The sequence below is a fragment of the Paenibacillus sp. FSL R5-0486 genome (assembly GCF_037975155.1).
Taxonomy (GTDB): domain Bacteria; phylum Bacillota; class Bacilli; order Paenibacillales; family Paenibacillaceae; genus Paenibacillus; species Paenibacillus amylolyticus.
On the sequence record NZ_CP150237.1, the window covers coordinates 2,537,541 to 2,652,883 of the forward strand.

Sequence of the window (115,343 nt, forward strand, 5' to 3'; positions counted from 1 at the left end):
AATATGCTTCAAAGACCCAAAACGGGAGAAGCTTCGGCTATACCCGAAAAACCTTTTGCAAAAGTGCTGGAAGATAATCTTCTGAAATTGAGCAATCATGCTGCCAAACGATTGGAACAGCGTGGTATTGAACTCAAGACTGAGCAAATGGAACAGATTGGTTCTGCTTTGGACAAAGCTGCTGCCAAAGGAGCCAAAGAGTCATTGATTTTAATGCAGGATATGGCTTTTATCGTCAATGTCAAAAATCGTACTGTGGTTACAGCTATGGATAGTGAGAGCATGAAGGATAATGTGTTCACTCAGATTGATAGTGCTGTAATCATTTCTTAACCGGCTGGCCCTTCTCGGGAGCCGGAATGCCGCTGACCGACTGATGCGGTAACCAAATGAAGACTGGGAGGATTTTTAAAAATGATAAAATCAATGTACTCAGGCGTTTCCGGGATGCGGGGTTTCCAAACAAAACTCGACGTAATTGGTAACAATATTGCGAACGTAAACACGGTTGGCTTCAAAGGCAGTCGGGTTATGTTCAAAGATATTATGAGCCAAACTACGGCAGGGGTAACTGCCCCTGGCGATGCAAGTGGTGGTGTCAATGCGAAACAAATCGGTCTTGGTGTAACGGTAGGTTCAATTGATACGTTGCATCTGGCAGGTAGCCCAATGACAACGAATAATCCAACAGATCTTCGGATTAATGGAGATGGATTCTTCTTGGTACGTTTGAGTGAAGATCAGGAAGTACCTTACCTGACTCGTGCAGGAGATTTCCATGTGGATGCTGCACGTAACCTTTTGACTTCGGATGGATTGTTTGTTCTGGATAACGGTGGTGGAAATATTACGATACCGGATGATGTTGTTTCCTTCACGATAGGTCAGGATGGAACAATCAACCAAACCATGGCAGACGGAACCATCGAAGCGGGTCCACAGATTGGAATAGGTAAAGTTGTCAATCCAGAAGGTCTTGAGAAAATTGGGGGCAACTTGTACCGTATGACAGCAAACGCGAATCCGGATGGGGCGTTGGAACCATTAACAGCGAACAGTGCTGAGGACGGAACAGGAGCAATCGTTGCTGGACAGCTCGAGATGTCTAACGTGGATCTGACTGGAGAGTTTACTGAGATGATTGTAGCTCAACGTGGATTCCAGGCAAACTCCCGGATCATTACAACGTCGGATGAAATACTTCAGGAAGTTGTTAACCTGAAACGTTAATAACTGATTAATGAATTTTAAAAACGTGGGGGAGCTTGCTCCTCCCACTCTGATTAAGGGGGCTTAGCATGATTTCGGTTACGCGGTTAAATGGTTCTCCCATGTGGTTAAATGCGCTGATGGTTGAAATTGTGGAAGAGACGCCGGATACGTATATTACTCTGGTAACTGGAAAGAGACTGATTGTGCTTGAAAAAGCCACTGACGTTATTTCCAAGATTAAAGATTACAACCGTGAAATCGGGGTTCAGGCAGCCACTATTAAAGTGCAGCAAACGGAGGAATCCTGATGAAAAAAATGATGCCCTGGCTTGCAACAATGTTGCTGGCGATAACACTCATTGTGGTGGTTGTGTTTGTATTTATGCAAGGACAGAACGGGAATAAGGACGACACACATACGGCGGCAGCTGCTGAAGAAAAAAAAATGACTGCGGATGAAATTGTAGAAGTATCGTCAGAGCTTGCACAGATTAAAACGAATCTGGCCGATCCGGATCGTATTATTATGGTTAGTTTTTCTTTCAAGTTATCTGACAAAACAGCCAAAGAAGATTTTGAAAAAATCAAAAGCATTACGGTGAAGCCCATTATTATTCAGGCACTTGCAGACACCAAGGCTGAGGAACTGAGTTCGGCCAAGGGTATGAAACAATTCAATGAGAAACTGACAGGTCTAATTAATGAGGCATTGCCTGAGCCGAAATTGAAAAGCACTAGTTTTTCAGACATTGTTATAGCATCAATGTAAATGAACAGAACACGCTGTAGACCTGTAAGGGGGTGAGAACATGGTGGATGTATTATCACAAAATGAGATTGACGCCCTATTAGCAGCCCTTTCTTCTGGTGAAATGGACGCAGAAGAATTGAAGAAGGAAGAAACTCAGAAGAAAATCAGATCGTACGATTTTAAGCGGGCAGTGCGTTTTTCCAAAGACCATATCAGAAGCTTGACTCGTATTCACGAAAACTTTGCACGCTTTCTCACCACTTATTTTTCAGCCCAACTGCGGACGTTCGTTCAAATCAATGTCGTTCAGGTCGAACAGTTGCCTTATGATGAGTTTATCCGTTCTATTCCTAAGATGACGATATTGAACATTTTTGAAGCGGAGCCACTACAGGGACGAATGGTGATGGAAGTCCATCCAAACGTGGGATATGCGATGTTGGATCGCCTGCTTGGTGGAACCGGAATTGCTCCAACCAAGATCGCATCCATGACGGAGATTGAGACGACCATCATGGAGCGGATATTCAGCCGAGCATTTGAAAGTTTGCAGGAAGCATGGAAAACTGTGTTGGATATTTCCCCAAGGATGGAAGCGCTCGAGACCAATCCGCAATTTATGCAGATTGTATCTCCCAATGAGACCATTGCTCTGATCTCGCTCAGTACCAAAATTGGTGACACGACAGGCATGATCAATCTATGTATACCGCATGTCGTTCTTGAACCTATTATGTCACGGTTGTCAACTCATCAGTGGTTTGTTTCGGAGAAGAAAACGAGAGCTCCGGAGGAGTATGATGCTCTAAAAGAGCGTGTAAACAAAGCCAAGTTACCAATCGTTGCGGAATTGGGAGAATCGAGAATTTCAATTGCAGAATTTCTGGGTCTGTCCGTTGGCGATGTCATTACGTTGAACAAACCAGTTGATGAGGGACTTTCCATAAAAGTGGGTGACAAACTGAAATACATGGGCAGTCCGGGGACAATCAAAGACCGTGTGGCTGTGCAAATAGACAAGATTGTCACCGAAGGAGTTGAAGAATTTGACGAGTAAGGATTATTTATCCCAAGAAGAAATCGATGCTTTGCTCAGGCAATCGGAATCGATAAACAGCTCGGAACCCGCTGAAAAGACGGTTGATGATTTTTTGACCGAGCTGGAGCAGGATGCCTTGGGGGAGATTGGTAACATTACATTTGGTAGCGCGGCAACAGCCTTATCCACGCTATTAGGCCTCAAAGTAGATATTACAACACCTAAAGTTTCTATCATTAGTCGAACGCAGTTTGAAGAAGCTTTTCCTAAGCCACATGTTGCCGTTCATGTGAATTACGTGGATGGATTCGAAGGCATTAACTCACTTGTTATCAAGAAGAGAGATGCTCAAGTCATCGCTGATTTGATGCTGGGTGGAGAAGGAAATCCGGTCGATGAAGAACTGAATGAAATCCATATTAGTGCAGTACAGGAAGCGATGAACCAGATGATGGGTTCCTCTGCAACCTCAATGTCCACCATTTTTAATCGTTTTGTGAATATTTCCCCTCCGGGAATCGATATTCTCAATCTGGAGAGTGGAGAGGGTGTAAGTAATCTTCCAGCAGATGAGACACTTATCCAAGTTTCATTTCGTTTGTTAATCGGGGATCTGATCGATTCCAATCTGATGCAGTTGCTTCCAGTACATTTTGCCAAAAGCATGGTAGATATGCTGATTGGAGGCGCTCAGGAGTCAACTGCCAGCGCACCAGTGGCATCAACACCTGAACCTGCGCCAGCAGCTGTACCAGCAACGCCACCACCGGTTGCGGAGCAGCCGCCCGTTCAGCACCAACAGGCTCCACAGGCTCCACAACAGCCTGCTCAGGACTATAACGGATATGGACAGGCCCCGATGGGTATGCCTCAAGGAATGCCGCCACAGCAGCCGTATGGCATGCCACCGCAGCAACCTTATGGTGCACCTCAACATTACGGTGGAATGCCAAATAGGAATGTTAACGTACAACCAGTTCAATTCGCCAATTTGCAAAATGGGGCGTATGGTCAGGTAGACGAAAACAATTTGAATTTATTGATGGACATTCCCCTTAAGGTCACCGTAGAATTAGGAAGGACCCAGAAGCAAATTAAAGATATTTTGGAACTGTCACAGGGTTCGATTGTCGAACTGGATAAGTTAGCCGGGGAACCTGTCGATATTTTGGTGAATAACAAACTGATCGCCAAGGGAGAAGTTGTCGTTATTGACGAAAACTTTGGTGTTCGTGTTATAGATATCGTTAGCCAATGGGACCGAATTCAGAAATTACAATAAGCACAATTTAGGGAGGACTTGAATCAAGATGGCAAACCGAATTTTAGTCGTAGACGACGCTGCATTTATGAGAATGATGATCCGGGACATTTTGTCCAAAAATGGATATGAGGTTGTTGGTGAGGCACAGGATGGCTCACAAGCAATCGAGAAATTTAAAGAGCTTCGTCCGGATCTGATCACAATGGATATTACGATGCCTGAGATGGACGGCATTGCAGCTTTGAAAGAAATCAAGAAGATTGATGCTAACGCTAAAGTAATTATGTGCTCCGCGATGGGTCAACAAGCGATGGTAATCGACGCTATTCAAGCAGGTGCTAAAGACTTTATCGTTAAACCGTTCCAATCTGACCGGGTTATCGAAGCGATCAGCAAGACACTGGGCGTTTAAGAGACATGATGATGGCTCAGGGTGATATTCCAGTAGGAGCTGGCGTGGGAAGTAATTATTATTTACAGCTTGTATGGGTGATTGTTGTCCTGGCCGTCATCCTGGCCCTTATTGTTTATCTGATCCGTTTTCTAAACAAAAGGAATCAGCAAATGTTCCGGCACGGCACAATTCGTACCCTGGGCGGAGTTGGACTGGGGCAAAACAAGTCGTTGCAAATTATGGAGATTGGTGGATGTGTATATCTGCTTGGTGTAGGTGAAGACATCCAGTTGATAGATAAGGTTTCGGATCTGGAAGAGGCCCAAAGAATCATTGATTCCTTCGAACGAGATGCTGCTGCACAACAAGGAAATCTCTCACCTCTCATTGCCAAGCTCACAAAACGTTTCCGTAAAGAAGAACCGCCGCGGGAAATGGAACTAGAGGACACAACTTCTTTTCACGAAATGTTTGAATCCAAACTTCGGCAGATGCCTAACCGTAAAGAGAAGATGGAAAAGCTCCTGGATAAAGACAATACTACAGATCGGTCGAGGGATTCATGAAGAAAAAGATTTGGTTAGCGTGTTGTTTATTAGGACTTATCAGTCTGGCATCTGTAACGGTTGCCTTTGCCGAACCCATTCCGAATATTGATATTCAGATTGGAAACGGTGATGGAGGAACACCAAGCACGAGTTCACTGTCCATCATTCTGTTAATTACGGTGCTTAGTATCGCTCCAGCAATGCTTGTACTGATGACCAGTTTTACTCGGATTGTGATTGTGCTCGGTTTTATACGTACATCTTTGGGTACACAACAAATGCCACCCAATCAGGTGCTGGTCGGTTTGGCGCTATTTCTGACACTTTTCATTATGTCGCCGACGTTGTCTTCCATAAATCAGGTAGCGCTTCAGCCCTATCTCCAGGGAGAGCTTACGCAAACAGAGGCACTTGAAAAAGCAGCTGATCCGATAAAGAAATTTATGTTTAGTCACACTAGAGAAAAAGATCTGTTGCTGTTTATGAAGTACAATCAGACTGAACAACCAAAGACCTACCAGGATATTCCAATCACTGTAATGGTACCGGCATATGTAATCAGTGAGTTGAAGACAGCATTCCAGATGGGGTTTATGATTTTTATTCCGTTTCTGGTTATAGACATTGTTGTCGCGAGTACACTCATGGCAATGGGGATGATGATGCTTCCGCCGGTCATGATCTCATTACCTTTCAAAATACTGCTCTTTGTCCTTGTGGACGGGTGGTACCTGGTAGTCAAGTCACTGTTACTGAGTTTTAACACTTGATCCGGAAAGTTAAAGGAGGACGGTCATGACTTCGGAATTTATTATCGGTCTGGCCGGGAAAGCGGTATACACGTCATTGCTGGCCAGCGCACCTATGCTTATACTAGCTCTGGTTGTAGGACTTGCAATCAGTATTTTTCAAGCGACAACTCAAATTCAGGAACAAACATTAGCTTTTGTGCCCAAGATTGTTGCCGTACTTCTGTCAGTACTTTTGTTTGGACCTTGGATCTTAAATATCTTGGTCGATTTCACGTTTAACATTCTCGATAATCTATACAGATACATAGGGTAGGCTTTAGCAGATGGAGACATTGTTGCAAAGTTTCCCTGTCGCTCTGCTTATGTTTTGTCGAATCACATCATTTTTTGTAACTGCGCCAGTTTTTTCGGCTCGAAATGTGCCGGCTTCAGTTAAAATAGGTATCTCTGCATTTGTCACATTATCTGTCTATCTGATTTACGGAATAGACCAGACCGTACCCACAGACCTGAGTTATGTCTTATTGATCATCAGAGAGATTCTAATTGGCCTGCTTTTAGGTTTTGTGGCTTATCTGTTGATGACGGCTGTTCAGACTGCGGGGACCTTTATCGATCTACAGATCGGTTTCGGTATGGCCAATGTATACGATCCAATGACAGGTGCTTCAGCTCCACTTACGGGTAACTTGAAGTATGCATTTGCTATGCTTCTGTTTCTGACAATGAATGGTCACCATTATTTGCTGGATGCGATAGTTTACAGTTACCGGTGGGTACCATTATCTAATGTGTTTTTCCTACGGTTGGCAGATGGAAGTATTGCTGAATTTTTGATTCAGACCTTAGGTCAATCATTTATGCTGGCTTTTCAGATGTCGGCTCCGATTGTAGTTGCGTTGTTTTTGACGGATGTTGGATTGGGTTTTTTGGCCAAAACTGCTCCTCAATTTAATGTATTTGCAGTTGGGTTGCCGCTTAAGTTACTCGTTGGTCTTGCTATTTTGCTTTTGCTGGTTCCCAGTTTCTCCTTTGTATTTAGTCAATTGTTCGAAGCGATATTCAGATCGATGGAAAAATTGCTTGGAACCATTGGACAAAGGCCCGGCTGAGTGAAACGGAGGAAAAGACACGGATGAAACTTCAACTCGACCTCCAGTTGTTTTCAGGGGAGAAGACGGAGAAAGCTACCCCGAAAAAGAGACAGGATACACGAAAAAAAGGACAGGTTGTAAAAAGCGCTGAACTATCTGGCGCATCCATTCTCCTAATCGTGTTTTTGATCATGATGGTATTCAGCAATTTCTATAAAGAACGTATAGTTCGTCTGTTTACAGATATCTTCATCAATCGATTGAGTATGGATATCACCGGAGAGAATGTTATGGCGCTTATGATGCGCTATGGCATTGAAGTATTGTTATTGATCGCTCCCGTTTTGCTGGGTGCGTTACTGGTTGCTTTAATCGTTAACTACATGCAAGTTGGTTTTCTTCTTGTAGGGGAAGGTTTGAAGCCAAAACTTGAGAAACTGGACCCGATTAAAGGTTTCAAAAATATATTCTCTCTCCGCTCATTAGTGGAATTTGCTAAATCCATTTTGAAAATGTCGCTTATCGGTTATCTCGTTTACAGTACAATTAAAGGATACCAGTCAGATATTGCTTCACTTTCTCATTTTTCATTGGATGCTATTTTACATTTCGTTGCGTCGATCACTTTAAGTCTTGGTATCAAGATTGCAGTGGCATTAATGATACTTGCGATATTTGATTACATGTATCAGAAGTATGACCATGAGAAGAAGATTCGTATGTCCAAGCAAGACATCAAAGACGAGTACAAGAAAATGGAAGGTGATCCGCTGATCAAAGGTAAAATCCGGGAACGCCAGCGTCGTATGGCTATGCAGCGTATGATGCAGGAAGTGCCAAATGCGGATGTAATCATCACGAACCCGACCCACTTTGCGGTTGCGCTAAAGTATGAAGGTTCCGAGATGGAGGCACCACAGATTATTGCCAAAGGTCAGGATTATGTCGCCTTGCGTATTAAGGAAATAGCCAAAGAAAACGGTGTTATTACGATGGAAAACAAGCCGCTGGCACGGGCATTGTTCCAGAGAGCCGAGATTGGTGACGCTATACCGGCCGATTTGTTTCAAGCGGTAGCTGAAGTGCTGGCTTATGTATATAAACTAAAGGGCAGAACGAAATAAAAGGGGATCGGAGGCCGTACATTCATTGAAAATTAAAGATATAGCTGTCCTTGCGGGTATCATTGGCATTGTGTTGATGATGATTCTTCCGATCCCAACCTGGCTGTTGGACTTGTTGCTGGTCGTCAATATTTCAATTGCACTGATGATACTCCTTGTTGCAATGAACAGCAAAGAAGCGTTGCAGTTTTCTATTTTTCCAGCTTTGCTGTTGATCACTACACTATTCCGACTGGCTCTGAACATTTCGACTACCAAGCTAATTCTTGGTGAAGGGGATGCTGGAGCTGTAGTTGCTACCTTTGGTAGCTGGATTGCTGGAGGACAGATTGCAATTGGATTTATCGTGTTTTTGATCCTCGTTGTCGTTCAGTTTATCGTTATTACAAAGGGGTCTGAGCGCGTAGCTGAAGTTGCTGCCCGATTCACCCTTGATGCGATGCCTGGTAAACAAATGAGTATTGATGCGGATCTGAATGCGGGTCTGATCAACGAGCAACAAGCTCGTGAGCGTCGTTCCAAAATTGAACGTGAAGCCGATTTCTATGGAGCGATGGATGGAGCAAGTAAATTCGTAAAAGGTGACGCAATTGCAAGTATTATCATCCTCCTGATCAATCTCATTGGTGGATTTATAATCGGTATGACTGTGCATGGGATGGCTTTTGCAGATGCAATGTCAACGTACTCTGTACTGACTATCGGAGATGGATTGGTAAGCCAAATCCCTGCTCTGCTTATTTCCACAGCAGCAGGACTTATCGTCACCAGAGCGTCTTCAGAAGGAAACCTGGCAGATGATATTACGGGGCAACTGTTTACATATCCAATACTAATTTATATCGTAGCTTTCGTTATTGCCATGCTCGGTTTTTTCACACCAATTCATGTTATTACTACGCTTCCGTTGGCAGGTGTGTTGGCATATGCCGCGTGGCGTATGCAGAATAATCTGAATTTGAAACAAGTAGCGGAAGAACAGTTGGAAGAAGAACAGCAGATTGAAGAGGTTAGAAGTCCTGAAAGTGTAATTAACCTGCTTCAGGTGGACCCTATTGAGTTTGAATTTGGTTATGGTTTAATACCACTTGCTGATAATCAGCAGGGTGGGGACTTATTGGATCGGATCATTATGATTCGGAGGCAGTGTGCTCTTGAACTGGGGTTGGTCGTTCCGGTCATACGGATTCGAGATAATATCCAGCTCAGACCCAATGAGTATGTTATCAAAATCAAGGGTAATGTGGTAGGTGGCGGAGAACTGTTGTTGAATCATTACCTTGCCATGAGTCCTGGCTATGATGAGGAGTCTGTGACAGGTATTGAAACGACGGAACCTGCTTTTGGACTTCCGGCACTATGGATTGATGAAGTAACCAAAGACAGAGCCGAACTTGCAGGATATACGGTCGTTGATCCGCCTTCCGTTGTGGCTACACATCTGACGGAACTGATTAAGAAACATGCGCATGAGTTACTTGGAAGACAAGAAACAAAAGCACTTGTGGATAATCTCAGAGAGAACTATTCTGCCCTTGTGGATGAACTGATCCCTTCTCTACTTTCCATTGGTGATGTACAGAAAGTGCTTGCCAAGTTATTGCGTGAGAAAATATCTATTCGAGATATGGTTACCATCTTCGAGACACTGGCTGACTATGGTACGTATACGAAAGATCCTGATGTGCTGACTGAATACGTCAGACAATCCCTCTCACGTCAGATTACTCAGCAGTTCTCACAGAAAGGTGAGACACTTCGAGTGATCACGGTTGGACCTGGTCTTGAGAAGAAAATTGCTGAAAGTGTGCAACAATCGGATCAAGGCAGTTATCTTGCGCTAGACCCTGTATCTACACAAAGTGTATATCAGAAGCTCAGTGAACAAGTGAACCGTTTGATTCAATCAGGTCAACAACCTGTTGTATTAACTTCTCCAACCATTCGGATGTATCTGCGTCAGGTTATTGAACGTACTATGCAGGACATTCCTGTGCTTTCCTACAGCGAGTTGGAGCCGAATGTTGAAATTCAAAGTATCGGGGTGGTGAACTTATGAGAGTAAAACAATACGTTGTTGAGACCATGCCCGAAGCTATGCTTCAAATTCGCAAAGACCTGGGAAGTGATGCCGTTATTCTGTCCACCAAAGAGATTAAGGTGGGCGGTGTAATGGGAATGTTTCGCAAAAAACGGATCGAAGTTGTAGCTGCAGTGGATAAGGAAGAAAACAAGCAAACAACAAAGCCAGTACAAAATCAATTCACACCTGTACCTCGTGCATTTGTACCTGAGGCTTATCGGCAAACAGCTCGTTCGTTTGTTGCGGCTTCTGATGAGTCGGTGACAACGAATACAGCTGATCAAAGTGTACAGGACCAATCTGCGGCTGCACCGTCTGTGTTTGAATCGCGTAATATCGGTTCAAACATAGACAGCGGCTCAGGTTCTTCGAGCACGGATCATAAACCGCGACCGCAAGGGGCGGATTTTTCGGGTTCAACTACTGGTCCGAAGCCAACAGGTTCAGACCAGCAGCAGGATAAGTTGATGACTGAATTGCAGGATCTTAAACAGATGGTGACCAGGCTTTCAAAGCAAGGTACTTCTGCAGACCCTGTGCCAGAGGAACTGCATACGATCCGAGAACGTTTGACAGAACAAGATGTTTGGCCTGAAGTATGGGAATCCTGGTTTGATTCAATTCAAGCAAAATGGTCTGAGGATGAATTGAAAGAACAGGATGTAGAACAAGTGGTGAAGCTTGAGATCATGCACTTTTTGGAGCAACGCATTGAAGAAGGAATTCTTCCTACCACGCGAATCGTCTATGTAGCTGGACCAACCGGTGTAGGGAAAACTACGACAATTGCAAAATTGGCTGCTGAACAAATGTTCAAAAAACAGCGTAAAGTTGGATTCATTACATCAGATACGTATCGGATCTCGGCAGTAGAACAGCTTAGAACGTATGCATCTATACTGAATGTTCCACTTGAGGTGGTGCAATCGCCCGGTGATACACAACGTGCCATTTCTCGATTAGAGAATTGTGATTTGATCTTTATGGATACAGCGGGTAGAAACTACAGAAATGAATTACTTGTTTCGGAACTGCAAAGTTTGCTTGCTCCTGTAGAGAATAGCGAAACCTTTCTGGTCATGAGTATGACTTCCAAAAGTGCTGATATGGTGCAGATCACGGAACATTTCAGTAAATATGGACTGGATAAGGTGATTTTCACCAAAATGGATGAGACTGGGAGCTGCGGTCCGCTATTTAACTTGTTACACCGTTTTCCACTCAAGCTCGCATATGTGGCAAATGGACAAAATGTTCCGGACGATTTGTTGAAACCAGATGCAGATTCGTTGTCCAAACAGTTGCTGGGAGAATGGTCACAATGAAGGATCAGGCAGCTGCACTTCGAAGTATGGTCTCCGCGCCATTGGAATTGGAAGGCATTGAGCGAGATATTCGATCCTCGAAAATCATTACTGTGGCTAGTGGTAAGGGAGGTGTTGGCAAATCCAATTTCACACTGAACTTTGCCTTGGCATTGCAGGCTTTGGGGCAAAAGGTACTTGTATTTGATGCCGATATTGGAATGGCTAATATTGATGTTCTTATGGGTACGTCTTCTTCCTATAATCTTTACCACCTGTTGTACCGACAAAAATCCATAAGGGAAATCATACAACTGGGTGCCAGTGGCTTGCCTTACATTGCTGGAGGATCGGGCATGAAAGAGTTGTTCTCATTGTCTGATCGTGATCTGGAGTTCTTCGCCAGTCAAGTCGAGGATATTGCCCAGGAAATGGATTATGTCATCTTTGACACTGGGGCAGGACTCTCCAGAGAGAATATGAAGTTCATCGGTGCTGCTGATGAATGCCTGATTATAACTACACCTGAACCGACTTCAATAACCGATGCTTATGCTTTAGTCAAAGTTATGCACGGCCAGGAAAATGCTACGCCCTTTCGGATGATCGTTAACCGGGTGGAAGACGAACGAGAAGCGGAACGGGTGGCAGAAAAAATAGCTGGAGTGGCGAGGCGGTTTTTGCAGACGGATATTCCGCTGCTTGGGTATATTTCAGAAGACGCTCAGGTAGTCAAGGCGGTTAAAAGGCAAATGCCCTATAGTCTGGCTTATCCCAATGCCAAAGCCTCTAAAGATATAGAGAAACTTGCTCTTCGTTATCTGGCTGTACCTGCAACTCCGGGATCCGGAACCTTGACAGGAATCAGGGGATTTATGAATAAGTGGCTTAAACGGACAACATGATTTCTGAATAAAGGAAACAGGGGTGACACAACATGGCGGCGTATCAAGTATTGGTTGTCGATGATTCCGCTTTTATGCGTAAGATTGTTACGGATTTGATCCAAGCGGATCCAGAATTCAAGGTTACAGCAACGGCATCAAACGGTAGAGAAGCGATTCAAAAATCACTAGAATTGAAACCCGATATTATTACAATGGACGTTGAGATGCCCGAAATGAATGGGTTGGATGCATTAAAATCAATTATGAAGGAATCTTTCGTTCCTGTGATTATGCTCTCTGGTATCAATGAACAAGGCATGAAAGAAACCATTATGGCGCTTGAAGCTGGGGCATTTGACTTCATTCGCAAACCATCTATTTCACATGACCAGGATATTGCTCAAGTTGGTAAAGCCTTGGTTGAGCGCATGCGAGCTGCGATGAATGAGATTAAAAGAAAAGCTGATCGTGAGTTATCCATGAAAAATAGAGACATGTTGCGAGGAGCAGTTGCTCCCCCAACTCAGCCAGTGCAGAAAGAACTGCCGGCTAGGGATCGAGCGGAGCCTGTGAAAAAAACGATCGAACCTGTCGAGACGATTCAACGCTCTCTTCGAGAGCGGACTGAAGCCTTTCAGGCCAAAGCAAAGAAACCAATTGAACCATTGTCACCTTCAAAACCAGGTCGCGTAGAGAATAAACCAGAGCCTTTGCCAAAGGCTGAGCGTAATTTGGGTACGAAGGCAGAAAAAGCAGTGAGGTCAGCTAATCCAGTACAGACTCCAAAGGAAGTTCGACTACCTAATGCAGCTAGAGTGGCAGCTGATCAAATAGCGGCAACTTCTGCCTCTGCAAAAGCCAAGGATGTAATCAAGCCTAATCCTGTTCCCAAAGGTGGAGGGGGACTGGAAGGACCATTCAACAAACTTGTGGCAATAGGTTGTTCTACGGGTGGACCGAGGGCTCTCAAGACATTGCTCGAGCAGTTGCCTGCTGATTTGCCTGCACCGGTCATTATTGTGCAGCATATGCCGCCCAATTTCACACGTTCTCTGGCTCAACGATTGAATACATTCAGTCCACTGCATGTGGTTGAAGCTGAAGAGGGCATGGTTCTGAAAAAAGGAACCGCCTATATAGCACCCGGCGGATTCCATGTGAAAGTTAACAAAACAGCAGACGGGAAGTTTATCGTGAAGTTGACTGAAGATCAACCAGTGAATGGCCATAGACCTTCAGTGGATACGATGTTTGAGTCACTTCTGCCGTTTACATCTTTACAAAGGCATCTTGTTTTGCTAACGGGAATGGGAAGTGATGGAGCACGTATGATGAAGAGATTATACGAAGCCGGAGTTACATCAACCTTTGCCGAGAATGAAGAAACATGTGTTGTATATGGTATGCCGCGTTCTGCTGTAGAGCTGCAATGCGTTCGTCATCTTCTGCCATTGCAGGAGATTGCTTCTAAACTTGTTCAAGCAGTGAAATAACGGAGTGTAACTCACGGAGGAGGTGCCTCACAATGGACATGAACCAATATTTATCCATGTTTATTGATGAGTCTAATGATCATCTGCAATCGCTTAACGAAAACATGCTTCAACTTGAAGGCAATCCGGAAGACCTGGGCATAGTTCAGGTTATATTCCGCTCTGCTCATACCTTGAAGGGTATGGCAGCAACTATGGGCTTTGAAGATTTGGCATCACTGACACATAAAATGGAAAATGTGTTGGATCTGGTTCGTAATGAGAAGTTGAAAATGCAGGATTACATTTTTGATACCATGTTCAAGAGTCTGGACGCTTTGGAAACTATGGTTCAGGATATTACCGAAGGTGGACAAGGTAAAGCAGATGTATCGTCGATCGTAGCTTCACTTCAAGCCATTGAAAATGGTGAAATGACAAACGGAAATGGACCTGCTACAGAAACAAACAAGCCGGCTAACGCTTCAATCTCTTCGGCTGTGGAGCTGGATGAATTCCAATATTCAGTGCTGGATCAGTCGATCGCCGAAGGTCATCGTGTGTTCTACGTGGATGTGCTTGTTAGCGAGCATAGCCAGTTAAAAGGTGTACGGGCTTATATGGTCTTTGATATGCTGGAACGTTCAGGTGAAGTCGTTAAGGCTTACCCATCCGTTCAGGATATTGAGCAGGAGAAGTTTGAGCGCAGTTTCTCGTTGTATTACATAACAACTAAAGAAGCGCACGAACTGGAAGAAGGCATCATGAGTATCTCTGAAATTGAAAGTGCAAAGCTCATTCAACTGGATCAGGAGACTCTTCAGCAGATGGCCAATCAGGTAGCAGCTACAGTTGAAGCGCCACCCGCACCAACAGCTGTAGCTGAGGTTGCTTCGCCGGATAAGAATTCTGTACCCAAAGAAGAAACCACAACGGCACCAGCTAAAACAGCTGCACCGAAGCAAGCTGCTGCACCTTCACGTACCATTCGTGTGGATATTGAACGTCTCGACGTATTGATGAACCTGTTCAGTGAATTGTTGATTGACCGTTCACGTCTGGAGCAACTGGCCAGTGAAACAGGCAACAATGATTTATCCGATACAGTAGCTCATTTAAGTCGAGTTAGCACAGATTTGCAAAATATTGTACTGAAATTGCGAATGGTTCCGGTAGATACCGTATTTAATCGATTCCCGCGCATGATCCGTGATCTGGCTAAGACACTTGATAAAAAAATCGATCTGGTGATTACAGGTGCTGAGACGGAACTGGATCGTACGGTAATTGATGAGATTGGTGATCCGCTTGTGCATTTACTGCGTAACGCGGTTGACCATGGTGTGGAATCCATTGCAGAGCGTGTAGCTGCAGGTAAACCAGAGATGGGTACAGTAAACCTGCGTGCCTTCCACAGTGGAAATCACGTATTTATCGAAATTGAAGATGATGGTAAAGGTATCTATCGCGACAAGCTTTTGAAAACCGCGATCAAACGTGGTGTTGTAACCGAAGAACAAGGTGCCAAAATGAGTGATGATGAAGTGAATCAGCTGTTGTTCGCACCTGGTTTTAGTACTGCTGATATTATCTCGGATATCTCTGGCCGGGGTGTTGGCTTGGATGTAGTAAAATCGAAGATCACTTCGCTTGGCGGTAATGTAACGATTCATTCAACTCCAGGCAAAGGCACGAACTTCTCTGTTCAGCTTCCGTTGACACTATCCATTATTGCTGCAATGCTTGTACGACTTGGTTCTGAGAAATATGCTGTTCCGTTGTCTTCCATTGTAGAGACGGCCATTGTACAACGTGAGCAAGTTCGTAATATTCACGGCAATAAAATGATCACGTTCCGTGAGTCACTTATTCCGTACTTGTCTTTGAGCGAAGTATTCTCTGTACCGGATTTCAATGACGCTGATGAGCAAGAAACAGAAATTGTCGTGATTCGCAAAGGCGACCGTCTTGCAGCCGTAGCTGTTGAAGAATTTATTGGACAAAGTGAGATTGTTCTCAAATCAATGGGAACCTATCTTCCTGCTATTGAAGGAATCTCTGGAGCAACCATTCTCGGAGATGGGCAAGTAGCCCTGATTCTTGATCCTAATGCATTTATTAAATAAGCATAGAGCTAAGTCTTACATTTAATAGGGAGGTTTTTTACATGGAAGAAGAGTTGAAAGTCATCGTCTTTAAATTGGGTTCCGAAGAGTATGGTATTGAGGTAGACAAGGTTCAGACGATTGAGCGCATGATGCCAATTACCCGTGTTCCCAAGACACTTTCCTTTGTAAAAGGAGTTATTAATCTACGCGGTGTTGTAATTCCGGTCATTGATCTACGCGGTCGTTTCTCCCTTCCGGAAACGGAATACACGGATCAGACTCGTATTGTTATCGTAGGTGTAGACGACATGCAAGTTGGCTTTATCGTAGATTCTGCCAATGATGTTATTGATATCAAGAGCAGTGCGATCGATAGCCCACCAGAAGTGGTTGGCGGCGTCAAAGCGAGATACCTGCGAGGTGTTGCTAAATTGGAAGATTCACGCTTGTTGATCATGCTCAACCTAAACGAAGTATTAAATAAAAGCGAGATTGTACAGCTGGAAAGTGTTGAGGGCTAGTACCGTGGAGATGTTCAACCGATTTGAGGTATTCCAGATGGATGTGCTCAAAGAGGTCGGTAACATTGGAGCAGGCAACGCCGCAACGGCGTTGTCTCAACTCCTCAACAGACCGATTGACATGGGTGTACCTACAGTACAAATGCTCCCTTTTGAAGAAGTTGCCGAAAAAGTGGGCGGAGATGAACGCATCGTGGTTACCGTGTTTCTTCGTGTAGAAGGCGAGGCACCGGGAAATCTTTTCTTTATGATGACACCAGAGGCTGCTAAAATGTTGTTAAATAGACTTGCCGGGTTTGATCTGAAAGAAGGACTTGATTTTACAGATATGGAACAATCAGCGCTTTCCGAGATTGGAAATATTTTGGCTGGATCCTATCTTTCTTCTCTGGCAGATTTCACGAAGTTGTCTATGTATCCAACTGTCCCTGGACTTGCCATCGACATGGCAGGTGCCATTCTAAGTTATGGCTTGCTGCAATTTGGCGAGATGGGTGACGCTGCATTGTTGATTGACACATCTTTCTTTGAAGGTGAAGATCAAGTTGAGGGTCAGTTTTTCCTCATTCCGGATCCACCATCCTTTGCAAAGATATTTGAATCGCTAGGGGTGCCACTGAGCTATGATTGAGGACAAAAGCGTCGTTAAAGTCGGTATGGCGGATTTAAACATCGCTCATCTTCCTGGTGTAATCCGTACGACTGGCTTGGGTTCGTGTGTGGGATTAACAATGTATGACCCACATTTGAAGCTGGCTGGAATGGCGCATGTCATGCTTCCTACTTCAGAGATCGCCCGTGAAGGGAAACTGAACACTGCGAAATATGCGGACACGGCGTTGCCTGAGCTTTTGGAAAAGATGATTAAACTAGGCGCTTCTCGCTCACGTATTGTGTCTAAAATGGCCGGAGGCTCTCAGATGTTTGCCTTTGCTGGCGCTGGAGATACAATGCGTATTGGACCAAGGAATGCAGATTCTTGTCGAGAGTGGCTTCAAAAACTCAATATCCCTCTTCTAGCAGAAGATACGGGTGGGAATTATGGACGAACGATTGAGATGGATTGTGAAACTGGACTTTTGACTATTCGAAGCGTACAAATGGGTGTAAAGGAACTATAAGACTATGATAGGAAACTACCGCATTAATCTTGGAGCAGGCATCGTTGGGTTTATTCTTACTTTTTTTGTAGCATACAGCAGCAATGTGCTGATGACCAGTTTAATTCGCGGATTGATCGGATTCGTAGCCTGGTTTGTCCTTGCATATGGTTTACGCTGGGGATTGGGATTGCTGCTGAACCCTCAGATCGAGGGAAATGGGTATGGTTATGATTCACCAAGTGCTCAAGATCAAAGAGGTTCACAGGTGGACATTAAAATCGAAGACGATGGACAAGAGCTGAATGATTTGCTCAAGAGTGGACAGAACGCTTCATCTGGGGACGATCTTCCGCCATCTGAGACGAAAGCTCCAACGGGATTCGCCCCTTTGGATCCGCCTAAACTTGTCCGGACCAAGGATCCGGAGGAATTGGCGCAGGCCGTTCGTCACCTGACAGACAAATAAGGAGGGTGAAAGTAATTGAACGAGCGTAAAGCTTCACATTTGAACCATTCTGATCTGTGGGAAAAGTGGAAAGAACATGGAGATCTTGAAGCCAAGAAAACGTTGATTGAAAAGTATCTTCATATTGTAAATTATGTATCCGGTCGACTGGCTGTTGGTTTACCCAAAAATGTTCCCAAGGATGACTTGGAGAGCAATGGCGTTATGGGGTTAATTGATGCATTGGAGAAGTTCGACTATGAACGTGGTCTGCAATTTGAAACTTATGCATCATGGAGGGTCCGCGGAGCTATTCTTGACGGTCTGCGTCAAGGTGATTGGGTTCCGCGTTCTGTGCGTGAGAAGGCCAAGCGAATTGAAGACGCCTACCAACAGTTGGAACAAAGTTATCTCAGGTCTGTTAGTGATGAGGAAATGAGCGAGTACTTGGACGTATCCACTAAAGATTTTCAACATATGCTTCAGGAAGTGGCAGTCATGTCACTTTGCTCGTTGGAGGACCCAATTCGTGAGGAAGAGTCTGAGACTCGTCTGTCTTTGATGGTGGATGAGAAAGCCAAAAATCCGGATTATAAAGTGAATGAGTTTTATTTGAAGGAAGCTTTGGTGCAAGGGCTTGATAAGTTGACGGTAAAAGAGAGAACGGTTGTTTCACTCTTGTATTACGAAGATCTTTCTCTTAGTGAAATTGCTGAGGTTATGTCTCTTTCTCCGTCTCGTATATCCCAGTTACATTCCAAGGCAATATTACGATTACGCGGCACGTTGGACAAACAGAAAGATTTGTTGATGCGTAAAGATTAATAGAGAGAAGTAATATCATTGGAGTTTGGGGAGTGGAAAGTCTAAAAGGGGGAAGAATTGCGGTGACACAGCGGACTGCTTTGGAACAATGTTTAAACATTGTTTTATCGGACGACAAATGCACAGCCTACCTTGAATTTTCCAAAGAGGAAGAAGGCTTTGCTTGCACGATCGATGAACTTGAACAATTTGTGGCAAACAAGGGCATCAAACAAGGTGTATCGCGAGAGGCATTATTACTTTTTGTGAACAACCCTGAAACCTATTTGAAAGATAAATACAAGATTGCAGAAGGTGTCGCTCCCATTCAAGGAACAGATGGCTTCATCAAGGTCCTGGTTGGAATGGACGATACGAATGAACGACGACCACTGGAATCGGAAGATGGAACTGTCGATTACAAAGAAGTGACCCGATTAAACAATGTCCGTAGTGGTCAGATCATTGCAGAGCGGATCGCTCCTAGCGATGGCATACCAGGCAGGGCAGTAACGGGTGAGGAAATTCCTTATCGTCCGGGAAAAGAAGCTCGGTTTAAAGTTGGGAAAAACGTTGTGATTAACCCGGATGGTTCTGCGATGTATGCTGCACTGGATGGGCTGGTTACCAAAACGGACGGTAACAAACTGAATGTGTTTCCGGTTTATGAAGTCAATGGTGACGTTGACTACAATAACGGTAATATCGACTTTGTAGGCACAGTTGTCATACGAGGCAATGTACTTACCGGATTTAAAGTAAAAGCAGCAGGGGACATTCGTGTCGTCGGAGGTGTCGAAGGAGCTGAACTGGAAGCAGGCGGATCAATCGAAATTACCGGTGGTATTATTGGTTATAACAAAGGACTGGTACAAGCAGGCCATAATGTTAAATGTACTTTCATTCAAGAAGGCAACGTAGATGCCGGTGAAGATGTTCTGGTTTCCCAAAGTATTATGCATTCTAATATTCGTGCTGGCCACGGTGTCATCTGTGCGGGAACCAAGGGTCTTATTGTTGGTGGCTCGATCCAGGCTGGTCAGAACGTCTCAGCGCGTGTTGTGGGCAACAGCATGTCCACGGTCACTTCCATTGAAGTTGGTGTGCTACCAAAGTTGCGTAACGAACTCAATGATTTGCGCAAGGAAGTCAGAGAGCAGATGGATTCCTTGGACAAAACGAAGAAAGCTTTGACATTGCTGGATCAATTAGCTGCCGCTGGACAACTAACTCCAGATAAGATGTCGATGCGAATCAAACTGAATGCTACGCAGAAATCTGCTCTTCGTATAAGTGAAGAAACGAAGATGCGTATCTTTGAAATTGAAAAGGCACTTGAAGATACAAGTAATGCTCGTGTTGATATTCTGAAGATGATTTATGGAGGCTCTAAAATAGTTATCGGCAGATACACGAAATTTATTAAAGATCCAGTGAGTCGAATTTCATTTTATTATCACGATGGTGATATTACGATGGTTCCATACGTTTAAGTACAGCATTCAGGCACAGGAAGAAATCCATTCGAAACCGTGAGGTGAGCGTATGAGTTTCAAAGCAGTGGAGTTGCAGATTGCGGTACCACGAACAAGTGAAGCGGGACGTTATCAAAGTGAAGCCCAGCAGCGACCGATTACGGATCAGAATCTTTTGGCAGAGCAAACGTCGAAAGAAGCAAATGAAGCAAGGCAACGAAGTGAAGCAATGGAAGAAACTTCACAGACTTCGGTGCGTGATGGTCATAACCATGATGGGGATCAGCAGAGTGGTTCCGATGGACAGGAGACTGCTCAGGCTCAAGAAACTGTCAAACCTGCAGAGCACCCGTACAAGGGAAAACACATAGATCTGTCTTTATAATAAATGGTTGTTATGGACATGCGGTCTTGCGCACCGATGGTTGAATCAGAAGGAGAGAACCCAATTTGTCACCATGGATCATTATTGTCATATTAGGGGCCTGCGCCATCGCCTACGCTTGTATTATGCCTCGGAAAAACAAGGCGCAAGAGCCTGCGCATCAACTGGTGCAGGAGATGGAATCTACGCTTGAGCACTACATGACCGAGATCGAAAATGATAATGATGCTCTTATTCAACGTGTGGCTGAAATGAAGGGAGAAGCGACAGCAGCCGATCAACGTATGCAATTGCAACTTCAGGAATTACAGCAGCGGTTGGATCAGCTGGAACAGAGCAAAAAGAACGAAGTTGTCGCATCACCTGTTCCACACTCCGGTAATGGATCTGTACAATCTTCCGAAGGTTTGCAAGCACAAGCGCTCGTGAAAAGTGTACAAGCAGAGGCGGCCCAGCAGGCGTTAGAAGCAGACCAACAGACCAGTGAAGTCGAATCTTTGCCTAGGCGTGAATCGATTAAAGATCGATATGCAGAACTCTTTAATCTACATGCTGAAGGTAAGTCGATGGATGCCATATCCAAGCAGACAGGCATTCAGCGAGGTGAGGTACAGTTAATACTGCAACTGGCAGAACGGGAGGAAAGCTAAGTCATGGACAAGCGATCCTTATGGATTGGTCTGGGGAGCGGCATGATTATTGGTGCGGTTTTGCTTCAACTGGCCACAGTTGGACAAAATGCATTGTCGGATAGTAATCTGGACCCCGAGCAGACTGCCAATATGACCAAAGAACAGCTTGAAACGGCCGCGAAAACCTTGGATATGAAGTTGGTCGGTTCTGAAGAGGAACTATACACAGAAGCAGAGTGGGTGGCAAAGAAAAAGCAGGAGAGCAGTGAGTTGCAGGGGAGTACAGCAACACCGCCAGAGACAGCAACCTCTACGGAAACACCTACCGAGCCTGAGAAGCCACAAGAGCCTGCTGCAAGTGAAGGTGAAGGGCAGAAAGAGATAACTGAGCCGAAGACAACAGAACCTGTAACGCCAAGCAATCCGAAAGGCGCAACAGTATCATTTAAAGTACGTTCAGGCAACAGTCTGGCGATCGTTGCAGCAAACCTAAAAACTGCGGGAATCGTAGATGATGCTCAAGCATTCATAAAGGCTGGCAAGGCTGAGCGAATCAATACCAAAATCCAGGTGGGTACCTATGCGCTTGAAAAAGGCGAAAGTTTCAAATCCATTATCGCAAAAATCACGAAAGAACCGTCAAACTGAGCATGCTCGGACAGGACGGTTTTTGCGTATTAAACGGTACATTTTCAAAGCTTGATAATAATTAGCTTTGAGTTACATATCAAGTTTAAAGGATTCGATACTAGCAAAAAATGAAAAGTAGATTTTAGCTTCAAAGACTGTTGCATCGGACAGTCAGTTATGCTATATTAGATAACGGTGTTAAAACACACGCATGTGCTAATTTTGTTGAGGGTGCTTTCCTTATGGAGAGTCTTGGCGAAAAATGATGCCGGCGGAGGACACAATAAAAACCATATTAGGAGGTGTGTGAAGATGGCAGTAATCTCCATGAAGCAGCTTCTCGAAGCTGGGGTACACTTCGGTCACCAAACTCGTCGTTGGAACCCAAAAATGGATCGTTATATCTTCACTGAAAGAAACGGAATTTATATCATCGACTTGCAAAAGACGGTGAAAAAAGTCGAAGAGGCTTACAACTTCGTTAAAGGAATCGCAGGAGAGAATGGTACAATTCTTTTCGTGGGTACTAAGAAACAAGCTCAAGATTCCGTTAAAGAAGAAGCTGAACGTGCTGGTCAATTTTACATTAACCAACGCTGGCTTGGCGGTACCCTGACTAACTTCCAAACTATTCAAAAACGTATTGATCGTTTGAAACAGTTGGAAGCTTGGGAAGAAGACGGTACATTCGCTGTATTGCCTAAAAAAGAAGTTATCTTGCTTCGCAAAGAAAAAGATCGTCTGGAGAAATTCTTGGGCGGTATTAAAAATATGAAAGGCCTGCCAAGCGCCCTGTTCATCATCGATCCACGCAAAGAGCGTATCGCTGTTGCGGAAGCTCGCAAATTGGGTATCCCAATTGTTGGTATCGTTGATACTAACTGCGATCCGGATGAGATCGATTATGTTATCCCAGGTAATGACGACGCGATCCGCGCTGTTAAATTGCTGACAGGTAAAATGGCTGATGCTGTAATCGAAGCTAACCAAGGCGAAGAAACTTCCGCTTAATAGATTCGAACATATGTTATAAACTAAATGAAAAGGGTGGTTGGCAGGTGGATAACCTCTCACTGCCCTTTTTTTAGAGTGTACGTACAATACTTAATGTTGGAGGGAATTTATAATGGCAGTTAATGCGAGTGCAGTAAAAGAACTTCGCGAAAGAACGGGCGCTGGTATGCTCGATTGCAAAAAAGCACTGGAAGAAGCAAACGGTGATGTAACAAAAGCAGCTGAATTGTTGCGTGAGAAAGGTCTTTCTGCAGCAGCAAGCAAAGCAGGCCGTGCAGCAACTGAAGGCGTTGTTGAATCTTACATCCACGCTGGTGGACGTATTGGTGTCTTGGTTGAAGTTAACTGTGAAACAGACTTCGTTGGTAAAACGGATCAATTTAAGGATTTCGTTAAAGATGTAGCTATGCAAATCGCTGCAGCTAATCCTAAATTCGTTACACGCGAAGAAGTTCCTGCAGATGAGCTGGAAAAAGAAAAAGAAATCCTGAAAGCTCAAGCTCTTAACGAAGGCAAACCAGAAAAAATCATCGAAAAAATGGTTGAAGGCCGTATCGGTAAATACTACGAAGAGTACTGCCTGCTGGAACAAACTTTTGTTAAAGATCCAGACAAAACGATCTCTCAATTGCTGAACGAAAAAATCAGCCAAATTGGTGAAAACATCTCCATCCGTCGTTTCGTTCGTTACGAACTGGGTGAAGGTCTTGAGAAAAAAGTAGACAACTTCGTAGAAGAAGTTATGTCCCAAGTAAACAAATAAGACGGTTTCTATAAACCGGCGAGCAAAATTGATTTTCGAAGATATAAGAATGATGAAACTTCGAAGCGTAAACTCCCTTATATCTCAGGAAAACAGTGCCTTACCGGTTAAACGTTTTTCCTAAAAGAGCGGAACACAACTGTGTTCCTTTCTTTTTAAGCAGGAGGCCATGCGCGAGAAGTTTTGTTGGTTGAACACCAAGCGTGTTCGATTCAAAGTGGAGGGTGAATAATTGGAACAGCCAGTATTTAAACGTGTTGTCTTAAAGGTCAGCGGAGAGTCTCTTTCCGGTCAAAACGGCTACGGTATTGATGCAGATACGATCTCGTCGATTGCCCAACAGGTAAAAGAGGTTGTTGCACTTGGTGTACAGGTTGCTATTGTATGTGGCGGCGGAAACATCTGGCGTGGAATTGCCGGTAGTGAAAACGGCATCGATCGTGCAACTGCCGATTATATGGGTATGCTGGCGACAGTAATGAACTCGCTGGCACTGCAGGATGCTTTGGAACAGATTGAAGTGCCTACGCGTGTACAGACATCTATTGCAATGCAACAGATTGCAGAGCCTTATATTCGTCGTAGAGCTATTCGCCATCTGGAGAAAGGCCGGGTCGTTATTTTTGCAGCAGGTACAGGTAACCCGTTCTTTTCCACGGATACAACAGCAGCACTGCGCGCAGCGGAGATTGAAGCAGAAGTTATCTTGATGGCCAAAAATAAAGTTGATGGTGTATACTCAGCAGATCCGTTTAAGGACAGTACGGCTGTGAAATTTGATCAGTTGACTTACATGGATATTCTTAACAAAGACCTTGGTGTAATGGATTCGACGGCATCCTCGCTTTGTAAGGACAACAACATCCCGTTGATCGTATTTGCCATTACGGAACAAGGTAACATCAAACGTGTTGTTCTGGGCGAACGTATCGGAACAATCGTTAAAGGGAGTGTAGATTAATGCCACAAGCGGTTAAACAACATGCCGAAGAGCGTATGGAAAAAGCAATTCAAGCATTGCGTCGTGACCTGGCTAGTTTGCGTGCAGGCCGCGCAACTCCAGCTCTTCTGGACCGAATTCAGGTAGAGTATTATGGAGCAATGACGCCATTGAATCAACTCGCTAATATCAGTACTCCGGATTCCCGTACACTGATGATTCAGCCTTGGGACAAATCCTCCATGGGTGACATCGAGCGTGCCATCATGAAATCGGATCTGGGTCTTACTCCAGCCAATGATGGTAGCATGATCCGTTTGTCTATTCCGGCATTGACGGAAGAACGTAGAGCGGAACTTGTTAAGCTGACGAAGAAGTTCGGTGAAGAAGGTAAAGTAGCGATTCGTAACATTCGCCGTGATGCGAATGATGACATTAAGAAAATGGAAAAGTCAGATATTTCCGAGGATGAATCCCGGAGACATCAAGATGATATCCAAAAGTCGACCGACAAGTTTATTGCTGAAGTCGATAAGGTACTCGCTGCCAAAGAAAAAGAAATCATGGAAGTGTAAGACAAGCGCAGCCCCTCCAATACGGTGGGGTTTTGTCTCTTTTTCCAAGCTTCAGATAAAGAAACTTCAGGGATTTTGGAGGAACAGGAATGATCAAACGGGTTCGGTCGTGGTGGAATGGGGCTGACAAGCAGGAAACGCTGACTATATCCGAGGACAATATCCCGCAGCACGTCGCCATCATCATGGACGGCAATGGACGATGGGCCAAACGTTTGGGACTCCCGCGTATAGCCGGGCACCAAAATGGCATGAAGGCGGTCAAACGTGCGACCATCGCGGCGGATGAACTGGGCATCAAATATCTGACGATGTACGCTTTTTCGACAGAAAACTGGACGCGTCCAAAAGAAGAAGTGGATTTTCTGATGCGACTTCCGCAAGAATTTCTAGCCATAGAGCTGGATGAACTTATAGAAAAAAATGTGCGCATTCGCATGATGGGTCAAGAGGAACATTTACCTTCTCATACCATTAATGCCTTGCGGGAAGCCATTCGTCTTACGGAACATAATACAGGTCTCGTTTTGAACTTTGCAATGAACTATGGAAGTCGTCGTGAAATGACGGACTGTGTTAAACAGATCGCTCTGCAGGTGAAATCGGGGGAACTATCGGCAGAGGACATAACACCTGAACTCATTGATAGACATATGCTGACGGTTGACATGCCTGATCCGGATCTGCTGATCCGGACGAGCGGAGAGTTGAGATTAAGCAACTTTATGCTTTGGCAGCTTGCATATAGTGAATTATGGTTTACGGATATATACTGGCCCGAATTTGGCAAAAAGCATTTGCTTGAAGCAATAGCCGAATATCAGCGCAGAACAAGGCGTTACGGCGGTTTGAAATAGATGGAGGATGAAGCCGTTGAAACAGCGACTAACGACAGGAATCATAGCAGGTGTGTTGTTTTTAGGTTTTTGCATGCTGGGCGGACCCTGGTACCATGGTTTGGTATTGCTTATGGCTCTCATCGGTTATTATGAATTTGTTAAAATGACCGGGGTGATGCCTTTTTCAGGTGTAGCCCTGATTGGATATGCTGGTGTTTTTGCCATTGTGTTTCCTTGGGAAATGCTTTGGGAGGCAAGACCGCTATCCTTATTTCAGGTCATCTGGATAGTAATGCTTGTACTGATGACAGCTTCGGTTGTCACCAAAAATAAGGTTCCCGTGAATACAGTGGCCATGCTTTTCCTCGGCGTGTTGTATATAGGGATCGGTTTCTATTACATTGCAGAATCCAGACATCTGCATCATGGGTTGTTCTGGACGTTCCTGTTGCTGGGCTCCATATGGGCCAGTGATGCAGGAGCTTATTTTGTAGGGAAACTCATTGGTAAAAACAAACTGTGGCCTTCCATCAGTCCAAACAAGACTATAGAGGGTGCACTGGGTGGCATCGTAATTGCAATTGTTACTTCTGTTATTTTTGCATTAGTATCAGATGGTTTGCTTTCCTGGCAGAGAGCGATTGTGATCGGAATTGCCTGTGCAGTTGTAGGTCAGATGGGTGACTTGATCCAGTCTGCATACAAACGTGTATATAATATCAAGGATTCAGGCAGTCTTCTCCCAGGGCATGGAGGCATTCTTGATCGGTGCGACAGCTGGATTGTTGTTTTTCCATTCGTACATATACTAATGCTACTGCCCTACTAAAGAAGAACATGAGTCTGAGATAACAGCATTGTTCGCCGTAGGCATTGGATAATTAAAGATGAGGTGCAGCATGAAAAAAATTGCGATTCTTGGGTCAACCGGTTCCATTGGAACCCAGACACTGGATGTAGTTGACATGCATCCAGAACTCTTTCAAGTGGAGGGACTGGCTGCCGGAGGCAATACAGACCTGCTGATCGAACAAACCAAACGTTACCGGCCGAAGAAAGTATCAGTGGGGTCCAAAGAACTGGCGGAGAAGATAGCTCCACATTTGCCAGCAGGAACGCAACTATTTTATGGCAACGAAGGACTCGTAGAAGTTGCGGCAGGAACCGATGCGCATACGGTTGTTACAGCGGTGGTGGGCAGTGTTGGATTGGAGTCAACGCTTGCTGCCATAGATGCAGGCAAACAGATCGGACTGGCCAATAAGGAGACATTGGTTACAGCGGGGCATATCGTTACGACAAGAGCGGCTGCCAAAGGAGTCTCTTTACTGCCCGTTGATAGTGAGCACTCTGCGATATTCCAATGTTTAAATGGTGAAAACAGAAAACGCCTGACAGGCATCACGCTCACCGCTTCAGGTGGATCATTCCGTGATCTTACCCGTGAACAGTTGAAGAACGTGACTATAGAGGATGCGCTTAAACATCCGAATTGGTCAATGGGCTCCAAAATCACGATAGACTCGGCAACGATGGTTAACAAGGGTCTTGAGGTCATTGAAGCACATTGGTTATTTGGTCTTCGATATGATCAGATTAATGTATTGCTTCACCCAGAGAGTGTTATTCATTCATATGTGGAATTTGATGACACAAGCATCATCGCACAACTGGGGAATCCGGATATGCGAGTTCCAATTCAATATGCACTGACTTACCCTGACCGCTTGCCATCACCGGCACAGCGTCTGTCTCTTGCTCAAGCTGGGAAATTACATTTCCGTGATATGGATATGGAACGGTTCCCGTGTTTAAGAATGGCGTATGAGTGCGGTAAAATGGGGGGGACGGCAACAACGGCGTATAACGCAGCCAATGAGGTTGCTGTCGAAAGATTTCTAAGTAAAGAAATTTCGTTTTTACAAATTGAGTCAGTGATTGAACAAGTATTGACTAAGCATATCAATATTTCAAATCCTGATTTGGAAACCATTAAATCGGTGGATGAACAATCCAGAACCTTAGCGCATTCCTTATATAAGCGTTAATTTGTCATTAAATCCATACACCTGATTAAAAAACTTCTATTCATTTAGAGGTTTTTTCTATCTAATAGATATAATTCATAGATTTCATTGCAATATATACCAAATATGAAGTATGATTGTATTGTAAATTATAAGAAGGAGGTAATGTTATGAGTGTTGAAGAACAAATCTTGGCTATGCGTGATCCTGACTTTAGAGCAAGTTTGAGTGGGTTTGAACATCCATCAGGTAGTGTGGACAGTAATGAATTGACAAGAATGGTTGGAGGTGGGGATCAGGATCCTGAATTCATATCAATTACAATCTATAAATGTCCCACTCTCTTATGTAATACAATGATTTGTACATTAACAGATGCTTGTTATATTTAGTGATTGAATGAATATCACGAAGGGTCACTTATGAGGTATGGAACTATACACCTCATAAGTGACCCTTCAATTTTGCTAGGAGGCAAGTTACATGGCAGATAGTAGAGAGATTAAAAGTGAGTTCCTAGAAAATAAATACTCAAAAATGGACGAGTGTCATTTGCATCAAGAGGATGCTTGGCGCGCGTCGTTTAATGAGATAATGGGAGTTACTCTCCCGCAACTCAACCCTCTTTCAGCTAAAAAGCTCTTTTTTTCCTTTTGTGAGCCTTTTATTGTATATTCTCAGTTTAAACTTACTAAAATGTTAAACAGCATCGGTTCTTCTATGCATTTAGATGAGAAATCATTATCTATTAATTGGGAAGCAGAACTATACACTAAACTATTTAATTTAAGTGTTAGGACGCTAATACAGGAGCTACATATAGCTAGAATTTCAGGTGTATTAGTGGGTGTTAATTCAAATGAGCGCTATCATTATTATAATAATGTGATGTTAAAGGATAAAGAATACATTGATTCATTCTTTAGTATGTATCCCGTGCTTGCCAAATTAATGGTAGAAGCTACAGAGAAGTTTATTCAATTCAATGAAGAGATCTTGATTAATCTTGATCGAGACATAGATCAGGTTCGCCTTTCTTTTCAAGCAGATTATAAAAAGTTAGAGATTATTAACACAGGAGTGGGTGATACTCACCATAAAGGGCGTTCTGTCAGCATACTCACCTTCAGCGAAGGAGAAAAATTAATATATAAGCCCCGCCCTATGAAAATTGACTGTGCTTTTGAAAAAATTATAGAATGGATTAATGAGAAAACAGACAAAGTAAATTATATTACGGTTCTAACAATAGACAAGGTTAATTATGGGTGGCAATTTTTTATAGAGAGAAAGGATTGTAGCTCTAAGGAAGAGGTACAGCGTTACTATTATCGTTATGGGGGACTTGTAGCTCTTTTATATGTATTGAACTCCAGAGATTTTCATTTTGAGAATATAATAGCTCATGGCGAACATCCAATTCTTATCGACTTAGAAACTTTGTTTTCGAATAGTGTAGAGTTGGAATTGGAAAATGAATCTATACATTTGTTTCGACACGAGATGGATCATTCCGTCTTTAGCAGTCTCCTAATCCCATCTAAAATTAGTCCTGAAGATAACATAGATAAGAGTGGTTTGGGCCAATGGGGGAACAAAGAAAATGAAATCATCAGTCAAGTTATTGATGCTCCGTTTACAGATACGATGAAGTTAATCCAAAAGAAGGTTTTTTCTAAGGGCTCATCTAACAAACCCCAATTAAATAATCAACCTGAAAATTATTTGCATTACATTGATCAAATTGAAGCCGGCTTCTCAGAAGTGTATCTTCTAATGATGTCTCACTGCAAGGAATTGATTAGTTCGGCAGGGCCAATACAAGTCTTTAGGGACGTTCAGGTTAGACACATTTTTAGGCCAACTAGTGATTATGCAGAGTTCCTTAAGTCGGGTCTGCATCCGGATTATTTACAAAATATGCTGAGCAGAATGAGATTGTTTAAACATTTACAACAGAGTTCGGTAATTGCTCCTTATTTTGAAGCTGTAGTGCCATATGAGATTGAGAGCCTTTTGAATCAGGAAATACCTGTCTTCACTTTCCAATTTGATGGTGAGCACATTAGCTATGCTGATGAAAAGAGTTTAGATTTGACATTTAGAACGAGTAGCTTTCACAGAGTGATTGAGCAATTAAAAAAATTAAGTTACGCAGACTATGAAAAACAAAGAAGATACTTAAGAATGTCTTTAGCATCCTCTTTATCATACGAAGGAATTAAATTACCGCCAGAGATACCGACATCTGTTAAGTGGGATTATTTAAGCAACAACATAGATGATGATACTAAGTTTCTGCAAACTGCTATGTGTATTGGTGATGAGTTGATGCTGACGGGTGTTTGGGATCAGAAGTTTAAAACGGTTATATGGATAGATCGGAAGTCTTCAGGTAACAAAAATAATTATATAGGTATGTTGGAACCTACATTATACGAGGGTTCACTTGGTATCATTTTATTTCTCGCATATCTTGCGCAAGAGTCTGGGGAACAAAAATATCGTGATTTTGCAGAACGGGCTCTGAAAAGCAGTCTCTCATCGATGACAGAAACTCATAAAAATAGATTATCATCTTTCAATGGATTAATTTCAATGGCTTATACCTTACTCCATCTAGCTACTCTTTGGCATGATAAGAAAATGTTTGAAGAAGCAATTACCTATATGAAACAGATCGGACCACTTATTAAGAAGGATAAAGAACTTGATATTATTGGAGGATCTGCTGGGGCAATAATAGTACTGATGAATGTGTACTCACAAACTCAGGACCCGGTTATTAAAGAACTAGCGTGCAAGTGTGGAGAGCATTTACTCATGAAGTTAAAAGAACGTTTAACTAGAGGGGAAGAACTGCTTCTGGGATTGTCACATGGTGTAAGTGGATATGCTTGGGCGTTTACTGAACTTTGGGCTGCAACAAAAAATGAGAAATACTTAAATTTTGCCAATTTACTTATAGAGATGGAACGTGATAATTATAACGAAGTTCATAATAATTGGCCAGATAAACGATTAGTTGAAGATCGAGCTTTTCAATCCGTTTTCTGGTGTCATGGTGCACCCGGCATAGCACTCTCAAGAGCAAAAATGCTTATGAAAGTGAATGATGAGAAGATGATTGATGAAATCAAAAGTGCAATCTCAAAAATAAGGAGTGATGGCCTTCATTATGAACCTTTTCTGTGTCATGGCAGTTTGGGGAATATAGATGTATTGTTGTCTATTATGCAGATGAAGAAGTCATTAGAGGTAGAAGGAATAGACTTGAAATATTTAGCATCACAAATCATTCACGATCACAGAAAGGTTTCATCCATAGATTATCCTCTTGGAATGATGACAGGAATATCTGGATATGGATATAGTTTACTTAGACTGAACAATAGTAAACTACCCTCTATTCTGGCATTCGAAATTTCTCCACTAAAGCTATGAACGAACAAGTAAAAACTCTTGGTAATTGTGGAGGAATAATGTTATTCTAAAATATGCATATTATAGATTAAGGAGGTGTTTAATGTAATGGAAACAGTGAAAATTGTGTTTTATGTATTTTTTATGTTTTTTCTAGTGGTAGGAATACACGAATGGGGTCATTACTACTTTGCTAAGCGTGCAGGTATTTTGGTTCGAGAATTTGCTATAGGCTTTGGGCCTAAAATGTTTTCATATAAGAAGAATGAAACTCAATTTACGTTTCGCTTGTTACCATTCGGAGGATATGCAAGAATGGCGGGCGAAGATCCTGATCTTCTTGAAATTGAAACAGGGCAGATTATAAATGTACGAATAGCCGACGGACAAGTGAAAAAATTGTATACAGATAATTTGCAAAAGCAGAGAAATGTGATTCAAGGCGAAGTTTTGTGCATTGAACTAGAGGAAAAATTGATTATCAAGCTTGATATTGACGGGGAACAAATAACTTATCCAGTTCACCCTAGAGCTATGATTGTGAGCAAAGGTCGAGAGACACAAATTGCTCCCAAGGATCGTCAATATGGTAGCAAAACTGTAGGTCAGCGTGCTATGGCCATTTTTGCGGGGCCACTGATGAATTTTATTCTAGCCTTTTTCTTGTTTGTGATATTTGTTCAAATGAATGGTGTCCAAGTGGTAAATCCAACTTATATAAAGATAGGTGAAGTAACAAGTAATTCACCTGCTTTTCAAGTTGGATTAAAAAAAGGAGATATCATTAATCAAATTAATGGTATCTCGATCGGTGCAGACCAACAAAAAGCGATTGCTTTAATTTCTGATTCCAAAGATATTGCTATGGATTGGAGGATTATACGTGATGGCAAAGAAATCAATTTAACAGTTACTCCAAGAAGTATGCAAGGGCAAGAAGGGGGAAAGGTTGGTTTATCATTAGAGCTTCCAACCCGGAAAGCAGGAATTCTGGAAACCCTTAAACTATCAGGTGAATATACGGTTGAAACCTCTAAACTTATTTTTAAGGGATTGCAACAGCTAGTCCAAAAGTTTGCACTTAATGATATAGGGGGACCAGTAAGAACGATTGAGGCTACAACGCAGATTGCGAAATCGGGCCTTGATCGGATGATTTACTGGACAGCAATGATAAGCATTAATCTCGGTATCTTTAATTTGCTTCCGATTCCTGCGCTTGACGGCAGTCGTCTCGTATTCTTGGGTATTGAAGCGCTTCGCGGTCGTCCGGTTAATCCAAACCGGGAGGGCATGGTGCATTTTGTTGGATTTGCAATGCTCTTTGTGCTGATGCTGGCAGTAACTTACAATGATATATTACGTTTAATTAACGGATAATTACGGTTGGACTACGCTCTGGACATTCAGAGATAGTCGTTATGGGAGGACGCTGGAGTCTTATGTCAAAGGAAAATGATAAACAGTTCGTGACTGAAATCACACCACAGGGTGAGGATTTCTCACGCTGGTACATTGATGTTATCAAAAAAGCTGATCTCATGGACTATGCACCCGTACGCGGTTGTATTGTGTTCAAACCAGACGGATTTGAAATCTGGGAACATATTAAGGATGAGTTGGATCGTCGTTTCCGGGAAACGGGTCATCGCAACGCATACTTCCCGATGTTCATTCCTGAGAGCTTCTTTCAAAAGGAAAAAGAGCACGTGGAAGGTTTTAACCCTGAATTACCATGGGTTACGGAAGCTGGCGGAGAGAAGCTGGAAGAACGTCTGGCAATCCGTCCTACATCCGAAACGATTATTGGTCACATGTATTCCAAGTGGATTCAGTCTTATCGGGATCTTCCGGTACTGATCAACCAGTGGGCTAACGTAGTTCGTTGGGAAAAAAGAACGTTGCCGTTCCTTCGCACAAGTGAGTTCCTGTGGCAGGAAGGTCATACAGCGCATGAGACGGAAGAAGAAGCACGTGAAGAAACGATGAAAATGCTTGAGATTTATCGTGAAGTGGTTGAGGAATACTTGGCTATTCCTGTAATTGTGGGTCAGAAAACCAAGTCCGAGAAGTTTGCGGGTGCGGTAGATACGTATTCGATCGAAGCCATGATGAAGGATGGACGTGCTGTACAAGCAGGTACATCTCACTATATGGGGACGAACTTTGCAAAAGCATTTGAAATCCAGTATCTTAGCCGCAATAATGTACTGGAGCTGGCTTACACCACTTCATGGGGAGTAAGCACACGTTTGATCGGTGCATTAATTATGGTTCACGGAGATGACCGTGGTCTCGTACTTCCTCCTAAAGTCGCACCAACGCAAGTAGTCATGATTCCAATTGGACCTCCGAAAACACGTGATGCTGTGGTTGGGCGTGCAGATGAGTTGTTCACTGAGTTGAAAAAAGCTGGAGTCCGTGTGAAAATGGATGATCGCAGCGATGTTCGCCCAGGTTGGAAATTCAATGAATACGAGATGCGCGGTGTTCCGATTCGTCTAGAGATTGGTCCACGTGATATGGAAAATGGCGTTTGTGTACTCGTATCACGGATCACAGGTGAGAAGAAAGTGGTAGAACAAGCAAACCTGGTAGAAGAGATCCAGGCTATGCTGACACAGATCCAGGTAGATATGTTAGAGCGTGCTCGCACATTTATGTCGGATAACTTCTACTCCGTGGATACACTCGATGAGATGAAAGAACTGATGGAAAATAAACGCGGGTTTACACTGGCCGGATGGTGCGGTTCGGAAACTTGCGAAGATAAAGTAAGAGAAGTCACAGGTGCAACAAGCCGGAACATTCCGTTCCAGCCTGCTGAAGAAAAGCATACGTGCCTGGCTTGTGGTGAACAGGCAGAACACACGGTTGTGTTTGCAAGAGCGTATTAAGTCAGGATAACCTGACTATATACATTGAACTAAACATTTACATGAGAACGTAGAGAACAGAAATAACCTGAAGAAGCGGAGCTAAAAGCTTTCTGAAAGAAAGCTACATCGGAAGCATACACTGCGCCTTTATCCCCGGATTTTCCCCTTTGTAAATGGGAATCAAAAAATCTGGGGGTAACAGCGATCGGAAGGTTGTTCTGTTATCGGAGTGGTAAGTGTAAATATCTTTTTGTTCAATGTATATAATGGCACGTACGGACTGTAAGAGTAATGAATGGAGAGCTTCTGTCGGATAAAATGAGTCGGTGCGAGTTCGGATCGGTGACATTTTTGAATGCAGGGGCTTTTCATGCTTTAAGGGGGTACAAGGAGGAACACGATGAGCGGATTTGAGGAGAAAAGAAAACGGTTTGAGTTGTTGATGAAACAGGCAGAGCTTCCGGCTGGTCTGTTAGAGCCCTATTTTTTGGATGGATGGATTGAACAAGTAGAGACCAATCGAAGTAATCGGGATTGGAATATTCTGATTGCAAAGGATACGTTGGTACCCGCTCCAATCTATCGCACATTTTGCCTGCATATCCAAGAGAAAATGAATCATATCGCCAAAATTTCATTTGGCTTCAAATACACGGACCAAGTACAAAATGGTGATATCGTCAGTGAATATTGGAATCTCTTTCTGGAGTGGGTTACCCGTGAGATTCCATCTGTAAATGGTTGGATGAACCGGACAACCTTTGAATGTGAAGAGGATCTCCTACAACTGACAATGAGTGATGCAACGTCGATGGAATTGGCTCGTAAGAAACAGATTGATCAGGCTATTACGAAATTCTATGAAAAATACTTTCATCTACCTCTTCGCATCAAGATGCAAGTGGGTGAAGTGGGAAGCAATAAAGAGGCCATGGAACAGTTCCAAGCCCAAAAACGTGTAGAAGAACTTGAGGTCATCGAGAAGATGATGAGTGAAGTGGACACAGAAATCCCGGTGGATGAGGAGCAGGGTGATCTGCGATTACAAATGGGTTATGACATCAAGGAACCTGCAGTACCCATGCAGGAAATCCAGGATGAAGAGAAAAAGGTCACGCTTCAAGGTTCGGTGTTTGGACTGGATCGTAAAGAACTGCGAAACGGAAATACGTTGTTTACCTTCTACCTGACCGACTTCACGGACTCCATGCAAATGAAGATGTTTGCCAAAACAAAAGAGGACGTTAAAATTCTTAGTTTGCTGGCTAACGGTAAATGGGTGAAAGTGCGTGGTCGTGTAGAGTATGACCGGTTTATGCAAATTCCTGAACTGGCCATGATTCCATCGGACCTGATTGAAGTTAAAGCACCCCCGTCTCGTAAAGATAATGCACCAGAGAAGCGGGTGGAGTTCCATTTGCACTCTACGATGAGTACGATGGATGCTGTAACTTCAATCGACAAATACGTGAAAATGGCAGCAGAGTGGGGACATAAGGCGATTGCAGTCACTGATCATGGTGGGGTGCAGGTATATCCCGAGGCTTCCAAGGCTGCTAAGAAAAACGGGATTAAAATGATCTACGGCCTCGAGGCCAATGTCGTTAATGACTCTGTTGCCGTTGTAATGGCTCCTCAGCCATTGGATCTCCAAACAGCAACATACATCGTATTTGATATCGAGACCACAGGTTTGTCGGTAACACAGAACAAAATCATTGAGATTGCAGCAGTGAAGATGCAAGATGGTAAAGAAATCGACCGGTTTGCAACGTTTGTGAATCCGCATGAACGCATTCCCTACAACATTCAGCAGTTGACCAATATTAATGATGACATGGTAAAAGACGCACCTGAGCTGGAGCCTGTCATTCGTGAGTTTGTGCAGTTTGCTGGTGATGGTGTGCTTGTTGCGCATAATGCACGTTTTGATATGGGCTTTATCCAGGCTTCCCTGAAGCAAATTGGAATGCCAGAGCTTCCTAACCCTGTCCTTGACACGTTGGAACTGGCGCGATTGTTATTTCCAAAAAATAAGAACCACCGTCTGAATACGATGGCAGATAAATATAAGGTTGGACTTGAAAGTCATCACCGTGCCATTGATGATACGATTGCACTCGCGGGTATACTGATCGGATTATTAAATGATGCTGCTCAGATGAAAGGTTTAACGAGGCTTGATCGCTTGAACGATTATGTAGGTGTCGACTTGTCGAATACAAGACCTTTCCATTGTGGAATCTATGCATTGAATGATGTCGGTAAGAAAAATCTATACAAGCTGGTATCTCTCTCTCATACGGAACATTTCAAGCGGGTACCGTGCATTCCCAAATCGAAACTGATTAATTTGCGTGAAGGCCTTGTTATTATATCGGGCTGTGAAAAAGGGGAGTTTTTCGAAGCGGTGCTTAACAAATCGCTCGAAGAAGCGGAAGAGATCGCTGAGTTTTATGACATACTGGAGATTCAACCACTTACCATGTATATGCATTTGGTGGATAAAGGGTTGGTGGCTACACCCGAAGAAATCAAAACAGCGATCCGTAAAGTCATTGATATAGGCGCAAAATTTAATAAACCAGTTATAGCCACAGGTAACGTGCACTATTTGGAACCGCGTGACAAGTTATATAGGGATATCACCATTCACGGAATTACAGGTTTTAGTCCACTCAAAGATCAACGTAAACCGGATGCACATTTCAGAACGACAGAGGAAATGCTGGAAGAGTTCCAGTTCCTGGGCCAAGATAAAGCTTACGAAGTCGTTGTTACAAATACGGTGGAGTTATCTGACCGATTTGAGGAAATTAAGTTATTCCCGGACAAACTGTTTACTCCAATTCTGGAAGGTGCGGACGAAGAAATCCGTAATACCTGCTATGACACTGCCAAGTCTATCTATGGCGAGGAATTACCAGAAGTAATCGTGGCACGACTAGAGAAAGAGCTCATTCCAATTATTAAATATGGTTTTTCTGCCAACTATCTGATCTCGGAACGCTTGGTTAAAAAATCGAATCAGGATGGTTATCTCGTAGGTTCGCGGGGATCGGTAGGCTCCTCTGTTGTTGCTACATTTTTGGGTATATCCGAGGTTAATCCACTACCTGCTCATTATATTTGTGTGAATTCAGAATGCAAACACAGCGAGTGGTTCCTGGACGGCAGTGTTCGGAGTGGATTTGACCTTCCAGAGAAAGAGTGTCCGGATTGTGGTGGCACACTTAAAGGAGAAGGCCAGGATATTCCGTTTGAGACCTTCCTTGGATTTAAGGGAGATAAAGTTCCCGATATTGACTTGAACTTCTCTGGTGATTATCAGCCACATGCTCATAACTATACGAAAGTACTATTTAGTGAGAAGAGTGTTTTCCGTGCGGGGACCATCGGTACGGTGGCTGAGAAAACAGCATTTGGTTTTGCCAAGAAGTACGAGGAACATCATCAGAAGAAATGGCGTGGAGCTGAATTGAATCGTTTGGCCTCTGGCTGTACTGGGGTGAAACGGAGTACTGGACAGCACCCCGGCGGTATTGTCGTGGTACCTGATTATATCGAAGTCGAAGACGTTACACCTGTTCAGTTTCCGGCTGACGACGTTAATGCGGAGTGGAAAACCACACACTTTGATTATCATGCTTTTGAAGAAAACTTGCTGAAACTTGATATTCTGGGGCACGATGATCCAACTATGATGCGGATGTTACAGGATTTGACAGGGGTCGATCCAACGACCATTCCGATGAATGATCCCAAAGTCATGAGCATGTTTAACTCAACCGACGCTCTGGGTGTTACACCGGAACAGATTAGGTCGCCAGTCGCGACGTTTGGCGTGCCAGAGATGGGAACGAAGTTTGTACGTCAGATGCTTGTTGAATCCCAGCCGACGTCTTTTGCCGATTTACTGCAGATTTCCGGATTGTCCCATGGTACAGGGGTATGGCTTGGAAACGCTCAGGATCTGATTAAGAACGGAACGTGTAACATTAAGACGGTAATTGGTTGTCGGGATGATATCATGTTATTCCTGATCTATAAAACGGGAATGGACGCAAGTCTGGCATTTAAGATTACCGAGAGTGTTCGTAAGGGACGGGGCCTACCACAGGAATGGATTGACGAGATGAAGAATTGTAAAGTGCCTCAATGGTACATTGATTCGTGTCTCAAAATCCAGTACATGTTCCCGAAGGCTCACGCGGCCGCTTATGTTATTTCGGCAGTACGTACGGCGTTCTTCAAGCTGTATCATCCGATTGAATATTACGCAACTTACTTTACCGTTCGGGCTGATGAGATTGATATCGAACTGATGTGTCAGGGATATGACGCGATCTATCGCAAAATTACGGAAATTGAGCAATTAGGTTTCCAGGCACCTCCAAAAGAGAAAAACATGTTACCTGTTCTGGAAATGGGTCTGGAAATGGCAGCACGCGGATTCTCGCTGAAATCCATTGACTTATACCGTTCGGAAGCGACAAAGTTCATCGTTGACGGAAAAACACTAATCCCTCCATTTTCAGCTTTGGCAGGAATCGGGGATAATGCTGCTCGCAATATCGCTGCGGCAAGAGATCATGGTGAATTCCTGTCGGTGGAAGACTTCCAGCAGAAGTCGAAAGCAAGTAAGACCATTGTTGAACTCCTGTCGAATATGGGATGTTTCCGTGGCTTGCCAGAGAGCAATCAGCTTTCCCTTTTCTAGGATTGAATTTGGATCTAACCATAGCGATTGTTGGGGAACGTAATTTTTCCTTCATTAGTAAGTAAATTGCCTGAAGCATCGCTTACTTGTCACTATTACCAGACTATGTTATAATTTTTGAAGTGAACGAGATAGTACGAATTTCTAAAGAGTGGGGAAACCCACTCTTTAGTCTTTGGTATACAAGAATCTTGGGTATTGAATAATCTGCCAGTGCTTTTTTGCTGGTGTAACCTAAGTTGGAGGTTATTGGTTTTGAGCACAACGAACATTAAATCTACCGTGGAAGAAATGATCCAACCCTACTTGAACGAACAAGGCTTCGAGCTGGTTGACATCGAATACGTCAAAGAAGGCAGCAACTGGTTTTTACGGGTGTATGTCGACAAAGAGGGTGGCATCGACATCGACGATTGTGTCTTGATCAGCGAAAAGCTGAGCGCCAAGCTGGATGAGAACGATCCGATTCCAACCATCTATTTCCTTGAAGTGTCTTCTCCCGGTGCGGAGCGTCCACTGAAAAAACCTGAGGACGTTACCAAAGCTGTAGGCAAAAATGTTTTTGTTACAACCTACGAGCCGGTGAACGGATTGAAGGAATTTGAAGGCAAGCTGCTTTCCTTTGATGACGAGGAACTCGTGATCGAAGCAGGCAAAAAACAGCATGCCATTTCTTATGATAAGGTTGCCAGTGCGCGCCTAGCTATTTTGTTTTAAGTGCCTTGTTCACTTTATTAATGAAAAAGACACATCTCACGATAACGGCAAGGTGCTCATTAGTCCAGAGCCTTTCGCCGTTTTACGTATGAGATGCCATGTTTGAAAGGGGGATCAACATTCATGAGTACGGATTTTATTGAAGCAATGAATGAATTGGAACGGGAAAAAGGGATCAGCAAGGATGTGCTGTTTGAAGCGATCGAGGCTGCACTAATTTCCAGCTACAAGCGGAATTTCAACACGGCCCAGAATGTGCGTGTTGACATGAACCGTAATACGGGAGTTATTCGGGTGTATGCCCGTAAATTGATCGTGGAAGAAGTCCTGGATTCACGTACCGAAATTTCATTGCCTGCTGCACGAGAAATCAACCCACACTTCCAGCTGGAAGATATTGCGGAGATTGAAGTTACGCCGCGTGATTTCGGACGTATCGCGGCACAAACTGCCAAACAGGTAGTGACCCAGCGGATTCGTGAAGCCGAACGCGGCCTGATCTACAACGCTTTCGTAGATAAGGAAGAAGATATCGTTACGGGAGTGGTGCAGCGTCAGGATTTGCGCAATATCTACATCGATCTGGGCAAAATCGAAGCGGCTTTACCGCTTACCGAATTGATGCCGAACGAGAAGTTTGTTCATGGTGACCGTATTAAGGCGTATATCACCAAGGTCGAGAATACGACGAAAGGGCCGCAAATCATTTTGTCCCGTACCCATCCGGGCCTCTTGAAACGTCTCTTTGAACTGGAAGTGCCTGAGATCTTTGACGGTGTAGTTGAAATTCGCTCCGTCGCTCGCGAAGCAGGGTTCCGCTCCAAGATTGCCGTTCACTCCCGCAACGAGGAAGTTGATCCAGTTGGATCTTGTGTAGGTCCTAGGGGGATGCGCGTGCAGACCATTGTGGGTGAGCTGCGCGGTGAAAAAATCGACATCGTTCGTTTCTCCGATCAGGTAGACGAATATGTTGCTAATGCACTGAGTCCTTCCAAAGTATTGGAAGTTCATGTATTTGAGGAAGAAAAGATGGCTCGGGTTATCGTTCCGGACTATCAACTGTCGCTCGCAATTGGTATCAAAGGCCAAAATGCCAGATTGGCAGCCAAATTAACCGGCTGGAAAATCGACATTAAGAGCGAGAGCCAGGCGGAACAGGAATTCGGCAGAGAAAAAGATTCTTCTTCTGAAATGCATCAGGATTCCGTCTCCGTCGACTAAAGTAAAGTACGGGGGGCGCTGACGTATGAAACCAAAAAAAGTGCCGCTGCGCAAATGTGTGGCATGCCAAGAAATGATGCCCAAAAAGCAGCTGATTCGCATTGTTAAAACGCCAGAGGATGAAGTGCTGATCGATTTGACTGGCAAAAAATCCGGACGTGGTGCCTATTTATGCGGCAAAGAGTCCTGTTTTAAGCTCGCACTCAAAAACCGGGCTTTGGATCGGGCGTTAAAAGGCAAAGTCTCACCTGAAATTTACGAGCAATTAGCAGCTGACTTCATCGCGGTTGAGGATGAATTCATAGCAGCACAGGAGCGTGAACATGACTAATATTAAAACGCTGTCTTATTTGGGACTCTCTATGCGTGCAGGTAAACTTGTAACAGGTGAAGAAATTGTACTTAAAGCGATCCGTTCTTCCGAAGCTAAAATGGTTATTGTTGCGGGTGACGCCTCAGCCAATACACAAAAGAAATTTCGCGATAAATGCGGAACTTATAAGGTTCCTCTGTTGATCGGATTTGACCGGGATAGTCTGGGTTCAAGTATCGGTAAAGACACGCGTGTTGTTCTTGCAGTAACGGATCGAGGGTTTGCAAAAATGATCTCCAAGCAAGTCGGTATAATGTCGGAGGTGGAGTATATTGAGTAAACAGGAAAACAAGGATAAATTGCGGGTTTATGAATATGCGAAATCCCTTAATATGAGTAGTAAAGAAATTATAACCATTCTTAAAAAACTGGAAATTCCCGTAAACAATCATATGAGTGTCATGGAGAATGGTTCAGTCGGTAAGGTGGAACAATTTTTTAAAGATATAAAATCCACTGCGGCTTCCAAACAAGGCAACGATGCAAAACCTGTTGCTACTTCGGCGGTGCGCAGTGACAAACCAGTGGACAGCAACAAACCGGCCGGCGGAGTGAACACGCCGATTAGCAACAACCCATCCGGTAGTCCCGTACAAACAAAAATACAACAGGAAAAGCAGGTAGGTATGAACAATAGACCAAATTCCAACAATAACAATGGCACTCAAAGACCCAGCGGCCAAGACAGTCGCAACAGAACGAACTCTTCCCAAGGCTCAAGCCAAGGGGGACAATCAAGTAACCGTCCAAAACCAGCTCAAAGTGGACAAAGCAGTACTGCATCCCGTCCGCAAGGTACGGGACAACGTCCGAATAACAGCGGTGGCGGTCAAGTAAGAACTTCAGGCCCTAACAGCGGTGGTAATACAGGTACTGCTGGCAACCGTAGCGGTGGTCAAGGTCAGAGCCAAGGACAAGGCCAACGTAGAAGCGGCCCAGGTGGTACTACTGGTAGCAACAACAATAGTGGTAACCGTTCGAACAGCGGTGGCGGTGGACGTCGTTATGATGACAACCGTGGCGGCAACTTCCGTGGTAACCGTGGTGGCAAGAACAACCGCAACAGAAATCAACAACAGTACCAACAACGTGAGAAAATTGATAACACACCTAAGAAAATCATCGTTCGTGGTGATATGACCGTTGGTGAAACAGCGAAGTTGCTCCATAAGGATGCTTCTGAAGTTATCAAAAAGCTCATCGCTATGGGTGTTATGGCAACAATCAACCAAGAGCTTGATATCGAAACGATCCTTCTGCTTTCAGGTGAATTCGGTGTTGAGGTTGAAGTGAAGATTGTGCTTGAAGATGACCGTTTCGAAACACTGGAAGAGAATGATGATGCTGCTGACTTGCAGGCTCGTCCACCAGTAGTTACGATCATGGGTCACGTTGACCATGGTAAAACTACTTTGCTGGATGCGATTCGTTCCACGAATGTATCCGATGGCGAAGCCGGCGGAATCACGCAACATATCGGTGCATATCAAGTTGAAATTAACAACAAAAAGATCACGTTCCTGGATACTCCGGGTCACGAAGCGTTTACAGCGATGCGTGCACGTGGCGCACAAGTTACGGATATGACGATTATTGTCGTAGCTGCGGATGACGGTGTTATGCCACAGACCATTGAGGCGATTAACCATGCCAAAGCTGCCGGGCTACCAATCATCGTGGCTGTCAACAAAATTGACAAGCCGGGCGCTGATCCAGACAAAGTGAAACAAGAACTAACCAGCTATGAACTCGTTCCTGAAGAGTGGGGCGGAGATACCATCTTTGTTAACGTGTCAGCGAAACAAAGAATGGGTCTGGAAGGTCTGCTTGAAATGATTCTGCTCGTTGCAGAAGTGAACGAATACAAAGCGAACCCGGACAAACGTGCCCGTGGTACAGTGATTGAAGCCGAGCTGGATAAAGGACGTGGCCCAGTTGCACGTATCCTCGTACAGCACGGTACATTGAAAGTCGGCGATGCTTTCGTTGCAGGTAACTGCTTCGGTCGTGTTCGTGCGATGGTCAATGACAAAGGTCGCAAATTGAAAGAAGCTGGACCTTCAACACCTGTAGAAATCACAGGTCTGACTGAAGTTCCAGGTGCGGGAGATCCATTCATGGTGTTTGAAGATGAGCGCAAAGCGCGTTCCATCGCTGACAAACGTTCGATCACGCAACGTGAATCCGATCTGGGTACGCATACTCGTGTGACGTTGGATGATCTGTTCCAGCACATCAAAGATGGTGAGATCAAAGATCTGAACGTAATCATCAAAGGTGATGTACAAGGTTCGGTTGAAGCATTGAAAGGTTCCCTTGCGAAGATCGAAGTTGAAGGTGTACGCGTGAAAATCATTCATAGCGGCGCTGGTGCAATCACAGAATCCGACATCATTTTAGCTGCAGCATCCAATGCTATCGTGATCGGTTTCAACGTTCGTCCTGATAACCAGGCGAAATCAACTGCAGATCAAGAGCAAGTAGACATTCGTCTGCATCGTGTGATCTACAGTGTTATTGAAGAAATTGAACAAGCGATGAAAGGTATGCTTGATCCGATCTACAAAGAAAAAGTTATCGGTCATGCTGAAGTTCGGAGCACGTTCTCCATCAGTAAAGTGGGTACCATCGCTGGTTGTATGGTTACCTCGGGTAAAATTACGCGTTCTGCGGAAGCACGCCTGATTCGTGATGGCATTGTCCTTTACGAAGGTAAGCTGGATTCCCTGAAACGTTATAAAGATGATGCCAAAGAAGTAGCACAAGGTTACGAGTGCGGTATCACACTTGATAAATATAATGATCTCAAAGAAGGCGACGTTATCGAAGCTTTCATTATGGAGACAGTACAACGATAAGCAAGGAAGCATGAGGTGAACAACAATGGCTAAGATTCGTACAGGTAGAGTGGGCGAGCAGATCAAGAAAGAAATAAGTCTGCTCATCCAGTCTGAACTGAAAGATCCACGTATCGGCTTTATTACGGTAACGGGAGTCGAAGTGACAGGAGATTTGTCGCAAGCCAAAGTTTATCTGAGTGTCTTCGGTGAACAGGAACAAAAAGATAACACGCTGAAAGCTCTGGCAAAAGCAAATGGATTTTTGCGTTCGGAGCTGGGCAAACGTATCCGGTTCCGGCATGTTCCCGAGTTGATATTTAAGATTGACGAATCCATCGCTTATGGCAGCCGAATTGAGAAGCTGCTTGGCGATATTGGTTCCGACAAGAACGAATCCCAGTAACAGAATAGAGGAGACGGCAATGCACACTTATGAACAGGCGCTCCAGGCCGGAAAGCAATTTCTGCTGGAGCATGATGATTACCTGGTCGTGTCGCATGTACAGCCGGACGGTGACGCAGTCAGCTCGACGGTAACGGTGGGCTGGCTGCTGTCATGTCTGGGTAAGACATTCACGATGATTAATGAAGGTGAAATCCCCGGGCGCATGCAATTTTTGTGGGAAGCAGGCAACATTGTGAACATGACCGAACAACCACCGCAGCGAAAATATAAAGCTGTTATCTGTGTGGATTGTGCAGACTTTGCCAGAGTAGGTTTGACACGTCATTATTTCGAAGATGATGCTGTTATCTTGAATATTGATCATCACCCTACAAATGACGGTTATGGTACAGTCAACATCATTAAGTCAGATGCTGCTGCTACGGCTGAAATCTTGTTCGATTTTCTTAACCTGTTCCAAGTAACATGGGATCAAGATGTTGCGACGGCAGTTTATACAGGATTGCTTACCGATACAGGTGGATTCCGCTATGCCAACACCAGCCCAAATGTTATGACAACGGCCTCCAGACTGCTTGAACATGGCGTGGATGGACCCTATCTCGCCCAGACCTTGTTGGAACAGGTGACTCTTCCGCAAGTTCGGATTTTGAATCAGGCACTATCAAGCCTGCAGATGACAGATGATGGAAAGATAGCCTGGGTTGTTATTACACCAGATGATATGGTGGCTTGTGGAGCAGCTAATGAAGATCTTGAAGGGGTAGTGAACTATCCGCGCAACATTCAGGGCGTGGAAGTTGGTATCTTTTTCAAAGTCATCAACGAGAATGCAGTCAAGGTTTCTTTGCGTTCAGCTGGTAAGATTGATGTTGCTGCACTAGCACAGACCTTTGGCGGAGGCGGGCATGTGCTCGCAGCCGGATGTCGTCTGGAAGGCAGACTTGATGATATTGTCGCAAAAGTACTGAAGCAGGTGAATTCACAATGGTAAAGCCATTTGAAGGTGTACTTCCGGTATATAAACCGGCGGGATTTACTTCTCATGATGTTGTAGCCAAAATGCGTCGCATTCTCAAAATGAAACGCATTGGGCATACGGGCACACTTGACCCACAAGTTACAGGCGTTCTGCCGCTCTGTCTTGGACGGGCGACACGTGTGGTGGAGTATATGCAGGAGCTTCCGAAGGAGTATCTGGCTACGCTCAGATTGGGACTGTCTACTGATACAGAGGATATGACAGGGGAAGTTATTGAGCGGGCTGAAACGACTGTGGAAGTAACACAGGAACAGGTTCAACAGGTGCTTGAGCAGTTCCTGGGCACGATCTCTCAGGTACCACCCATGTATTCTGCGGTAAAGGTAGACGGCAAACGTCTTTATGAACTTGCTCGTGAAGGTAAGACGGTAGAGCGTAAGAGCCGTGAGGTCACAATCTATGAGCTCGAACTTACAGGGATTGAGACTCAGGGTGAGACCACCGATATATCCTTCCGGGCCTTATGTTCAAAAGGTACTTATATTCGGACATTGTGTGTAGACATTGGCCGGCAACTTGGATATCCATCAACCATGGTTCAACTGGAGCGTACGATATCGGCAGGTATCTCTGCAGATCGTTGTCTTCGAATTGAAGAAGTGGAACAACTTATGGCTGACGGGACTTTGGCGGAGGCGTTGATTCCTGTTGACGAGGCTATTGCTTCAATTCCGGCCCATAAGGTTGGAGAAGAACTGACCAAAGGAGCACTGCAAGGTCAGAAACTGTCTGCGCGTCTTCTGGAACCGCCTGTGGAGCAACCTGGTCTATTGCGGTTGTATGCTCAGGATGGTACGTTTCTGGGGATATTTGAGCGGGATGAACTAAAACCAACGGTGAGGGCAGTTAAAGTCTTTTTGCCGGAATAAAGAGGTTTCGGGCTTGGAGTTGTGGTGATGCTCTAGCTTGGCCTATCTAGTGAAATGCAGGTGAATGATTGTGAAAACCGTAATGCTAACCTATCCGCAGACGTTACATTCGACTGAGCTGAGCACACTGCCCCAAGTGCTTGCGATTGGTCAATTCGACGGACTGCATCTCGGACATGCAAGTGTCATTTTATCAGCTGTCCGCATTGCGCGGGAAACGGGCATGCAGGCAGCGGTCATGACCTTTCATCCACATCCGAAGGAAGTTATGCGCAAAGGGGATTACGAGGGTTATTTAACTCCCTTTAGAGATAAAGAAGAGATCTTGGCAGGAATGGGCGTTGATGTACTCTATGTGGTGGAGTTCAATGAAGATTTCTCACGGTTGACGCCGCAACAATTCGTACACGACTTGTTGATTCCTCTTCAGACACGAACAGCGGTGGTGGGTTTTGACTTCCGTTTTGGTCACAAGGGTGCAGGGGATGAACAACTTCTTCGTACTTTGGGAGAAGGAGAGATGACGGTGGAAACCGTTCCTCCTTTCTTGTTGAATGGTGAAAAAGTGAGCAGTTCTCTCATTCGTGGCCTGTTGAAGCGTGGGGAGATGGATGAGGCCAGTCAGTGGCTTGGCCGACCTTACAGCATCAGAGGAACCGTCATTCACGGGGAGAAGCGTGGACGAACGATTGGATTTCCTACAGCCAACCTTGAACTCACGGATCATTACGTTACCCCGTCGAAGGGTGTTTACGCTGTTCGTGTGCAGTATGGCGAACAGGAACTGCATGGCGTAATGAATCTCGGTGTGAAACCTACGTTTCACGAAAGTGGGATGAAACCTACGTTTGAAGTGCACCTGCTTGATTTTGATGGACACTTGTATGACCAGGAACTAAAGGTTGAGCTCGTTCACTATATTCGTGCAGAACGAAAGTTTGACTCCATTGAGGCATTGATTAGCCAGATTCGTGAAGATGCATTAACTGCCGGCCGCCTGTTATCTTAAAGGTTCAGGATTAAATGCATGTTTACATTTACTTTAACTAGGCAATTATGATATACTGTACTACGTTGTCGATTGAGGCAACATTAACCTTGGCTTGGTTGCTTGCTCTCACCGGCGGTGACGAGGCTAATGGCGATTATATTGAAGGAGGTGAACAGGATGGCATTGACTCAAGAACGTAAACAACAACTGATCGACGAGCACAAAACTCACGAGTCCGATACAGGATCTCCAGAGGTGCAAGTTGCTATCCTTACGGAAAACATCACAAGTTTGACAAACCACTTGCGTACGCATAAGAAAGACCACCACTCACGTCGTGGACTTTTGAAAATGGTAGGTCAACGTCGTAAGCTTTTGGCTTATGTGAAAAACAAAGATGTTAAACGTTACAGCGCACTGATCGAAAAACTCGGATTGCGTCGTTAATTATCGTACATGTTTTCAAAATCAACCTGGCTGTTATCCGTCATTCTTTTGTCTAAAAGGACAAGCGGAACTTACAGCCGGGTTGTTTTGTAGATGAACATGTTGCCATATATTTGTAGATGGGGCTCCGTGAGGAGCTTTTGTTGTGCAGGTTAGCATGTTGAAAGTTCTATACATAGCTAATGAATGCAGGACAAGCAGGAAATACTGTGAATATGCAGAATCCATTGAATTAGGAACGAATAAAAGGAGGGGTTTCATGGAACAGCGTGTTGAAATGCAGCTTGGTGGAAGAAAACTTACGCTTGAGACCGGGCGTTTGGCCAAGCAGGCTAATGCTGCCGTTAAGGTAACATACGGGGATACCGTGGTATTGTGTACCGTGACAGCATCAAGTGAGCCGAAAGATCTGGACTTTTTCCCATTAACGGTGAACTATGAAGAAAGATTGTACGCCGTAGGTAAAATCCCGGGAGGATTTATTAAACGTGAAGGCAGACCGAGTGAGAAAGCCATTCTTTCAAGCCGTCTGACAGACCGTCCAATTCGTCCTTTGTTCCCGGAAGGCTTCCGGAATGATGTACAAGTTTTGAATATCGTTATGAGTGTGGATCAGGATTGCGAACCGCAAATCGCTGCAATGATTGGTACATCGGCAGCATTGAGCATTTCGGATGTTCCATTCAGCGGACCGATTGGTGGCGTGAAAGTGGGACGTATTGATGGCGAGTTCATCATTAACCCAACGATTGCACAGCTTGAAGTCAGTGATATTGAACTGGTCGTTGCAGGAACCAAAGATGCCATCATGATGGTTGAGGCCGAAGCAAACGAAGTGCCGGAAGAAGTGATGCTCGAAGCAATCATGTTTGGACATGATGAGATCCAAAATATTATTGCTGTAATCGAACAACTTGTGCAAGTTGCTGGAAAAGAAAAAATGGCTGTTAAGTTGCGTACCGTTAATACTGAAGTTAACAGCAGCGTGCGTGAATTCGCCAGCGCTCGTCTGGTCGAAGCGGTTAAAATCGCCGAGAAACATGCTCGTCAAGATGCAATCGATGTAGTGAATGACGAAACCGTTGCTCACTTTGAAGAGAAATATATTGAAAGTCCGGAATTGTTCAAAGACGTGAAGGAAGTTCTGCACGATATCGTCAAAGAAGAAGTGCGTCGTCTGATCACGCATGATAAAGTTCGTCCAGATGGACGTGGACTTGCTGAAATTCGCCCAATTGAATGTGATACATCTCTGTTGCCACGTGCACATGGTACAGGACTGTTTACGCGCGGTCAAACGCAAGCACTTAGCGTTTGTACACTGGGTGCACTGGGTGATGTTCAGATTTTGGACGGAATCAGTCTTGAAGAAACGAAACGATTCATGCATCACTATAACTTCCCACCATTCAGCGTAGGTGAAGCTCGTCCATTACGTGCTCCAGGCCGTCGCGAAATCGGACATGGTGCTCTGGGTGAGCGCGCGCTTTCCAAAGTAATTCCTTCCGAAACGGATTTCCCATACACGATTCGTTTGGTATCTGAAGTTCTGGAATCCAACGGTTCATCATCTCAGGCAAGTATCTGTGCCAGCACTTTAGCTATGATGGATGCAGGTGTACCAATCAAAGCTCCAGTTGCGGGTGTAGCTATGGGTCTGATCAAAGATGGAGATCATGTATCCATTCTGAGTGATATTCAAGGTATGGAGGATCACCTCGGTGACATGGACTTTAAAGTAGCTGGAACACCTGAAGGTGTAACTGCAATCCAAATGGACATCAAAATTGCTGGTATTAATCGTCAAATTTTGTCTGATGCATTGGCGCAAGCCAAAGAAGGCCGTATGCACATTTTGGGCAAAATGAACGAAATTTTGAAAACTCCACGTGAGCAGTTATCACAATATGCGCCTAAAATTACAACGATGCATATCAATCCGGACAAAATCCGTGATGTTATCGGTGCAGGTGGTAAAATCATCAATAAAATCATCGAAGAAACCGGTGTTAAAATTGATATTGAACAGGATGGACGTGTCTTTATCGCTTCTTCCAACCAGGAGATGAATGATAAAGCCAAAGCGATCATCGAAGGTATTGTGCGCGAAGTATTGGTCGGCGAGATTTATGTCGGCAAAGTAAAACGCGTAGAAAAATTCGGTGCATTTGTTGAAGTACTTCCGAACAAAGAAGGTCTGGTACACATCTCGCAACTGTCAACTGAACGTGTTGCCAAAGTGGAAGATGTTGTAGCTATCGGTGATTCCATTACGGTAAAAGTAACGGAAATTGACCCACAAGGTCGAATCAACTTGTCCCGTAAAGCAGTTTTGACTGCTGAAGCTCCGGCTCAATCCTAGTATACCGAAGCGACAAGTTATAAATGGATAGATTGAATGAAGAGACAGAATGTGAATTTCTGGCTCTTTTTTTAACGTTTAAATACGTAAAGCAAGGATGAAATCATGGCTTAGCATTCATATTTTTGCCCTTGTCCTCATATGATGGGGACAAAGACGGCGGGAGGATGGAGCTGTGGGAAACCAATCCAAAAAGCTGGCGGCTGTTCTAGCGGGTGTGACTGCGGTCATATTGATCGGACAAGTTGGCAGTGTACGTACATACATTACGGAGATCCGTGATGGGCCAGGTACGCAAAATGCTTTTGACATGTTTAAGGAGGCAACTGGAGAAGATGCGCTGTTGTCTGCGATTCGGGATAAAGCGGCTGAAACGAAAATTGCTCCGGTAAATGCCAGAGTGGATCGGGTATGGAAAGCGATTCCTGGTTATAATGGCATGGAGATTGATGTGGAAGCGACATACCGTAAGGCGCTGAGTGGAACGTTGAATACCAAAATAGCTTATGTCTACCGTCAGATTGAGCCGGAGATCCAGCTTAAGGATTTGGGTGCACATCCGATCTATCGGGGGAATGCAAACAAACCGATGGTTTCTTTTATGATTAATGTGGCCTGGGGGAACGAATACATCAAACCGATGCTGGATACGCTCGATGCCGAGAAAGTGAAAGCTACTTTTTTTCTGGATGGAAGTTGGTTAAGCAAAAATGTTGAACTGGCCAAAGAAATTCAGAAGCGTGGGCATGAGATGTCCAACCATGCATATTCTCACCCTAATATGAGTCGATTGAGCGCAGAACGGGCCAAGCTGGAAATTAGCAAAACCCAGGATCTGCTCCATAAAACATTGGGCGTAGAGAATCGTTGGTTTGCTCCGCCTTCCGGTGATTTTAATCAGAAGACCGTTGACATTGCTTCATCCATGGGACTGCACACCGTGTTATGGACAGTAGATACTGTGGATTGGCGTAAGCCAAGCCCGGATGCCGTTGTTGCCAAAATTGCAAAAAATACCGAGGCTGGAACGTTAATTTTAATGCACCCTACAGCTGCTTCTTCGGGAGCTTTAAAGGGCATGATTCAATCCATACGGGCCAAAGGTTTGGTGCTCGGAACAGTAAGTGAGACGCTGTCTTCGGAACGTGTAAATACGTCTGCGGTTGAGTGAACGTTGTTTTTTTGTTAATATCAAACAGTTGGAACCAAATGTCGATTTCAATTTTAAGATTGAGATCAAGGCAATTATAGAGATGTAGGAGGGCCAACCATGAAAAAAATTCAGCTGGGCAATGGCCTCAGAGTTGTCATGGAACAGATACCGACCTGCCGTTCTGTGTCTTTCGGAATATGGGTCAAGACAGGTTCGCGTAATGAGCAACCTGCAAGTAACGGAGTATCACATTTTATTGAACACATGTTGTTCAAGGGAACCGATCGTTATGATGCCAAGGCGATTGCGGAGCAGTTCGATGCGATTGGCGGTAACGTGAATGCATTCACTTCCAAAGAATACACGTGTTATTATGCTAAAGTATTGGATGAACATTTGCCGATTGCGGTTGATGTATTGTCTGATATGTTTTTCCGCTCCAAAATGGATGATGGTGAATTGATCAAGGAGAAAAACGTCATTCTGGAAGAAATCTCGATGTATGAAGATACGCCTGATGATATGGTTCATGATCTGATGGCCTTGGCCGCCTATGGTGAGCATCCACTCGCATACCCGATCCTGGGTACGGAAGAACGTCTCAAAGCGATGGATTCCAGCCATCTGCGTGCATATATGAAGGAGCACTACACGATTGAGAACACGGTCATTAGTATCGCGGGTAATATTGATGACAGTGTAATCGATCTGATGGAGAAGCATTTTGGTGCTTTTGATGTAAATGGAGTATCGGAAGCAGTCACGATGCCAGCCTTCCAAAGCGGACAGCTCTTTCACAAAAAGAAAACGGAACAGAATCATATCTGTATCTCGTTCCCGGGCTGTAAAATCGGAGATCCGTTGCAATTCGCTATGGTTGTTCTGAATAACGCCATTGGTGGAGGCATGAGCTCCAGGCTGTTCCAGGAAATTCGTGAGAAACGGGGTCTTGCATACTCCGTGTATTCCTATCATAGCTCTCATGCGGACAGCGGACTTTTCACGATATACGCAGGTACAGCACCGAAACAGACCAAAGAAGTGCTCGATCTGACCAAAGAGGTTCTGCGAGACCTGGCTGTTAACGGCTTGTCCGAAGATGAACTTCGTAAAGGAAAAGAACAGCTGAAGGGTAGCTTGATTCTGAGCTTGGAAAGCACAGGCAGTCGCATGAATCGTCTGGGTAAAAATGAGCTCATGCTGGGCAGACACCATACACTGGATGAGATGATTGCCAAAATTGAGCAAGTTACCATGGACGATATTAACGCGGTACTAGATCTGATGTTTGCTGAACCTTTTGCACTTGCTATGGTTGGCGCTTCAGATAAGACGATCGCTGGATTGAGAAGGGATGATTTTGTTGCATTACGTTCAAATACAGAAACTGCCGGGCAATGAAGATATTAAACTGCCTCAAAAAATGTCGGAGCTGGCATCCGGCTTTGATGTAGTAGCTGCACTTCAGGAAGATGTTGTATTGCAGCCGGGTCAGCGTACGCTGATTCCTACTGGACTTGCGATGGCAATGCCAGCTGGATTGGAAGCGCAGATCCGTCCTCGGAGCGGACTGGCTTTCAAACATGGTATTACTTGCCTCAACACACCGGGGACCATTGATGCAGATTATCGCGGAGAAGTTAAAGTTCTGTTGATTAATCTGGGTCAGGAACCGTTCACGATTGTACGGGGAGAGCGCATCGCACAGATCGTCTTCCAGACCGTGCCTGCGGTTGAATTGACGGAAGTGAATGAACTTTCGGAAACGGTACGTGGCGAAGGCGGATTCGGTCATACCGGGAAATAAGCAGCGTAAATATACTATTCTTTAGAGTCGTCCCTGACAGGGGCGGCTCTTTTTTACATTTGAGAAACGGACGGTGGAATGCAATTATTGTTTTCACCCCCCTGTGGGCCCCTGCATACGATAAGGCATACATGTGGTGAAAGGAGTGACGTCCCGATGCTGACCGGAGTCCGGATTGTAGTCCTGGGCGGTGATGCGCGGCAGCTTGAAGTCATTCAAAAGTGCGCTGAGCTGGATGCAACGGTAAGTGTGGTGGGTTTCGATAAAATAGAGCGTTCCATTCCAGGGATCGAGCACCAGGAACTGGAGGATGAAGTGTTTGCTTCCGCAGATGTACTCGTACTGCCTGTTGTCGGTTGCGATGAGCAGGGAAAAGTAAGTACTTCATTCAGTGACACACCGATCTATTTGAAAAAGGAACATATTGCAGCATTACCAGAGCATTGTATCGTGTTCACAGGTATGGCAAAGCCGTTCTTGCGCGAACTTTGTCTTGAAAATGGGCTGCGACTTGTTGAAGTACTTGATCGTGATGATATTGCACTTTATAACTCTATTCCAACAGCTGAGGGAGCCATCGCCATAGCTATTCGGGAGACGGACTTCACAATCCATGGTTCGGAATGCATTGTGCTTGGCATTGGTCGAACAGGATTCACAATGGCCAAAACACTGCAGGGACTTGGAGCAAATGTACGGGTGGGAATCAGGCGGGAAGAGGATGTTGCCCGCGCTACAATAATGGGCTGGAAGCCTTTCATGACAACGGATTTGGCCGCTCAGACCGGGGAAGTTGACTTGCTTTTTAATACGATACCGACTATGATAATCACAGCACAAATCCTGTCCAGAATGCCGCAAAAGGCTGTCATTATCGACCTCGCATCCGCTCCTGGCGGCTGTGATTTCAGGTATGCCGACAAACGCGGTATTAAAGCGCTACTTGCGCCAGGCCTCCCCGGCATTGTTGCTCCCAAAACGGCTGGCGGCATTATTGCCGACGCGTTGATCCGTTTGCTTTTGGAAGAACAGAACGCACGGGAGGTTAAATCATGAACTGGCAGGGAAAAACGGTAGGTTATGCAATTACGGGTTCTCATTGTACGTTTGAAGAGGTTATGCCGGTAATTAGCCGCTTCGTAGCTGAAGGTGCCAACGTCATTCCTATTATTTCGAATTCGGTTCTGACGACGGATACACGCTTTGGTACGGCGCAAAATTGGCAAAAACAGTTGAAAGATATAACAGGTAATGATATCATTTCTACAATTGTTGAGGCGGAGCCATTAGGGCCTTCCAAGCTGCTTGATGTGCTGGTTATTGCTCCATGCACAGGGAATACAACAAGCAAGCTGGCTAATGCGATGACCGACAGTCCAGTGCTAATGGCAGCCAAAGCGCAGATGCGCAATCAGCGTCCACTTGTGCTCGCGATTTCCACGAATGACGGTCTGGGCTTGAATGCTGCGAATATCGCCAAATTGCTCGTGGCTAAATACTTGTATTTTGTGCCATTTGGGCAGGACGATCCAGTGAAAAAACCAAACTCGTTAGTCGCCAAAATGGAATTGATTCCAGAGGCTTGCTGGAGTGCTCTTGAGGGCAAACAGTTGCAGCCGATGATTGTGGAGCGTTCTTCACAGGCTTGATGGAACAATGATTTAGTGACAACGTTTATGCGCTTGGAGAAATGAAGAAGGGTTCGAGAGACAAAGAAAATCATGGGGGACAATATGCTGGATTGAACAGCTACTATGTCCACGTTCCTGTCTATAAGGCATTCCTGCTTGCGGGCAGTACAGGTTAAGCAAGCGGGAGAGGTCTATTGTGAATGTATGCATCATGACCTCGATAACAACCGCGACCTTTGATTTGCAATTGTCCCAGACAATTACAAAAAATAAGGAGCGGCATGGAATGCCGTATAAAATGCTGAAATTATCGCATCAGAACGCTCCCTAGAGTGATCCATTTGTTGATTTGACCCGTGTCCAGTCTTCTTGCGTACACAAATGGAGGAATAAAGATGCGTATCATGGTACAGAAATTCGGAGGCACGTCTCTCTCCACTGTTCAGGCGAGAGAGCATGTGCTCCGTCATGTTAAACGTGAACTTGAAGCAGGATTGAGTCTGGTCATCGTTGTGTCTGCGATGGGGCGCCGCGGCGAGCCATATGCGACCGATACGTTGCTGGACTGGGCTGCACAGAACGGAAACGCACTATCCGCACGCGAAAAGGATTTACTGCTGTGCTGTGGTGAAATCATATCGGCGACAACGTTGAGCAGTTTACTCGAACATGAAGGCATTCCAACTACAGTGCTGACCGGTGCACAAGCAGGTTTTGTGACGGACGACAATTTCGGGAATGCCCGGATATTGGATGTCCGTCCTGTTCGTGTGTTGGAGCAGCTTCAGCTTGGCCGTGTCGTTGTTGTAACCGGATTCCAGGGGCAAACAGAGAACGGAGACTTCACGACACTGGGTCGTGGGGGAAGCGATACGTCTGCTACAGCTCTCGGTGCAGCATTACGTGCTGAAATGGTGGATATATACACAGATGTGAACGGGATACTCACCGCTGATCCGCGAATTGTTGAGGATGCACGTCCACTGACTGTCGTGAGTTATGCAGAGATCTGTAACATGGCCCACCACGGGGCCAAGGTAATCCATCCACGAGCAGTTGAGATTGCGATGCAATCCCAGATTCCAGTGCGGGTAAGATCTACTTTTGCAGACACGGAAGGAACGCTGGTTACGCATCCGGAAGGATTCCAGGATGTGCAGACAGGCATTGTTGACCGTTATGTAACAGGCATCGCCTACGTGAGCAATGTAACGCAAATTACGGTGGATGTGCCTGGTGGTGCAGATCGATTGCAACTAAAAGTGTTCAAAACCATGGCTGAGAATTCAATCAGCGTTGATTTTATTAATGTTACCCCCTCGGGAGTTGTCTATACGGTATTTGACAGTGATTCCGAGAAAGCCATACAGGTATTGCAGGAGATAGGTCTCAAGCCACAAAGTCTGTCCGGTTGTGCCAAAGTGTCCGTCATTGGCGGAGGCATTAATGGTGTACCTGGAATCATGGCTCGAATCGTGGAGTCCTTGACACTGGCAGACATTCAGATCCTGCAATCGGCAGATTCGAATACAACGATCTGGGTACTCGTAAAAAAAGAAGATATGGTTCAGGCCCTGAGGGCACTTCACGCCTCATTCGAACTTCATTTGTAAATAACTGAAGTTAGAGGAGCCAAACCTGTTTTGAAGGAGGAATCGAATTGGACTTTGGAAGATTGATTACAGCAATGGTCACTCCGTTCAATGAACAAGGAGAGATTCATTGGGAGGAAACGGCACGGCTAATCGACTATCTGATTGTAGATCAAAAGTCGGAGACGCTTGTGGTTTCTGGAACAACAGGGGAGTCTCCAACACTTAGTGATACTGAGAAAGTTCAATTATTCGAATTTGCAGTGAAACATGCGGCCGGTCGGTGCAAAATTATAGCCGGAACGGGAAGCAATAACACGGCACATTCCATCCATTTGACACAGGAAGCTGAACGTGCCGGAGTGGATGGCATTTTGTTGGTTGTTCCGTATTACAATAAACCTAGCCAAGAAGGTTTGTTCAAACATTTTGAAGCGATTGCAGGCTCCACCAAGCTGCCAATTATGCTTTACAACGTGCCTGGGCGTACAGTAACCAGCCTGTCAGCAGAGACAACGCTTCGTCTTGCACAGATTCCTAACATCGTCGCTACGAAGGAATGTGCGTCTATGGAGCAGGTTACGCTGATTGCAGCAAGTGCTCCAGAAAATTTCAGAGTTTATTCCGGTGATGATGCTTCAGGCTTACCAGCGATTGCGGTTGGAGCACATGGAATTGTCAGCGTGGCCAGTCATGTCGTAGGGGCAGAAATGAAGAAAATGATTGACGCCTTCTATGGCGGAGCACCTCTTCAGGCTGCTCAGATTCATCAGCAGTTGTTCCCGGTGTTCAAAGGCCTGTTTGAGTGTCCACAGCCTCTACCAAACCCCGTAGCGGTGAAATATGCGCTGACATTGCGTGGTCTAGACGTTGGTTCCGTACGGTTGCCCCTTATTCCCCCAACGGAAGAGGAGCAGGTTTATATCAAAGGTTTGCTTAATTTGTAATCATTTTGGTTGTATATGGACTATTTTATTAATCATGGAAATATCCTTCAGATCAGCAAAAGAACCGCTCCTCTTCCTAGAGGCTGCGGTTCTTTTTTTTACGAGTAATGTGAGGTTTCTTTTCCACTGCTAAGGGGAAACCTACAGGTTAACGAGAGAGTGACTTGTTTTTTTTGTTTTTAATCATGTATAATGATGTCAAGTGACTGGGTGCGGTATTTTTTTGAAATTGAAAGCGACATCGCTTCGTGGTGTAGCTTTGCGGTGAAAAAGGAAGGAACGGCTAAGAGGGAATTTCAACTCCAACTTGTTGGTCAAAGGGAATAACTTCGAAGAACTTCTTCCAAATATCGTGAATAAAGGTGTTCTTTTGCATTCATCCCGATAGGTGGGTATGTGATGTATGGACTACTTTTCTTAACTTACAATAAATAATAAGGTACGACGTCCAACTACCATAGGAGGTTTAGATTCATTTGTCTAAGAAAAATAATAACGATAAACTGATGATTTTTGCTTTGGGCGGCGTAGGCGAGATTGGTAAAAACATGTACGTCATCCAATACGCCAACGACATTGTAGTCGTAGATGCTGGTCTTAAATTCCCGGAAGAAGATATGCTTGGTATTGATATTGTCATCCCTGACATTTCTTACCTGACTGAGAACCGTGACAAAGTAAGAGGAATCATCCTTACTCACGGACATGAGGATCACATTGGTGGTCTGCCATATGTTCTCAAACATCTGAATGTTCCTGTATACGGAACAAGACTTACGCTTGGACTTGTAGAAAACAAGTTGAAAGAAGCGAATTTGCTGGGTGATACAAAACGTATTCTGATTGATGCTGATTCCGAGATCCAACTTGGATCTGTTCTGAAAGCATCGTTCTTCGCTACCAACCATAGTATTCCGGATTCTGTTGGTGTATGTGTCGAAACACCGGAAGGTGCAGTTGTTCACACAGGTGACTTCAAATTCGACCATACTCCAGTCAATGGTCAATATGCAGATCTTCAGCGTATGGCACAGATCGGAACAAATGGCGTGTTAGCGCTGTTGTCCGATAGTACAAACGCTGAGAAACCTGGATTCACACCCTCGGAGAAAAATGTGGGTATCGTGCTGGAAGATATCTTCCGTAAAGCAAGTCAACGTGTTGTTGTGGCGACATTTGCTTCCAACGTACACCGTATCCAACAGGTGATCAATGCAGCAGAAGTGACTGGACGTAAAGTTGCAGTTATCGGACGCAGCATGGTGAACGTGGTTGGTATTGCTTCAGAACTGGGTTATCTTGAGATTCCGGATGGCATGATCATTGAGCCTGAAGAAGTAGGCAAGATGGCAGCTGATCGTGTCGTGATTCTCTGCACAGGAAGTCAAGGAGAGCCAATGTCAGCACTGACACGTATGGCTCGTTCCACACACCGTAAAGTGGACATCCTGCCAGGTGACACCGTCATTATCGCAGCAACACCGGTTCCAGGTAATGAAAAATATGTAGGCCGTACGATTGATGAACTGTTCCGTCTGGGCGCTAACGTGCATTACAGCGGTGCTAACAGTGGCGTCCACGTATCTGGTCACGGTAGCCAGGAAGAGCTGAAACTGATGCTCAACCTGATGAAACCGAAATTCTTCTTGCCGATTCACGGTGAATTCCGTATGCAGCGTCGCCACGCGGTTCTTGCTGAATCTGTAGGGGTAGAACCTGAGAACATTTTCATCACGGATATCGGTGAAGTGATTGAAATTCAAGGTGGAGCAGCACGTAGAGCAGGTAAAGTTACTGCAGGTAATGTGTTGATCGATGGCTTGGGTGTAGGCGATGTGGGTAACATTGTACTTCGTGACCGCAAATTGTTGTCACAAGATGGTATCCTTGTTGTTGTGGTAACACTGAGCAAACAGGATGGAAAAATTGTTTCCGGTCCTGACATCATCTCTCGCGGATTTGTGTATGTACGTGAATCGGAAGGACTATTGGATGAGGCCAACCGGATCGTTAGCAGCACATTGCAGAAATTGATGAGTGAGAACGTTAACGAGTGGGCTTCACTCAAAACAAATGTTAAAGATGCACTGGGACGCTTCCTGTATGAGCAAACTCGTCGTAGACCGATGATTTTGCCAATCATTATGGAAGTTTAAAATAAGCTAAACAAAAACATATATTCAGGCACACAGTCGCCCCTTCTCTACGAGTAATATTGGACGGTTCCTCGTAGAGAAGGGGCTTTTTTTGCGTTTTCAGGAAGATCTGCAATAAGTCAATACGTGAAGCAATTTGATGCTAGCGGGTATAAGGAGGTTGGAAAAATCCCCATACTAAGGAAATACATTAAATGTTTCTGGAGAAGGGGATTATTGAAATGAATGAACGTATGAATGGCAAGCAGGCATCAAGATCCAATCAACCGGAAGTTGAAGCGCCGGAAATTCCGATTCAGGAGGAAAAGGCCATCTCTCCCGTGACAGAGACTATTCAGCAATTTGGGCAGACTCAGTCGCCTGCAGGTGAATCGAATATTTTCTGTATGACCATTATTGGACAGGTCGAAGGGCATTTGATTTTGCCGCCACAAAATAAAACAACAAAGTATGAGCATATCATTCCACAGCTGGTGGCTGCAGAACAAAATCAGCGTATTGAAGGTATACTGATCATTTTGAACACGGTAGGTGGGGATGTAGAGGCGGGTCTAGCCATTGCAGAGATGATTGCTTCCCTAAGCAAACCTACGGTTACTGTGGTCATTGGAGGCGGGCATAGCATTGGAGTACCGATTGCTGTAGCTTCAACATATTCCCTGATTGCGGGAAGTGCAACGATGACGATCCATCCGATTCGGATGAACGGCCTTGTCATTGGTGTACCTCAAACGTTTGAGTATATGGAGAAAATGCAGGAGCGGGTTGTTCGGTTCGTGACTTCTCATTCGAATATCTCTGAAGAGATGTTCAAAGAACTGATGTTTAAGACCGGTGAGTTGAATCGGGATATTGGTACAGCTGTAGGAAGCGCAGATGCAGTGAAACATGGATTAATGGATGCAGTGGGCGGGATTGGACAGGCTATTGCTCAGTTAAATCAGCTCATAGGAGACAAGAGACAGACCCTGCAGGCGGGAGGTTATACCCAATGACACTATATACCGTGATGCCTCCTGAACAACTCTGGTCGGGAATGTGGAAAGAGGGCGAAGATACGAGGGAGATCAAAATGAATGGTTTGTTAATGCAGGTGAGACCTGTTAATGAGAATGAAGCCGTTATTGTTCGTTTGCTGGATTGTCCACTTGAAGCCTATCTCAATCCTGCCAATATGCCCGGTTCGACCATTCCTCTTTCGGGTAACTTGGGATCAGCATAACGCGACGAATTCAGACAAATTGAGCAGAAAAAGAACATATGTACGGATTATATTTGTATGGTATAATATTCTTCTGGGGGTGACCTGATTTTGGCCAGAAGAAAAAAGAGGAAAAAAAAGGGCGCTGGTTTTAGCGGCGTTTTAAAATATGAAATTTACGGGATTGTGCTTATTACCCTTGCTGTCATAGCATTATCGGGTGAAGCCACCGTTGGACGTTCGCTTTCCAAGATGTTCGGACTGATGCTTGGTAAGTTTTATTTTGCGATTCCACTTGTTGGTATTTATTATGGTCTCATGGTGATGATTCACCGGAAATGGCCGAGTGGCTGGACCACACGCAAAACAGGACTGGTATTGCTGGTCTTTGCTTTAACCCTGATGAGCACCGTCTCTGCAATGCACCAGAAGCTCATTCCGGTAGGTGCGCTTGAGCCTGGAGCTGTGATTACACAGGTACATAATGATATGCAAACCGAGTTGCTAACCCCTGCTACGCCAGGCGAGAGGGACTCCATGCTTAACAAGGACATCAGCGGTGGTTATCTCGGAGCTGGGCAATTTGCTCTTTTCCTGTGGCTGTTCGGCAGTCTTGGGGCGAGACTCATCATGATTGTCATGTTTATCATCAGTTTTATGCTGATTACGAGTCTATCTTATGTGGATTTGATACGAATATTCCGTACAAAGATTTGGGATGCCGGGAGTTCGATGTACAAGAAGCTGGAGTCGAGGCCCTCTGTACGTTCTGCTTCAGCGTCTGATGGAAGGAAAAAAGGTAACGCTCGTAAAGTGGTCCCTGTTCCTGTTGAAGATGACGAAGACGAGTATGAGGATGAATTAGAGGAACAGCATCTGCCAAAACGAAACTCGCCCATATTCTTCCAACTTTTCGGAAAATGGGGAGCTAAACGGGAACAGGCGACATCAGGACGTGAAATGGATGAGGTCGATTCGGCAGAAACAGAACAGATTGTGTACCGCGCCGAACAAGATCACAATCTAGAGGCGTGGCAGGATGCAACCGAAGACGTAACTAACAAATCAGCTTCATCACGTGTTCCTGTTCAGACTAAACCTAACTCAGCGCCGATCATTCGAGACTTTTTTGAGCATGTCAGAACAGAAGAGGCAAGCATTGAAGATGATCTGGACGATGCTTATCCTTTCCCGGATAATCTGGCCGATCCAAACGTAGTACAACAGGGCGAGCATACCATTAAAATAACGGATGAACTGGTAGAGACAGAGTGGTCTGCATCCGATGCGGGTACAAACGGGATGAATGCTGTGGATGAGATTCAGAGTGGAGAAGAAGTACCTAATGATGCAATGCAGGGAACAGATACTCCAACTCCTGAAGGGCAGGACACACAACCGGTGAAACCACCACCGCCACCTCCTAAGCCGTACAAGCTGCCATCATTCCGTCTACTTGCCAAGCCAAACAATGGGGGCAAGGCGGGTGACCAGAAGGATTATATGCAAACAGCACGTAAGCTGGAAGCCACACTGGAAAGCTTCGGTGTTCGTGCCAAAGTACTTGAAGTGGTTCGTGGTCCTGCCGTTACAAGATATGAAATTCAACCTGACATTGGTGTCAAGGTCAGCAGAATTGTCAGCCTAACTGATGATATCGCGTTGGCTCTGGCGGCAAAAGATATTCGGATGGAAGCACCGATTCCCGGAAAGTCTGCTATTGGTATCGAAGTACCTAATGGTGAAGTATCGGTTGTAACGATGCGTGAAGTAATGGAGACAGCAACGTTCCAGGAGGCAGAATCCAAAGTGACCATTGCATTTGGCCGAGATATCTCGGGACAGACGATTATTGGTAACTTGGCTCGTATGCCCCATTTGCTGGTTGCGGGTGCTACAGGTTCCGGTAAGTCGGTGTGTATTAACGGAATTATTACCAGCATATTGTACAAAGCCAAGCCGGATGAAGTGAAGTTCCTGATGGTCGATCCCAAGATGGTTGAGTTGAACGTATATAACGGGATTCCCCATTTGCTGGCACCGGTAGTAACTGATCCTAAGAGAGCGTCACTTGCTCTCAAAAAGATTGTGGTTGAGATGGAGAAACGATATGAACTGTTCTCCAAATCAGGCACTCGTAACGTTGAAGGTTACAATAATCTGATGAAAGATAATCCTGCGGCTGTTCTGCCTTATATTGTTGTCATTGTGGATGAGCTTGCAGATCTCATGATGGTTGCAGCCGGAGATGTTGAAGATGCGATTGCGCGGCTTGCCCAGATGGCTCGTGCAGCCGGTATCCATCTGATTATTGCTACACAGCGGCCTTCTGTGGATGTTATTACTGGCGTAATCAAAGCCAACATACCTTCTCGTATCGCCTTCGGTGTATCCTCACAGGTGGATTCTCGAACCATTCTGGATATGGGTGGGGCCGAGAAACTGTTGGGTCGCGGAGACATGTTATTCATGCCAATGGGCGCATCGAAACCGGTTCGTGTACAAGGTGCTTTTATGAGTGATGAAGAAGTGGAAAATATTGTGAATTATGTACGTGGTCAAGGTGAAGCACAGTATGATGAGTCCCTTGTACCTGAGGTGGACGACTCTATCCAGGCTGAAGATGAAGTACAGGACGAGTTATACGAAAAGGCAGTACAGATTATTCTGGAGGCCAAGCAAGCGTCTGTTTCTCTGCTACAACGTCGAATGCGAGTAGGATACACCCGTGCCGCACGTTTGATTGACTCCATGGAATCCCGGGGCGTGATTGGTCCTTACGAGGGTAGCAAACCACGGGAAGTGTTGGTCTCGCTTGAAGAGTACCAACAAAACAAAATAAGCTCGTAGCTTGTAATGCACATGAATATTCAGGCGATTCGAGCCCTCAACCTTAATGGTTGGGGGCTTTTTTCATACAATTTGACTGAAGTTTTACCATGATGTCCAATGATCGGATGATTTGGTGCATAGGAAGCAAGCAGGCTTGTCATAATAACCTTAGCGATTCTGTTAATCCCACAAGAGAAAGGTAGAGCACAGTCGATGCGAAAAATGAACATATGGCTTTTCACTGCTATTTTGCTGATGTCCGCATTGGGAATCCGTTATTTGCTTCCTGAGAATGCAGCAACCGAAAGTTCGAATCAAAGCACATCACAAGTTGAAGAGAAAGCCTTGCCTACTTTCAGCAGCAACGCTGTGAAATATGGAAGTTACGGTCAGGATGTGTATGAGCTTCAAGGCCGCCTCAAGTATTTGGGATTTTACAATGGTAAAATCGATAGCAATTTTGGCAACAGCACGCTGAAATCCGTCAAATGGTTTCAATCCGAATTTGGTATGAAAGCCGATGGTGTCGTTGGAGCTGAAACCAAACTGAAATTGTACAATGCGTCAACCAAATGGTCGCCAACAGAGCCGCCGCTACACAAGGAATCCTCAGGTGGAGGTGGAGGTAGCAACAATACGGCAGATAAAGAGCAAGACAATATGGGATCTGCCAATGCCCTTGGTCTCTCAGAGAATGAACTCAAGATTATGGCTAACGCTGTATATGGTGAAGCCCGGGGTGAACCGTTTGAAGGTCAAGTCGCAGTAGCAGCAGTAATTATGAATCGCGTGAAATCACCAAGCTTTCCAAATACGCCTTCTGGCGTGATCTTTCAGCCAGGTGCATTTACGGCTGTAGCGGACGGACAGATCTATTTGGAACCAAACGCACAAGCCAAAAAGGCAGTTGAGCAGGCCTTGAATGGATGGGATCCGTCCGGTGGATGTCTCTATTATTTTAACCCGAAGACAGCAACATCCAAATGGATCTGGACCCGCCCACAAGTGAAAACAATCGGACAGCATATCTTTTGTATGTGATGATGTTGGAAGCAACCAGAAGGCGTGACTTCGGTTGCTTCTTGCCTTTTGAATGGGTTAAAATGGTTGTTACGTTTAGCTTAATACGATTGCATGATAAATGACGCCGTAAAGGGGTTTTGACATTTGAATACATCAGGATTCGAACGAGGTAGCAAGAGAGAGTTTCGTATACATGTGCTTCCGACTAAACGTTTTAAAACGTTTGCTATATCGTTATATGCAGGAGTTCCCTTACGGGAAGATACAGTAACCAAAGTAGCGCTGACACCTTTTGTTCTGCGACGCGGCACGGAGTCCTATCCGGAAACAACGCAATTTCGTGAGCAACTGGAGCATCTGTATGGAGCAGGTTTTGGTTTTGACGTTTATAAACGCGGGGATTACCAGATTGTACAGTTCCGAATGGATACCATTAATGATTCCTTTGTTGGAGGGGATGAGCAGTTGCTGGATCGTTCATTTGCCTTCCTAGGAGAGGTTCTTACACGACCTGCACAGGAGAATGGACATTTCAGGACGTCTTATGTACAAGCAGAGCGAGAGACTGTTCGGAAAAAGCTGGAGTCCATCGTGAATGATAAAATGCGCTATGCGGCTGAACGCAGTATCGAGGAAATGTGCAAGAACGAGCCATACCGTCTTCATCCATTGGGTGAGCGAAAGGATCTGCCTGGGATTGAGCCCGACACACTGACTGCGTCTTATCAGGAGTGGCTGCAGCAGGCGAGTATGGATCTGTACGTGGTAGGGGATACGACACTGGAGGAGGTCGAGAACCTTGTTCAGCGTTATTTCAATGTAGATCGAACGTCCTCCTCTGATTACAAGACACAGGCAGCGGTTCGAGGAGATAAGGAAGTGGAGACCGTTGTTGAGCGACTGAATGTGAGTCAGGGAAAACTCAATATGGGACTCCGTACATCTATCACTTATGGAGATCCTCAGTATGCCGCAGCACTAATGTACAACGGGATTCTCGGTGGTTATCCTCATTCCAAACTGTTTGTCAATGTTCGTGAAAAAGAAAGCCTGGCGTATTACGCATCTTCAAGATATGACGGACATAAAGGCATTGCGACGATTCAATCCGGGATTGAAATCCCTAATTATGAGAAGGCCGTCACCATCATCAAGCAACAACTGGAAGAAATGAAAAGCGGCTCAATCAGTGATCTGGAAATGTCTCAGACCAAAGCAATGATCCGTAACTTGCTTAAGGAAATGCAGGATTCTGCTTTTGAGATGATCGCTTATGACTTCAATCGACAGTTGTCTGGCAAAGAAAGAACGGCTGAAGAACTGTTGGCTCAGGTAGAACATATTAGCAAGGAAGATGTACGTGAGGCGGCAGAACAATTCCGTCTGGATACGATTTATTTCTTGCGGGACGAGAAGGAGGAATAATCGGTGGAGAGCATTCGGTATGAGCATTTGCAGGAGACACTATATTACGAAGTAATGGATAACGGACTGCATGTGTATATTTTGCCTAAACCGGGATTCCAGAAAACGTATGCTACGTTTGCAACCAAGTATGGATCGGTGGATAATCATTTTCAGGTTGAAGGGCAGGAAGCAGTGAAGGTCCCGGATGGGATTGCTCATTTCCTGGAGCATAAAATGTTTGAAGAACCAACAGGTGATATTTTTGCAACATTTGCGTCTCATGGTGCTTCAGCTAACGCATTTACGAGCTTTGATCAGACGGTTTATTTGTTTTCAGCGACCGAATATGTGAATGAAAATATACAAACATTAGTCGACTTTGTGCAAAATCCTTACTTCACGGATCAAAATGTGGAAAAGGAAAAAGGCATTATTGGACAGGAAATTGACATGTATGCTGATAATCCGGACTGGCGTGTTTATTTTGGATTGATCGAAGCCATGTATCAAAAACATCCGGTGCATATCGATATTGCAGGAACGGTGGAATCCATCCGTACGATTACCAAAGAGATGTTGTATGAGTGTTATAACACCTTCTATCACCCGAGTAATATGCTCTTGTTTGTGGTGGGTGGTGTAGATCCACAAGAAGTCATTGATATGGTTCGATCGAACCAGGAGCAGAAGGATTATAAGCCACAGGGGAGCATTCAACGTTTCTTCGAACCGGAGCCTGAGCAGGTAGGAGAAGCCAGACGGGAAGCGAAACTGGCTGTTTCACTGCCCAAATGTCTGTTTGGATTCAAGGAGACGGAGGTTGGACTTACCGGGGAACAATTGTTACGGCGAGATATGACAACGCAGCTGATGATGGACCTTTTATTTGGCTCAAGCACACGATTATTTCAGAAGCTCTACGATGAAGATCTGATCTCGGACAGCTTTGGACATGAGTATAACAGTTCGCCGCAATATGCTTTTTCAGCCATTGGTGGTGATACAAAAGACCCGGATCAACTGCTCGCGCGTATACGTGAAGAAGTGGATGCCATTGTAGAAAAAGGGTTCGATTCCACGGATTTTGAACGTGCACGCAAAAAGAAAATAGGCGGATATTTGCGTATGCTCAATTCTCCGGAGAACATTGCGCATGAATTTACACGTCAGCAATTCCGTGGCGGTGATTTTTTCAATATGCTGCCGCTCTATGAATCGATTACACTGGAAGATGTAAATCTCAGACTGAGAGAGCATATTCGGTGGGATCATCTGGCTGTATCGCTAGTCGTGAGTCCTTGATATGGAGAGGGGAACGGGACAATTGAAGGCAATCGGGGAAATGACTGTACTGGTAACTGGCGCAAGCGGTGGCATCGGAGCGGCTATCGCAGAACGCTTTGCCAGAGTGGGGATGAATGTTGTTATACACTATATGAAATCGCATGAAGCAGCGAATGAAGCCGCCAGACGGTGCATGGAACAAGGCAACGGAAAAATCATGACCGTGTCTGCGGATCTTCGCAGCCGGGAACAGATTGAGCGTATGCGTGAGAAGCTGGAGTCGCACAATCTCATGCCAGATATCCTTGTGAACAACGCAGGAATCTCGCACTATGGGATGTTGGCTGATGTTACAGAGGAGATCTGGGATGAAGTGATGGCGATTAACCTCAAAGGCACGTTTATGTGTACACAGGAAATGATGCCTCACATGATCTCCCAAAGGTACGGACGGATCATTAATGTATCGTCGATCTGGGGACTGTCTGGTGCTTCTTGTGAGGTGCTGTATTCTACAACCAAAGGTGGGGTGAATGCATTCACCAAAGCGCTTGCGAAAGAACTCGCACCTTCCGGAGTAACCGTAAATGCCGTTGCTCCTGGTGCCGTCCAAACATCCATGCTGAACCATCTGGATCAGAGTGAACTGAAGATGCTGGAAGAGGAAATTCCGGCAGGAAGACTTGCTCAACCTGATGAAATCTCATCATTGGTTTATTTTTTGGCCCTCCCTGAATCGGGTTATATCAATGGGCAGATCATCAGTCCAAATGGCGGTTGGTTAACGTAAAAAAAGCAAGAAAACTTGACTGGCTGTGAACGAACCAGGTGAAGGTTGCTGAGAAGCAGTCGTCTTCCGGATTATTTTCAAAATGCTCGTATATAAAATGCCTCGAAAGCACATATTACAACTGTTGATTTTAAATCTCATGCGTCATCTAAGGAGGATTTATCATGTCAACAGAAAAAACAGTGCTCTCCAGTTTTGACACATGGAAGAAGTTCCTGGGTGACCGCGTACTGCAAGCAGAGAAGATGGGGATGAGTGAAGAAACCATCAACAAACTTGCGTATGAAATCGGCGACTTCCTTGATGAGAAAGTCGATCCGGCGAACCATTCCAACCGGGCATTGAAAGAGTTATGGGATGTCGGCGATGCTGATGAGCGTCGTACGATTGCGTGCCTGATGGTCAAATTGGCCAAACAAAACGCATAAGATTACAGATGAAGAGCTCCCGCAAGGGGGCTTTTCTCTAATGATTACAAACGGATTACAGAGCTGTTCTTGTAATTCATTTTCATTTTATATATCATTAACGTGACCCATTTTTAGAAGATGTCTCAGATTGTTGTCCAGTGGATATGTTCTGTTGCTGTCGAATAATGGGGAATAATGCATTACGGGGTGTTGAAATGGAATCTAAACAATGGTACATGGAATATAAAATACATAAGAACAGACCCGGTTTGTTAGGCGATATTGCCTCTATGCTGGGGATGCTTGAAGTGAATATATTGACCATTAACGGTGTTGAAGGCAAAACTCGAGGCATGTTGCTTGAATCGGATGATGATGAAAAAATCCGTTTGCTTGGTGAAATGCTTGGCAAAGTAAACAGCATCACCGTATCGGCTTTGCGGCAGCCTAAATTGGTGGATATTTTGGCCGTACGTCATGGCAGATACATTGACCGTGACTCGGATGATCGCAAGACATTTCGTTTCACACGAGATGAACTTGGGTTACTTGTGGACTTTTTGGGTGAAGTATTTAAGAGGGAAGGCAATCAGGTCATCGGTTTGCGCGGAATGCCTCGTGTTGGCAAAACGGAGTCTATTATTGCGGGCAGCGTATGTGCAATGAAGCGATGGACGTTTGTTTCCTCCACACTTCTTCGTCAGACGATAAGGAGTCAAATGTCCGAAGACGAATTGAACCCAAACAATGTCTTCATCATTGACGGAATTGTAAGTACGATTCGTTCCAGTGAGCGGCATTACAACCTGTTGCAGGATATTATGTCCATGCCTAGCACCAAAGTTATTGAACATCCGGATATTTTTGTACAGGAATCCGAATATGATTTTAATGATTTTGATATTATTATTGAATTGCGTAACATTCCCAATGAAGAGATTATTTATGATACGTTTACGGCTAGCTACACCGATGAATTGTAAGGAACCGTACGGAATCATGGAATAGATTAGCAACAACTCAAGAGATAAACATAAGGAGGAGATGGCATGTCTGAACTGGGTCAGCAGTTAAGGGAGGCCCGGCTGCAAAAAGGGATGAGTCTTGACGATGTACAGGAAATGACAAAAATTCGCAAGAGGTATCTGGAGGCCATAGAAGCAGGAGACTATAAAGTGCTGCCGGGTAGCTTCTATGTGCGTGCTTTCATCAAAACCTATGCGGAGACCGTGGGACTGAACCCTGATGAGCTGCTGGAGGGACACAAAAAAGACGTACCCGAAGAAGAGACGGAAGCAACGATGGAACCGGTTATTCAGAAGCGTTCCAGCCGTCCGGTTGAGCGTAGTAATCGGTGGATGTCTGTCGCGTTGATGTGGACATTCCCTGTTTTGATCGTAGTATTGTTGTATGTATACGTGGTGTATAACAATGGTGATGAATCAGATAATCCGGGTCTTGATCAGGTCAAAATTACAGACAGTCAACAACAGCCTGAGGACAAACCGGATCAACCTGCCGACAACGGACAGGCATCTAATCCGCCTGCGACAGACTCAGGTACTGACGGTACTGGTGAGGGAGACGCTGGCGGTAACGGTGGCGGTACAGACACGGAAGGACAGACGGACGGTCAAACTGATGGCCAAACTGATGGCCAAACGGACGGACAGACGGATGAAACTGAGGAAAAACCAACTGACAATTCACCGTCTAATGTGACTGTTGCAGAAGATGGGAAATCAGGGAATATTACGAACTTTAAAGTTAACGGTAGTGCAGGGCAACCTGTAACGGTTACGATCAAAGCAACAGGTCATAGCTGGCTGGAAGTGTATAAAGGCGAAAACTCCAGTGGAGAGAAGTTGGAGTATGGTAACACTGCCGAAGGTGACAGCTATACCTTTGAGTTAGATAGTACAGGCATGTATATTAAGTCCGGTTACGCTGCAGCGACCACGATTGAAGTTGGCGGGCAAGTTGTAACGGATGGCAAGGCGACCAATCGGATCCGTTTGAAGCTTGGTGAAGACAGTAGTAGTACTACTTCCACAGGTGTCGAAAATGGATCAACGGACGGTACAGGAGGTACCACGGGTAGCGAATAACCGGGTCAACTGCAGGAGACAATAATCGTGTCTTAACTTGCAGTTAACTTTTGGTGAAGTGAGGTGGATGGCTGTGACAGTCAGCTGGATCGTAACAGGTTTAGGGATCATTGTCAGCCTCCTGGGTTATTACCTGACTCCAAGTGCTTGGGGTTACGGAATATTGGGTTTTGGACTTGCACATGTACTTTTGGGTGTGCTCGATATGTTCAGACAGCCCAACCGCAGCCGCTATTAGGTTGGAAGCTGGACCAGCGAGCATTTTTGGCAGCCACTTGAAGTGGAAGCCAAAAATGCTTTTTTCTTTGTGTAAAACAGCTTGAAATTAGACTTTTGCTTAAGGTATCCTCTATAATGTTACAGAACATACGATTAACTGAAAGGGTGACTGGTTTGAGCTCAGAAAATTCATTTGATATCGTGTCCAAAATGGACTTGCAAGAACTGACAAATGCCGTTACACAAACCGAGAAAGAAATTGGCGCTCGTTATGACTTCAAGGGCAGCAAGAGCAGCCTGAAACTGGATAAGGATGCGTTAACGATCGTATCTGATGATGAAACCAAACTCAAGGCTGTCATTGACGTGCTTCAATCCAAAATGGCGAAGCGTGGTCTACCATTGAAAAACATTGATTACGCAAAGGTAGAGCCAGCGTCTTCTGGTACAGTCCGCCAGCGTTTGAATTTTAAACAGGGGATTGATCAGGACATCGCCAAGAAAATCAATATCCTGATTCGGGATTCCAAGATGAAGGTGAAGAGTCAGATTCAGGGAGATCAACTTCGGGTAACTGGTAAGAGTAAAAATGATTTGCAAGCTGTCATGCAGTTGCTAAATGGTGCTAACCTGCCTCTGGATTTGCAATATACAAATTTCAAGTAATAAGGCCTTTTTGTAGCAAAAGTGTTTTTTGACACGGTATTGGGCGTATATTATACTAAGTGTGCATTGCTGGCAGTCAAGCATCAAGTCCAGTCCTCATCGTTTGCTGACTTTGTGAAAAGCAGTACATCTTCTGGAAGTCACCGGAACGTTTAAAGCGTTTTGCTTTTGAGCGGTTGACTTTATTTTTTGCGTTTCTACATAGTGGGATCATGTTATTATGGATTGACATTGAAACTGTACATTTCATGTTCCGGATGATGATAACGGGATTATGATGATTGTTTGGAGTAATGGAGGATATGAGGGAGGGCGTCTTGTGAATTTACCCAACCGGATTACGCTTGCACGAATTTGCTTAATCCCTTTTTTGATGGTGTTCCTGCTCGTGGATTTTCCATTTTATCCAGAGCCGTTGCAGCTTGGAAGCTTGTCGCTTCCGTATAATCAACTGATTGCTGCTGTTATTTTTATCATCGCCGCAAGCACAGATGGAATTGACGGATACCTTGCGCGGAAAAATAACATGGTTACCAATCTGGGGAAACTGCTCGATCCACTCGCAGACAAGTTGCTGGTTACTGCAGTTTTGATCTCGCTTGTGGAGATGGGCAAGCTGGATTCCTGGATTGCAGTTGTCATTATTAGTCGTGAATTTGCAGTTACCGGCTTGCGTCAAATTGCATTGCTGGATGGTTCGGTTGTTGCCGCCAGCGCTTGGGGCAAGCTGAAGACTGTAGTGCAGATTGTGGCGATTGTGCTGTTGCTGTTGAACAATTTCCCGTTTTCATACACGGGTATTCACGTTGATATTATCGCGGTATGGGCAGCAGCGCTTATTACCATCTGGTCGGGTATCGATTACTTTATCAAAAACAAAAACCTGCTTCATTTAACAAAAGCATAATGGTTTGTTCTTAAATGGGTAATCATGAAGGAAGCATTGGGTCAGGGGCAATAGGAAATTATCCTATTGCCCTTTGATCACTCACCACGTGTACAGGAGGATGCTCAATGAAGGCAGAAATCATTGCAGTTGGCACAGAGCTACTGCTTGGACAAATCGTCAATACCAATGCCAGATACCTATCCCGTGAATTGGCTGCGATGGGGATCGATGTATATTTCCAAACGGTGGTTGGGGATAACCTGAACCGACTTAGTGAAGCTATTCGTATTGCGCAGAGCCGTGCAGACGTTATTTTATTTTCCGGTGGCATCGGACCTACACAAGATGATCTGACCAAGGATGCGCTCGCAGCTGTTCTTAACCGGAAACTGCATACAGATCGAATGGCAATGGACAAAATTGAGAGCTTTTTCAGAGATCGTAATGTGGATATGACAGAGAATAACCGACGTCAGGCGATCGTTATTGATGGCGGAACACCTCTGGCCAATGAAACGGGCCTTGCGGCAGGAAATGCGATTTCTGACAATGACAAATATTATGTTGTGATGCCTGGACCACCTAAAGAGTTGATTCCAATGTTTGAACAGGAAGTCAAACCTTGGCTGTTCCAGCATGTACTCACAGAAGAGATGCCGATCTATTCCCGAATGCTCAAATTTGCAGGTATTGGTGAATCTGCTCTGGAAGATCGACTTCTGGATCTGATTGACGCGCAGACAGACCCTACGATTGCTCCTTACGCGAGCGAAGGCGAAGTTACGGTACGTGTCTCCACAAAGGCTGCGAGTGAGGGAGAGGCGAAGCTGAAGCTGGATGCGATGGAGGTTCAGATTCGGGAACGTTTGACAGAACATCTCTACGCGAACGAGGATGTGCCTATAGAGTACACGATTGTAACCATGATGTCTGACATGGGGCTGACGCTCAGCGCTGCTGAGAGCTGTACAGGAGGGCTTGTCATGCAGAGTCTGACCTCTGTACCCGGAAGTGCATCAATGCTCAAAGGTGGTATTGTTTGTTACTCCAATGAAATTAAAGAAAAGCTGCTGAATGTGCCTCATGATTATCTGGAGGGTGAAGATGCACCTGGGGCGGTAAGTCCTGAGGTTGCAAAAGTGCTTGCTGAGCAGATCCGCATGATTGGCGATGCTGATTTTGGCTTGGCTGTTACTGGTGTAGCTGGACCGGGATATTCGGAACGCAAGCCACCCGGACTTGTCTTCATCGCTCTTGCAGAACGTGGAAAAGAGACGGAAATTCATGAGCTGCGTATTAATGGTAATCGCGAGACGGTTCGCATTCGTTCAGCCAAAGCAATTCTATATCGCTTATGGCAAAAACTTGTGGCGATGGATTGATTAGTTAATAGCTTCGATTGCATTTACAGTTCCAAGCAAGTATAATTAAGGAAGACGGAAGAACCGTAGAATTAGGCTTTACAGCCTTGTTTACGGTTCTTTTTTCTGTTTAATGGAAAGTTTCCTTGAGGAAGAGGCGCCTCGGCCTTTACAAAAAAAACGAATGTATGTTCGAAAAAAAGCTTGGCAAACGTGTTAAAACAAGGTATCATTATCTTATAAACAGTAAAGGGTGTGAGCTTATTGTCAGACCGTCGTGCCGCGCTTGATATGGCGCTCCGTCAAATAGAGAAGCAATTTGGTAAAGGATCCATCATGAAACTGGGTGAGTCCACTCATATGAATGTGGAAATTATTCCCAGTGGTTCCTTGGCTTTGGATATTGCATTAGGAACAGGCGGCTTGCCTAAAGGCCGTATTGTTGAAATATATGGACCTGAATCCTCTGGTAAAACAACCGTAGCATTGCATGCTATCGCTGAAGTACAAAGAGCGGGTGGACAAGCTGCATTTATCGATGCCGAGCATGCTCTTGACCCACAGTACGCAAGCAAACTTGGTGTTAATATTGATGAATTGCTTCTGTCTCAGCCAGATACGGGTGAGCAAGGGCTGGAAATTGCAGAAGCTCTTGTACGCAGTGGTGCAGTAGATATCGTCGTTATTGACTCTGTAGCCGCATTGGTTCCAAAAGCAGAGATTGAAGGCGAAATGGGCGATTCACACGTTGGTTTGCAAGCGCGTTTGATGTCTCAGGCGCTGCGTAAACTGTCTGGTGCAATCAGCAAATCCAAAACAATCGCAATCTTCATTAACCAGCTTCGTGAGAAAGTCGGCGTTATGTTTGGTAACCCGGAAACAACACCTGGTGGTCGTGCTCTGAAGTTTTATTCCACAGTACGTCTGGATGTGCGTCGTATTGAGAGTATCAAATCAGGCAATGACATGATTGGTAACCGTACTCGTATTAAAGTTGTGAAAAACAAAGTGGCACCTCCGTTTAAACAAGCGGAAGTGGATATCATGTATGGCGAGGGTATTTCGAGAGAAGGCAGTATCATTGACATTGGTACAGAGCTGGACATCGTTAATAAAAGTGGTGCTTGGTACTCCTACGAAGGCGAGCGTTTAGGACAAGGTCGTGAGAACGCAAAGCAGTTCATGAAAGAGCATAAAGATATTGCTGACATCATTGAACAAAAAATTCGTGTAGCCAGTAACTTGGTTACTGCAGTTCCTGCGCCAACGAGTGAAGAGCAACAAAAAGAAGCAGCAGAAGAACAAGAATTGTTTGAAATCAACGAGTAATCTCTCAAAACCTCCCTTGTAGGGAGGACCCTGAGGGTGTTCCCCACTGGACTCCGTAAACTTATCTGATTGAGCTTGGATCAATCTGGATAATGGATTGTAGTGGGAGTACTCGTGCTGTCTAACAGCCCCTGTCCCAATGGACAGGGGCTGTTAGCACGCTAACTGCGGAGTAAAGGCCGGGCAGAGTTCCCGGTCTTTTGTATTATTGGTGTTCTTTGTCTTATGTGAAGATGTGCTTGGCGTAGTCAGAATGAAAATGTTATGAAAGGGGAGACCAGAATGGATCAACATGACGAGGATTTATATGAAGAAGCAGAACAGGACGGCCTATCCCAATTTCCGGACAACGAAGAACTTATTATTACACGTGTAGAACGAACGAAGAGCAGGCAAGCTCGTTATCGAATCACTTTTGGCATCCACTCCATTACGGTTCTTGAAGATGTGATGATTAAATACAGGATGACTCAAGGTAATACGTTTATGAAGAAGGATCTGGAAGATATCATTCTAGCTGATGAGCGACAGCGGACGTATGCACAGTCTCTGCGTTTTTTGGAGCATAAGCCACGTACGCGCCATGAATTAAGTCAGAAACTTCGTCAGAAGGAGTTTGCTGCACCTTTGATTGAAGAGGCGCTGGATCGGCTTGAGCGGGAGAACCTGGTGGATGACGATCTATTTGCGAAGGAATGGACAAGACAGCGTATGGAGGGCAAGCGGAAGGGAAAACTGTGGATAAGGCAAGAGCTGCGTCAAAAGGGCATTGCCAATGATCTCATTGTTGAGGCACTAGAAGGGATCAGTACAGATGCGGAATTTGAGACTGCCTTGAGTGCCGGACGCAAAAAATGGAATCAGGTCAAAGGGGACGTCAAAGAGAAGAAAAATAAAACGCTTCCCTTCCTAATGAGACGTGGTTTTTCAATGGATATGGTGCGCCGGGTCGTGAATTGTTTAATTGAAGAAGATGAGGCTGGGGACCCTGAAGATGACGAAGCGTTGTTATGGGATTAGCAGACTAGAGTCTCTATACTGCATTCTCTTGACAATTTCTTTCGTCAAATACTAAAATGGACATGAGTCTGTAAGAAATGGACAACCCTTTTTCCTTCCAAAAAAGCGGTTTCGGTTTCTTAAGATTTATACCATTCTTAATTATGGGTTCGCTGGAAACAGTGAATAGTACGTGGAAACATGTACATGTGAAATGAAAATCGGCGGGGGATCGCCGTGAGTATTCGTTATTCCCAAACATATGTAAGGTTTGAAAACTGCAAATTGACCCAAGGAATGCCTTGGAGGAACCAACGAGGAGGTGAACAGTATGGAAATTGCAATCACGATCGCTCTCGTTGCAGCCGCGCTATTCATTGGGTTCGGAGTAGGATATTTTATTCGCAAATCTCTTGCAGAGGCTAAAATCTCTAGTGCGGAACAAGCTGCCGTACAAATCGTGGAGAACGCGAAGAAAGAGGCAGAAGCACTGAAGAAAGAAACGGTGCTGGAGGCGAAGGATGAAATCCATCGCATTCGCGCTGAAGCTGAAAAAGACACTCGTGAACGTCGGAATGAAATTCAACGACAAGAAAGACGATTGTTGCAAAAAGAAGAGTCGCTGGATAAAAAATTGGAATCACTCGAACGTAAAGAAGAGCAAGTGGCTAACAAAGAGAAACGAATTGATGAGACTCAGCAACAGATCGAAATGATTTACAAAAACCAGGTGACAGAGTTGGAACGTATATCCAACCTCACCATGGAAGACGCACGCAGTATCATACTGTCCAACGTAGAACAGGAAGTTCGTCATGAGACGGCTCAAATGATCAAGGACATTGAACAACAAGCGAAGGAAGAAGCGGACAAAAAGTCCCGCGAGATTATTACACTCGCCATCCAACGTTGTGCGGCTGACCACGTAGCGGAAACAACGGTATCTGTTGTTACCCTGCCAAATGAAGAAATGAAAGGCCGGATTATCGGTCGTGAAGGACGTAACATCCGTGCGCTTGAAACCCTTACAGGGATTGACCTCATTATCGATGATACGCCAGAAGCTGTTATTCTGTCGGGCTTTGACCCGATTCGCCGTGAAATCGCCCGTACTGCCCTGGAGAAACTGGTGGCTGATGGACGTATTCACCCGGCACGGATTGAAGAGATGGTTGAGAAATCCCGCAAAGAAGTGGATGAGCGCATCCGTGAATACGGTGAGCAAGCTACCTTTGAAGTGGGCGTGCATGGTCTGCATCCGGATCTGATCAAAATTTTGGGCCGGTTGAAGTTCCGTACAAGTTACGGTCAGAACGTCTTGAAACATTCAATGGAAGTCGCTTATCTGGCTGGACTGATGGCTGGCGAACTGGGAGAAGACGTAACTCTGGCAAGACGTGCAGGTCTATTGCATGACATCGGTAAAGCGCTGGATCACGAAGTGGAAGGATCACACGTCGAAATTGGCGTGGAACTGGCGAAGAAATACAAAGAACATCCGGTTGTAATCAACAGTATCGCGTCCCATCACGGAGATTGCGAAGCGACTTCGGTCATTGCCATGTTGGTTGGCGCAGCAGATGCGCTCTCCGCAGCAAGACCAGGCGCACGCCGCGAAACGCTGGAAACGTATATCAAACGACTGGAGAAGCTGGAAGAAATCTCAGAGTCCTTCGAAGGTGTCGAGAAATCGTATGCCATTCAGGCCGGACGCGAAGTTCGCGTTATGGTACAGCCTGAGAAGATCGATGATGCTGAAGCCTTCCGCTTAGCCCGTGACATCACGAAGATGATTGAGAATGAACTCGACTATCCGGGTCACATCAAAGTCACCGTCATCCGGGAAACCCGTGCGGTTGAATACGCAAAATAGAGCATTACGGAAAAGTGGCCGCAGTAGTGGGCCACTTTTCCTGTTGATAGCCTGTTAAAAGGCAACTACACATTATGGAGCATGAGATAGAGTCCTGCAAAGGTTCAACATTTGAAGTAAGAGGACTTTGCAGGAATTGAGGAGGCAGTAATCAATGAAAGTTTTGTTTATTGGTGACATTGTAGGTAACGTGGGACGTAAGGCATTAAAGGAAAATTTACCGTACCTGAAATCAAAGTATAAGCCACATGTGGTGATTGTGAATGGTGAAAATGCGGCAGCAGGTCGTGGCATTACCGGTGCAATCGCAAATGAGTTTTTCAACTGGGGTGTACATGGTATTACACTTGGTAATCATACTTGGGACAATAAGGATATTTTTGATTTTATAGATGATGAGCCCCGCATGATTCGTCCAGCGAACTTTCCACCAGGCACACCAGGACGAGGGTACACGGTTGTCAAAGGCGAAGGGAAAGAGCTAGCGATTGTCAATCTTCAAGGAAGAACGTTCCTGCCTGCTCTGGATTGTCCATTCCGTGTAGCTGATGAAATTGTAGATGAGCTGCGCCAAGACCATAAATGTATTTTGGTCGATATGCATGCTGAAGCGACGTCAGAAAAGATTGCCATGGGATGGCATCTGGATGGACGTGCGTCTCTTGTTGTAGGTACACATACGCATGTACAGAGTAATGATGATCGGATTTTGCCTGGAGGAACAGCTTACTTGACGGATGCGGGCATGGTAGGACCTCGTGACGGCATATTGGGTATGGAGCGTGAGGCCGTGCTACGTAAGTTCTACACCCAGCTACCTGTACGTTTCGTTGTAGATGATGGCAAATGGCACTTCCACGGTGTTTTTGTTGAAATTGATGAAGCCACAGGTGCGGCAACACGCATCGAAAAAATTCGTCTGACGGAGGACGAGTGGCGCATGGAATAGGGGTATTGTCCCAATTTGCAGGGAAACCCGTCTAAAAAGAAGGAATTTTTTTGCCTCCCGCGAATAACATCTAGTAAGTGGAAACAAACTTTCAACATTCCCAGGGAGGTACTTACCATGGATGTATTAAAAGTTTCAGCAAAGTCCAATCCTAATTCTGTAGCCGGCGCTCTTGCAGGGGTTCTTCGTGAACGTGGAAATGCTGAACTGCAGGCAATTGGAGCGGGAGCACTGAACCAAGCCATTAAAGCGGTAGCGATAGCCCGGGGATTTGTAGCACCAAGCGGAGTTGACCTGATTTGTATTCCAGCTTTTACAGACATTGTGATCGACGGCGAGGACCGAACGGCCATTAAGCTGATTGTGGAGCCCAGATAATACATGCAGTATGCATTGAACCTGTTTACGATGTAGACAGGTTTTTTTGCGTTTTTTTGCAATCACATATTGAGGAGGGTTTAAGATGTCCATATCTGATTGGCGTGTAGCTGATTTTCACTGTGATGCACTGAGCAAAATTTTGATGCAGCCTGCTCTTTCATTCCAAGATGCTCCACAACTGGATGTGAACTTGCAACGTTTGAAAGAGGGGAATGTAGGGTTGCAGGCGTTCGCGATCTATTTACCCGAAGTACTTGGCAGAGGCAAGTTTGAACATGTGATGGGGCAGTTGGAGATTTATCGTAGACGTGTGGAGAGAAGTCAGGAGCGGCCTGGCGGCACACAGACGTTGTTATGGCGTGAACAGGTGGCTCAGGTGGGGCAAACAGAGGGTCTGTGGGGATTAATCACACTGGAGGGTGTGGATGGCCTGGAGGGCAACCTGTTCTATCTGGAGTTATGTTATCAGATGGGCGTTCGAATTATTGGACTAACGTGGAATTATGCCAATTGGGCGGCTGACGGAGTCATGGAGAAACGTGGAGCAGGTCTGACCGAGAAGGGGAAGGAACTGGTGCGCCAGTGTAATGAAATCGGAATGCTGCTCGACGTGTCACATCTGACAGAGAAAGGTTTCTGGGAACTGGCTGACTTGAGTAAACGTCCTTTTATCGCCTCCCACTCCAACAGCTACAGCGTATGTCCCCATGTGCGTAATCTGAAAGATGATCAGATTCAGGCTATCATTGCCCGGGAAGGGCGGATTGGACTGACGTTTGTACCCTGGTTTGTCAAGCAGGAGGGTGAGGTACGTATAGAAGATCTGCTGCCTCATATTGAGGAGATCTGTTCTCTCGGCGGGCAGCATCATCTGATGATGGGGTCTGATTTTGATGGAATTTCAACGTATATTCAGAGACTTGAACATTCAGGACATTATCCGAGACTGACGGAAATCCTGCTCAAGCATTATGATGAACATTTAGTGCGCGGCTGGTTGTGGGGGAATGCAATGAGTTATCTGGGGGAACACTTGCCAGAGAGCAATCCGAAGATGCAGATGAAGGGGAATTCCATGAAATAGTGAACTGGTGTGTGCTTTGAATGTGTTGAATTGAAACTTGTTTTCCAAATAAAGGAGGGGAATGATGGTGAAATAAGTGTATTTCATGAATTTTCACCAGTTCGTTTTCATTTCACTCCAAAAAGGGGTATAATACCATTGGATTGTTAAGAGCCTGAGTACAGGCCATAGATAAACAAGGAGTGAATTTACAATGAGTAAAACAGTACCTGTGGGCGTATCTGCCCGTCACATTCATGTATCCCAAGAGCACGTTGAAATTTTGTTTGGCAAAGGTTATGAACTGACTGAATTTAAACCTCTGTCCCAGCCTGGCCAATACGCTGCTAACGAAACTGTAGCGGTAATTGGTTCGAAAGGACAGTTTGATAAAGTGCGTATCCTTGGACCTGTTCGCCCTGAAACGCAACTGGAGATCTCCATGACAGATTCATTTGCGATTGGTGTTAAAGCACCTGTACGTGAATCTGGAAGCATTGAAGGTACACCAGGAATCACAATTAAAGGTCCTGCTGGCGAAGTTACGATTGATAAAGGTGTTATCGTTGCTGCTCGTCACATTCACTTCCATACTTCTGATGCTGCTAAATGGGGTATCGAGGACAAACAAATGTTGAAAGTTCGTCTGGGTGGAGATCGTGGTCTGGTACTGGAAAATGTACTGGCTCGTGTATCCGATTCTTTTGCACTGGACATGCATATTGATACAGATGAAGCTAACGCTGCTGGCGCTCGTAATGGCGACACTGCTGAAATCATCGATTAATAACATGTAATAGCTTCAGCCCCCAATTATGACGGTCTGAATAACATATAAACCTGAGCACAGCCAACAGGGGCCGGTTAATTCCAGCCCTGACGGCAAGGCTCAGGTTTTTGTGTTTTCTGAGTGCTCTTCTGAGCATGGCATGTTTCGGATTAGACGAAGGGAGATGCGCTTTGGATGTGGAACTACAGCCCAATTCATGCTATAATTTGCTGTAATGCTCTTTTAATGTTCCAAGCAAGATATTCATGTGGAACAGGGATGAATGAACGATTTTTTATTAATAGAGGCTGTAAGGAGTGACCGAAGGAAATGGCTAAAGACTCAAAAAAGGATTACTCCCAATATTTTGATTTTTCCGATGCCAAAGTAATTTCGCAAGATGAATTCAGCAAAAAGATAAGAATCCGGGGCCGTGAGATTAACATCAAATCGGAACCCAATCATCGTCAGGAGAAACAGCGGGGCAAGGAAGACGTCCAGGTGCTTTACGAAAATGCCGTTCCCGATGAACTGAAAAACATAGGGAAAGGTAAACACTATATTGTATATACGTATGGATGTCAGATGAACGAGCATGACTCGGAGACCATCAAAGGACTCCTTGAGTCTATGGGATATCAGGCTACAGAGAATCGCAAAGAAGCTGATATTATTCTGCTCAATACGTGTGCCATACGGGAAAATGCGGAAGATAAAGTATTTGGTGAGCTCGGTCACCTCAAAACGCTAAAACTCGAACGTCCGGGATTGTTACTTGGCGTATGCGGTTGTATGTCCCAAGAAGAAGGCGTCGTCAACCGAATCATGCAGAAGCATGGCTTTGTGGATATGATCTTTGGTACACATAACGTGCATCGACTGCCACATCTAATCCAGGAAGCGTTGTTCAGCAAAGAAATGGTTGTTGAGGTATGGTCCAAGGAAGGCGACATTATTGAGAACCTGCCGAAGAAACGTGAGGGTATGCGCGGCTGGGTGAATATTATGTATGGCTGCGACAAGTTCTGTACATATTGCATCGTTCCGTTTACGCGGGGCAAAGAACGCAGCCGTCGTCCTGAAGATGTCATTGCCGAAGTTAGGGATTTGGCACGACAAGGCTTTAAGGAGATCACGCTGCTTGGTCAAAATGTGAATGCGTACGGCAAGGACTTCACCGACCTGAACTACAGTTTTGGTGACTTGATGGATGCCATTCGCCAAATTGATATTCCGCGGGTACGTTTTACAACCAGTCACCCACGTGACTTTGATGACCACTTGATTGAAGTGCTGGCCAAGGGCGGAAATCTGGTGGAGCACATTCATCTTCCGGTGCAATCTGGCAGTTCAGAAGTACTCAAACGTATGAGCCGCAAGTATAACCGGGAACACTATCTGAAGCTGGCTGACAAAATTAAAAAGGCCATCCCGGATGTTGTGTTAACAACGGATATTATTGTTGGTTTTCCGGGGGAAACGGAAGAACAGTTTGAAGATACACTTTCCCTTGTCCGTGAAGTAGGGTATGATTTTGCCTATACCTTTATTTATTCCCCGCGTGAAGGTACACCGGCTGCAGTGATGGAAGACAACGTACCGATGGAAGTGAAGAAGGAACGTTTGAAGCGCTTGAACGAAACGATCAACGAATACAGCCACCGAAGCAATGAAGAGCAACGCGGCAAAATCGTTGAAGTGCTCGTTGAAGGCGAGAGCAAACGGAATTCCGAAGTTCTAGCAGGACGTACACGCAGCAACAAGCTGGTGCATTTTGAAGGACCTAAAGATTTGATCGGTACTTTCGTACAAGTGGAAATCACCGATCCGATGACTTTTTATATTAGGGGCAACCTGCTCTCCGAGCCGGTAGCTGCCAATCAGTAATACACACACACAAATAAGATGAATGATTTTTTGCACTTAGCGGGGTTACGCCGAGCGTAGCGAAGGTGACGGAATCGATTCTGTAGAAGCGAAGCGTTCGCCTTTGTCTCCGAATTTTAACCTTGAACAATCTTAATCGAAAAAATTCGGAGACAACAGCGATCAAAAGAACGATCCGACACCGCAGCGGTCACTCAGCAGTCGACTGAGCTTAATGCAACATTGAGTTTTCATCTTATATCATCTCATAGAATGGAGCGATTTCAGTGGCGCAGGAAGAAGTGCAGTACAACCATTATGGAATGCCAACCTACGATACGCGCAATCTGGTCATACGCGACGACATTATGGGAAAAGCCAAAGAATTGGCTGATATGCTCGGAACGAGTGAGGAAGTTAGACAGTTTCAACAGGCTGAAACCAAAATTCGGGATCATGAGCGCATCCAGCAGTTGATTGCAACGATCAAGAAAAAACAAAAAGAGATTGTTGCTTTTGAAAGCTTCAAAAATGTGGAGATGGTCAGCAAAATTGAACAGGAAATTGAAGATCTGCAAAGCGAACTGGACAGTATTCCATTGGTTACGGAATTCCAGCAGAGCCAGAGCGACATCAACTACTTGCTTCAACTAGTGATCTCTGTAATCCGGGATACGGTTTCTGAAAAAGTAAACGTGGAGGCTGGAACGGATTCACCTCCGACCAGTTGCGGTTAAATGACGGAAGGGTGCGGACGCTGTCCGCGCCTTTTTTGACATTACATAACCGTTAATGTGGAGTGGCTATCGCCAAGTACTCGGAATATAATTCCAAGCAAAGCTCCACGCTGTGGGGTTATTTTGTGTGGCGCGGCTGATTTTTAATGATAAAGGCACATGACATCAAGAGAGCTTGATACGTACAGTGAATAAAGGAGAAATGAATAATGAGTATTTTGGACAAAATGGTGGAAGACGGAGACGGACGATTCTGGGGATTTCTCGGCTGTCGTTATATTAAAGGAGACGGAAAAGAAGTACAGATTGCGTTGACAGCAGGCGAACATCATACCAACTCCATGGGGATTATTCATGGGGGTGTATTGACTTCACTGATGGACCAGGCGATGGGTATGGTTGCAACAGCAGCAATGGAAGTAGACGGTTGTGTGACAACAAATCTGAACGTACATTTTCTTGCACCAATGAAACAAGGGGAATTAACGGTGACAGCTACGGTACTGCATCAAGCAGGACGCAGTGTTACGACTCAATCGGAGGTTCGTGATGCATCGGGCACGTTGGGATGTATGGCTACGGCGACATTCCGCATAGCACGCCCGAGAACGTAACGCATGAATCCTGCGGTTGACAAAAGATATTATTATGTCATAATGAAATTATCAAAATGAAAATAGTCGGTGGTGCCCATGAGCGAAAACTACGAACACTTCAATGCAGAGAGCGACGAACAAGCAGCACGTGCTTATAGTTCCCAAAAATATCGTACCCCCGATGGTGTTCCTGCGGATATCGTTATGTTCACCTTAACCAAGCGGGAGCGCAAGACGGTGACGAAGACACTTCCCATTCGGGAACTGAAAGTGATGCTGATCAAGCGCAAAGGCTGGCCTTTTGCAGGCAGATGGGCATTACCCGGTGGATTTTGTCAGGAGAATGAATCCATCTACGGTGCAGCTAAGCGTGAGTTGATGGAAGAGACAGGTGTAGACGGTGGACATCTGGAATACTTGAATGTATACAGTCAGCCGGGTCGTGACCCGAGGGGCTGGATTATCTCACACGCATTTTTCGCGCTTGTAGAAGAATGGATGCTGGATCAACGCCAAGCGGCAGATGATGCTGAGGATGTTGGGTTGTTCACGATTCAGGAGGCGCTGCAAGAACTGGAACTGGCCTTTGATCACAGAACAATCATTGAAGATGCTTATCGACGTATTCAACAGCAGATGCTGGAAACGACGATTGCTCGTCAGTTCCTGCCACGTGATTTTACATTAAGTGAATTATATCAGGTTATTCAAAGTGTTGTACCGGATTTTGAAGAACCAAACTTCATTCGCAAGATTACGTCAACCCGCAGCCGTAAAGGCATTGTGGAAGAAGTAAGAGATGAAGAGGGGAACCTGGTGAGTTCCAACCAGTACTCGCAGCGTCCGGCGCAGTTATATCGTTTTACAGAACTCGTACCACGCCTGTCCATCTACACGTAATAAGGTGTAGATGTGTCAATCTGATTGAATCAGGATCAACCATTTCTGGGCTAAGGGAGTGTTGACGATGAAAGCACTGATTGTCATTGATTTTACGAAGGATTTTGTGACAGGTTCTTTGCCTGTAGGTCAGCCAGCAGTAGAGATCGAAGAGACGATTGCAGCTGTAACCGAGGCCTATTGTAAGAACAAACATGAGGTAATCATGGCTGTGGATCTGCACGAAGAGAATGATCCGTATCACCCGGAGACTGTACTTTTCCCACCTCATAACATCAGAAATACGGAGGGAAGACAGTTATATGGTCGTCTTGCCCAAGTGATGGAAGAACGGAAAACAGATATACAGTGGATGGATAAGACGAGATATAGTGCATTCTGTGGGACCGATCTGGAACTCAGACTGCGTGCACGTGGTATTACGGATATTGCACTGATTGGGGTATGCACGGATATTTGCATATTGCATACCGCAGTGGACGCTTACAATAAAGGTTTTCATATTACGGTATACGAAGATGCCGTTGCCAGCTTCAATCCGGCAGGGCATGAGTGGGCACTTGGACATTTTCGTTCCAGCCTTGGTGCTTCGGTGGTTAAGGCGAGCGAGACAGTCTTGGCTTAATTTACTCCATAGTCATGTTTGGTTGACTCCATGTTAGGAACCGGATGAATGTGGTGAATGGTGTATAGAGTTTTTTACGGGAGACTTGTTTGTTTAATACGGATGAACAGAATCATGAAGAATGAGTCTCCATATGTTAACCCGTGTTCACAGATGAAATCTGGGGGCACGAGCGGAAGTCAGAGAGGATGAGACAAATGCAGACAACTAGCCTGGCTTTACATACGGATAAATATCAGATCAATATGATGTACGCCCATTGGGTGAATGGTACTCACAAGCGGAAGGCGGTATTTGAAGCCTATTTCCGTAAACTTCCTTTTGGTAACGGATATGCGGTATTTGCCGGATTGGAACGTATTGTGAACTATATCAGCCAGCTTCGGTTTACGATGGACGACATCAAATTTTTATCCAAACAAGAGGAAAATTACGATCCGGTCTTTCTGGAAGAGTTGCTCCAGTTTTCATTTCAGGGGACGATTCATTCCATGAAGGAGGGTGCAATTGTTTTCCCTGACGAACCGCTCATTCGGGTAGAAGGCTCCATTATGGAGACTCAATTGGTGGAGACGGCGATACTTAACTTCATGAATTATCAGACGTTGATTGCAACCAAGGCTTCGCGGATCAAACAGGTAGCGCAGCAGGATACGTTGCTCGAATTCGGCACACGGCGTGCGCAGGAAGCGGATGCTGCCATCTGGGGCGCACGTGCCTCGTATGTAGCAGGCTTCGATGCAACGTCTAATATGCTGGCCGGAGAGCGCTTCGGAATCCCAACAGCAGGTACACATGCCCATTCCTGGGTACAGAGCTTTATGAGCGAACAGGAGGCCTTTGACGTGTATGCCAAAGTGTTGCCTGATCAGGTTACACTGTTGGTTGATACCTTTGACACATTGAACAGTGGAGTACCTCACGCCATCAAAACAGCCAAGAAGTTGGAGAGCCAAGGCAAAAAGATGAATGCGATTCGTCTCGACAGTGGTGACCTAGCGTACTTGTCGATTCAGGCACGTCAGATGTTGGATGAGGCTGGGCTGGATTATGTGAAAATTGTAGCATCCAATGATTTGGATGAAAATACGATTTTCAACCTGAAGGCTCAAGGAGCACGGATTGATACATGGGGTGTTGGTACACAGTTGATTACCGCTTCTGACCAGCCATCTTTGGGTGGAGTGTACAAATTGGTGGAGCGTGAAGTGGACGGTGCCATGTTGCCTACGATCAAAATATCTGCCAATCCTGAAAAGGTGTCCACTCCAGGTAAAAAGGAAGTGTTCAGGATCATTGATCCGAAACATGGCAAAGCGATTGCAGATTATATCTGCTATCCAGAGGAAGAGCAACCGCTACAGGGCGGACCGCTCAAGCTGTTCAACCCGCTACACCCTTACCTGAAAAAGACGGTTACCCGCTACGAAGCGGTCAATATGCTGGAGCCAATCTTTGTGAATGGACGTAAAGTGTATGAACTGCCTAATCTGGATGAGATTCGTGCGTATCACCGGGAACAGATGAACCTCTTCTGGCCTGAATACCAACGGAAGCTCAACCCGGAGATCTACCGTGTGAACATCAGCCCTGCGGCATGGAATATGAAGCAGAAGCTCATTGCGGAACATGTGAAATCCACAGAGGAATAATTCACACATAAGAATTACAGAGAGGCATAACCAGTGAGGTATACTGGCTTATGCCTTTTTGCTGCCTATAGAATGTATACGTTCTTAGCGGAGTTGAACGATTCGATGATTGCAAGCAAAATTTCCGCTATACGCGTTCTGTCTTCTGTGAAAGTACGTCGATAGTTGATAGACGTTATTCTTATATGATCCCGATGAGGTGGACCAGTGATGTAAGAAATCTCATGGACAGACTGCCAAGGTAGCAGGCTATACTGGAAATAGTCATGCCCAATTCAAGAGGTTGTAGGGGAAAAGCAGTAATTATTTCTCGGGAAAGCGCACGAGACGCCAAATTCTGCATCGCATTGTTTCAATCCCGCAGCTGTAGGGGATGAAAGTAAGAGGAGGTGCAGACATGAGATGGATATTAGGACTGGTCTGGATCGCTTTTATTGCCTATGCAGTGTTGTTGGCACCAGGGCAGTCACCTGGAAGTGATCCGATATTCAAAGAACTGATCACCCTGCAAAGCAAAGAGCCTTGGTTACTTACGGTATTTTCGTGGTTAGGTATTTTCCCGGCAGTTTATGTCTGTATGCTGTTAAGAACATCTGTGAAAGAACGAGGTGGCCGTGTACCGGCTTGGCCTTTTGTCATACTTTCTTTTGGACTGGGTGCTTTTGCCCTGCTTCCCTATTATGCATGGTCATCATCCGCAAATAGAGCTTCGGGTTACGCAAACTTACATTTTGGTCATCAGCGGGAGTCGGGAATTGGACGGGTAGCAGCCCACAAACTGACGCATGTCGTCCTTCTGCTGTTAACGCTGGGGGCAACATTCTATGCCGTGACGCAAGGTCATCCGGCTGTATATATGGAAGCATTCAATCAATCTGCCTTTGTACATATCATGACGATTGATTTTGTACTGCTGACCTTACTTTCCATGATTGCGATATACAGGGATACTAAAGTGAGTCGACGTTCAGCAGCTTGGACCGCGGCAGGCATCATCCCTATTGTGGGTCCCCTAATCTATCTGTTGACGCTCAGGAGAGACAGAGTTTGATCATCAATATTTGAAGGATTCCATAGGTAAACGGAGCCGTTAAGCCTGAATGCGAACAATTCATGTGCTTAATGGAAAAATATATAAAATCCAAAAGAGGAGTGGCTATAGATGAAAAACCATTTTAACGCATATGTTGTCCGTAAAGAAGAACAGGGCGGAGTGAAAGCTGCTATAGAGCAATTGAAGAAGGAAGATCTGCCAAATGGAGATGTAACGGTACAGGTGCAGTATTCCAGTGTCAATTATAAAGACGGACTCGCTACCCTTGACAAAGGCGGTGTCGTTCGTGAGTACCCGATGGTACCGGGAATTGATCTGGCCGGAACGGTAGAAGAGTCGGTAAGTGGACGTTTTGCACCAGGAGATCGGGTGATCAGTACAGGATTTGAACCTGGCGTATCCCATTACGGAGGGTACAGCGAGTATGCGCGTCTGCGCAGTGAATGGCTGGTACCTCTGCCACCAGGTCTCAGTGAGAAAGAGGCCATGGCAATTGGAACCGCAGGATTTACGGCTGCACTTTCGGTAGATGCGCTGTTACAGGCTGGAGTGACACCGGAGATGGGCAAGGTTCTGGTTACGGGTGCAACGGGTGGTGTTGGCAGTATGGCAGTAGCGATTCTGGCGAAGCTTGGCTTTGAAGTAACAGCCAGCACAGGCAAGAAGGAGCAGGAGGAGCCATTGCTTAGAAACTTGGGAGCCTCAGAGGTCATTACTCGTGAAGAAGCTGATACTCCAGCTAAAGGAGCGATGGGGAAACAGCTATGGGCGGGAGTTGTTGATCCAACAGGAGGACCGGCTCTTGCGGAGCGATTAAAACAGATTCAATACGGAGGTGCGGTAGCGGTATCCGGGTTAACTGGAGGCACAGCTTTTGAATCCACGGTACTTCCGTTTATTTTGCGTGGCATCCAGCTTATTGGTATAGACTCTGTATATTGTCCGATGGAACGTCGGGAACGATTGTGGAAACTGCTCGGCGGAGAATGGAAACCGGAGCGCGCGCTGGAACTGGGAATCCGGGAGATTTCTCTAGATCAATTGTCTCATACGCTAGAGACGATACTCCAAGGTGGTGCAGTAGGTCGTACGGTGGTCAATACAATATCAGATCTGCCATCCGCATAAGATTCTAAGTCCTTAGACATGCTAATTCTACCTGATTGGGTCACAGTACACGTGGCTGGAAAGGAAGGATTGGCATGTGGTTTGGTAGAAAAGGCCGAAGTCTGGTTGGAAGAACAATGAAGTCGGTACTTGTAAGTGGCGTGTTGATCACGAGTGTCTGGTCCCTGGTGGCTTGTTCGGGATCATCCATTGAACAGGAGCGGAAGGTCTACACCCGCGAAGCGACAGATGAAGGAAATGTGCGGGCACAGAGTCAAGGACACGGATTAAACGGTGAATTGGTGAGTGAGATCAGTAAGAGTTTTGAAGCAAAAGGCATTCAACTTATGAATAACATGTCTGCCGATGACGACCATGGCGGGATCTCTTATATGTATTTGTTGAATGGAAGTGGCAGACACATCGTGAAAGTCCATATTTTCAGTGATGCGACAACCCGTGCTACCAGCATGAAACAAATGTATAGTGAGAATCGTGATGAGGCTGTCTTGGAGAATGCGCTTGGCCGGACAACGATTCGTAGCAAAGGGTACGTCTCACTCGTTTATACAGCTTCCGGTGGGGAAAAGGACAAGTATGAACAGGATGTTATGCAGGTGTTCCAACATGTGTTGGGGCAACTAAGGTAAGAGAAGATGGGAGCACAGAAAACTTTCAATCCTTACCGTACAGCTGAAAATAAACCCGAAAAACCCGTCTGATCTTTCAGACGGGTTTATATATTTCACGCATGACATGCCGCAACTCGGGCAGAATGAGTTTTTCCATGGCCAATTTGACAGCTCCTTTGGAACCCGGCATGGAGAATACGGCTGTGCGTCCAATCGTTCCAGCGACGGCTCTGCTCAGGATGGCAGCGGAACCGATATCTTCAGTGTAACTGAGAAAACGGAAGATCTCACCAAAGCCCGGGAGTTCCTTGTCGAGTAGTGAGGATACTGCTTCATAAGTTGTATCTCGGGGTGCAATCCCTGTACCGCCGCTCAGCAGCACGGCTTCAATATCATCACGAACAGCTGCATCTTGCAGGATGCTTCGAATGTTCTCCGTTTCATCTGGTGTGATGATGTATTCAACAATCTGATAACCCGCTTCATTCAAAAGCTGGTGCATGAGCTGGCCACTGGTATCGGTGTCTTTAGTTCGTGTGTCAGACACTGTAACAATCATGCACGATACCATGTCAGGGGCTTCCTGGCGATGTTGTTCCACTGAATTAGTCATGAAACTTCCTCCTTCAATCAACATGTCCTCATAGCATAGACCATCCGGTAGAATCAGGCAATGTACTGTGGGAGAGTTGAACGTTATTGCACAACGAATGCGGGATGGTGTACACTCGCTAGATATAGATAGATCAGGTTACAAGAAGGACAATCAGAGAGGTGTATACGCATGAATGAAACGATTATAAAAGAACAATCCATACCTGTATATATACTGTCAGGTTTTTTGGGGAGTGGCAAAACAACACTGCTTGTTCAGTTGATCGAACATTGGCAACAGCAGGGTTTGCGTCCCGCAGTGGTTATGAATGAGTTAGGCGAAGTTAATCTGGATGGTCAGATTGTGGATTCCACCGTTCCAATGACTGAGATGTTAGGTGGATGCATCTGTTGTACCGTACGTGGTGACTTGGGATTGCAACTTGCTGATCTCGTTCAAGAGGAATCACCGGATGTGATCATCATTGAAGCCACCGGTGCGGCGAATCCAATGGAGATTCTGGATGCGGTAACGGAGACCTCACTCTACATGCGACTGGAACTGAAAAGTCTCATTACTGTTGTGGATGCAGCACATCTGTCTGGTCTGTATCAGGAGCAGAAGGGGCAGACCTTCAAGCTAATGCAGGAGCAGATTCGTTGTGCGTCTGTGCTTCTCTTGAACAAAACGGATCGGGTGAGTGCACAGGAACTGCAGGATCTGGAGCAGCTTTTGGCAAAATGGAATGGCTTCGCCCCTGTAATTCCTACGGTGAAATGTGAGGTAGAGATGGATCTGTTGCTTCGCAGCGGGGCAGACGTGCATGTACGTGATTCAGCTTCTGAAGCAGACAAGCCAGCTCACCAAGAGCATCATGTGCATACGGAAGCCTGTGGTACACATGGCTGCAATCATGGTCATGAACATACAGATCATACACTCCAAGGCGATGATACGAATACTGACGCATCCCATAGGCATGTCCATGCCCACTGTCACGAGCATTCCGCTCCTCATGCATCACACGAACATGTCATGGTGTATACGCATTATTTCAGTCATCCGGTGAACAGCGAAGCATTTGAACAATTTGTATCTGCTTTGCCACGAGACGTGTATCGAGCGAAAGGTATTTTATCGTTTAGTGACACGGCGAGCCGTTTCTGGTTCCAGTATGCCTACCGTGAATCGGATTACATGAAGATCACACCTCAGGGAGATGTCCCTAATGTTGCTGTGTTTATAGGTGAACATTTTGACCAAACTGTCATTCGTGACCAATTACTGGAATTGGAAGCGATAAAGTAGGTTAGATGATTCAATATTCCTCCGAACTGGGTATTAAGATGCATAGCAAACTTTGCCTGGGAGGTAACTTTAAATGACACAACAACAATATCAACAATGTATCGATGCTTGCCTGGAGTGCATGAATGCATGCAACGTATGTTACATATCGAGTCTGAAAGAATATGATCTGGCGATGTTGCGTGATTGCATTCGTTTGAATCGGGAATGTGCGGAGATCTGCAGTTTTGCTGCACAAGCAATGACACGTGGAAGTGATTTCATTGCTGAAATATGCGAATTGTGTGTGAAAGCTTGTGAAGCTTGCGCCGCTGAGTGTGGCAAACACCACCATGATCACTGCCAAGCATGTGCAGAGGCTTGCCGCAGATGTGCAGAAGCTTGCCGGTTGATGGCAGCAGTGGCGTAAATATTATTTCACTGGAATATATAATTAAAACCGATAATGACCGTTGTCCCCTAAGGGAAGGCAGTGAACACAAGCATCTGAGACGATGTGCCTATGTGTTGCCTTTCAGTAGGGGATTTTTAATGTAGGTTGCCAAGTCTGATCGTGGTATGTATAATGATGGCAATGAATTGAAACGAAGAATATCAATGATCGGGAGAGTAGCCAGATCCATACATGACAGCGAGCCGGGAAAGGTGGAAGCCGGTATGACATGACCTGAGTGAACCGCACCCGTGAGATGGTTATCCGAAAAGATGTGCGTATCCCGATTGGGATAGACCATATCTGTCTGAGGGTAACCCGGCTTGCGACCGTTATACGCATCGAGCGGAACAGTTTTACTGGTATGCATGTTGATGCATATTAGGAGTAGCCTGTTCACCTAGAGTGGTACCGCGGGAACTGTTAATTCAGCTCTCGTCTCTTATTTAGAGACGAGAGCTTTTTTGTGTTTAATTTCAGCCAATAATGAATGGATAAGGAGTGTTTGACATGTTGATGAAGCAGGCTGCGGCCGATATTACCCCTTTAACGGGTTTGAATGAAGAAGAGGTTCTGAGATTACTGGAAGTCCCACCACAGGCGGAGATGGGTGATGCAGCATTCCCTTGTTTTGTATTAGCGAAGTCATTAAAAAAAGCTCCGGCAGTCATTGCGACCGAGCTCGCAACGGGATTGCAGGCATCTGGAATTGAAGCGACTCCCGCCGGGCCGTATGTAAATATCCGTTTCAATCGGGAGAAGCTCGCGCCGAATCTGCTGAAAGAACTGGGGAATGCGGCATTTGGTAAGCTTCAGCTTGGTCAAGGTTCACGTGTTGTAATTGATATGTCTTCCCCTAACATCGCAAAACCCTTCGGAATTGGACATTTGCGTTCTACTGTAATCGGTGCGGCACTGTATCGGTTGTATAACGAAGCGGGTTATACCTCTGTAAGTGTGAATCACTTGGGAGACTGGGGAACCCAGTTTGGCAAGCAGATCGCAGCGTACAAACGGTGGGGCAATGATGAAGCGTTGCAGGCAGACCCGATCCGTACGTCACTGGAACTGTATGTGCGCTTCCACGATGAGGCGGAGAACGATCCTTCTCTGGAGATTGAGGCACGCGACTGGTTCCGCAAGCTGGAGCAAGGGGATGATGAAGCACAGCGGTTATGGGCGTTCTTTGTGGAAGTGAGCATGAAGGAATTCAACCGGATGTATGAACGTCTGAATGTGCAGTTCGACCATACGCTGGGGGAGAGCTTTTACAATGACAAGATGGGTGCAGTGGTTGAAGAACTGAAGGCAAAAGGTTTACTTGAAGAGAGTGATGGAGCACTCGTGGTACGTCTGGAAGATGAGAACATGCCCCCGTGCCTGATTATCAAAAAAGATGGAACAACAATCTATCCTACTCGGGATTTGGCTACGGCAGTCTATCGTCATGAGGTGATGAAGGCAGATCGGTTGTTATACGTGGTCGGAGGCGAGCAGAAGTTACATTTCCGGCAGGTATTTGCGGTCCTATCCCGGATGGGTCATGAATGGTCTGCGAAGTGTGAACATATCCCGTTTGGATTAATGCGTTTTGAGGGACGGAAAATGTCTACCCGCCGCGGTAAAGTCGTCTTTTTGCAGGAAGTGTTGGATGAGGCAGTCGCTCGTGCTTTGCAGATTATTCAGGAGAAAAACCCGAATCTGGAGAACCCTCAGAAGGTGGCTGAGGCTGTTGGTGTAGGTGCCATTGTCTTCGGTGATCTGCGTAATAATCGGTTAAACGATGTGGATTTCTCCTTGGAGGATGCGGTGAGTTTTGAAGGAGAGACCGGACCTTATGTGCAGTATACCCATGCCCGGATTCAAAGTGTGCTTGCCAAGGCAGAAGAGGCGATCCGCGTGGAAAATGAAAACCCTTTGACTAACGGCACGATTGCAGATGATGTAAATGACACAGGGACTACTTCATCCAGTATCGGAGATACCTCATGGGCATTGCTGAAACTGCTTGGTGAATATCCCGAGTATCTGGAAAAAGCAATTCATCGGAATGAGCCTTCGGTCATTGCCAAATATACTATAGATGTCGCTCAAGCGTTCAACCGCTTCTATCACGCCGAACGCATTGCGGATGCGTCATCTGATGTAAGATCCTTCCGGGTGGCATTGGCCAAACGGACTGCCGAACGCCTCGCGTACAGTTTACATTTGCTAGGTGTGCAAGCTCCAGAGCGGATGTGATCCCAGGTGATAAGGAGTACACGTGGACTTTTCAAAAAAGCCGATCAAGATTTACGAGACTCATTAGGTCGAGGTATGTTGCTTCAACAAGTGAGCAAGCGATTAGGTAATGCTCAAGTACTTGATGAAATTAATCTGGAAGTGAAGCAGGGAGAATGTGCTGTGCTTATTGGCAGAAACGGTTCTGGCAAAAGTACGTTGCTACGTATGTTGGCAGGTATTTTGTTACCCGATACAGGATCGATCCAGCGCACAATGAAGGGTTCTGATGGGTATGCAGTAGATGGCCTGCCACGTTTGCCCTTTACCTCTGGAGAGTATTTGTGGGACATGGGTCGGATTCGGGGCATTCGCCCCGAAGTACTGCGTGAGCGGATTAGAGAACTTAGTGAACTTTTATATCTGGATACCGCGATCGATCAGAAGTTACCCTTATTATCGAAGGGCACACTGCAAAAAGTGAATTTGATTCAGGCCCTGTTACCTGGACCGGGTGGTCTTTTGTTGCTGGATGAACCGTTGTCAGGCTTGGATATTCCAGCTCAAGAGGGCATTGTATCCTTATTGGGGCAATGGAAGGATGAAGGGACATCCATCGTTACAGCTTGTCATGAACCGTTGCTTATTGAACGTTTGGCAGACCATGTGATTGTGTTGAAGAAAGGCAGCGTGCTCCGCTACTGGAGTCGTGAAGATATACTTCAAGCTGGCGAACCCGTTGTACGTATTCAAAGTCTGACGAAAGCTGGAGAGGATCTGGTTAACGATCTATCTATTGTACAACAACCGGGAGTGCTGTCTTTAGTTCGTAATACAAGCTCAGGGATATCCAATGTTTGGTTGTGGGATTGGAAAGTGGTTCAACAATCAACAGATGATGTCCTCAGAATGATTCTGGCTTCCGGAGGTTCGGTTGTGTCTGTACAACAGGAAGAAAGTCAATTACATATGGAAAGTCTGCTGGAAGGACAACATCCAGCTGTACATGCGAGTCGTGAAGGTGTCACAGAATCTGTGGACTTAAGCTCTTCCATGGATGATGCGGGGGGAGAAGTCAAATGATCTATCTGACCCGATATTTGTTAAGGCATCACATTCGCTCACAGAAATATTTTGCACCGGTTATCTTTTATATCATCGCCATGCTGCTGATCTATTCCTACAAACCCAACCCTATTGCGGACAGTTACAGTGTTACGGCTATGCTGTTATTTCTGGCAGCTGCTTGGCTCGGAGTAATGGTGATGAATACCGAACCTGCAAAGCAGTATCAATTACTTGTCCTTCATACAGGAAGCAGGTGTAAAGTTGTATTAAGTCAACTCATCTGTGCCTGGATAATGCAATTTATGCTCACCGCAATCACTGTGCTGTATCCCGTGTTCGCTGGGATGTTCGAGAGACAACCCACAGGTGAGGAGTGGATGATGACTTGGTTAGGACATTTGGGGTTATCACTGCTGGGATTAGGCATCAGTGTATTTTTTCAAAAATCGTACATTCCCTTGCTTAGTCGAAGTATGCCTGCTCTCATTATTGTATTATTACTATCGTTTATCCAAGGTTCCTTAAGTGAACGTTTGCCTGAATCGTTAGAATGGCTTGGCCGCATTCTTCCACCAGCCTTTTATCTGGTTCGTGAGATGATGTTATTTGATGAATCAAAGATGGACTCTTTTGTTTCGGTTATGCTGTGGACTGTGCTCTATGCATTAGGGTTACTAATCATCCATGTGTGGCTGTCCGGAAGAAGAGATCTGCGGAGTTAGAAGACGCGCTTCCCGATAACTTGAATGTTGCTCTTGGTTTGGTTAGGATAGAGGGACATGGAATGGTTAACATTGTACGGTTGAAGGGGGCGCTCGCATATGCAAAATACAGATATCCAGAATGGTGACATGCTGGACAGCGAACACTCCAGGGAATTGTTTGCCTATTACGGATTGGCAGTGTACTACGGGCAGGCGCTTGAACAGCAGCTGGTCAATCTGATTTTATTAATGAAAATGTCTCAGGGCAAAGCCGTGTCTGAAGAGGATCTGGAAGATCTGTACGAACGAAAGATGAGCAGTTCACTGGGGCAACTCATTCACGAAGTGCGCCATCATTTTACATTCTCCGAGGAAGAGACTCTTCAATTGAATGAGTTATGGCAGCAACGTAACCGTATCGTACATCACTACTTCAAGGAACGAATCCATGAGACATTCAGTCCGGAAGGACGATCACGTATGATTAAGGAATTGGAGGATTTCAAAGACCGTGCACAGGAGTTGGAGATCCGTCTTCAGCAATATACGGGTGCCTGGATTGCAGAGCTTGGTCTGGATGCCGAATCCGCAGCAGCTCTGCAAACGCTGGAGCGTATGCATACCGAGAGTATGCAAGCAAGGGCTTTGGAAGAGGATGAATGACAAGCAAACAGATAACGAAACGCTGGATATTAAAGACGGTTCTGACAGTAGTATTGGTTGGAATCCTGTGGACTGTGGTTACCGCAATCCGTATATCTACATATACGGATGAGGATTCATCCAGGATATCGGATGCAGCAATCATTCTGGGCGCAGCCGTGGCGGGGGATAACCCTTCACCTGTATTTCGCGAACGTATTGAACACGGGATTGAATTATACCGTCAGGGTACCGTTCGTAATCTGCTTTTCACAGGTGGATCAAGTGGTGATGGAGAACATACGGAAGCTGAAGTGGGTCAGAAGTATGCCATCACACATGGAGTAGATCCTGCGGACATTCGCATAGAGACCAAATCCAGAATTACCGAGGAGAATCTGGTCAATTCAATTCCAATTGGTGAACAGGCCGGTTATCAAACCTATACGATTGTGAGTGATCCATTACATATGAAACGGGCCATGAAGCTGGCTGCCGGACTGGGTATGGATGCTGTACCCTCTCCGACACGAACTACGGCTTATCGAACCTGGCGCAGCAAGTTTCCTTTTCTCGCAAGAGAGACCGTGATGTATATGGGATATACGATCAAAGGATGGATAGACAATCCGCAGCAGCCATGAGGTTGCACGCGGATTGTTTTTTTTTCTGGACGAAATAAACAGTATCAGAGTTTGAATCCCGATGAAAATATAAAAAACCGATATACACCGCAAACCCTGAGGTAGCTGTGTATATCGGTTTTTGTGTTGCCGTCGAGAACATCATTTTGATTGATTACTTAAAGAGCGTTCTGTTTTACTCTGTTATGCATTGCCTCCGGCAAAGGAGGTTGAGGTTGGAATGATCTCACCCGACGGATTCCCGCTGGTTGCACTCGCTGCTGCTTGCGCACCTTGCTGGAGCTGATACATTTTATAATAGCGGCCTTTAAGCTCCATCAGTTCATCATGTGCACCTTGCTCAACGATACGCCCGCGATGCAGAACCAGAATTTGATCCGCCGAACGAATGGTGGAGAGACGGTGAGCAATGATGAAGGTGGTACGTCCTTTTTTGAGGACTTCGAGTGCGTTCTGAATCAATGCTTCCGTTTCCGTATCAATATTGGCTGTCGCTTCATCCAAAATGAGGATGGCCGGATCAAACGCCAGTGCACGAGCAAAGGAGATCAACTGACGCTGTCCAGCAGACAATGTGCTTCCTTTTTCGATGACAGGTTCGTCAAAGCCTTTAGGCAAATGAGCCAGTATGCGTTCAGCACCTACATCACGCAGCGCCTGTTCAATTCGTTCACGGGAGATCTTCTCATCGCCGAGACTGACGTTGGAAGCAATGGTGCCTGTGAACAGATACGGGTCCTGCAATACAATCCCCATATGCTCGCGAATCCACTGTTTAGGCAGATCTTTGACGTTCTGACCGTCAATCGTGATCTTGCCTTTTTGCGGGTCATAGAACCGGAATAGCAGGTTGATAATTGAGCTTTTACCCGAACCGGTATGACCGACCAGAGCGACCGTCTGACCTTGGGATGCTTTAAACGAGATATTGTTAAGCACGTAATCTTTTTTATAGGCAAAGGATACATCATCGAAGACAACATTCCCTTTGTATCTTGGCATAGAGCCATCGGTTACAGCTTCTCCCTTTTCATCCATCAGCTCAAAGACGCGACCAGCAGATACGAGGGAGGAGTCCAGGTTGGCGAGTTGATTCACCATACCGGTGATTGGCTGGAACAAGCGACCCAGAACATCTACGAAGGCATACAGAACACCTAATGAGATAATACTTGTGCCATCCAGCACACTGGAACCAAAGTACCACAGGACCACCGCAAATGCGATATTCCGTAATACGTTAACCAGGTTGTGTGAGGTGAAGGCATTCAGGTTTAGCATTTTGTTCTGGTGTTTCATATAGTCATCATTCAGATCTTCGAATTCCTGTTTGGTTTGTTTCTGATGGCGGAATACGCGGATAATGGACATCCCCTGAATGGACTCGTTAATGATTGCATTGATCTCACTCAGTCGGGATCGAATGATCGTGTTGTAGCGAGTAGCGAATTTGCGATAGAGCACAATCCATGTAATGAGCATCGGCACGACGAATAATGAGATCAGGCCCAGGCGAACATCGAGCAGGAAGAGCGCGACATATACACCTGTAATCGTGATGATTCCTGAGAAAAAGTTCGAAAGAACAGCAACGAACAGATCTTTTACGGCTTCTGTATCGTTTGTGACCCGAGATACAACTTTACCTGCGGGCAGGTTATCAAAAAAGTGCACCGGCAGTCGCTGAATATGGGCATACACATCGTTACGCAGTCTTTGAATGACCTTGTTGGCAGAGGATTGCAGCCAGAAAGTTTTACCAAACTCCATAATGACCGAGATCACGAGGAAGATCATGTAATACACAATTAATTGATAGATGCTGGGCATCTCCGGTTTGTAAAAAGCAAACAGTTCACCAGCGGACAGGGGTGTTGCCGCATATTGGCCTGTTACCTCACCTGCGCGTGTAACCGTGAGGGTTCCATCCGTATATGTGCGGTCCCCGTCAGGTGCGCTTACCGGTTCGTTTACAAAATAAAAACTTCTGCCGGCTTGTAATACCCGCACTTCGGAACCTTTGTTTTCATCCGGTTCGAACAAGCCTTCGCGTTTGTAGTTCTTACCGTTGTAGACTGCGGCTTCATCAGAAGCTGTTGTCTCATAGAAAGGCTGCTCAATCGCGAGCAAGTGATTATCGATCATGGATTTGGCGATGAACGGCCCGGCAAGCTCGGCCGCAACACCAATGGTAAGCATAATTAATGCAGCGATAAATGTTCCTTTGGCTTTCAAGGCGTAATCAAGCAGCCTTTTGCCTGTATTAGACTTCAATGAATTGACCTCCTACGTGGACAGATTGGACTCGACCTGTTGCCGTTCATACTGTTCACGGTACCAGCCGTTCATGGCTAACAATTCCTGGTGAGTGCCTTCTTCCGTAATTTTCCCGTGCTCCAGTACGATGATTCGGTCAGCATGTTCAATAGCAGACAGGCGATGAGTCGAGATCAGCGTGGTTTTGCCCGAGCGTTTGTTGCGTATATTTTCAATGATTTTGGCTTCAGTACGTGCATCGACAGCAGATAAGGCATCATCCAGGATCAGAATATCAGGGTTAGCAATAAAGGCACGCGCCAGCGATACCCGCTGTTTCTGTCCACCGGACAGAGAGATTCCTTTTTCACCAACGAGTGTATCCAGTCCATCGGATAAGGTTCCCAGATCCCCGTCAAAAGCGGCGGTACGAATGGCTTCCATGATGACTTCATCACTGGCACCAGGTTGACCAAATTGAATGTTTTGACGAACTGATTTGGAGAACAGAACTTGTTCCTGTGGTACGTACCCAATCCAGCTGTGCAAGTCATCTTTGGCGATATCCTGAATCGGATGACCCGAGATGCTTAATGTGCCCGAACCGGCAGGGTATTCATGAAGCAGTTGTTTGAGCAAAGTAGACTTACCGCTACCCGTACGACCCACAACACCCAATGTTTGACCCCGTCGCAGCGAAAAGCTGATATGACTGAGATTGTCGACTGTGGAACTTGGGTAACGGAATGTAACATCCTGCATCGCAATTTCTTCCGGATTCGTAACGTGGGCAGGTTGCTCCACATCTTGTACGGCAGGTTCTACCGATAGAGTCTCGTTGACCCGATCAAGCGAAGCGCTACCACGTTGCATCAGGTTAATTAATTCACCGATGGCAAACATGGGCCAGATCATCATCCCCAGGTACATGTTAAACGATACGAGATCCCCCAGGGTAATTTCATTATGAAATACAAGATAAATGCCGTAGGCAAGTGCAATCACATAACTGAGTCCTACGAAGAGGCGGATGGTGGGTTCAAATAGGGCATCCATTCTGGCAACAGCCAGGTTTTTGCGATACACATCTTCGGTCACGTCGGCGAACCGTTTCTCGTCCAGACGTTCCTGCACATAAGCACGCACGACACGAATCCCGGCGATGGATTCCAGCACCTGGTCGTTCATATCTCCGAATGCATCCTGTGCCAGGGTGTAACGTTGATGTACAGCTTTACCATAGATCATCATGGCAATGGCGATAAAAGGTAATGGCAGGATTGCCGCCAAGGTCAGTTTCCAACTAACCAGGAAACCCATGGCGAACAATACGGTGGCCAGAAAGGCTGTAGAGTCTGTTAAGGTCAGCATGCCGAAGCCTGCTGTAGTGGCAATGGAACGAAGATCATTGGTGGCCCGAGCCATCAGATCTCCTGTTCTGTTTTTCTCAAAAAAGGGAGGAGTCATCCGTAACAAGTGGTCCATAAAGCGTGAACGAAGCAGCCGCTCCACTAGGTTGGCACCACCAAACAGTTTGTGCATCCAAACGTATGTAACCAGATAGATAATGATGACCGTTCCTAGAATAAGCAAAATATAACGCGTAAGTGAGGTGCCGGTAATGGAACCGCGCACAATCTCGTCGATGGCATTACCAAGAAGACGAGGAGGCAGCAGTTCGGCAATGCCCACCAGAATAAGCAAAATGACACCGGTTAGGTATCGTTTGCGTTCCAGCCGGAAGAACCAGGCCAGGTTTTTAAGTACAGAGAACAAGTGTTATCCCTTCCTTTCGATGTCCGAGAAATGCAAATTCCGTTCATGAATGCCGAAATGTACCCACAAAAAAAGACATACCGCACGCAGGCGGTATGTCTTCATATAATCATACGGCAGCATGGCTCAGAGAACAGAGCCGTCACCATATATAAGTTCGATTGTGAGTATACATCACAGAGGTTCTAATGAAAGATCGCCTGTCATGCCGACTTATGAACGGAATAATGATTTCGGGTGTGCTCCGGTATTTAGTTGTGTGCTGAATTGACCTATCATATGTTTGTTAAACACCGTAATCACCCTTTCTTTTTTTGGAAATAAATACAATGTAGACCTCGTATGTTTGCATCTTAACACCGGCTTTTACAATCTGTCAAACATTTTTCACAACTTATTTTGTCTTTATGTGGTGACTCGGGTTTGTATTCAAGTCCCTGTCGAGATATGATGGAACATATATATACAGAAGGAGCTGACACCAAATGAGTACCATACATGTATCCGATCAAGCTGCTCGCTGGTACAAGGAAGAGCTGAATTTGAACGAGGGAGACAGCATTCGATTTTTTGCACGTTATAGCTCTGGCGGAGGTCTTCACCCTGGATTTTCGCTAGGTATTGCTGTGGAGAAACCAAGACATCCTGCGGATCAAACCGAAGTGTCGGGGATTCAATTCTTTATGGAAGATCACGATTATTGGTATCTGAAAGGGCACCAACTGCATGTGGACATCGTTGATGAAGGTCAGGATATCGAATATCGTTACACGGAAGTCTAAGCAATAGATGGATTACAGGTCGCCACCGGCTTCGGAGTAGGGGGGAGGGGATAAGCAGTGAATCTGCCACCACGAGATTTGGCCCAGTATATCGCAAAACGCTCTCATATTGTTGTAAAAGCGGCGGTGCGGGCTGAGAACGAACAAGGTGAATTACTGCTGATTCAACATGCTGAACATGGTCACTGGCGGTTGCCAGCAGGTGAGATGCGTCCGGGTGAGGCTATTGAAGATGCTGCCCATCGGGAGTTATGGGAAGAGACAGGTTGGACTGCTGATACCATGACACTGGAAGGTCTCTATTCGGGGCCTGACCTTCGGTATCTGCATTCAAGCGGAGATGAAGAGTATTATGTCATTGCCCTGTTTCGGACAGTGATCATTCAGGATGACCTTGTGGAGTCGCGTGTAAATAGTGATGCAGGTCTGAAGTTTTTTGCGCTGGAGTCGTTACCACCTCTGAATCAGATTAGCCGAATCCTGTTAGCGCGGGATATTGCAGAATAAAATAAGTGTTGACCTCAAAAAAATGACCTTGGCATGCACGATAAAGTGGATGCCAAGGTCATTTTTTTTAAAATCCGATTCTGGTGCTCAGAGCATGAATTACACCTGATCCAGTGGTTCATCATCCATCGCAAAATCAAAATCATCAATATCGAATACCTGTACAGGTGATTCAGACTCAATTATGCGTGCAATCAGTTCAACCTGATCGGTAAGAATCGGGATACTCAGGCGCTGAGATGTCAGTAGCAGTTCGGTCTCAATGGGATCGAAATACTCCCCGTACTGTGCCGTATCTATTGCATTGATAATGGCAATGGATACTTGGTCACCAAATAAAATGGAGGGGCTTTTGGCCCATGGAACAAGTAACGCACGCTCTATTTTTTTCTTATTCAGCGGTTCCTCGAAATAAGAAATCATTTCATTGATTTTGGATTTCACATGCTGATCATCTGCCGGGTTATCCATCATGGGATCAGGACTGGTCTGGAATTCATATAGCTCAAGGATGGTGGTATAAGGAACAATATATTCAACAGGCGCGGGCGGCGCTAGCAATTGACCGTAAATGGCCACCATCACGGCTTCTGTAATAAACTGACGTGACATGGTTCCTTAATCCTCCTGCGCCATTAATAGTTGCAAAGTGAATCTATACGTTTATGCAACAGCATAACCACAATATGGATTATTCTGCTGTAGACTCGTGTACATGATTTGCATGAATAGAAGTATATCACACAACGGTGGGAAATACAGCCAATCTGCATAGCATGTCAGGTCACAAGCTTCACAACTTCAATCAGGATTTGCCCAGTAGCAATGATAAAATTCCCGCCGCAATCAATGGACCCACAGGTACACCCTTGAACAGGGCAACCCCAAGTACCGTTCCGATTAACAGCCCGGCAACGACAGTTGGCTGTGTACCCATCAACGTAGCGCCACGTCCTCCGAGATATGCCACAAGTAATCCTACGCCAATAGCGAGAAGTGACTTCCAGTGCAGGAAAGACTCACCGATCGTCTGCAGACTCATCTTGCCACTGGCAAGAGGTGCCATCACGCCAATGGTCAGAATGATAATGCCCAGTGTAAGTCCGTATTTTTCAAGCCATGGAAATGCCTGATTCAGGTTCAGGACTCGTAACAACAACAGAAATACCATCGCTACGGTCACAGGTGTGTTGCTGCTGATAATCCCGAGAGCCGCAAATACGAGCAACAGCAGGGAAATCATATCCATTGTTTTCATTTCCCTTCAGTCTGTCCACGTTGTTTGCTAACGATATGTTCCGCAATGTAACGTCCATGCCAGCGCCCGGATTCAATAAAGACTTCATTGGCATTACGCCCCGAAGCGATGACTCCGCCCACATATACACCAGGTACGCTACTTTCCATCGTTTGTGCATCATATAGAGGTTTATCCATATCATCAGACATCTCCACACCTACCGACGTGAGTAGTTGACGATCTGGACGGAAACCGGTCATTGCCAGTACGAAGTCATTATCCAGTTCCCGAGTGGAGCCATCCGTGTGTATCAGACGAATCGAATCATCGAGTATTTCATTCACGCGTGATTCCAGGTGGAGTGTGATATGACCTTTTGTCACCATGCTCTCGAATAGCGGACGTACCCATGGTTTAATATGCTGGGACAGACCACTGCCGCGATAAACCATATCAATATGTGCTCCGACCCGAACCAGTTCCATGGCCGCATCCACGGCTGAGTTGCTTCCGCCAATAATGGCGACACGTGTACGGGTATAAGGGTGGGCTTCCCGGAAGTAGTGGGTTACCTTATCTTTATCTTCTCCAGGGATGCCCAGATAGTTAGGATGGTCAAAATAACCGGTAGCTACAACTACATTGCGTCCAACATGTACGATGGCCTCCCCGCGGCGATTGAGCGTATGTACCTCAAACGTACCATCATCCTTGCGTTTAATTTCACGGGCTTCCTCATAGTTATGAACACGCAGACCAAAATGTTCGGCTACCCTGCGATAATAGGCAAGTGCTTCATAACGAAACGGTTTATCATTAGGTGTGCTGAACGGAACGTTTCCGATCTCAAGCAGCGGGGCTGTGCTGAAAAACTGCATATGGGTTGGATACAGATAAATAGATTGAACGATATTGTATTTCTCAACGATCACAGCGGACAGTCCCAGCCGCTCACATTCAATGGCAGCAGACAGACCGCATGGGCCTCCGCCGATAATAATGACATCTTCCATGTTCTTAATCCTCCTTATTTCAAGCAATATAATCCTACCGTAAATAACGAGCCAATGCCAGTTCAAGCGTGGAGTTTAATTAGACAAGCTTACTTGAAACCAAAGGAGTTGACGTGTAGAGGAGAAAAGACTAATATCAAATTAGATATATATCTAATTGAAAGCGAGATGAACGATGATGCAGCTGGAGAAAATTGTGGCTTATCATAAAGCGTTGGCTGACCCGACCCGGCTTCGCATGCTGCTGTTGTTGGCACAGGGTGAACTGCACGGACAGGCACTTGCCGAGCGGCTGAATCTGTCACAGCCAACCGTGACACATCATGCATCCAAGCTGAGAGAGGCGGCGCTGATTAAGGAACGACGGGAGAAAAATACAGTGTATTTCACACTCAATCCTTCGTTTATCCGCGAGAATGCACAGGCTTCGGTTGATTTTATCTTTGATCGAGAGGAGGTTGAGGATATGAGTGATGTGAACGAAACATTGAAAGCGTCGGTCATGAGGAATTTTTTCTCCAAAGATGGACGACTGCGTCAGATTCCGGCTCAATACAAGAAAAAACTGATTGTACTTGGTCATCTGGTCGAGCAGCTTGAATTTGGTCGGAAGTATACGGAGAAAGAAATCAATACATTTATAAAGCAATACCATGAAGACTTTGCCACGATTCGGCGGGAATTTATCATGCATCAGTTCATGTATCGGGAAGAGGATATCTATGAATTGAATCCGAAGGAAATGTGGACACGCTGGGATCAGGTCAAATAGAGTAGCTGGTGGTAAAAAAAGTTTGGGCTTGACAACTGTAAAGCTCAGTGTGTAACATAATGGATAATTCTACAAGGGAGGCGATTGTTTATGACAAATTTAAATGCAGAATACGTTAATTTGAATATGAACAGCGTCTCCGGAACGGATCAAAGCATGTAATTTTGCGTTAGCTGGATAGCAGTATCCATTGTAACGTGAAGTATCGCATGCTCAGATGAAGCCACGGGTGACGCACCCGTGGCTTTTTTGTTTGCCGATAAAAGGGTGTTCCTGAATTGTTTATATCGGAGGGTTAAGTATTCTATCCGGTAGATCTACAAGAAGGGATGATCTTTGATTCGGCTAACTACTTATTGCCACGGGTGTATTTCTACTCGTGGTTTTTTGTTTTGATCTGAACCGGAGATGATTGTTCACTCGGCTTGAATGAAGTAAATAACTTATTTTGGGAGGAATTTTTATTTTAGATAACCATATTGAGAAGTACGGCTGGTCAGCAAAGTGGCAGGAACTGTGGCAAGAGACAGGGATGGAAGAGCAGGAGAAAAAGCCAGCCAGAATTATCGCAGACCATGGACATCTGCAACGTTTGATTACAGAAGAGGGCGAATGCTGGGGAAGAATTTCGGGCCGAATGCGTCATGATAGTCTGGAGACCAGCTTGGCACCAGCGGTTGGAGATTGGGTGGCCATTACAGGTCAGGCAGGTGAAGAAGCAATTATTCACAATCTGGTGCCCCGTCGGAGCAGGGTATCGAGACAGGCGGCAGGTCCAGTGACCAAGGAACAATTAATCGCCGCAAACGTAGATACACTGTTAATCGTGGCAGCACTTAATCATGATTTCAACCTTAGAAGGCTCGAAAGATACGTGCTGATGGCTTGGAATGGTGGCGTAAGGCCAGTCATTGTTCTGAGCAAAAGTGATCTGTGCAACAATGTGGAAGAACAGATCCGAAGTGTAGAAGGGATTGCTCCAGGCGTTGAAGTGCTTGCGATATCTGCAGTGGAGGGTCAAGGTAAATCCTTACTGGAACGATATTTGCAGCCAGGGCTGACTGTTGCGCTCACAGGATCTTCTGGCAGTGGCAAGTCTACGCTGGTGAACTGGATGATGGGTGAGGATGTGCAGCTTACGCAATCCGTTCGCGAGGGAGACAGTCGGGGGAGACATACGACAACACACCGGGAGATGTTTGTACTTCCACAGGGAGCCGTATTGATCGATACTCCAGGAATGCGCGAGCTTAATCTCTGGGATGAGGGCAATGATGGGCTGTCGCATGCGTTTGGAGAAATTGAAGAACTTGCCGCCACGTGCCGATTTCTGGATTGCAGTCATACACGGGAAGCTGGATGTGCAGTGAAAGAAGCCATACAGGATGGTTCATTGGATGAAAAAAGATTGAATAATTATCTGAAAATGCAGAAGGAATTGCAATATCAGCAGCGCAAGGAAGAAGTGGCATCCAGAAGGCGTACCGCTTCCAGCAAACCGGCCAATAGTCGCAAACCCAAGCACTCCCGTAGTGTGAAAGAGTGGGAGGAAGCCTGAAATCAGGCGGGCATCATCCGGTATCTTGCATAAGATAGGTCAGGAGGGATGTCATTATGCCAGATTACAGGATTATTGTAGATCTGTCTGACCACATGTTATATCTTCTGGACGGCAATCAGGTGATTAAGGGCTATCCTGTGGCCACCGGCAAGATGCTCACGCAGACTCCAAACGGGGAGTTCACTATTGTTAACAAACAATCGAATCCAGGTGGGCCATTTGGCGTGTTCTGGATGGGGCTGTCTGCTCCCCATTATGGCATACACGGAACCAATGAGCCCTGGTCTATTGGCAAATCCGTCTCCCATGGTTGTATACGCATGTACAACTCGGATGTACTGGATCTGTCTTCCAAGGTATCTGTAGGCACTAGGGTAACGATCCGGCCGTAGGGCCGGATTTTACTTTTATAAGAGGCAGTTCAAAAAGTCCACTTTTGATTACGAATCCTGCCTAGCGGCATCAGGACTGAAGTGGATGAATTTGGAATTATAGAAAGAAGAACATATAATATGGTAAAGCTACGGCAGTTACGAGAGAAAGTGAGGGATAGCTATGCTGATCAGGCCAGCGCGTGAAGGGGATGCGCAGGGGATAGCTTATGTACATACTGAGAGTTGGAAAACTACGTATCGGGGAATTGTGCCTGACGATTTTTTGGATCATTTGACTATAGAATCAAGATTGTCTCAGTGGGAGAAGACTATTCGTTCTGGCGAAAAGGATCAGATCCTGGTGGTAGCTGAACAGGATGATGGGAACATTGTCGGATTTGCTTGTGGGGGTAAGGAGCGTGAAGGCAAATTACCTTATGATGGAGAGTTGTATGCTATATATTTGCTGAAGGAAGTGCAACAAACGGGGATAGGTCAGCAACTCGCGACACATGTCGTTCATCATCTGCAGACCCACAATATGAAACGTTTGATCATATGGGCTTTGGAGCGTAATTCAGCTTGTCGCTTCTATGAAAAGATGGGAGGCACTCCAGTCCAGACACAGTCCCTCCGCATTGGTGGTCAAGATCTGATCGAAGTTGGCTACGGATGGGAGGACTTGAGCCTCTTTGGAGAGAAGAGCCTGCCCGACTGTTGAAAGACGTCCAGATGCTGAGAGAATAGTGGGGGTTGTATTGTTTCCCTTAAGCTTAAAGAATGGAAGAGCTAATTCAGGTCTTCACGTTTGCGTAATTCTGAACAAGGTTAATGATGTATTACACCGTTGTGCAGGTGTGACATTTAATCTTGATCAGGAGGCGTATTCACATGACTTTAATGGACACTGAACATACAACATGGACGAAACAATATATTAATGGCAGCTGGGTAGATGGCTCCGGTGAGAAAACAATGGAGAATATCAATCCTTATACGGGAGAAGTTATTGCCACATGGCGCTCTTCCAATAAGAAAGACATAGATAAGGCTTATGAGTCAGCTCAGAAAAATTCGATTGAATGGGCGAAGTCTTTGCCCGCTGCGAAAGAAGAGGTGTTGCGTAAAGTTTCATCCCTGATGGCGGAGCGCAAAGAGGAGATCATTCAACTGTTGATCACGGAATCCGGGAGTACCCGGATCAAATCGGAGGCGGAGTTTGCAGCGGCTAAACGCATTGTGGATGAAGCAGCATCTTTTCCTTATCGCATGAAGGGTGAGATCATCCCGTCCAATACCCCTGGCAAAGAGAACCGTGTGGTTCGTGAGCCTAAGGGAGTGATTGGTGTTATCGGGCCATGGAACTTCCCTTTGCATCTATGCCTGCGATCTGTAGCTCCAGCGATTGCCCTTGGTAATGGTGTGGTGATTAAACCAGCATCAGACACTCCGATTACGGCAGGTTGGCTCATTGCCGATTTGTTTGAACAAGCCGGTCTGCCTGAGGGCGTGCTGAATGTCGTTGCGGGAAGTGGCAGTGAAATCGGGGATTACTTTGTCGCTCATCCGGTTCCCAAAGTAATTTCATTCACGGGTTCCACAGAAGTTGGACAAGGGATCGGTAAACTGGCGGGGGAACATTTAAAAGAAACGGCACTGGAACTAGGTGGCAACAACGCGATGGTTGTGCTGGAAGATGCGGACATTGAACGTGCTAGCGAAGCGGCGGTCTTTGGCAAGTTTCTGCATCAGGGACAGATCTGCATGGCGCTGAATCGTATCATTGTGCATGCCGATATTTACGAACAATTCGTCGAATCATTTGTTGCCAAAACGAAGAATGTCCAGGCAGGTGATCCGGCGGATGCCAAAACACTCGTGGGTCCTCTCATTCGGGAAAAAGAGGTAGAACGATTGCTGGAGCTTGTGGACAAAACCAAGGCCGAAGGTGCACGGTTATTGCTCGGAGGGACCAGTAAAGGCAGTGTGCTGTCTCCTACTGTACTTGCCGATGTTAAACCTGAACAAGATATCGTGCAACAGGAATTGTTTGGCCCAGTAGCAGTGATCATGAAAGCTCATGATGAGCAGGAAGCTGTACGTTTGGCGAATGATACTCCTTATGGACTTAGTGGTTCCGTATTCACCCAAGATCTGAATCGAGGATATCAGGTTGCCCAGCGCATTGAATCGGGTATGGTGCATGTAAATGATCAGTCTGTGAACGATGAAGCGCATGTGATGTTTGGCGGTGAAAAAGCTTCAGGGATTGGACGTTTCGGTGGGGATTGGGCGATTGAGAAGTTTACACGTACTCGTTGGATCAGCATTCAGCACCAATATCGGGAATATCCGGGAGTGAAATAAGTCGAAAAAGAGTAAATTAGCAGGGGCATTTATGAATGATTAGAGTGGGTTACAAAAAGATCGACAAATCATGCGAAAGTCCGTCTCCAGCTTGGTGGGACGGGCTTTTTGCACAATATTACACCTTGGCAAAATACGGCTTAATATAAGAGTGGAAAAGCTGTTTGGGGCTGACGCTATCTGGTTATTTATGGATACACGGAAGAATCGATCCGTAAATCCAATGGCAAAGGGGCTTTAAATTCATGTCCATTGACCGCTTTATTCTGAGGAAACTGAATACCTGTCAGGAAGAACATACACGTGCCAATTTGGTTCGGCTGTTTGTCATTCGTATTCGTAAAGCCGAGATTGCGGAAGAACATGATGCCGCCTATGTCCTGAGCAAACTGCACTGAGCGATGGCTGATAATAATTGCGATCCGCTGTTAACGTGTATACAACTCAAAAAAGGAAGCTTGTCTATGACGACAGCTTCCTTTTTCATGTCTTGTAATGAATGTGTCTTGGTTGACTCCTTTTAATATAACGATAAAGCAAGGGAGTCGTTTTCACTTCGACTGTGGAGAATGGCTTCTCCATTAACAATCTCAATACTAATTAAAGAATGCAGACATTTTTGAATGGCGCGTTTACCGTTGCTAATTTTATGCTCAAGAGCACTGCTAAGCAATCTTAATGTCTTCTGCATAGGTTGTTTGTTTTCTTGATTAAAATATACAGGGATTGATTTGTTTTGAAAGGTTATTAGGGTTCTCACTTGAAATCACCTCACGGTTGTTATTTCATACAGCTAATATTAAATTCCAATGCTTAAAATTACCTTAAAATCAGCTTATGAAAACATAAAGGTGGGTAATGTTTGAAAAGTGTTCACAATTCAATTGTGAGCGAAGGAATAAAAGTCCTGAAAAACGTAACTTAATTACCATTTAAATGGAACAAAAAACGATGATTTTCGTATCCTCGCAATATTAAATTGCATAACTGCCACAAAAGTTCTGAGTCGAATGTACGATATTTTAATATATACGTGGGTCATATGTAACAAAATTACAGGTGGTACATTGCAAACAGGGTGTTTATGTAAGAAAATAGGGTTGATATAACGATTCATTCTCTTTTTTTTGATTTAATCTGACATTAGGACAATTTACATATGAGACCATGGGAGGGATTCGGATGATTCTAACCGTGTATTCCGGCCGCGAGGAAGGAGAATGGTTCGACATCGATGTTCCGGACGAATGTACCATTGAACATTTGAAGACATTACTCGGCGTTCGCATTTTTGGACAGGCACCGGGAGACGGCATTCAGTACATCCTTGAAGCCAAGTTTCCGGAAGGTCTGTGGTTCTCTCCGCAGAACGCACAGCAGTTAATGGAAACGGGGCTACGACAAGGCAGTTGCGTACGTGTCCAGCGGGCTTTTTCAACAACTTCGGAAGAAGCGCCTGTATATGGAAGACGTTCATTGTTTCAACAGGAAAGCAACGAATAGGGCTTTTGAACTTATACATTCATTATTGAACGAACTAAAGGAGGTCTTCTCTTCGTGAATGTGTTATATCAGCGTTCTCCAAGAATGACACCGGTTCTCAAGGAAGAGAGACTCGAAATACTCAGGCCTCCAACAGAACCGAGCAAACCCACGTTTTCCATGATATCCATTATTGTGCCGATCATGATGACTATGGTCAGCATTGGTTTCTACGTATATATCAATATGACCGGCAAAATGAATAACAGCAGTTATATGATGTTTCAGATGATGACGGTCATGATGATGCTTACTTCTTACACCATTCCATTCTTCGTGTATCTGAGCAACAAGAAATCATATCGCAAAAAATTGGAAGAACGAAAAATAATGTATCTTGCCCAACTGGACAAACACCGGGAAGAACTGAAAGAAGCTCAGGCGGAGCAAGTGAAGAGCCTATACGAAATTCATGGTGATCCGGGTGTGTGTCTTCAAGTGGTGAAGAACCGGAACAGTTCCTTGTGGGAGCGTTCACCAGAGGATGATGATTTCCTTCAGGTACGCATTGGTACGGGAGAGATTCCATTCCGCATCAAACTTCAGGTTCCGCGGATTGATGGTTACGAGAAGGATGAGCTGATTGAAGCGGCCCATGAACTTGCGGCTGAATTCCAGACGGTACCGGATGCTTCCATTACATTGCCTTTGTTCCAATCGAAGGTTATGGGACTTGTCGGTGATCGGGAGGAAGTGCTTGCTTCCCTGCGAGTCATCATCTCACAACTGACGGTACGCCATTCCCCGGATGAACTGAAGCTTGCTGCTTTCTATGAAGAAAAGGACAGCAAGGAATGGGACTGGCTTCGCTGGATGCCACATATCTGGGATGAAGACCAAGGACAACGCTATATGGCCGACAGGCACAGCGGTGCGCATCAATTGGCGGACAGCTTGTTTTCCGTGTTGAACCGGCGTCGTAACAATAAGGAAGACCGCTACAAGAAAAGCGTACAAACACCATGTTACGTTGTAATTCTCTCCGATACGCAATTAATTGAAGAAGAACCGTTGCTTCCGCTGTTGCTGGAGTCGGCTCATGACATTGATGTATGCACCATCATACTGGCTAATCGCAAGGAGTCTCTACCGATGCATTGCCAGTTGATTATGGATGCCTCCAAAGGCAAAGGGGTGTATATCAAAAAAACGGAAGATGCAGATGTTATTCAACAAACGTACAAGCCTGATGTGATCTCTAAAGAGATGGCAGAGGCGCTTTCCCGTTATATGTCACCGATCCGGTTGAAACGTTCATCTGCTTCGGATATCCCGCAAGTGCTCCCGTTATTTGATATGCTGAGCACATCACGCGTGGAAGATCTCGATGTGGTGTCCAGGTGGGGACAGACGAGATATCCTGATACGCTGCCTGTACCAATGGGTGTGCGCGCTGGCGGCAAAAAAATTGCGATAAACCTGCATGACAAAATTGAACGTCAGGGTCATGGTCCCCATGGTCTGATTGCAGGTACAACCGGTTCAGGTAAAAGTGAAGTCATCCAGTCCATCGTAGCTTCACTCGCTGCTGAGTTCCATCCACATGATCTGGCCTTCATGCTGATTGACTATAAAGGTGGCGGTATGTCCAATACATTTGTTGATCTGCCACATGTGGTAGGGACAATCACCAATCTGGATGGGAATCTGATCGAGCGGGCGAATATTTCACTTCGTGCCGAACTGGTCAGAAGGCAAAAAATATTAAATGATGCGGGAAACCTCCAGCATATTGATGAATATTACAAGATTCTGCGTTCCAGACATGAACAGCCACTTCCACATCTGGTTATTATCATTGACGAGTTTGCTCAATTGAAGCGGGACCAGCCGGAGTTCATGGATGAATTGATCAGTATAGCGGCGATTGGCCGGACACTTGGGGTTCATCTAATTCTGGCAACCCAAAAGCCAGCTGGTGTTGTAGACGATAAAATATGGAGTAATTCGCGCTTCCGGATCTGCCTTCGCGTACAGAGTGAGGGAGATAGCAGGGATATGATCAAGATTCCAAATGCTGCCTGGATTACAAAGCCTGGTCGCGGATATTTCCAGGTTGGTAGTGATGAAGTGTTTGAAGAAATGCAATTCGCTTGGAGTGGTGCACCTTATAACCAGCAGGAGGATTCAACAACGGTATTACCTGTTATGGAAGTGCGCCTGAACGGTAAGCGGGAGCCTCTGTTAACTGGAGAGCGCAGAGCCGTTCTCAAAGGTGAAGATGTTCCGAAACAGCTTCAGGTATTTATTGATTATGTTGCGCAGTCTGCAGCGGATGCGGGTATCCGTCGTTTGCCAGGACCATGGTTGCCACCTTTACCAGAGACACTGGAATGGGAAGGTCTTCAGGACTGGCAGGAAGAAGAGAATCGGGATCTGCTGCTTGATGGCGGGGCGAATGGTCTGAAACCACTGGTTGGTTTGCTGGATGATCTCCCTAATCAGCGCCAACAACCGCTCGCATTGCCTGTGGATCAAGGACATCTGGTCGTGTACGGCATGCCAGGACTGGGCAAAACAACATTTGTTCAGACCTTGCTTATGTCTTTGGCCCGTTCCCATAGAACTGAACCTTGGCATGGTTACATTATCGATATGGGCCGTATGATGAAAGACTTTGCAGCACTACCTCAGATCGGTGGCGTGATGATGGCTGAAGAGGAAGACCGGATCAAGCGGTTATTCCGCTATATTCTCAAGCTGTCAGCACAACGCAAAGATATCATCTCGGAGGCGGGGGTTAAAACGATTTCGGCGTACCGCCGGACAGCTCACGCGGCTGTCCCGCAGGTTGTGGTCGTTATCGATGGTTATCTTTCATTCCGCAATGCCTATCCGGAAGAGAATGAACTTCTGGAGACGATCCTGCGTGAAGGCGGAAGTCTGGGTATCACCTTTGTGCTCACAGCCAATCGGGTAACAGATGTATTTGAAAAATTCAGAAGCAATATTCCCAATGCGGTTTCATTTGAGTTATCCGATCCAAGCGATTATTATTATGCCGTGGGAAGACCTTCCAAGGCGCCAAGCCAACTTCCGCCAGGAAGAGGCCTGGT

Annotated in this window: 111 protein-coding genes and 1 other annotated feature (2 of these 112 cut by a window edge); of the genes, 104 read left to right on the forward strand and 7 right to left on the reverse strand. The window is 45.5% G+C overall.

Annotated features, from left to right (window positions below):
- The 87 genes from MKY01_RS11440 to MKY01_RS11870 form a co-directional block, all read left to right on the forward strand.
- Positions 1–333: the 3' portion of a TIGR02530 family flagellar biosynthesis protein gene (locus tag MKY01_RS11440; RefSeq protein ID WP_047842481.1), read on the forward strand. Its footprint begins 51 nt before the window's first position; only the last 333 of its 384 coding nucleotides appear in the window; its start codon lies beyond the left edge, outside the window; it ends in the stop codon at positions 331–333.
- 81 nt (positions 334–414) lie between these two features.
- The gene (flgG, locus tag MKY01_RS11445; protein WP_127543770.1) at positions 415–1,230 is read left to right on the forward strand and encodes a flagellar basal body rod protein FlgG; all 816 of its coding nucleotides are present in this window, start codon (positions 415–417) and stop codon (positions 1,228–1,230) included.
- Positions 1,231–1,298: 68 nt separating this feature from the next.
- Positions 1,299–1,520, forward strand: a complete 222-nt coding sequence (locus MKY01_RS11450; protein WP_074094564.1) for a flagellar FlbD family protein — start codon at positions 1,299–1,301, stop codon at positions 1,518–1,520.
- On the forward strand, positions 1,520–1,981 hold the full coding sequence (locus MKY01_RS11455; protein ID WP_074094565.1) for a flagellar basal body-associated FliL family protein: 462 nt from the start codon (positions 1,520–1,522) through the stop codon (positions 1,979–1,981). Before MKY01_RS11450 ends, MKY01_RS11455 begins: the two co-directional genes overlap by 1 nt.
- A 40-nt stretch (positions 1,982–2,021) precedes the next feature.
- Positions 2,022–3,020, forward strand: coding sequence for a flagellar motor switch protein FliM (gene fliM, locus MKY01_RS11460; RefSeq protein WP_036609359.1), 999 nt, complete (start codon positions 2,022–2,024; stop codon positions 3,018–3,020).
- Entirely contained in the window at positions 3,010–4,284 is a 1,275-nt protein-coding gene (fliY, locus tag MKY01_RS11465) for a flagellar motor switch phosphatase FliY (RefSeq protein ID WP_036609358.1), read from the forward strand. Before fliM ends, fliY begins: the two co-directional genes overlap by 11 nt.
- Before the next feature lie 28 nt (positions 4,285–4,312).
- Complete coding sequence (locus MKY01_RS11470; protein ID WP_017689175.1) at positions 4,313–4,678, forward strand: response regulator; 366 nt, start codon at positions 4,313–4,315, stop codon at positions 4,676–4,678.
- An 11-nt stretch (positions 4,679–4,689) separates the two neighbouring features.
- Positions 4,690–5,226 carry a flagellar biosynthetic protein FliO gene (locus MKY01_RS11475; protein WP_174806418.1) on the forward strand — a complete coding sequence of 179 codons (537 nt, stop codon included), beginning with the start codon at positions 4,690–4,692 and terminating at the stop codon, positions 5,224–5,226.
- Positions 5,223–5,978, forward strand: a complete 756-nt coding sequence (gene fliP / locus MKY01_RS11480) for a flagellar type III secretion system pore protein FliP (protein WP_017689173.1) — start codon at positions 5,223–5,225, stop codon at positions 5,976–5,978. Before MKY01_RS11475 ends, fliP begins: the two co-directional genes overlap by 4 nt.
- A gap of 25 nt (positions 5,979–6,003) precedes the next feature.
- Positions 6,004–6,273 carry a flagellar biosynthesis protein FliQ gene (fliQ, locus tag MKY01_RS11485; RefSeq protein ID WP_017689172.1) on the forward strand — a complete coding sequence of 90 codons (270 nt, stop codon included), beginning with the start codon at positions 6,004–6,006 and terminating at the stop codon, positions 6,271–6,273.
- Between the two features lie 10 nt (positions 6,274–6,283).
- Complete coding sequence (fliR, locus tag MKY01_RS11490) at positions 6,284–7,072, forward strand: flagellar biosynthetic protein FliR (protein ID WP_036609353.1); 789 nt, start codon at positions 6,284–6,286, stop codon at positions 7,070–7,072.
- A gap of 23 nt (positions 7,073–7,095) precedes the next feature.
- Complete coding sequence (gene flhB, locus MKY01_RS11495; protein WP_339286433.1) at positions 7,096–8,178, forward strand: flagellar biosynthesis protein FlhB; 1,083 nt, start codon at positions 7,096–7,098, stop codon at positions 8,176–8,178.
- 25 nt (positions 8,179–8,203) lie between these two features.
- Entirely contained in the window at positions 8,204–10,237 is a 2,034-nt protein-coding gene (gene flhA, locus MKY01_RS11500) for a flagellar biosynthesis protein FlhA (RefSeq protein WP_036670372.1), read from the forward strand.
- Positions 10,234–11,586 carry a flagellar biosynthesis protein FlhF gene (flhF, locus tag MKY01_RS11505; RefSeq protein WP_339286434.1) on the forward strand — a complete coding sequence of 451 codons (1,353 nt, stop codon included), beginning with the start codon at positions 10,234–10,236 and terminating at the stop codon, positions 11,584–11,586. Before flhA ends, flhF begins: the two co-directional genes overlap by 4 nt.
- Positions 11,583–12,470, forward strand: coding sequence for a MinD/ParA family protein (locus MKY01_RS11510; protein ID WP_017689167.1), 888 nt, complete (start codon positions 11,583–11,585; stop codon positions 12,468–12,470). Before flhF ends, MKY01_RS11510 begins: the two co-directional genes overlap by 4 nt.
- Positions 12,471–12,502: 32 nt before the next feature.
- Positions 12,503–13,945, forward strand: coding sequence for a chemotaxis-specific protein-glutamate methyltransferase CheB (cheB, locus tag MKY01_RS11515; RefSeq protein WP_047842490.1), 1,443 nt, complete (start codon positions 12,503–12,505; stop codon positions 13,943–13,945).
- A 32-nt stretch (positions 13,946–13,977) separates the two neighbouring features.
- The gene (locus tag MKY01_RS11520) at positions 13,978–16,050 is read left to right on the forward strand and encodes a chemotaxis protein CheA (protein WP_036609342.1); all 2,073 of its coding nucleotides are present in this window, start codon (positions 13,978–13,980) and stop codon (positions 16,048–16,050) included.
- Between the two features lie 41 nt (positions 16,051–16,091).
- Positions 16,092–16,553, forward strand: a complete 462-nt coding sequence (locus MKY01_RS11525; protein WP_036609340.1) for a chemotaxis protein CheW — start codon at positions 16,092–16,094, stop codon at positions 16,551–16,553.
- A gap of 10 nt (positions 16,554–16,563) precedes the next feature.
- A complete protein-coding gene (locus MKY01_RS11530; RefSeq protein ID WP_100529443.1) occupies positions 16,564–17,184 on the forward strand; it encodes a chemotaxis protein CheC in 621 nt (206 codons plus the stop codon).
- Entirely contained in the window at positions 17,177–17,674 is a 498-nt protein-coding gene (locus MKY01_RS11535) for a chemotaxis protein CheD (RefSeq protein ID WP_091031874.1), read from the forward strand. Before MKY01_RS11530 ends, MKY01_RS11535 begins: the two co-directional genes overlap by 8 nt.
- A 4-nt stretch (positions 17,675–17,678) precedes the next feature.
- Positions 17,679–18,122, forward strand: coding sequence for a hypothetical protein (locus tag MKY01_RS11540; protein ID WP_017689161.1), 444 nt, complete (start codon positions 17,679–17,681; stop codon positions 18,120–18,122).
- A gap of 15 nt (positions 18,123–18,137) precedes the next feature.
- Positions 18,138–18,926, forward strand: a complete 789-nt coding sequence (locus MKY01_RS11545) for a FliA/WhiG family RNA polymerase sigma factor (protein ID WP_017689160.1) — start codon at positions 18,138–18,140, stop codon at positions 18,924–18,926.
- Positions 18,927–18,988: 62 nt separating this feature from the next.
- Positions 18,989–20,398: a FapA family protein gene (locus MKY01_RS11550; RefSeq protein WP_076249810.1), complete on the forward strand. Its 1,410-nt coding sequence runs from the start codon at positions 18,989–18,991 to the stop codon at positions 20,396–20,398.
- A 52-nt stretch (positions 20,399–20,450) separates the two neighbouring features.
- Positions 20,451–20,765 carry a hypothetical protein gene (locus tag MKY01_RS11555; protein ID WP_127543757.1) on the forward strand — a complete coding sequence of 105 codons (315 nt, stop codon included), beginning with the start codon at positions 20,451–20,453 and terminating at the stop codon, positions 20,763–20,765.
- Positions 20,766–20,830: 65 nt separating this feature from the next.
- On the forward strand, positions 20,831–21,415 hold the full coding sequence (locus MKY01_RS11560) for a hypothetical protein (protein WP_339286435.1): 585 nt from the start codon (positions 20,831–20,833) through the stop codon (positions 21,413–21,415).
- Positions 21,416–21,418: 3 nt separating this feature from the next.
- The gene (locus MKY01_RS11565) at positions 21,419–22,045 is read left to right on the forward strand and encodes an endolytic transglycosylase MltG (RefSeq protein ID WP_036670382.1); all 627 of its coding nucleotides are present in this window, start codon (positions 21,419–21,421) and stop codon (positions 22,043–22,045) included.
- 294 nt (positions 22,046–22,339) lie between these two features.
- Positions 22,340–23,038 (forward strand): 30S ribosomal protein S2, encoded by a 699-nt coding sequence (rpsB, locus tag MKY01_RS11570; protein ID WP_047842496.1) that lies wholly within the window; start codon positions 22,340–22,342, stop codon positions 23,036–23,038.
- Positions 23,039–23,153: 115 nt separating this feature from the next.
- The gene (gene tsf, locus MKY01_RS11575; protein WP_036609326.1) at positions 23,154–23,804 is read left to right on the forward strand and encodes a translation elongation factor Ts; all 651 of its coding nucleotides are present in this window, start codon (positions 23,154–23,156) and stop codon (positions 23,802–23,804) included.
- A 232-nt stretch (positions 23,805–24,036) separates the two neighbouring features.
- The gene (pyrH, locus tag MKY01_RS11580) at positions 24,037–24,765 is read left to right on the forward strand and encodes a UMP kinase (RefSeq protein WP_017689153.1); all 729 of its coding nucleotides are present in this window, start codon (positions 24,037–24,039) and stop codon (positions 24,763–24,765) included.
- On the forward strand, positions 24,765–25,319 hold the full coding sequence (gene frr, locus MKY01_RS11585; protein WP_100529402.1) for a ribosome recycling factor: 555 nt from the start codon (positions 24,765–24,767) through the stop codon (positions 25,317–25,319). Before pyrH ends, frr begins: the two co-directional genes overlap by 1 nt.
- 89 nt (positions 25,320–25,408) lie before the next feature.
- Complete coding sequence (locus tag MKY01_RS11590; RefSeq protein ID WP_237175950.1) at positions 25,409–26,176, forward strand: isoprenyl transferase; 768 nt, start codon at positions 25,409–25,411, stop codon at positions 26,174–26,176.
- A gap of 16 nt (positions 26,177–26,192) precedes the next feature.
- Positions 26,193–26,987 (forward strand): phosphatidate cytidylyltransferase, encoded by a 795-nt coding sequence (locus MKY01_RS11595; protein WP_100529403.1) that lies wholly within the window; start codon positions 26,193–26,195, stop codon positions 26,985–26,987.
- Between the two features lie 70 nt (positions 26,988–27,057).
- Entirely contained in the window at positions 27,058–28,206 is a 1,149-nt protein-coding gene (locus MKY01_RS11600) for a 1-deoxy-D-xylulose-5-phosphate reductoisomerase (RefSeq protein WP_282321912.1), read from the forward strand.
- Between the two features lie 149 nt (positions 28,207–28,355).
- Positions 28,356–28,577, forward strand: coding sequence for a hypothetical protein (locus MKY01_RS11605; RefSeq protein ID WP_282321911.1), 222 nt, complete (start codon positions 28,356–28,358; stop codon positions 28,575–28,577).
- A gap of 91 nt (positions 28,578–28,668) precedes the next feature.
- Positions 28,669–31,629: a type 2 lanthipeptide synthetase LanM family protein gene (locus MKY01_RS11610; RefSeq protein ID WP_339286436.1), complete on the forward strand. Its 2,961-nt coding sequence runs from the start codon at positions 28,669–28,671 to the stop codon at positions 31,627–31,629.
- A gap of 87 nt (positions 31,630–31,716) precedes the next feature.
- Positions 31,717–32,988 (forward strand): RIP metalloprotease RseP, encoded by a 1,272-nt coding sequence (gene rseP / locus MKY01_RS11615; protein ID WP_282321909.1) that lies wholly within the window; start codon positions 31,717–31,719, stop codon positions 32,986–32,988.
- 62 nt (positions 32,989–33,050) lie between these two features.
- Entirely contained in the window at positions 33,051–34,505 is a 1,455-nt protein-coding gene (gene proS, locus MKY01_RS11620; protein WP_074094579.1) for a proline--tRNA ligase, read from the forward strand.
- 382 nt (positions 34,506–34,887) lie between these two features.
- Positions 34,888–39,207 (forward strand): PolC-type DNA polymerase III, encoded by a 4,320-nt coding sequence (locus MKY01_RS11625; RefSeq protein ID WP_339286437.1) that lies wholly within the window; start codon positions 34,888–34,890, stop codon positions 39,205–39,207.
- A 255-nt stretch (positions 39,208–39,462) separates the two neighbouring features.
- The gene (gene rimP / locus MKY01_RS11630) at positions 39,463–39,924 is read left to right on the forward strand and encodes a ribosome maturation factor RimP (protein WP_047842499.1); all 462 of its coding nucleotides are present in this window, start codon (positions 39,463–39,465) and stop codon (positions 39,922–39,924) included.
- 123 nt (positions 39,925–40,047) lie between these two features.
- The gene (nusA, locus tag MKY01_RS11635) at positions 40,048–41,145 is read left to right on the forward strand and encodes a transcription termination factor NusA (protein WP_036609309.1); all 1,098 of its coding nucleotides are present in this window, start codon (positions 40,048–40,050) and stop codon (positions 41,143–41,145) included.
- A 25-nt stretch (positions 41,146–41,170) separates the two neighbouring features.
- Positions 41,171–41,476 carry a YlxR family protein gene (locus MKY01_RS11640; protein WP_036609307.1) on the forward strand — a complete coding sequence of 102 codons (306 nt, stop codon included), beginning with the start codon at positions 41,171–41,173 and terminating at the stop codon, positions 41,474–41,476.
- Positions 41,469–41,798: a ribosomal L7Ae/L30e/S12e/Gadd45 family protein gene (locus MKY01_RS11645; RefSeq protein ID WP_017689142.1), complete on the forward strand. Its 330-nt coding sequence runs from the start codon at positions 41,469–41,471 to the stop codon at positions 41,796–41,798. Before MKY01_RS11640 ends, MKY01_RS11645 begins: the two co-directional genes overlap by 8 nt.
- The gene (gene infB / locus MKY01_RS11650; RefSeq protein ID WP_339286438.1) at positions 41,791–44,376 is read left to right on the forward strand and encodes a translation initiation factor IF-2; all 2,586 of its coding nucleotides are present in this window, start codon (positions 41,791–41,793) and stop codon (positions 44,374–44,376) included. The genes MKY01_RS11645 and infB overlap by 8 nt, the downstream gene beginning before the upstream one ends.
- 25 nt (positions 44,377–44,401) lie before the next feature.
- Positions 44,402–44,761 carry a 30S ribosome-binding factor RbfA gene (rbfA, locus tag MKY01_RS11655; protein WP_017689140.1) on the forward strand — a complete coding sequence of 120 codons (360 nt, stop codon included), beginning with the start codon at positions 44,402–44,404 and terminating at the stop codon, positions 44,759–44,761.
- A gap of 19 nt (positions 44,762–44,780) precedes the next feature.
- A complete protein-coding gene (locus tag MKY01_RS11660) occupies positions 44,781–45,758 on the forward strand; it encodes a bifunctional oligoribonuclease/PAP phosphatase NrnA (RefSeq protein ID WP_339286439.1) in 978 nt (325 codons plus the stop codon).
- Positions 45,752–46,675: a tRNA pseudouridine(55) synthase TruB gene (truB, locus tag MKY01_RS11665; RefSeq protein ID WP_076249803.1), complete on the forward strand. Its 924-nt coding sequence runs from the start codon at positions 45,752–45,754 to the stop codon at positions 46,673–46,675. The genes MKY01_RS11660 and truB overlap by 7 nt, the downstream gene beginning before the upstream one ends.
- Positions 46,676–46,757: 82 nt before the next feature.
- Positions 46,758–47,684, forward strand: coding sequence for a bifunctional riboflavin kinase/FAD synthetase (locus MKY01_RS11670; protein ID WP_339287143.1), 927 nt, complete (start codon positions 46,758–46,760; stop codon positions 47,682–47,684).
- 159 nt (positions 47,685–47,843) lie between these two features.
- Positions 47,844–48,113, forward strand: coding sequence for a 30S ribosomal protein S15 (gene rpsO / locus MKY01_RS11675; RefSeq protein ID WP_036609297.1), 270 nt, complete (start codon positions 47,844–47,846; stop codon positions 48,111–48,113).
- Positions 48,114–48,372: 259 nt separating this feature from the next.
- The gene (gene pnp / locus MKY01_RS11680) at positions 48,373–50,475 is read left to right on the forward strand and encodes a polyribonucleotide nucleotidyltransferase (RefSeq protein WP_101313440.1); all 2,103 of its coding nucleotides are present in this window, start codon (positions 48,373–48,375) and stop codon (positions 50,473–50,475) included.
- Between the two features lie 175 nt (positions 50,476–50,650).
- The gene (locus MKY01_RS11685; RefSeq protein ID WP_127543747.1) at positions 50,651–51,646 is read left to right on the forward strand and encodes a polysaccharide deacetylase family protein; all 996 of its coding nucleotides are present in this window, start codon (positions 50,651–50,653) and stop codon (positions 51,644–51,646) included.
- Positions 51,647–51,745: 99 nt separating this feature from the next.
- Positions 51,746–53,029, forward strand: a complete 1,284-nt coding sequence (locus MKY01_RS11690) for a pitrilysin family protein (RefSeq protein WP_036670399.1) — start codon at positions 51,746–51,748, stop codon at positions 53,027–53,029.
- Positions 52,989–53,435 (forward strand): dUTP diphosphatase, encoded by a 447-nt coding sequence (gene dut, locus MKY01_RS11695; RefSeq protein WP_017689132.1) that lies wholly within the window; start codon positions 52,989–52,991, stop codon positions 53,433–53,435. Before MKY01_RS11690 ends, dut begins: the two co-directional genes overlap by 41 nt.
- A 156-nt stretch (positions 53,436–53,591) precedes the next feature.
- Positions 53,592–54,491: a dipicolinate synthase subunit DpsA gene (gene dpsA / locus MKY01_RS11700; protein ID WP_127543745.1), complete on the forward strand. Its 900-nt coding sequence runs from the start codon at positions 53,592–53,594 to the stop codon at positions 54,489–54,491.
- Positions 54,488–55,084: a dipicolinate synthase subunit B gene (locus MKY01_RS11705; RefSeq protein ID WP_062833836.1), complete on the forward strand. Its 597-nt coding sequence runs from the start codon at positions 54,488–54,490 to the stop codon at positions 55,082–55,084. The genes dpsA and MKY01_RS11705 overlap by 4 nt, the downstream gene beginning before the upstream one ends.
- Positions 55,085–55,461: 377 nt before the next feature.
- Positions 55,462–56,679, forward strand: coding sequence for an aspartate kinase (gene dapG, locus MKY01_RS11710; RefSeq protein ID WP_017689129.1), 1,218 nt, complete (start codon positions 55,462–55,464; stop codon positions 56,677–56,679).
- A gap of 47 nt (positions 56,680–56,726) precedes the next feature.
- Positions 56,727–57,605 carry a 4-hydroxy-tetrahydrodipicolinate synthase gene (gene dapA / locus MKY01_RS11715; protein WP_036670403.1) on the forward strand — a complete coding sequence of 293 codons (879 nt, stop codon included), beginning with the start codon at positions 56,727–56,729 and terminating at the stop codon, positions 57,603–57,605.
- A gap of 476 nt (positions 57,606–58,081) precedes the next feature.
- Positions 58,082–59,761, forward strand: a complete 1,680-nt coding sequence (locus MKY01_RS11720; protein WP_036609284.1) for a ribonuclease J — start codon at positions 58,082–58,084, stop codon at positions 59,759–59,761.
- A gap of 221 nt (positions 59,762–59,982) precedes the next feature.
- Complete coding sequence (locus tag MKY01_RS11725) at positions 59,983–60,756, forward strand: ATP-dependent Clp protease proteolytic subunit (protein ID WP_282321899.1); 774 nt, start codon at positions 59,983–59,985, stop codon at positions 60,754–60,756.
- Entirely contained in the window at positions 60,753–60,983 is a 231-nt protein-coding gene (locus MKY01_RS11730) for a YlzJ-like family protein (RefSeq protein WP_339286440.1), read from the forward strand. The genes MKY01_RS11725 and MKY01_RS11730 overlap by 4 nt, the downstream gene beginning before the upstream one ends.
- Positions 60,984–61,073: 90 nt before the next feature.
- Entirely contained in the window at positions 61,074–63,812 is a 2,739-nt protein-coding gene (locus MKY01_RS11735; protein ID WP_339286441.1) for a DNA translocase FtsK, read from the forward strand.
- A 195-nt stretch (positions 63,813–64,007) separates the two neighbouring features.
- Complete coding sequence (sleB, locus tag MKY01_RS11740; protein ID WP_036670407.1) at positions 64,008–64,835, forward strand: spore cortex-lytic enzyme; 828 nt, start codon at positions 64,008–64,010, stop codon at positions 64,833–64,835.
- A 126-nt stretch (positions 64,836–64,961) separates the two neighbouring features.
- Complete coding sequence (locus MKY01_RS11745) at positions 64,962–66,242, forward strand: pitrilysin family protein (protein WP_339286442.1); 1,281 nt, start codon at positions 64,962–64,964, stop codon at positions 66,240–66,242.
- A 3-nt stretch (positions 66,243–66,245) separates the two neighbouring features.
- The gene (locus MKY01_RS11750) at positions 66,246–67,526 is read left to right on the forward strand and encodes a pitrilysin family protein (protein ID WP_339286443.1); all 1,281 of its coding nucleotides are present in this window, start codon (positions 66,246–66,248) and stop codon (positions 67,524–67,526) included.
- Between the two features lies 1 nt (position 67,527).
- The gene (gene fabG, locus MKY01_RS11755; RefSeq protein WP_339286444.1) at positions 67,528–68,298 is read left to right on the forward strand and encodes a 3-oxoacyl-ACP reductase FabG; all 771 of its coding nucleotides are present in this window, start codon (positions 67,528–67,530) and stop codon (positions 68,296–68,298) included.
- 164 nt (positions 68,299–68,462) lie between these two features.
- Positions 68,463–68,726, forward strand: a complete 264-nt coding sequence (locus MKY01_RS11760; RefSeq protein ID WP_017689119.1) for a DUF3243 domain-containing protein — start codon at positions 68,463–68,465, stop codon at positions 68,724–68,726.
- Positions 68,727–68,923: 197 nt separating this feature from the next.
- Positions 68,924–69,691: a DUF3388 domain-containing protein gene (locus MKY01_RS11765; RefSeq protein ID WP_036609270.1), complete on the forward strand. Its 768-nt coding sequence runs from the start codon at positions 68,924–68,926 to the stop codon at positions 69,689–69,691.
- A 66-nt stretch (positions 69,692–69,757) separates the two neighbouring features.
- Entirely contained in the window at positions 69,758–70,816 is a 1,059-nt protein-coding gene (locus tag MKY01_RS11770) for a RodZ domain-containing protein (protein WP_339286445.1), read from the forward strand.
- A gap of 73 nt (positions 70,817–70,889) precedes the next feature.
- A complete protein-coding gene (locus MKY01_RS11775; RefSeq protein ID WP_167350848.1) occupies positions 70,890–71,054 on the forward strand; it encodes a hypothetical protein in 165 nt (54 codons plus the stop codon).
- 155 nt (positions 71,055–71,209) lie between these two features.
- Positions 71,210–71,701, forward strand: a complete 492-nt coding sequence (locus MKY01_RS11780) for a YajQ family cyclic di-GMP-binding protein (RefSeq protein ID WP_047842512.1) — start codon at positions 71,210–71,212, stop codon at positions 71,699–71,701.
- Positions 71,702–72,020: 319 nt separating this feature from the next.
- On the forward strand, positions 72,021–72,608 hold the full coding sequence (gene pgsA / locus MKY01_RS11785; protein ID WP_017689114.1) for a CDP-diacylglycerol--glycerol-3-phosphate 3-phosphatidyltransferase: 588 nt from the start codon (positions 72,021–72,023) through the stop codon (positions 72,606–72,608).
- 107 nt (positions 72,609–72,715) lie between these two features.
- Positions 72,716–73,972, forward strand: coding sequence for a competence/damage-inducible protein A (locus MKY01_RS11790; protein WP_036670416.1), 1,257 nt, complete (start codon positions 72,716–72,718; stop codon positions 73,970–73,972).
- A gap of 243 nt (positions 73,973–74,215) precedes the next feature.
- Complete coding sequence (gene recA / locus MKY01_RS11795) at positions 74,216–75,280, forward strand: recombinase RecA (RefSeq protein WP_036609261.1); 1,065 nt, start codon at positions 74,216–74,218, stop codon at positions 75,278–75,280.
- Positions 75,281–75,562: 282 nt separating this feature from the next.
- Positions 75,563–76,300, forward strand: a complete 738-nt coding sequence (locus MKY01_RS11800; RefSeq protein WP_074094594.1) for a regulatory protein RecX — start codon at positions 75,563–75,565, stop codon at positions 76,298–76,300.
- 310 nt (positions 76,301–76,610) lie between these two features.
- Positions 76,611–78,152 carry a ribonuclease Y gene (rny, locus tag MKY01_RS11805; RefSeq protein ID WP_036670418.1) on the forward strand — a complete coding sequence of 514 codons (1,542 nt, stop codon included), beginning with the start codon at positions 76,611–76,613 and terminating at the stop codon, positions 78,150–78,152.
- A gap of 154 nt (positions 78,153–78,306) precedes the next feature.
- Complete coding sequence (locus MKY01_RS11810) at positions 78,307–79,101, forward strand: TIGR00282 family metallophosphoesterase (protein WP_036609256.1); 795 nt, start codon at positions 78,307–78,309, stop codon at positions 79,099–79,101.
- A gap of 117 nt (positions 79,102–79,218) precedes the next feature.
- Positions 79,219–79,479, forward strand: coding sequence for a stage V sporulation protein S (locus MKY01_RS11815; protein ID WP_007430104.1), 261 nt, complete (start codon positions 79,219–79,221; stop codon positions 79,477–79,479).
- 85 nt (positions 79,480–79,564) lie between these two features.
- Positions 79,565–80,566, forward strand: coding sequence for a dipeptidase (locus MKY01_RS11820; protein WP_339286446.1), 1,002 nt, complete (start codon positions 79,565–79,567; stop codon positions 80,564–80,566).
- A gap of 193 nt (positions 80,567–80,759) precedes the next feature.
- The gene (locus MKY01_RS11825) at positions 80,760–81,332 is read left to right on the forward strand and encodes a phosphate propanoyltransferase (RefSeq protein WP_017689107.1); all 573 of its coding nucleotides are present in this window, start codon (positions 80,760–80,762) and stop codon (positions 81,330–81,332) included.
- A gap of 312 nt (positions 81,333–81,644) precedes the next feature.
- On the forward strand, positions 81,645–83,201 hold the full coding sequence (miaB, locus tag MKY01_RS11830) for a tRNA (N6-isopentenyl adenosine(37)-C2)-methylthiotransferase MiaB (protein WP_036609253.1): 1,557 nt from the start codon (positions 81,645–81,647) through the stop codon (positions 83,199–83,201).
- 266 nt (positions 83,202–83,467) lie between these two features.
- On the forward strand, positions 83,468–83,917 hold the full coding sequence (locus MKY01_RS11835) for a YlbF family regulator (protein WP_036609251.1): 450 nt from the start codon (positions 83,468–83,470) through the stop codon (positions 83,915–83,917).
- A gap of 209 nt (positions 83,918–84,126) precedes the next feature.
- Positions 84,127–84,531, forward strand: a complete 405-nt coding sequence (locus tag MKY01_RS11840; protein WP_036609249.1) for a PaaI family thioesterase — start codon at positions 84,127–84,129, stop codon at positions 84,529–84,531.
- A 78-nt stretch (positions 84,532–84,609) separates the two neighbouring features.
- The gene (locus tag MKY01_RS11845) at positions 84,610–85,413 is read left to right on the forward strand and encodes an NUDIX domain-containing protein (RefSeq protein WP_036609248.1); all 804 of its coding nucleotides are present in this window, start codon (positions 84,610–84,612) and stop codon (positions 85,411–85,413) included.
- A gap of 67 nt (positions 85,414–85,480) precedes the next feature.
- Positions 85,481–86,038 carry an isochorismatase family cysteine hydrolase gene (locus MKY01_RS11850; RefSeq protein WP_036609245.1) on the forward strand — a complete coding sequence of 186 codons (558 nt, stop codon included), beginning with the start codon at positions 85,481–85,483 and terminating at the stop codon, positions 86,036–86,038.
- A 197-nt stretch (positions 86,039–86,235) separates the two neighbouring features.
- Positions 86,236–87,690, forward strand: coding sequence for a nicotinate phosphoribosyltransferase (locus tag MKY01_RS11855; protein ID WP_036609243.1), 1,455 nt, complete (start codon positions 86,236–86,238; stop codon positions 87,688–87,690).
- 397 nt (positions 87,691–88,087) lie between these two features.
- On the forward strand, positions 88,088–88,741 hold the full coding sequence (locus MKY01_RS11860) for a hypothetical protein (protein ID WP_127543726.1): 654 nt from the start codon (positions 88,088–88,090) through the stop codon (positions 88,739–88,741).
- 111 nt (positions 88,742–88,852) lie between these two features.
- Positions 88,853–89,872: an oxidoreductase gene (locus MKY01_RS11865; RefSeq protein ID WP_127543724.1), complete on the forward strand. Its 1,020-nt coding sequence runs from the start codon at positions 88,853–88,855 to the stop codon at positions 89,870–89,872.
- Positions 89,873–89,946: 74 nt separating this feature from the next.
- A complete protein-coding gene (locus MKY01_RS11870; RefSeq protein WP_339286447.1) occupies positions 89,947–90,501 on the forward strand; it encodes a hypothetical protein in 555 nt (184 codons plus the stop codon).
- A gap of 76 nt (positions 90,502–90,577) precedes the next feature.
- Here the strand turns inward: MKY01_RS11870 and MKY01_RS11875 are convergent, their stop codons facing one another.
- Positions 90,578–91,096 carry a MogA/MoaB family molybdenum cofactor biosynthesis protein gene (locus MKY01_RS11875; protein WP_339286448.1) on the reverse strand — a complete coding sequence of 173 codons (519 nt, stop codon included), beginning with the start codon at positions 91,094–91,096 and terminating at the stop codon, positions 90,578–90,580.
- A 171-nt stretch (positions 91,097–91,267) separates the two neighbouring features.
- On the opposite strand from MKY01_RS11875, the gene MKY01_RS11880 reads away from it, so the two are divergent.
- From MKY01_RS11880 to MKY01_RS11910, 7 genes are all read left to right on the forward strand, one after another.
- On the forward strand, positions 91,268–92,386 hold the full coding sequence (locus MKY01_RS11880) for a GTP-binding protein (RefSeq protein WP_339286449.1): 1,119 nt from the start codon (positions 91,268–91,270) through the stop codon (positions 92,384–92,386).
- 73 nt (positions 92,387–92,459) lie between these two features.
- Entirely contained in the window at positions 92,460–92,795 is a 336-nt protein-coding gene (locus MKY01_RS11885) for a four-helix bundle copper-binding protein (protein WP_036609230.1), read from the forward strand.
- 179 nt (positions 92,796–92,974) lie between these two features.
- Positions 92,975–93,265 (forward strand) — a binding site (T-box leader).
- Between the two features lie 64 nt (positions 93,266–93,329).
- Entirely contained in the window at positions 93,330–95,060 is a 1,731-nt protein-coding gene (gene argS, locus MKY01_RS11890; protein ID WP_339286450.1) for an arginine--tRNA ligase, read from the forward strand.
- A 6-nt stretch (positions 95,061–95,066) separates the two neighbouring features.
- A complete protein-coding gene (locus MKY01_RS11895; RefSeq protein ID WP_339286451.1) occupies positions 95,067–96,122 on the forward strand; it encodes an ABC transporter ATP-binding protein in 1,056 nt (351 codons plus the stop codon).
- Positions 96,119–96,829 carry a hypothetical protein gene (locus tag MKY01_RS11900; RefSeq protein ID WP_339286452.1) on the forward strand — a complete coding sequence of 237 codons (711 nt, stop codon included), beginning with the start codon at positions 96,119–96,121 and terminating at the stop codon, positions 96,827–96,829. Before MKY01_RS11895 ends, MKY01_RS11900 begins: the two co-directional genes overlap by 4 nt.
- 99 nt (positions 96,830–96,928) lie before the next feature.
- Positions 96,929–97,474 (forward strand): hypothetical protein, encoded by a 546-nt coding sequence (locus MKY01_RS11905; RefSeq protein ID WP_051447120.1) that lies wholly within the window; start codon positions 96,929–96,931, stop codon positions 97,472–97,474.
- Positions 97,471–98,097: a YdcF family protein gene (locus tag MKY01_RS11910; protein ID WP_339286453.1), complete on the forward strand. Its 627-nt coding sequence runs from the start codon at positions 97,471–97,473 to the stop codon at positions 98,095–98,097. Before MKY01_RS11905 ends, MKY01_RS11910 begins: the two co-directional genes overlap by 4 nt.
- 183 nt (positions 98,098–98,280) lie before the next feature.
- Here the strand turns inward: MKY01_RS11910 and MKY01_RS11915 are convergent, their stop codons facing one another.
- Both MKY01_RS11915 and MKY01_RS11920 read right to left on the reverse strand, forming a co-directional pair.
- A complete protein-coding gene (locus tag MKY01_RS11915; protein ID WP_339286454.1) occupies positions 98,281–100,371 on the reverse strand; it encodes an ABC transporter ATP-binding protein in 2,091 nt (696 codons plus the stop codon).
- 12 nt (positions 100,372–100,383) lie between these two features.
- The gene (locus MKY01_RS11920; protein ID WP_036609220.1) at positions 100,384–102,129 is read right to left on the reverse strand and encodes an ABC transporter transmembrane domain-containing protein; all 1,746 of its coding nucleotides are present in this window, start codon (positions 102,127–102,129) and stop codon (positions 100,384–100,386) included.
- Positions 102,130–102,614: 485 nt separating this feature from the next.
- Between MKY01_RS11920 and MKY01_RS11925 the strand changes: the two genes are divergently transcribed.
- Both MKY01_RS11925 and MKY01_RS11930 read left to right on the forward strand, forming a co-directional pair.
- Complete coding sequence (locus tag MKY01_RS11925) at positions 102,615–102,911, forward strand: HesB/YadR/YfhF family protein (protein WP_036609218.1); 297 nt, start codon at positions 102,615–102,617, stop codon at positions 102,909–102,911.
- A gap of 57 nt (positions 102,912–102,968) precedes the next feature.
- Positions 102,969–103,418, forward strand: coding sequence for an NUDIX domain-containing protein (locus MKY01_RS11930; RefSeq protein WP_036609216.1), 450 nt, complete (start codon positions 102,969–102,971; stop codon positions 103,416–103,418).
- A gap of 99 nt (positions 103,419–103,517) precedes the next feature.
- Here the strand turns inward: MKY01_RS11930 and MKY01_RS11935 are convergent, their stop codons facing one another.
- The 3 genes from MKY01_RS11935 to MKY01_RS11945 all read right to left on the reverse strand — a co-directional run bounded on the left by MKY01_RS11935 (position 103,518) and on the right by MKY01_RS11945 (position 105,671).
- Positions 103,518–104,030 carry a hypothetical protein gene (locus MKY01_RS11935; RefSeq protein ID WP_036609214.1) on the reverse strand — a complete coding sequence of 171 codons (513 nt, stop codon included), beginning with the start codon at positions 104,028–104,030 and terminating at the stop codon, positions 103,518–103,520.
- Positions 104,031–104,223: 193 nt separating this feature from the next.
- The gene (locus tag MKY01_RS11940; protein ID WP_339286455.1) at positions 104,224–104,667 is read right to left on the reverse strand and encodes a DUF441 domain-containing protein; all 444 of its coding nucleotides are present in this window, start codon (positions 104,665–104,667) and stop codon (positions 104,224–104,226) included.
- 5 nt (positions 104,668–104,672) lie between these two features.
- Positions 104,673–105,671, reverse strand: a complete 999-nt coding sequence (locus tag MKY01_RS11945; RefSeq protein ID WP_076249782.1) for a YpdA family putative bacillithiol disulfide reductase — start codon at positions 105,669–105,671, stop codon at positions 104,673–104,675.
- A 178-nt stretch (positions 105,672–105,849) separates the two neighbouring features.
- On the opposite strand from MKY01_RS11945, the gene MKY01_RS11950 reads away from it, so the two are divergent.
- From MKY01_RS11950 to MKY01_RS11975, 6 genes are all read left to right on the forward strand, one after another.
- Positions 105,850–106,443, forward strand: coding sequence for a metalloregulator ArsR/SmtB family transcription factor (locus MKY01_RS11950; RefSeq protein ID WP_339287145.1), 594 nt, complete (start codon positions 105,850–105,852; stop codon positions 106,441–106,443).
- A gap of 448 nt (positions 106,444–106,891) precedes the next feature.
- Positions 106,892–108,001: a ribosome small subunit-dependent GTPase A gene (gene rsgA / locus MKY01_RS11955; RefSeq protein ID WP_051449744.1), complete on the forward strand. Its 1,110-nt coding sequence runs from the start codon at positions 106,892–106,894 to the stop codon at positions 107,999–108,001.
- 56 nt (positions 108,002–108,057) lie between these two features.
- The gene (locus MKY01_RS11960) at positions 108,058–108,396 is read left to right on the forward strand and encodes a L,D-transpeptidase (RefSeq protein ID WP_339286456.1); all 339 of its coding nucleotides are present in this window, start codon (positions 108,058–108,060) and stop codon (positions 108,394–108,396) included.
- 163 nt (positions 108,397–108,559) lie between these two features.
- Positions 108,560–109,099: a GNAT family N-acetyltransferase gene (locus MKY01_RS11965; RefSeq protein ID WP_253507582.1), complete on the forward strand. Its 540-nt coding sequence runs from the start codon at positions 108,560–108,562 to the stop codon at positions 109,097–109,099.
- A gap of 170 nt (positions 109,100–109,269) precedes the next feature.
- On the forward strand, positions 109,270–110,745 hold the full coding sequence (locus MKY01_RS11970) for an aldehyde dehydrogenase family protein (RefSeq protein ID WP_339286457.1): 1,476 nt from the start codon (positions 109,270–109,272) through the stop codon (positions 110,743–110,745).
- 245 nt (positions 110,746–110,990) lie between these two features.
- Positions 110,991–111,143 (forward strand): hypothetical protein, encoded by a 153-nt coding sequence (locus MKY01_RS11975; protein ID WP_164783094.1) that lies wholly within the window; start codon positions 110,991–110,993, stop codon positions 111,141–111,143.
- 122 nt (positions 111,144–111,265) lie between these two features.
- Here MKY01_RS11975 and MKY01_RS11980 read toward each other — a convergent pair whose 3' ends face one another.
- Positions 111,266–111,505, reverse strand: coding sequence for a hypothetical protein (locus MKY01_RS11980; protein ID WP_074094612.1), 240 nt, complete (start codon positions 111,503–111,505; stop codon positions 111,266–111,268).
- Between the two features lie 422 nt (positions 111,506–111,927).
- Here MKY01_RS11980 and MKY01_RS11985 point away from each other — a divergent pair, with 422 nt between their 5' ends.
- Positions 111,928–112,248, forward strand: coding sequence for a hypothetical protein (locus MKY01_RS11985; RefSeq protein WP_339286458.1), 321 nt, complete (start codon positions 111,928–111,930; stop codon positions 112,246–112,248).
- Between the two features lie 54 nt (positions 112,249–112,302).
- Positions 112,303–115,343 carry the 5' portion of a type VII secretion protein EssC gene (gene essC, locus MKY01_RS11990; protein WP_339286459.1) on the forward strand. It continues 964 nt past the right edge of the window, so the window shows 3,041 of its 4,005 coding nt (coding positions 1–3,041); the start codon lies at positions 112,303–112,305; its stop codon lies off the right edge, out of view.

Coding starts and splice junctions, on each gene's coding strand:
- nusA (WP_036609309.1), top strand. CDS start 40,048: ATGAGTACGGATTTTATTGAAGCAATGAATGAATTGGAACGGGAAAAA.
- MKY01_RS11905 (WP_051447120.1), top strand. CDS start 96,929: ATGCAAAATACAGATATCCAGAATGGTGACATGCTGGACAGCGAACAC.
- MKY01_RS11705 (WP_062833836.1), top strand. CDS start 54,488: ATGAACTGGCAGGGAAAAACGGTAGGTTATGCAATTACGGGTTCTCAT.
- frr (WP_100529402.1), top strand. CDS start 24,765: ATGCCACAAGCGGTTAAACAACATGCCGAAGAGCGTATGGAAAAAGCA.
- truB (WP_076249803.1), top strand. CDS start 45,752: ATGGTAAAGCCATTTGAAGGTGTACTTCCGGTATATAAACCGGCGGGA.
- MKY01_RS11525 (WP_036609340.1), top strand. CDS start 16,092: ATGGAAGAAGAGTTGAAAGTCATCGTCTTTAAATTGGGTTCCGAAGAG.
- miaB (WP_036609253.1), top strand. CDS start 81,645: ATGGCTAAAGACTCAAAAAAGGATTACTCCCAATATTTTGATTTTTCC.
- MKY01_RS11625 (WP_339286437.1), top strand. CDS start 34,888: ATGAGCGGATTTGAGGAGAAAAGAAAACGGTTTGAGTTGTTGATGAAA.
- MKY01_RS11450 (WP_074094564.1), top strand. CDS start 1,299: ATGATTTCGGTTACGCGGTTAAATGGTTCTCCCATGTGGTTAAATGCG.
- MKY01_RS11870 (WP_339286447.1), top strand. CDS start 89,947: ATGTGGTTTGGTAGAAAAGGCCGAAGTCTGGTTGGAAGAACAATGAAG.
- MKY01_RS11475 (WP_174806418.1), top strand. CDS start 4,690: ATGGCTCAGGGTGATATTCCAGTAGGAGCTGGCGTGGGAAGTAATTAT.
- MKY01_RS11520 (WP_036609342.1), top strand. CDS start 13,978: ATGGACATGAACCAATATTTATCCATGTTTATTGATGAGTCTAATGAT.
- cheB (WP_047842490.1), top strand. CDS start 12,503: ATGGCGGCGTATCAAGTATTGGTTGTCGATGATTCCGCTTTTATGCGT.
- MKY01_RS11645 (WP_017689142.1), top strand. CDS start 41,469: ATGACTAATATTAAAACGCTGTCTTATTTGGGACTCTCTATGCGTGCA.
- MKY01_RS11935 (WP_036609214.1), bottom strand. CDS start 104,030: ATGTCACGTCAGTTTATTACAGAAGCCGTGATGGTGGCCATTTACGGT.
- fliP (WP_017689173.1), top strand. CDS start 5,223: ATGAAGAAAAAGATTTGGTTAGCGTGTTGTTTATTAGGACTTATCAGT.
- flhB (WP_339286433.1), top strand. CDS start 7,096: ATGAAACTTCAACTCGACCTCCAGTTGTTTTCAGGGGAGAAGACGGAG.
- MKY01_RS11640 (WP_036609307.1), top strand. CDS start 41,171: ATGAAACCAAAAAAAGTGCCGCTGCGCAAATGTGTGGCATGCCAAGAA.
- MKY01_RS11950 (WP_339287145.1), top strand. CDS start 105,850: ATGCAGCTGGAGAAAATTGTGGCTTATCATAAAGCGTTGGCTGACCCG.
- MKY01_RS11860 (WP_127543726.1), top strand. CDS start 88,088: ATGAGATGGATATTAGGACTGGTCTGGATCGCTTTTATTGCCTATGCA.
- proS (WP_074094579.1), top strand. CDS start 33,051: ATGTCAAAGGAAAATGATAAACAGTTCGTGACTGAAATCACACCACAG.
- MKY01_RS11605 (WP_282321911.1), top strand. CDS start 28,356: ATGAGTGTTGAAGAACAAATCTTGGCTATGCGTGATCCTGACTTTAGA.
- MKY01_RS11610 (WP_339286436.1), top strand. CDS start 28,669: ATGGCAGATAGTAGAGAGATTAAAAGTGAGTTCCTAGAAAATAAATAC.
- MKY01_RS11790 (WP_036670416.1), top strand. CDS start 72,716: ATGAAGGCAGAAATCATTGCAGTTGGCACAGAGCTACTGCTTGGACAA.
- MKY01_RS11760 (WP_017689119.1), top strand. CDS start 68,463: ATGTCAACAGAAAAAACAGTGCTCTCCAGTTTTGACACATGGAAGAAG.
- MKY01_RS11690 (WP_036670399.1), top strand. CDS start 51,746: ATGAAAAAAATTCAGCTGGGCAATGGCCTCAGAGTTGTCATGGAACAG.
- MKY01_RS11770 (WP_339286445.1), top strand. CDS start 69,758: ATGTCTGAACTGGGTCAGCAGTTAAGGGAGGCCCGGCTGCAAAAAGGG.
- MKY01_RS11540 (WP_017689161.1), top strand. CDS start 17,679: ATGATAGGAAACTACCGCATTAATCTTGGAGCAGGCATCGTTGGGTTT.
- MKY01_RS11820 (WP_339286446.1), top strand. CDS start 79,565: ATGTCCATATCTGATTGGCGTGTAGCTGATTTTCACTGTGATGCACTG.
- fliM (WP_036609359.1), top strand. CDS start 2,022: ATGGTGGATGTATTATCACAAAATGAGATTGACGCCCTATTAGCAGCC.
- MKY01_RS11925 (WP_036609218.1), top strand. CDS start 102,615: ATGAGTACCATACATGTATCCGATCAAGCTGCTCGCTGGTACAAGGAA.
- MKY01_RS11850 (WP_036609245.1), top strand. CDS start 85,481: ATGAAAGCACTGATTGTCATTGATTTTACGAAGGATTTTGTGACAGGT.
- argS (WP_339286450.1), top strand. CDS start 93,330: ATGTTGATGAAGCAGGCTGCGGCCGATATTACCCCTTTAACGGGTTTG.
- MKY01_RS11845 (WP_036609248.1), top strand. CDS start 84,610: ATGAGCGAAAACTACGAACACTTCAATGCAGAGAGCGACGAACAAGCA.
- rbfA (WP_017689140.1), top strand. CDS start 44,402: ATGGCTAAGATTCGTACAGGTAGAGTGGGCGAGCAGATCAAGAAAGAA.
- MKY01_RS11810 (WP_036609256.1), top strand. CDS start 78,307: ATGAAAGTTTTGTTTATTGGTGACATTGTAGGTAACGTGGGACGTAAG.
- MKY01_RS11825 (WP_017689107.1), top strand. CDS start 80,760: ATGAGTAAAACAGTACCTGTGGGCGTATCTGCCCGTCACATTCATGTA.
- MKY01_RS11510 (WP_017689167.1), top strand. CDS start 11,583: ATGAAGGATCAGGCAGCTGCACTTCGAAGTATGGTCTCCGCGCCATTG.
- sleB (WP_036670407.1), top strand. CDS start 64,008: ATGCGAAAAATGAACATATGGCTTTTCACTGCTATTTTGCTGATGTCC.
- MKY01_RS11815 (WP_007430104.1), top strand. CDS start 79,219: ATGGATGTATTAAAAGTTTCAGCAAAGTCCAATCCTAATTCTGTAGCC.
- MKY01_RS11965 (WP_253507582.1), top strand. CDS start 108,560: ATGCTGATCAGGCCAGCGCGTGAAGGGGATGCGCAGGGGATAGCTTAT.
- fliQ (WP_017689172.1), top strand. CDS start 6,004: ATGACTTCGGAATTTATTATCGGTCTGGCCGGGAAAGCGGTATACACG.
- MKY01_RS11535 (WP_091031874.1), top strand. CDS start 17,177: ATGATTGAGGACAAAAGCGTCGTTAAAGTCGGTATGGCGGATTTAAAC.
- MKY01_RS11855 (WP_036609243.1), top strand. CDS start 86,236: ATGCAGACAACTAGCCTGGCTTTACATACGGATAAATATCAGATCAAT.
- MKY01_RS11590 (WP_237175950.1), top strand. CDS start 25,409: ATGATCAAACGGGTTCGGTCGTGGTGGAATGGGGCTGACAAGCAGGAA.
- MKY01_RS11565 (WP_036670382.1), top strand. CDS start 21,419: ATGGACAAGCGATCCTTATGGATTGGTCTGGGGAGCGGCATGATTATT.
- MKY01_RS11765 (WP_036609270.1), top strand. CDS start 68,924: ATGGAATCTAAACAATGGTACATGGAATATAAAATACATAAGAACAGA.
- MKY01_RS11880 (WP_339286449.1), top strand. CDS start 91,268: ATGAATGAAACGATTATAAAAGAACAATCCATACCTGTATATATACTG.
- MKY01_RS11970 (WP_339286457.1), top strand. CDS start 109,270: ATGACTTTAATGGACACTGAACATACAACATGGACGAAACAATATATT.
- MKY01_RS11945 (WP_076249782.1), bottom strand. CDS start 105,671: ATGGAAGATGTCATTATTATCGGCGGAGGCCCATGCGGTCTGTCTGCT.
- MKY01_RS11960 (WP_339286456.1), top strand. CDS start 108,058: ATGCCAGATTACAGGATTATTGTAGATCTGTCTGACCACATGTTATAT.
- MKY01_RS11530 (WP_100529443.1), top strand. CDS start 16,564: ATGTTCAACCGATTTGAGGTATTCCAGATGGATGTGCTCAAAGAGGTC.
- MKY01_RS11600 (WP_282321912.1), top strand. CDS start 27,058: ATGAAAAAAATTGCGATTCTTGGGTCAACCGGTTCCATTGGAACCCAG.
- MKY01_RS11730 (WP_339286440.1), top strand. CDS start 60,753: ATGACACTATATACCGTGATGCCTCCTGAACAACTCTGGTCGGGAATG.
- MKY01_RS11865 (WP_127543724.1), top strand. CDS start 88,853: ATGAAAAACCATTTTAACGCATATGTTGTCCGTAAAGAAGAACAGGGC.
- MKY01_RS11885 (WP_036609230.1), top strand. CDS start 92,460: ATGACACAACAACAATATCAACAATGTATCGATGCTTGCCTGGAGTGC.
- MKY01_RS11455 (WP_074094565.1), top strand. CDS start 1,520: ATGAAAAAAATGATGCCCTGGCTTGCAACAATGTTGCTGGCGATAACA.
- MKY01_RS11975 (WP_164783094.1), top strand. CDS start 110,991: ATGTCCATTGACCGCTTTATTCTGAGGAAACTGAATACCTGTCAGGAA.
- flhF (WP_339286434.1), top strand. CDS start 10,234: ATGAGAGTAAAACAATACGTTGTTGAGACCATGCCCGAAGCTATGCTT.
- tsf (WP_036609326.1), top strand. CDS start 23,154: ATGGCAGTTAATGCGAGTGCAGTAAAAGAACTTCGCGAAAGAACGGGC.
- MKY01_RS11985 (WP_339286458.1), top strand. CDS start 111,928: ATGATTCTAACCGTGTATTCCGGCCGCGAGGAAGGAGAATGGTTCGAC.
- rpsB (WP_047842496.1), top strand. CDS start 22,340: ATGGCAGTAATCTCCATGAAGCAGCTTCTCGAAGCTGGGGTACACTTC.
- MKY01_RS11900 (WP_339286452.1), top strand. CDS start 96,119: ATGATCTATCTGACCCGATATTTGTTAAGGCATCACATTCGCTCACAG.
- rpsO (WP_036609297.1), top strand. CDS start 47,844: ATGGCATTGACTCAAGAACGTAAACAACAACTGATCGACGAGCACAAA.
- MKY01_RS11800 (WP_074094594.1), top strand. CDS start 75,563: ATGGATCAACATGACGAGGATTTATATGAAGAAGCAGAACAGGACGGC.
- MKY01_RS11470 (WP_017689175.1), top strand. CDS start 4,313: ATGGCAAACCGAATTTTAGTCGTAGACGACGCTGCATTTATGAGAATG.
- pnp (WP_101313440.1), top strand. CDS start 48,373: ATGGAACAGCGTGTTGAAATGCAGCTTGGTGGAAGAAAACTTACGCTT.
- MKY01_RS11660 (WP_339286439.1), top strand. CDS start 44,781: ATGCACACTTATGAACAGGCGCTCCAGGCCGGAAAGCAATTTCTGCTG.
- rseP (WP_282321909.1), top strand. CDS start 31,717: ATGGAAACAGTGAAAATTGTGTTTTATGTATTTTTTATGTTTTTTCTA.
- MKY01_RS11555 (WP_127543757.1), top strand. CDS start 20,451: ATGAGTTTCAAAGCAGTGGAGTTGCAGATTGCGGTACCACGAACAAGT.
- fliR (WP_036609353.1), top strand. CDS start 6,284: ATGGAGACATTGTTGCAAAGTTTCCCTGTCGCTCTGCTTATGTTTTGT.
- MKY01_RS11840 (WP_036609249.1), top strand. CDS start 84,127: ATGAGTATTTTGGACAAAATGGTGGAAGACGGAGACGGACGATTCTGG.
- fabG (WP_339286444.1), top strand. CDS start 67,528: ATGGAGAGGGGAACGGGACAATTGAAGGCAATCGGGGAAATGACTGTA.
- dapG (WP_017689129.1), top strand. CDS start 55,462: ATGCGTATCATGGTACAGAAATTCGGAGGCACGTCTCTCTCCACTGTT.
- MKY01_RS11940 (WP_339286455.1), bottom strand. CDS start 104,667: ATGGATATGATTTCCCTGCTGTTGCTCGTATTTGCGGCTCTCGGGATT.
- MKY01_RS11725 (WP_282321899.1), top strand. CDS start 59,983: ATGAATGAACGTATGAATGGCAAGCAGGCATCAAGATCCAATCAACCG.
- MKY01_RS11875 (WP_339286448.1), bottom strand. CDS start 91,096: ATGACTAATTCAGTGGAACAACATCGCCAGGAAGCCCCTGACATGGTA.
- rny (WP_036670418.1), top strand. CDS start 76,611: ATGGAAATTGCAATCACGATCGCTCTCGTTGCAGCCGCGCTATTCATT.
- MKY01_RS11670 (WP_339287143.1), top strand. CDS start 46,758: ATGCTAACCTATCCGCAGACGTTACATTCGACTGAGCTGAGCACACTG.
- flgG (WP_127543770.1), top strand. CDS start 415: ATGATAAAATCAATGTACTCAGGCGTTTCCGGGATGCGGGGTTTCCAA.
- MKY01_RS11910 (WP_339286453.1), top strand. CDS start 97,471: ATGACAAGCAAACAGATAACGAAACGCTGGATATTAAAGACGGTTCTG.
- dpsA (WP_127543745.1), top strand. CDS start 53,592: ATGCTGACCGGAGTCCGGATTGTAGTCCTGGGCGGTGATGCGCGGCAG.